This is a genomic window from Nocardia sp. NPDC004340, assembly GCF_053602575.1.
Genome location: NZ_JBSGDW010000005.1, coordinates 368,454 through 483,211 on the forward strand (window position 1 = coordinate 368,454; position 114,758 = coordinate 483,211).

Below are 114,758 nucleotides of genomic sequence, written 5' to 3' on the forward strand. Positions count from 1 at the left end.
GCCGACCAGGAGGACCCGCTTCGCCGCGGTGCCGGTGGCCCGGGTGCCGCCGTAATAGAAGGTGTTGGAGTAGAAATCGATGAGGGTCAGCGCGTAGTACCGGCTGCCGGTGTCGGGCGTGTCGAGGAAGACCGGTCCCGCGGCGAGATCGATCCACGCCGTCGAGTAGAGCGCGTCGACCAGCGGTGCGTTGGCCCACGTGTCGTTCGGGCCCGCCACCGACCGCGAGTGCGCGTAGTGGTTGAGCGTGGTGCTGGTGCGTCCGCCGGTGGTCTCGAGCGCGTTCCACCGCAGCTTCGACAGGAAGTAGAGGGGAAACGCGTAGTCGTAGGTCTCGCGGATGGTGGCTTCCCGATGCGGATCGGAACCCTTCGCGTCGGGTTCGTCAGCGCCGGCGGGCGCGGCGAGGGTCGCGAGCGTGGTGGCGGCGAGCGCGCCCGCCAAGCCGCGCGCGACCAGGGTGATGACGGCCCTGCGGCCTCGGATGATTCTCATGTGGATCACTCCTGAGAGATTAAGTCGAGCGCCTTAAGGCATATGACTTAACTCGGGTGGTCGTCAATGACGGAACTGCTGTACGGGCCGCGGTCTTGACAGCCCGGTCGAGCCGGGGGCGCGGTCATTCGCCGCTGGCGGCGCCGATCAGGAAGGGCCACGGCCAATCGGGCTCGGGTGTCGTGCCGGGCAGCTCGGCGAGCAGTGCGTCGGCGGCCTCGGAGACGGGTGCGGTGAGCATGCCGATGGTGGCGTCGACGATGTTCACGGTGAACAGGGCGCTGCGGGTGCCGTTCGTGGGCGGCGCGTGCTCGAACCCGGCGAGGGCCCGGACGGCGAGCATCATGCTCAGCGACAGGCGGGTGCGCAGGATGGGCAGCGGGAGGTGCGCGAGGCGATCCGCCAATGCCGCCAGCACGGCCCGCACGCTGCTGGTGACAGCGGGATCCGCACCGGCAAGGGTGTGGACCCACGGCGGAGTCGACACCTGGGCCAGGAATCGGAGGTAATAGCCCTCGGGTTGAGCGGCCTTCTCGGCCAGCGGCCGGATCAGGGCGTCGGTCAGTTCGCGGACATCGGCCCGTTCCCCGAGAGCGTCGAGCAGCTCCCAGCGCCGCCGATTCACCTCGCCGGTGTGCTGCTCGAACAACTCGCGAACCAGCTGTTCCCTACTGCCGAAATGGTATTGCGCGGCAGTCTTGTTGCGCTGACCCGCGGCGGCGGTCAGCTCCCGCAAGGAGACGGCGTCGATGCCGCGCTCGGCGAACATCCGCAATGCCGTATCGGCCAGGAGCTGCCGGGTGGAGGGGCCTTGGGACATTCAGCCATCGTAATGATCACCAGACCCGACCAGGCCGGACGGGATCGACGCTTCGCAATCATCGATGGCCATGGAGTTGTACAGGCGGCCGGTCTTGCTCGCTAGCTGGAGTAGGGCTCGGCGGGGGCGGGCCGGGAGGGCTGAGATCAGACGGGCGCCTTGGGTCAGGCCGGTGATGCCGAGGCGGGATGCGGGGATGAGGGTTTTCGCGGCACTGAGGGCGGCTGCTCGGCCGGCCTGGATGTGGGGTGTCATCACGCGTTCGTAAGCGGCGAAAGCGCGTTCGTGGTTGCCGCCGGCTCTGGCCAGTTCGCCCGCGAGGACATAGGCGCCGACGACTGCCAGGGTGGTGCTGCCGCCTACGGCCGGGCCGGGGCAGTAGCCCGCGTCGCCGACCAGCGTCACCCTTCCTCGGGACCAGGTGTTCAGGTGGAGTTGGGTGATCGAGTCGAAGTAGAAGGCCGGGGTGCTGTCGAGCTCGGACAGCCAGTGGTCCACGTCCGGATGTATGCCCTGAAAGGCGTTGCGCAGCAGTTCCTTCTGCCGTGGCACATCGCGGTAGTGGTAGTCGAGCTCCTGCTCGCTGTGGAACAGGAACAGCGCCCGTGCCTCGCCGGAATGTCGGGTGCCGTACATCCCCACGGTCCGGCCGACGCCGACGTGAATGAGCAGCTCACGCTCCAGCGCGGCGGCATCGCGCAGGGTCAGAACGCCGAGATAGGCCCCGATGAAGGTGCTGGAACCGGGTTGGTCGCCGAAGGCGAGCCGCCGGACCGTGGAATGCAGTCCGTCTGCGCCGATGATGAGGTCGAACCGGCGCGGTGCCGCATTCTCGAACCGAACCCCGCCGTCCGGCGAGAGCGCGGTGATCGAGTCCCCGAACAGGTACTCCGCATCGTCACACGTTGCGTCGTAATAGATCTCGCTCAGATCATCCCGCATGATCTCGACATGCCGATCGGAGGCAGCGCTGAAGATCTTGCCGAGATCCACCCGAACCGCCCGCGACGACCCCTCCGGCCGCAACGTCAACCGCGCAGTCCCGGTAGCGCACCCCTCGATCCGATCCAGCACCCCCATCCTCTCCGAGATCTCCACCGCAGGCCGGAACAAATCCACCGCATGCCCCCCGGTCTTGCGCACCGTCGCAGCCCGCTCCACCACGGTCACCGAAAAACCATGCCTGTTCAGCCAATACGCCAACACCGGCCCCGCGACGCCGGCCCCAGAAACAAGAATCCGCACGAAGCCCTCCTTGTGAACGAGCCCCCACTATCCACCGCCCACCCACCCCGGAGATAGGACAAATGTTCCCGCTCGGGAATCAACCCATCGCCTCTAACTGTTAAAACATTCATTAACAGTTAGAAGGGCGCATCTCGCATGGGCCGATCGAGAGGGAGGTTGGGGGATGACCGGGCATTATGCGCAGGTTGCGTTCACTGAGGGGGTTCGGGCTCATCAGGCGGTGCATGGGAGTTTGCGGGGGTATGAGCGGATGGCGGCGGTGCCGGAGGTGGCGGATCGGTTGGGGGAGAACGAGGCTTGGTTCATCGGCGAGCGGGACAGTTTCTATCTGTCGACGGTGAGTGAGACGGGGTGGCCTTACATTCAGCATCGGGGTGGGGGTCGGGGGTTCTTGAAGGTGGTTGATTCGCGGACGTTGGGGTTCGCGGATTTTCGGGGGAACAAGCAGTACATCAGTCGGGGGAATCTCGATCATGACGGTCGGGTGGCGTTGTTCCTGATGGATTACGCGGCCCGGACTCGGTTGAAGATTTTCGGGCGGGCGCGGGTGGTGGAGGCTGCCGAGCAGCCGGAACTCATTGCCTCGCTGGCTGTTCCGGGCTATCGGGCGCAGGCGGAGCGGGCGGTGTTGATCGAGGTCGAGGCGTTCGACTGGAACTGCAGTCAGCACATTCCGGAGTTGTATCCGCGGGAGGAAGTGCTGGAGGCGGTGGCCGACCTGCGGGAGCGGATCGCCGATCTGGAGCGGGAGAACGCGGCCCTGCGGGCGGCGGCGAGCTGAGGGACTCGGGATCGACCGGCGTTCGTCCTATTCGATGGGGAGACAACATCATGCGTTCTGCACGGATCGCTTGGGCGGGGCTCGCGGCCATGACCGTGTCCTTCGGCCTGAACTTCACCATGGGCGTGTTCTTCGCGCCGACCGCCGCCGACTACGGGATCAGCGCGGCCGCCATGGCCGTGGCCGCCGCGCTCGGCACCACCGTCACCGGGCTGGCCCAGTATCCGATCGGGTGGCTACTCGACCGGATCGGGGCCAAGGCGGTGCTGATCGGCGGGCTCACACTGATCTCCAGCAGCTACCTGGTGCTGTCGGTGGTCACCCGGACCTGGGAATTCGTCGCCGCGTACATGGTGCTCGGCGGGCTGGGGTTCGCGGCGTCGTCCACGCTGGCGGTCACCACGTTGATCGGGCGGGTGCACGGCGATCAGGCCGGACCGTCGCTCGCCCGGGCCGCGCTCGGGATCAATCTGGGGCAGTTGATCACGCCGTGGGCGGCGACCGCCTTGTTCGATCCGATCGGGGTGCGGGCCACCTACGCGCTGCTGGGCGCGGTCGGACTCGGGGTGACGGCCTACTTGGCGGCTCGACTGCCGGCGTCTCCGGGCGACCGCAGGCCCACGGGTGGCGCTGAATCCTTGCGCGGACGCGGAAAGCTATTGGTGGCCTTCGGATTGCATGCCGCGACGCTCTACGTGGTGATCCTCATGCTGCCCAAGCACGCGACCGAATTGGGCTGGAATATCACCGCCGCGGGTCGCCTGGTCGCCCTCGCCGCGCTGTCGGCCGGTCTGACCTCAGCGGCCCTGGTTCGGCTGCTTCGAACCTACAAGCCTGAAAACCTGTTGCGGGCACTGTATGTCGTGCGGATCGCAGCCCTGATCCTGGCCGTCTTCGTCCCCGGCCCCGGCGTGCTGATCGCGGTGGCGATCCTCTTCGGCGCCGCGTCGTTCCCCATCGTCCCGCTCACCATGGCCGTCATGTCGCGCGGCTTGGACCCCGCCCGCATGGGCCGCACCCTGGCTCCCGCCTGGGTCACCCATCAACTCGCGGCAGCTGCCGGTCTGGGCGTGGCCGGACTCATCCATGCCCAAACCGACAGCTACCGTGGCTATTTCGCCCTCGGCCTGGTCTTCAGCATCGCCTGCGTGGCGCTGCTGACCCCGACCCGGCGTCAACCCGCGACCGTGAGCGCTTCGGACGAAACCGAACCGGCCACCGCCGCCGGGCGACGCAATACGGTGACGGTCACGATCAACGCCGCCACCAGCAGGCCCGCCGCCACGGTGAAGGCGAACCGATACCCGGCGGTGAGCGCCGCGGCCTCGGAAACTCCCTCGGCGAGCTGACTTCCGGTGCGCGAGGCCGCGAGCGTGGTCAGCACCGCGACACCGATCGCCATCCCGATCTGCTGGGTCGTATTGAACAGTCCCGACGCCAGCCCGGCATCGCTGGGCTCGGCGTCGGACATCCCCAGTCCGGTCAGCGCGGGCAGCACCAGGCCGCCACCGGCGATCAACACCATCATGGGCAGCAGATCGACGGTGTAGTCGGCGTGCACGGGCAGGCGGGTCAGCCAGGCCATGCCGGTCAGCAGCAACGACAGTCCGGCGACGAGCACGGTGCGCGCACCGAGGCGCGTGATGAGCGGGGCGGACACGAACAACGACACCCCGCCGATGGCCACCGCGGCGGGCAGCATCGCCAACCCGGTCCGCAGCGCGTTGTAACCGAGCACCTGCTGCATGTAGAGCGCCACGAGGACCTGGAAGGCGAACATCGCCGCCAGGGTCAGCATCTGCACCGCGTTCGCGCCGGAGACATTGCGGGAACGGAAGATCCGCAGCGGCAGCAGCGGTGCGGGGGCCGTGGCCTGACGAACCAGGAAACCCGCCAGCAGCAGCGCCGACACCAGGGCGAGCGTGAGCGTCCGAGCCGCCAGCCAGCCGTGCTCGGCGATCCCGACCACGGTGTAGATCCCCAGCATCAGCCCCGACGTCACCAGCACCGCGCCGAGGACGTCCACGCCCGCACCGAATCCGATCCCGCGATCGGCGGGCACCACCCGTAGGGCCAGCACGACGGTCGCCAGCCCGATGGGCACGTTGATCAGGAAGATCCAATGCCAGTTCAGCGCATCGGTGAGCACCCCGCCGAGCACCTGCCCGACCGAGGCGCCGGCCGCGCCGGTGAAGCTGAAGACGCCGATGGCCTTGGCACGCTCGGCATTCCCGGTGAAATGGGTGATCAGGATGCCGAGCACCACCGACGCCGCGAGCGCGCTGCCGACGCCCTGAAGAAACCGCGCCGCTATCAGCACTTCCCGTCCGGTGGCCGCACCGGCGAGAACCGAGGCCGCGGTGAAGACGACGTTCCCGGCGATGAACATGGTCCGGCGCCCGATCAGATCCCCGAGCCGCCCGGCGAGCAGCAGGAGTCCGCCGAAGGCGATGAGATAGGCATTGACCGTCCAGCTCAGTTCGGACGGGCTGAAGCCGAGATCCCGTTGGATCGAGGGCATGGCGACGGTCACGATGCTGCCGTCGAGGATGGTCATGAGCATCGACGCCGACAGGGTGGCGAGGATGAGGCGCTGCGAAACCGACATGGTCTGTCCTGTGATCGAGAGTGGAGGGAGCTCTACTGAGCGGCGCGCACGTCGGCGGCGAATGCGTAGTCGCGCCGCCAATCCGGGCCGGTCGGAGCCAGCACGACCCGCTCGACACCGGCGGCTTCGTAGGCGACCAATTCGTCTGCGGCCCGACGGGGATCCGCCGAGAGCGCCGGCGCGACGACTGTCACCGCGGGGGTCTGCCGGCCATGCTGCTGAGCGAGGTCCTTCAACTCGGTCAGCAAGCCGGGAAGATTGTCGAGACCCGGATTGATCGGCATCCAGGCATCCCCATAGGTGGCGGCCCTGCGACGGGCCCGAGAGCTATTGCCCGCGACAAGAATCGGCGGCACCGACGCACCCGGCGACAGTGCGACGTCGAGGCCCTCGTCCAGCTCCGTCTTCTCTCCACTGATCAACCCCGGCAGCACCGCGAGCGCCCGATCGGTGCGAACCCCCCGCTCCGCGAACGGCACACCCGCCGCCCGCCACCCGACATCCCCGTGCGCCGGATTGCCGGTCCCGATTCCCAACAGCAGCCGCCCCTCCGACACCTGCTGCAACGTCCCGATCTCCTTGGCCGCCCACGCAACCGGCCGCATCGCCACCAACATGGCCCCGAACCCGACCCGGATCCGATCGGTCACCGCCGCCGCCGTGCTGAGCGCGACGGTACTGTCGAGCATCGGCTGACTGGCGACGAGGTGATCTGTCGCCCACAGCGATTCGAGCCCCGCGGCCTCCGCCACCCGCGCGCTCTCCCGAACCTCCCGCGGCCCCGACCCCGTGCTGTGCGGTCCCGACGTGGGGAGAAATACACCGATCCGAATAGCCACCGAAGGCCTCCACTTTCCCTGAGCGTTTGGTACCCGACCAACGCTATGGCACTCTCGCGAGCGTTCCAATGCGCGATTCGCTCAGATCTATATCCGAAGCGCGCACCTCCCGGCTTGCGGTCGAGAGTGGCTGAGAGGCGGGATGTCCTTGCCGGCGGGGTGTTTCGCGTGGGTTCCGAAGTTCGGGGTATTACCCGATCCGGGGGCGGTGATCAGGGCGCTGCGGTATACAGGCGGGGACGGGTTTTCGGATACGGGTCTAGGGGGACGTGGTGGCGGGTTCGCGTGAGCTACGTACTGATGTGCCGCATTCGGCTCGGATGTATGACTACTTCCTCGGGGGGAAGGACAATTACGAGGCGGATCGGGATGCGGGGGACAAGGCGCTGGCGGAGTTTCCGGCTGTTCGGGTGACCGCGCAGACCAATCGGGAGTTCATGCGGACCGCTACCCGGTATCTGGCCGGGGAGGGGGTTCGGCAGTTCCTGGATATCGGGACGGGGATTCCCACCGAGCCGAATTTGCATCAGGTGGCACAGGGGTTGGCGCCCGAGTCGAGGGTCGTTTACGTCGACAATGATCCGATGGTGTTCTCGCACGCGCGGGCATTGTTGGTGAGTGCGGAGGAAGGGCGGACGGCGTTCGTCCTGGCCGACGCGGGGAAGCCGGAGGAGATTCTCCAGGCTCCGGAACTGCTCGAGACGCTGGATCTTTCGCAGCCGGTCGCGGTGTCGCTGATGGCGGTGCTGCATTTCGTGCCGGGGGATGTGCACGAGATCGTGCGGGCCCTGATGGAGCCGCTCGCGAAGGGGTCGTATCTGGCGGTCTCGCATGTCACGACCGATTTCGACGCCGGGCCCGACGATCCCGAGGGGATGGCCCGGCTGCTGCAGGTCTATATCGATCGCGGGATACCGGTGCAGCCGCGCACCCGGGACGCGGTCGAGCGGCTGTTCGACGGGTTGGAACTGGTCGAGCCGGGGGTGGAGATGATCCACCGGTGGCGCAATCCCGACGAGGTATTCCCGCCGGGCCACGACAAGAACGTGTCGCTGTACGGGGCTGTCGGCAAGAAGGTCTGAGCCGCAGCGGGTTACGCGACGAAGGCCAGGCCGTAGAAGATCCAGCTGGTCACGGCGGTCAGCGTCATGCCGATTGCCGCGATCGGCGCCCAGCGGCGGTGCCAGGCGCTGTGCGCGCCGGGGTGCGGCGGCGAATCGAAGTTGCGGGCCGCGCGGATGATCACCACGGGCCACAGGACGACCGAGAAGACCGCGCAGGCCAGGTGGATGGCCAAGGCGGTCCACACCACGGTGGAGGCGGTCCCGCCGACGACGCCCGCGGCCCGCTCCTGCCAGCCGTTGAAGCGGACATCCATCTCGAAGAGCACCACGGCGGCGAGCAAGCCCACCGCCAGCAGGATCTGAACTCCCTTGTGCAGGCCGAACTTTCGATTGACCCTGGCCTGGTAGACGCTCCACGCCAGGACGGCGACGACGATCGCCATGACGAGCACCATGGTGTCCATCGCCCACGACGCTCTCGTGCCGAGGAAACCGTCGACTCCGGGGAAGTTGTTCATCGTCGGTGCCTTCACCTCTCTGCGGAGACAAACTTACCGACGGTGCGTCGGGAAGATCCGCGGACCGCGAGCGTAGCAGCGCGCCCGGCATGTCCGGTTATCCCCCCTTTCCAGCCGCATCACCCCTCGTCAGCAGGGGCCCGGCGGCTGTTGGATGCCGTTATCGTCACCGTCGAACGGAGGGTTCATGTCCGGAACACAAGCGGCCGAGGGGCCGGGTCGGGTTTGTATCATCGGCGCCGGGCCGGCGGGATTGTCCGCGGCTCGGGCGTTGAAACGCCTCGGGATTCCCTACGACCAGTTCGAGCGGCATTCCGATGTCGGCGGCATCTGGGATCTCGACAACCCGGGCACCCCGATGTACGAGTCCGCGCATTTCATCTCGTCGCGAAAGACGTCGGGGTTCTTCGACTTTCCGATGCCGGAGAACTACCCGGACTATCCGGGTAACCGGCAGATCCTGGCGTACACGCGCTCCTTCGCAGACGCATACGGCCTGCGCGAGGCGATCCGATTCGATTGCGCCGTAGTCGATGTGCTGAAGGACGGCCTCGACTGGCTGGTCACCCTGGACGACGGCGCCGAGCGCCGGTACGCCGCGGTCATCTGCGCCACCGGAGTGACCTGGCAGCCGCGTTCGCCCGAACACCAGGGCTCGTTCGACGGGGAGATCCGGCACTCCTCGACCTACCGCAGTCCCCTCGAATTCCGGGGGCGGCGGGTCATGATCGTCGGACTGGGCAACTCCGGCGCCGATATCGCCTGCGACGCTGCCGCGAATGCCGAGGCCGCCTTCGTCAGCATCCGGCGTGGCTATCACGTCATCCCGAAACACATCTTCGGTATCCCCAGCGACGAAATCGCCAATAGCGGACCGCAATTGCCGTTGTGGCTGGAGCGCCCGTTCTTCCAGGCGCTGCTGCGGCTGCTCCAGGGGAATCTGACGAAATACGGTCTGCCGAAACCGGATCACAAACTGTTCGAATCGCATCCGCTGCTCAACAGTCAGCTGATCCACTACCTCCAGCACGGTGATGTCGCGATCCGCCCCGATGTCGCGAAGCTGGAAGGCGCCCGGGTCCGGTTCGCCGACGGCAGCAGCGAGGAGGTGGACCTGATCCTCCACGCGACCGGCTACGACTGGTCGATTCCCTATGCGGAGAAGTACTTCGACTGGACCGAGGGCCGACCCGACCTGTACCTGTCGGTGTTCAATCGCGAGCACCGCAACCTGTTCGGCCTCGGCTATCTCGAGGTCAACTCCAGCGCGTATACGCTGTTCGACCACATCAGCAATGTCGTCGCCCAGTACCTGCACGACCAGCAGCGCAACCCCGCACGGGCGGCCGCGTTCGAGGGACTCATCGCCGGCGATCGGCCGAAACTCAACGGCGGCATCAAGTTCCTGGCCTCGGCCCGGCACCGCGCATATGTCGACGCCCACGCCTATCACAGCTATCTCGCGGTGCTGCGCAAGCGATTCGGCTGGAGCAACCTCACCGCGGGCCTGTTCGATCCGATCCGGGCCGGGCGGTCGGCGTCGGAGGCCCGGTCATGAGGTGCCTGGTCACCGGCGCGACCGGATTCGTGGGCGCGAACCTGGTCCGGGAACTCCTGAGCGCCGGTCATCAGGTGACCGCTTCCGGCATGCCGGGCTCGGAAACCCGCTGGCTCGCAGAGCTTCCCATCACCATTCGCCTCGCCGACCTGACCGCGCCCGGCGCGGCCCGCGGCCTGGTCGACGGCCACGACTGGGTCTTTCACGTCGCGGGCGACACCTCCACCTGGTCCGGCCTGGCGGAACGGCGGCGGCTGGTCAATGCCGTGGTCCCGGCGCTGCTCGCGGATGCCGCACTCGAGTCCGGCGTGAAACGGTTCCTGCACACCAGCACCACCGATGTGCTGGGGTATCACCGCGACGGCCGACCCGTCACCGAGGACGGCGGCGACCAGCTGTTCACCGGTATCGGCTATCACTACGCCGACACCAAACTCGCCGGTGAGATCGCGGTCCGGCACCGGATCGAGCGCGGACTGGACGCGGTGATCGTGTACCCGGGCTTCATGATCGGCCCCTACGACTACACCCTGCAGATCGGCCGGGTCATCCGGGCGCTGCAACAGGGCCACCGCTATCCGTGCCCGCCCGGTACCACGTCCTGGTGTGACGTGCGGGCGGTCGCCCGCGGCATGATCGCCGCGCTCGAACACGCCGGCACCCGCGGCAGCAGCTACATTCTCGCCGGGCCGAACCACAGCTACCACGAGGTGTTCAGCCGTATGGCGGAACTGGTCGGGGCGGCGAAAAAGCCACTGCCGCTGCCCGGTTCGATCGTGCGCGCGGCGGGACTGTTCGGGGAGCTGACCGCCATGGTGACCCGGACCGCTCCCGAACTCGATCCCGGTCTGGCCCGCTACCTGTCCCTGCCGCAGGCGACGAGCAGTGTCCGCGCCATCGCCGAACTCGGCTACTACCCGGGCGATATCGACAAAGCGATCCTCGATGCCGCCCGCTGGTACGAGGAACACCTGCCGCTGTGACCGCTCGGCCGGTCCGGATCCCTTGTCCGGGAGGCGGACCGGCTACGCGAGCGTGCGGCGGGCCACGCTGGGCGCGGACCCGGTCCAGCGGATGTAGGCGCGGCGGAACTCACGGATATCGCTGTATCCGATCTGGTGCGCGATCGCGGAGATCGGCAGCGCCGAATCCTGCAGCAGATAGGTGGCGCGCCGTTCCCGCACCCGATCCCGGACCGAGCTGAAACTCTCACCGGCGGTGGCGAGTTGGCGGCGCAGTGTGCGTTCGGTGACGTGCAGTCGCGCGGCGACCTCGGCCATCGTCAGGGGATGTCGCAGATTCTGCTCGAGCAGGGTTTCGACGATCAGCACCACATCCGGTTCCCGCCGCCCGATATCGAGCAGGCGGCGGCACGCGTCGACCGCGATCACCCGGGTCGGCTCACTGTGCGTGGCGAAGGGCAGGGCCAGGTCCGCGGCGGGGAAGACCGCCCGGTTGGCCTCGGCGGAGAACTCGACCGGGCAGCGGAAGAATCGCTCGTAGTGACCGGCGTACGGCGGCGGGGCATAGCTGAGTTCCACCCGGGTGGGCGACCAGTCCGAGCCGACCACGGACCGCACGAAGATCATGGTGCTGCACAGTATTTCCTCGCACAGGAAGCTGAGCAGCTGTGGTTCGGGCCAGCGTTCGTGCAGGCGCAGCGCCGCCTGGTGCTGGTCGCGCTCGAGTTCGATGTCCATGAGGCTGCCCGACGCCTGGTGCAGTTCCAGCCCGATCGACATGGCCTCGCCCACGGTGGCGGCCGAGCGCATGGCCACCCCGAGCATGCCCATCGACAGCAGGATGTCCCGCCCGCCCACCTGCATGCCGAGCGGCCGCCCGGGCATATCCGCGATGGCGCGCCGCAGGACGGTGACGGCCTGCCGGAAGGACACCTTGATCGAGTCCGCGGTCAGCACATCCGGCGCGGTCAGACCGGTCCCCGTGAACCACCGCCCGACGTCGCGGGCCTCCCGCGCGCCGATCTCGACCAGCCCGCTCAGGACCGACGGGGGGATCGTGGGCAGATCCAGCCTCGTGCTCACTTCGTCCGGACCTCGCACCGACGGACGCCAAACTTGGTCACACGTCCAATCTAAGTTCGCGAGATCGTTTACACCAGCGGACACCGGCGGCTACCCCTCGAACGCGGCGGGGCTCAACAGCCGCCGAGCCGAGCCAGCACCGCCCGGTACAGGGCGTGCCATTCGTCATTGCCCTGGCCCGCGAACTCCCCGTCCGTACTCAGCTGGAGAGTGTGCGCCAGCCGGACGCCGGTCACGCAGTCCGACGGGGCGACCGTGATGTACTGGCCCTGGAAGCCGTTGGCCTGGAAGCCATCCGGCGTCGCACCGCTCCACCACTGGAAGCCGTAGCCGCCGACGGTGGCGTCCCCGGCGTCGCTGGCCGGTTTCATGCCGGTGGTGGCGCCCGCGACCCACTGTGGGGACACCACCTGCCGGCCCTCGGGCGTGCGGCCGCCGGTACGCAGGAGCTCACCGAGCCGCACGAAGTCGCGAGGCCGGGCGAACAGGGCCTCGGAGGCGATGGCCGCGCCGGTCCGGTCGGTCATGATGTCGGCCGGCGCTTCCATGCCCGCGGGCTGCCACAACTGTTCGGAGAGAACCTGGTTGAACGGCTGGTGGTAGACGCTCTCCAGCATCCAGGCCAGCACCTGGGTATCGGCGCTGCTGTAGTTGAAGGCGACGCCGGGCGCCCGATCCGCCGGAAGCGACTTCAGGAACTCGTCCCGGGTCTTCCCCGACCCGCCCTCGGTGTAGTAGTCCAGGGACATCTCGATCCACTGCGTCACCTGGGTGTTCTGCGACAGCTCCTCGGTGTGCTCATCCCATCGGATGCCCGACCGCATCTCCAGCAGATTCCGGACGGTCGCGCCCTGCCAGGAGGTGCCGGTCAGCTCGGGGATGTAGCGCTCGATCGGATCGTCCAGCGAGGCGATCAGGTGCTGGTCGACGGCGATGCCGACCAGGGTCGAGACGAACGACTTGGTGGTCGACCACGCCTGATGCGCGGTGTCATTGGACCAGCCATTCGCGAAGTACTGCGCGACCAGGGACCCCCGGTGCGCGAATTCGATGACGTCGGTGCCGGAGTCATTGAGGAAATCGGCGACCGTCTTGGTGCCGCCCGCCCACTCGTAGGTCACGTCGAGCAGATCGACGGGTGCCGGCGGCAGCGCGGCGGTGGCCCCGGCCGCGATCGGCGCGTGCGGCAGGGCCACATCGGGTTTGACCACATCGATCGGGAGCGGCAGCAGCACCTTGTTGTGGACGAGGATCTCGCGCACGTAGTTCGACCAGAATTCGGGCGACGACAGGCTGGCGGCGCTGCCCGCGATCACATCCCGCAAGGGCGGCACCCCGAGCAACCGGCCACCCTGGATCGCCGCCAGCAGATCGGTCGCGTCGGTGATCGGCTGCGGCGCGGGATCGGCCGTCGCGGCCGGGAACGGCCCGCCCAGGGCGAGCACGGTGGTCGTGGCCGTGATCGCACCGAACCGCATCAAACGACCGCGATTGCCTTGGCTGCGAACTGATCTGCGCATGCGGGTGGGGAACTCCTCTGAGTCCCGCCGTCCCCCTGGGGGAACACTGAACGGCGGGTGTCCGGCTGGTTTCGCAAGAACATACCCAGAGGTAGAGGCGGTGGACTGGGGACTCACCGCCTTGACCGACCGGACACCCGTGGGTGACCGGTTTGCCCCCCCATCGGCCGGAGCGGCCGTTCTCAGGCGGCGCTGCGCATCAGGCCCTGGGTGTCCACCGAGGCCACCAGATCGCCTGTCCGCGTGAAGATCTGGATCCGGCCGTGCATCCGCCCACTGCCCGCGAAGTTGCTCTCGCACCGCATGAGCAGCCAGTCGTGCAGGCTGAACGGGCGGTGGAAGGTGACCGTCTGGGCGAGCATCGCGGCAGCTCCGCGACCGCCGAGGCGAGTGATCTCGGACTGCGGATAGGGCCGCATGGCGACCGGGCCCAGGAAGCCCTCGCTGCCGTGAGCCAGCAGCGCGCGGGCGAGAGCGGGCTCGTCCGGAGCCTTGTCGCAGCGCATCCACACGTCCAGGGTCGGCGGCCCGGCCAGTTCGAGCGCGAGCGCGTCGGCCCCGCCGAGCGTGCGAACCTCCCAGGGCAGCAGCGCGCAGGGCAGCTCGTCGCACTCGTCGGGACCGGGCACGCCCTCGGGCAGGCGGGCGCTGTGGGCGAGGAAGTCGGGCTCCTCGACGCTCAGCATGGCCAGCACGCGCGCGTGCTCGCGCCCTTCCTGCCGGAACGACACCTGGACGGTGGCCAGCGCCCGGCCGGACTGCACGGTCTCGACCTCCACCTCGACGTCGCGATCCGCGTACCCGCCGCGCGGAAACACCCCGTGCAGCGACTGGACGGCCATGTGCGGCACCGTGCGCTCGGCCGCGATGACGGCCTGGGCGAGCGTCTGGCTGCCCAGGGTCGTCGGCAGCGTCGAGGTGACATTGCGGGCCCGGAACCGCCCGGGCCCGGCCTCGGTCAGATCGAGAACATCGAGCAGGTCCGTCAGGTCGACGACCGGCCACATGTGGGTACCACCAGCCATGGCCGAATGTTAGCTGTCGCCTCCCGCCAGGGCCGGGGTCAGTCCCGCGTCGTGGGAACCGGTCGCCGGGCGGAACGAAACCGCTGCTACGGACAGGATCCCGACGGCGAAGCAGGCGAGGGTGTACCAGAGGTTGCCGATGGGGTCGCCGTTCTCGGTGATGCCGTTCTTCGCGTTGAAGAAGTCCGGGAGGGCAGTGGCCCACAGGACCGCGAAGACGACGAGGTAGACGGCGGCGTACACGCGGACGAAGGCGTTGTCGTAGCGCGGATCGGTGTTGCCGGGCTGCCGCAGCCGCGACCACTGGCGGTACATCAGCCAGACCGCCACCACCGAGAGCACGATCAGCTCGAGCGCGTAGATGACGCCGCGCACGGTGGTGCTGCCCGCGCCGAGGACCGTGGCCGGGAGCGGGAGGATGAAGGTGCCCGCAGAGGCCGCGAGGCCGATCACCAGTGTGCGCCACACCAATTGGAGACCGGTGAACCGCTCACCGGCATCCACGCGGCGGCCCACGAAACGGTAGACGCAGAAGGCCAGCGACATCGGCCACAGGGCGGCGAAGACCACGACGCTCGGCAGCGGCACCGAATCGAACATGGGCTGGTTGAGCGGGTTGTCGGTGGTCCACTCCCACCAGCGCAGCTGCGGGCCGATCTGGTCGAAGATCTCGTAGAACGCGTGGTGCACGAAGCCGACACAGGTCGCGCCCGCGAGCGCGCCGTAGCGGAAGACCCCCAGCATGCGCACGATCTCGTAGGCGACCGTGGCCATGAACGGGTAGATCGCCACGATGTAGAGCGGCAGGCGGCCCCACAGGAAGTCCACGGTGAACACGTTGTGCGCGAACATGGTGTCCACGTGTTCGGAGATGCCGAACGCGGCGGGGAAGTACAGCGGCGGTTCGATGACGAACAGGTACGCGGTCGCGCCGAACCACAGCACCAGGTTGGTCGGGTCGCCGTGGCGGCGCAGCCGGATGACGGCCCACACCAGCGCCAGGATCGAGCCCAGGATGATGGTGGTTTCCAGGACCGGCAGGGTCCAGTTCTCCAGTGCCAGCGGGCTTCTCAGCTCGAACAGTCCGCCGGCTTCCTCGCAGGAGAAGCCGAGCGACTTCGCGAGCCCCTCGAAGGTGGGTGCGCAATGCTCGGCCATCAGTTCGCCCCCGCTCCGGATGTCTCGGCGGTGTACCAGCGGGTCACGTCGTAGCCCTCCTGGTAGCGCTTGAACCACACGTCGGCCAGTGCGGGCGTGGCCTCGTGCGCCGGATCGTGTTTGGGCAGCTGGCTTCTGATGACGCCGCGCAGCGCCGCGAGCTGCTGGCTCATCGGCAGATCGTCGAAGGCGCGTGGGCCCGGACCCGCGTACGGCAGTGCGAGGCTGGGCACCACCTTGCCCAGCAGCTGCTGATAGCGGTAGGTCGCGAACATCGACATGGCGTCGATCTTCCGCTCCTCCAGTGGCACATGCTTGTTGAATCCGGCGCACGCGATCCGCACCATGCGCAGCACGTGCCGGAAGATCGACGGCGCCACCCGCATCCGGTACAGGTCACTGCCCACCAGCGATTCGAAGATGATGAGCGCGGAACTGCGGTGCTCGACCTCCTCGACGAAATGCCAGATGAACAGCGACGCGACGCGGTCGTCGCCGGGCCGGAACAGCGAGGCCTCGTTGTCGAGCATGAGCTTGAACACCGAGGTGAAGGTGGCCTCCAGGTCGGCGGTGTAGGCCAGGCGGTACTTCAGCGGCTTCTCGGCGGTGAGCTTGTCGAATTCCCCCACCACCTCGTCGAGGGTCTCCTGCAGGCCCGGGTAGGCGCGGATCAGGCCGCGCACGTGCTGGCGGTGGGCGGTGGAATGCTGCCCCTCCTGCCGCATGAAGGCGTCGGCTTCCTCGGCGACCTCCGGGTCGGTGAACTGCGACTTGGCCTGGGTGATCATCTGCACGATCATCTTCTCGAAACCGATGGCCAGGAACGAGACCGCGTTGGCCATGCTGGAGAAGGCCGGGTTCTCCGGATTCCAGAGGAACGGCACGTCGTGTTGCTCGAACGCGAAAGTCAGCTTCCGCACAATCAGATCAGTCATATCGGGCGATTCCTCGTCTTCCGGAGGGGGTGGGGTCCGGTGGCCCGGTCGCGCGCACCGCTGCCGCTGTGAACATACAAACATACACTCACGTGTACAAGTGTATGATACGAAATCCCTGCTCAGGGGCATGCCGCGGTGGGTTGTCGAGGTCCGCGTGTTACGGTCGGGCCGTGGCACGCAGGCGCGGATGGGGAGGTCGTCCCCCGGAGAACGACGCGGAGGCGTCGGATCGAATCGTCGCCGCCGCAGTCGAATTGATCGCGCGCACCGGCGCCGCGATCAGCATCGCCGACGTCGCGGAATCCCTGGGCGTGATCCGGCAGACCGTCTACCGCTACTTCCCCAGCGCCGACGCCCTCATGCGGGCCTCCGCCATCGCCTCCGTGGACGGCTTCCTGGACCGCCTCGAAGCCGAGGTCAGCGGCATGACCGATGCGGTCGAGGCGATGACCCACGGCATCGCGTACACCATCACCGAGGTCCGCCGGACCCCGCACCTGGGCCTGCTGCTGGCCGCCACCTCCTCCAGCGCCGACCCCGCGGGCATCACCTCCGACGAGGCGCAGGCCTTCGGCCTCACCATGATCAGACGCTTCGACGTCGACTGGCGGCACTACGGCTACGACGACGAATCCCTGCGCGAGCTGGTCGAATTCCTGCTGCGCACCATGCAGTCGTTCTTCATCTCCCCGGGCAACCCGCCGCGCAGCGACGCCGAACTGCGGCGCTACCTGCGCCGCTGGATGGGATCGGCCATCATCGCCCAGTCGACGGTCATGAACTAGAAGGGCACCATCGTGAAAAATCTTGTGGCACAGCTGATGAGTGGCGTCAACGCGGGCATCGCCGCGCTGACCGAACTACCCGTGATCGGGCCGTTCGTGGGACGCGGGCTGGTGGTCATCACCTACACCGGGCGGAAGTCGGGCAAGACCTTCTCGCTGCCGGTCGGGTACATGCGTTCCGGCAAGGACATCGTCATCGGTGTCGCCATGCCGGAGAAGAAGACGTGGTGGCGCAACTTCCTGGGCGCGGGCGGGCCGATCTCGCTGCGCCTCCAGGGCGTCGACCGCAGCGGCCACGCGGTGACCGAGCGCGACAACGGGCGGGTCAGCGTTCGCGTGACCCTCGACGACGCGGTCTAGCCTGGAGGGGTGCCGGTGCTGCGTGTGACCGTGGAATTCGCCGATGGGGCGCATCGGTCACTGCGCGTGTGCTGGTCCTCGGACGCGGACTCGCCGCGCTTCGAGTCCGCGCGGGTGTTCCTGGTCGCGGTCGAATCCCCCTCGCCCCGAACCTATCTGAGCCTGGTCGATCGGCTGGACCGCGCCTCGGTCCGGCTGCCCGATGACCTGCCCGCGGGGACGTATGCGATCGAGGTCGACGCTTACGGCAGCTCGAGCTGGGGTGACGGGCGGCTGGACGCCCGCGGGCGCAGCCCGGAATTCACCCTCGAACCGGTCTGATCCTCCACCGGCAGCCGGGATCAGCGGTCGGTCGGCGGCGCGAAGTCGGTGGGGCCGAGCAGGTCGGCTACCCGGAGCAACGGACTCGCGCAAGCGAGAATCTGGTTCGGGTCCTGCAACTTTCCCGCCGTCATGTAGGTCAGCAACTCGTTTCCCACGAGACTCCAGGACGGTAACCAGCCATGGATGTGGGCGTCGATCAAGGGCTGGCCGACCATGGCCTTCACCTGGGAGCGGTCCGAGGCGGTGATCGTGTAGCGGGAGTCGAACAGGACATTGCCGGTCGCGGTCGGCTTGTCACCGAATAGCGCCCGCCCGAACTGTGAGGCGAGTCCCCGCCGCTGCACGGCCACCGAAGGGTGGGGGCGATCCAGCATGATCCTGACGACGACATAGTGCTCGGTGGAATCGGTGGCGGTGAACGTGTACTCCGCGATCGTCACCCAATGTCCGCCGATCACCCCGGTCACCATGACGCCGAGGCCGCGACGGTTGCGGCCGGGCAGCCGGTCGGTCCACGGCGCGACGGCGTGCTCCTGGAACTGCCAGCCATTGGCCACCGCCCACCGCCACAGCCGTTCCTTCCGCGCCCGATCGGCGTTCGACTGCTTGATTCCGTAGATGAGCATCAACAGCAGCGGACCGCCGACGAAGAAAACCGAGCCCGTCATCCATGCGATGCCCGACAACATCACTGACCCCCTTCTTTCGTTGGAGGTTAGATTTCGCGAGTGATCTACTGGTTTGCTTAACAAGAACTTTGGGGCACGATCGGGTCATGAAGGTTCACCACCTGAACTGTGGAACCATGCGGTTGCCCTTCGCCACGTACGTCTGTCACGTGCTGCTGATCGAAACCGCGGCCGGTCTGGTGCTGGTGGACAGCGGCTTCGGCCTGGCGGATATCGCCGATCCCGCGGGGCGGCTGGGGCCCGCCCGGTTCATGAATCGGCCCATCCTCGATCCGGCGGAGACCGCGGTGCGTCAGCTCGCGGGTCTGGGCTATGCGCCCGAGGATGTCCGCCATATCGTCGCCACTCATCTCGACGGTGATCACATCGGGGGCATGGCCGACTTCCGGCACGCCACATTGCATATCACCGCCGCCGAGGCGCTGGGTGCGATGCATGAGCCGACCTGGCAGGAGCGCAACCGCTTCCGCCCGGGTTTCTGGGCGCACGGGCCGAAGATCGTCGAGTACGCGCCGGAGGGGGAGAGCTGGCGGGGGTTCACCGCGCGGGAACTGACCGAGATCAGTCCCGGAATCGTGTTGATACCCATGCCCGGTCACACCCGAGGGCACGCGGCGGTCGCGGTCGACGCCGGTCACCGCTGGGTGCTGCACTGCGGCGACGCCTTCCTGCACCCGGGTCGCCTGGACGGGTCGCCGGTGCCGCGCATGCACGCGCTCGCCGAGAACGTCCTCGCTCACGACCGCGCGGTGATGCACGCCAATCAGGCGCGTCTGGCCGAGCTGTTCCGGTCGAGCGGACCGGATCTGCTGATGGTGTGTGCGCACGATCCCGGCATGCTGGAGAACGCGATCGCCACCGCCTGAGCCGATCCCGGCTGGGCGGCAACGGTATTCGGGGCGACCCGCCCGGGCGCACCGGATATGCTGCCTGGCGGACCGCCGCGCCGGGAACAGGGCAGCGGGGGAGGATCGAGGGGAGACAACAGGATATGCGGGGTGGATGGGCCAAACGGGGCCTGGTGGGAGCCGCGCTGGCGACCGTGGTGCCGTGGGCGGCGGTGGTGACGGCCGGACCGGTTGCGGCGGAGCCGAATCCCAAGGCATTCGACTTCTTCGTCGACTCGGGCATGGGGTCGATCAAGACCCGGATCGTGCGGGCGGCGGACGGCAATACCGATCGGGTGGTGTACCTGCTCGACGGTGAACGCGCTCAGAACGACTACAACGGCTGGGAACTGCACACCGAGATCCCGGCCGCACTGGCCAAATTCAATATCAATGTGGTGCTGCCGGTCGGCGGCGAGTCCAGTTTCTACCAGGACTGGGACGCCCCGAGCAGCTTCGGCGGCGTGAATCCGGACGCCGGGTTGTTCCCGAGCCGCGACTCCGGGTCCGCGATCGCGGGCTGGGACGAGAGCTCCGGCAAGTCCTACACCTATCAGTGGGAGACCTTCCTCACCCACGATCTGCGGGACGCGCTGCGGGATCGCCTGGGGTTCAGTGACTCTCGCAACGGCATCTTCGGACTGTCCAGCGGCGGCAGCGCGGCGCTGCTGATGGCCGCCTACCATCCGGACCAGTTCGTCTACGCCGGTTCGATGTCGGGCTATCTGTCCCTGGCGGCGCCCGGCATGCGGGAGGCGCTGCGCCTGGCGCTGCTCGCCGCGGGCGGCTACAACATCGATTCCATGGCGGCCGCGGGCAGCGCCAAATGGCAGCGCATGGACCCGTACGGCTTCGCGCCCAAGCTGATCGAGAACAACACGCGGCTCTACATCGCCGCGGGCAGCGGGACCCCGGCGCAGCAGGACCTGTCCTCGCCGGACGCGATCATCCAGGGCATGCCCCTGGAGGGCATCGCCCTGGCGAACACCAAGGCGTTCCAGTCCCGTCTGCAGGCGCTCGGCTACGACAATGTCAGCTACGACTACCCGAGCATCGGCGTCCACAACTGGGGCAACTGGGAGCAGGTCGCCACGCGCATGCTGCCGGACCTGGCCCAGCACATCGGCAAGCCGCTGCCGCCGGGCGCGCAGCCGGGCCCGCCGCCCGGGGACGGTCCGGGCGGGGCGCAGCCGCCGAACGGTCCTGCCGGCCCGCCGCAGAACTAGCGGGTCGCGATACCGAAGATCCGCTGCCGACCGGGTTCCCGGCCGGCAGCGGATCTTTTTGGTTCACCAATAAGTTCAAGATTGTAGTAAAGCTCACTCTGCGAAACTTCAAATTTGAAGTTATCTGCCGCAACGCGTTTCGGGTCCATCGACGTGCTGGAGTTCTCGCCGCACGCCGGGCTCGTCATGGTCGATCCGGAGGCGGTGACCATGGAGACGCTGCGGCCCGAGGTCGACCGGTACCTCCACGGCGCGGTCACCGCCGTGCAGTCGGTGCTGCCCGCCATGCGGGCCGCGGGCGCGGGGACTCTGCTGTTCACCACCGGCGGCGGCGCCATCTCACCGTATCCGCAGCTGGCCACCCTGAACATCGCCCAGGCGGGACTGCGCAACTGGGCGCTGAACCTGCACAATGTGCTCGGCGGCACCGGACTGTACGCGGCCACGGTCGCCATCAATGTGTTCATCGGAGCTGTTGCGCCCGAGGGCATTCCGCACGCCGCGCCCGATGACATCGCCCGTGTCTACTGGGACCTGTACATCGAGCGCGACCGCGCCGAACACCTCGTCGCCGCCTGACCCCGGCGGGTCAGCGCGCGTTGTCGACGGCCAGCAGGTGGAAGGCCGTCTTGCCCGCCTGGCCGAAGTTGTTGTCCGAGATGAGGATCAGCGAGCGACCGCCGCCGGGCAGCTCCGGGCCCCAGGTCATGCCCTCCGCGCACTGCGGGTCGAGGCCGTTGGCGGTGAAATCGAACAGCAGCCGCTTGGACATCGGCTCGGCCGACGCCGGAGCCGAGGCCGCACCCGTCACCGGATCCGCACCGGCGACGGAGGTTTCGTAGATGCGGGCGGTGAAGCCCTGGTTCGGGACGAGGCTACGTTCCAGGGTCAGGTAGCGGTCGCCGTCGATCGAGAGGATCTCGGCGACACCGGTGGCGACCGGCAGCGCGCCGGGGGCGACCTTGTCCACCGGGTAGATGTACTCGCCCAGGTCCGCGCCGGTGGTGTGGTGGATCCGCACCAGCCGGGCGCGGCTCTCCACCTCCGGTCCGGCCGCGGGACCGTCCTGGGTCAGGGCGTTCTCGCTGAGCGCGACGATGGACGAACCGGCCGCGTCCATGGCCTCGAAGCCGAGGTTGTCGCGAATGCCAGACTGCGGGACGCCCTGGGTGTCGAGCACCGGCTTGAAGGCCTCGGGCACCGGAATATCGCGGACATACGAGCCGTCCAGGGTCGCCTCGCGGATGAAGCCGGGGCGGCCGACCTTCGCCTCGCCCTCGCTGGTGTAGTAGAAGCCCTTGTGATTCGGGGTCCAGCGAATGGATTCGGTGTCGGAGGTGCGGGGGCCGTACGGGTTGCCGTCGGCGTCGCGCAGCTGGATGAGGGTGTCGAACTGCGGGTCGCCCAGGCGGCCATCCGCGCCGATCGGCAGCCGCAGCGTGTAGGCCCGCACCGGTCCCTGTTCGCCGCGGTTGTCGCTGATGGCGAGGTAGTTCTTCTTCGCGTTGTCGTAGTCGATGCCCGACAGGCCGCCCACCTTGAAGCCGCCGAACTGGGTGTCGTCCGACAGCGTCACCGAGTTGACGTAGCGAATGCCGATCGCGGTGTCCGCCCGGCCCGCCGCCGTCGAATCCAGTGGTAGCAGCGGTGCGGTGAGGCCCACGGTCACGGCGCAGGCGACGGTGCTCAGGCGTGCGAACTTCATTGGTGTGAAGGCCCTTTCGTTACGGGGAAGCGCTGCTTCCCGGTAAGCGTCCGAACCCTCGAACCGGTCGGCCAGAGATCGTCCCGCTCAGCGGATTCCGGCCGGGAATTTCGTCTAAACGTCCAATCCGTAGGTGAGGACGTCCGGGTCGGGGCCGATCCGGATGCCCTGATCCAGGGCGGTGATGCGGTGCATCTGGTCGGCGGTCAGCTCGAAACCGAAGACGTCGAAGTTCTCCCGGATGCGCGACGGCGTCACCGACTTCGGGATCACCACATTGCCCAGCTGCAGATGCCAGCGGATGATCACCTGCGCCGGGGTGCGGCCGGTCTCCTCCGCGATCTCCACCACCACCGGATCCTTCAGATCCGCGCCCCGCCCGAGCGGACTCCACGCCTCGGTGGCGATGCCGTTCTCGGCGTGGAAGGCGCGCAGGTCCGCCTGGCCCAGGTGCGGGTGCAGTTCGATCTGATTCACCGCCGGGATCTCGCCGGTCTCGGCCATCACCCGGGACAGATGGTCGCGGGTGAAGTTCGAGACGCCGATCGAACCGACCCGGCCCTGCGACTTCAGCGTCTGGAAGGCCCGGAAGGTGTCGACGAACCGGTCCGCCTGCGCCACCGGCCAGTGAATGAGGTACAGGTCCAGGTAGTCCAGGCCGAGCCGGGTCATGCTCTCGTCGAAGGCGCGCAGGGTCGAGTCGTAGCCCTGCTCGGAGTTCCACAGCTTCGTGGTCAGGTAGACCTCGTCGCGCGGCACTCCGGACTCGCGGATCGCGCGGCCCACCTCGACCTCGTTGCCGTAGATCGCGGCTGTGTCGATGCTGCGGTACCCCGCGCCGAGCGCGGCGGTCACGACGTCGAACGCCTCCGCGTCGGCGACCTGGAACACCCCGAAACCGAGCGTCGGAATCACATGTCCGTCGTTCAGGACGACCGACGGCACCGTGCTGCTCTCGCTGCGAAAGGTCATATCGACCGACTATAGGCTCCCCGCGCCGTCCGGCTACGGGGTCCGAGCCGGGCCGGCGCGGATGGGGTCGTCATCGGCCCAGCCCCAGCGGTTCTCCACCCGCACGGTGACCGGGGCGGCGGGGGCGTCGACGTACGGGGTGAGGCGCTGGAGTTCGCCCCAGTCACGGGTCCAGTCGTGGTCCAGGTAGGCGGGGACGGGCTCGGAACGCACCAGCAGATCCGACCAGCCCAGCGGGCCGCCACCCGAATCGCCCTGCCAGGTGGTGGCGACCTGGGCATTGAGCTTGTCGGGCAGGATGCGCCAGGCCGGGAGCTGGGCGACGCCGTCGCGGTGATCGAACGGGTGCTGACATGGGAACGCCAGGCCGACATGGAAATCCGTCAGCACCGGGGCGTCGTGGCCGACCACCGCGTCCAAGGTGGCCAGGCGCGGGAGGCGGGGCGGCGTGACGGCCAGCCACTGCTTGCCGGTGGGATCGTCCGCGGTGGCGATCAGGCGAACAGCATTGGCGCCGGACGGGATTCGGTCCAGGGGGATAGGCAGGTTGCGCCATCCGGGTGCGCCGCCGACCGTGGGCGGGGTCAGCTCGCCGCGGGGCTGAAGGGTGCCGTCGTCGGCGCGGTGCGCGAACTCCACGCGGAGGGCGGCTCCGTCGACCCGGTGGCCCTGCTGCTCGCCCGCGATGTGACCGGCGACGGTCAGGATCAGGGCCTTGAACGCCGAGTCCTGCTGTGCCGCAACAAGATCCAGGCGATACCACTGGGTCGTCAGGTGACTCGGCCGGGGGGGATCGGCGGTGTAGTCACCCAGCACCGGTGTGCGTTTGGGATCCAGGCCGTAGGGCAGGGCGACGGAGCTGCCGTTGATGCCGGGATCGGACTTCGGTTTGTCGGTCGGGCCGCCGCCGGGCGGGGGAGCGGACGGCTTGCCGCCGCTGCCGGTACCGCCGCCCGGGCCGCCTTCAGGGGCAAGGTCTCCGACGCCATTGGCGGTGAATCCGGTGTTGTCGGCCGCGAGTCCATCCGCCGGCGCGCCCGTGTACGGCTGGAGGACCGAGTCCGCCGTCGCGGTCTCCACCAGGACGTCGTCGGCCATCGCGCACGGTTTGCCCTCCAGCGCGCGAATATTCGACAGCGCGACGGAGTACGCCGGGTATTGAGACCAGGCGGCGGAAGCCATGGTCGCCACTTCGAAGGCCACGAGCACGGCGGCGGCGATGGTCAGCGGCCGGATGACGATCCGGTCGAAAGGTGCGGCGGCCCTGATGTTTCCGCCCGATCGATAGGGTTCGCGATAGTACTGCCAGGCGGCCACGGCCAGGCACAGCGCACCCAGTCCGAAGATCAGCGAGGCGATTCCGACGCCGCCCGCCAGCGGTGCGCGATCGGGCCAGCGCACGCCGTAACCGGAGACGTACCACCAGCCGTTGGAGCCGGTGAAGCTGAACGCCACCAGGAACAGGACCGCCGCCGCGAACAGGGTGCGCAAGTACGGTAGCCGAATCCCGTTGCCGCCCACCGCGACCGCCGTCACCGCGGCCAGCGCCCCCGCCAGACCGGCGTAGACGCCGAAGTGGTGGGTCCATTTGGTCGGGGTGAAAGCCATGAGCAGCGGCGACATCACGGCGATGCCGAGCACCCGGGCCACCGGGCCGCGCGCGGTGTCCGGAATCCGGCCGCCCTTGCGGAGCGCCACCGCCAGGCAGACGGCCAGGCACAGCAGCATGGCGAGCACACCGAAGCGGCGGGACAGGGAACCGTCCGGGGTCAGCGAGAGCAGTGAGATCCAGCGGGTCGGCTCATCCGGCCAGGAGAAGTCGGGGCCCACCAGTTTTCGCACCCGGGTGGCCTCGGCGACCGACGCCAGCGTCTGATCGGCGAAGACGACCGTCAGAACCAGGGTGCCCGCGGTGAGCACCGGGGCGATGCGCGCGAGATAGCCGAGCAACCCGCCGGAGGTGGCCCGGACCTGGGCGGCCGGCACGAACAGCACCCGCCGGGAACCGGCGAACAGCGCTGCGAGGCAGATCAATCCGGACGGACCCGCAGCCAGGGAGAACGCCGCGATCAGGACCGCCACCGCGGCGGGCAGCAGGCGACGCGTCGCGATGGCCCGCTCGATGGAACACCAGGTCAACAGCGCGCCCAGGGCGATGAACGGTTCGGGACGCAGGCCGTTGTTGTACGGCAGCCACAGGGCCAGGAACACCAGTGCCGCCGTCCAGCGCGGTCCCGCCGACCGCACCCGGGAACCCAAGCGCGGCAGGACTTCCCGGCTGATTACCCACCAGCACAGCACCCCGGCCAGCAGGGCGGGCAATCGCAGCCAGACGCTCGCGTCACTGATCCGGGTCATCTGCGCCAGCAGTTCGTACGGCCACCCGAACGGCGCCTCGGCCACTCCGTACCAGCGGTAGTAGTTCGCGGTGTAGCCCGCGTGCTTCGACACCCGGGCCATGGTGAGGATGTAGCCGTCATCGGAGGTATTGGCCCCGATCACGTGCCAGACGCCCAGCGTCGCGAGCACCGAGGCGTCGGTGCCGGTGAACCGCCACCACCGCGCGGGCAGGAACCGCCGCCTGCGCCGACCGTCGGCGGCGTCGAGGAAGTACAGGCAGACCAGCGCCACCAGCGTGCACAATCCCGCGCCCGCCATGGCCGCCAGCTTCCACGCGCTCGGCCGTGACGAGAACCGCGCGTCCACCTCGGCGTGCAGCGTGGCATCACCCAGGCGAGCCTGATCCAGATCGGTGTACACGCCCACGATCTGCGGGCGAATGTCCTCGGTCACCGTGGACCGGAACGGTTTACCTTCCGGGGTCCCGAGTCCGGTCAGCTCGGCGGTCGTACCGCTCGCCGTCGAGTGCACGACCAGAGCATCGCAACCCTTGTGCGGCACGATATTCGGAGTCGAGCCGGCGCCGGAACCAGGTCCGGGCTCAGTGCCGCTTCCGGAACCGGCAGGCGGCAGCGGTGCGTCGGCGGCCGGTGCGGATCCTGCCGGGGGAGTGGTGCCCGCGGGCGGAGTCGGCCCGGTCGGCGGTGTGAGTCCGGCAGGCGGAGTCGGGCCTCCCGGTGGGGTCTGACCCGCCGGTGGTGTGGGGCCCGTCGGCGGCGATCCGGCAGGCGGTGTGGCGCCCGCGGGCGGAGTCGGACCGTCGGACGGAGCGGGGCCGGTGGGCGTCGTCCCGCCCTGGGGCAGCTTGGCACCGGCGGGCGGAACGCTCGCCGTGGTCGGCGGGACCGCCGCCGGGGTCGAACCCGGTGCGGGCGGGACGGCTTGCGGCGTGACGCCGGAGGGGGTGGTGACCGCGGTCTCGGAAGCTGTTCCGACGCCCGTCATTTGGAACACCGACGCCGTGATCAGCGGCTTGTCGCGCAGCGTCACGGACAACGTGCGCCCGCTGCCCGGCAGCTCCTCGATCCGCGCGATCAACCCCTTGGCGGCCCCGCCCGGGGCCTGGGTCGGCACCGTCGACAGCACCGTGCCGCCGGGCAGTTCCCGCAGCGCCGCGCACGGCACCCGGAGATCCAGCGTGAGCGGCACATAGTCCACCAACGGCGCGGTCAGCTGAATCGCCTGCGCCGGTCGCCAATCGATACTCGCCCGATCCTGCTGGACCGGCAGCAGCGGCACCAGCACCGCCAGCAGAACACCGAGCACCCCCGCCATGAGGGCGATCAGTCGAATGTGAAAACTTCCCCCGGAAACTGAACGCACGAACGCCGATGCTAGCCATCGCGTCCGCGAATCTCATCGCGGATTTCCGCGGCCCTCGTTCAGTGGCCGACGATCGACCGCATCCAGTCCAGGACCACGGCGTGGTAGCCGCCGGTATTCGGGGCCGGATTGACGGCGTGGCCGCTGTCGATTCCGGCCATCTTCTGGCGAATGACGAGACTCCACACCAAGATCCGCGACCTACCCATTCGGAACGTGACCGGAGATCTACGATGCACGGTATGGGCGCGCGAAATGTGCACTTCGTCGGGAGCTTTCCGGCCGAGAGCACCGGCGATGCGATGCGGGCGATGCTGGACGGTGCGGGCTCGCGGCTACGCGCCCTGCCCACCGGCGAGACCCGGCGCTACGAGTGGTACATCCAGCCCATCATCGACGACCTGGTCGCCCAGGGTGCGCTGGAGGTGAAGAAGAGCGGCACCTGGCTCTCCAGTCACGAACGCACCATCCACCGTGCGGCCCGGGGCGTCGAGCTGACCGGCGACATGATGGAACTGGGGTACCTGGCCGAGGCCGAGGAGGCGCTGCCGATCTTCCGGGCACTGCGCGCGGAACGGGATCTGCCCGAACTGTCGCTGCAGATCGGGATGCCCACCGCCTTCACCCTGGCGTTCATCGCCATGGGCCGGTGTGGGGTGCGCAGGCACCGGAAAGCGTTCCAGGACGCCAGTATTCGCGATGTCGAAGCTATTCGCGCACTGGCCGGTGAGGACGTGGTCGTGCAGTTCGAGGCGACCGCCGAGACGGTGTTGATGGCCACGACCCAACCCCTGCACCGGCAGGTGGACGCGGCGGTCGGCCTGGGCCGCGGCATCGCCGAGATGGCCGTGGCGACACCGCCGGGGACCCGCATCGGTGTCCACTTATGCCTGGGCAGCATGAACAACAAGGCGCGGACGACCCTGCGGGACACCAGACCGCTGGTGGCGCTGGCAAATTCGATTGCCCAGCAGTGGCCTTCGGGCAGAACCCTGGAGTTCATCCACGGCCCGCTGGCGGCCGGGGACATCGCGCCCTCCGCGGATCCAGCCTTCTACGCGCCTCTCGCGGCTCTGGACCTGCCTGCCGGCACCCGCTTCTACGCCGGGCTCGTCCACGAAAGCCCCACCGAGGCAGAGCAAATCGAGACGCTGCGCCTCGTCGAGAGCGCGCTGGGTCGTCCGGTCGGCGGGGTGGCCAGTGCGTGCGGCCTGGGTCGTCGACCGCGTCCGATCGCCGATACTCTGGTCACCCGCGCCGATTTCCTCGCCGCCGCAGGTTGATTCGATCTCAGCCGACGACCGACTTCATCCAATCGACCACGACCGCGTGATAGTCGCGGGTGTTCGGGGCCAGGTTGATGGCGTGGCCACTGTCGGGCAGCACGTAGGCGCGCAATTTCGCGGCCGGTGAGAAGTAGGGATTCTCGGCGGCCTGGAGGGTGGCGCTGTCGGCGCAGACACCGAAGCCCGGCCCGCAGACCATGCGGTCGCGGCTGCCGTCCACCAGCAGCACCGGTGCCGTCATCAGGCTGGACTCGCCGGGCAGGGTGGCGAGCAGGCCGTCGGGATACTCGGTGAGGGAGAAGGTCTCCTTGGTGGCCTCGTCCAGGGCGACCACGTTCGGATCCGGGTTCAGGCCGTAGAAATCGGCGGCGCGGGCTCCGGGGCGGGTGACCAGATACGTGGAATCGTAACCGCGCCCGGCGAATCCGGGATCCTCGACGGCCGGGTAGTAGCTGCTGATCACCCCCAGCACATCGGGGACGCTGAGCGTGTGCGAGTAGCCGGTGAGCACCACGCCGTCCACATCGTGATAGCCGATGGCCTCCATGATCGAGGTGCTGGAGGTGAGCGAGTGCCCGACCGTGACCACCTTGGCGAAGGGCGCATTGCCCGCGAGTCCGGCGCGCAGCGACCGCACCATGACGTGCAGGGCGTCGGCGGTGGCGGTGGCCGTCAGCGAGAGGCTGGGTGGCCGGCTGCTCGCGCCGTTCCCGAGCCGGTCGGCGACCAGCGTCGCGTATCCGGCCTTGTTCATGGCCTGCCGGAAGTTGTAGGTCTCCGGCTGATACGGGAAGTCCCAGTAGACGTGGTTGTAGTTGGAGCCCGACATCAGGACCATGACCGCGTCGGTGGGCCCGTCGGGCAGGCACAGCGTCCCCGACAGCGTGCCCTGCGGCACCGGGAAGCTGACGTCCTGGCACCGGCCGGGCGTCGAGTCGTCGGCCTGGGCGATGCCCGGGGTGAAGCACAACAGCGTCACGGCGGCGCTCACGGCCAGCGCCCGGAACTTGGAGTGCACGTGAGTGATTCCCTTCCGGCGATCGGAATGTGCTGCGGCTCAGTTCTTCCGGCCGATACCGCAGAGGACGACGAGACTGGTCGGGCCCGGGTCGACCGCCAGCCACTCATTGGCGGCGACCAGACCGGGGGACAGCATCTCCAGGCCCTCGAAGAACCCCGCCACGCGTTCCGGCGGGCGGAAATCGGGCTGGGCGGGGCTGTTCGCGGCATTGGTGGAGGCCGCGTTCTTGAAGAACGGATGGGTATTGGTGGAGGCGTGCTGGATGACGAGCAGGCTGCCCGGGGCCATGGCCTCGCGTAGACGGGCCACCGCCTCGAACGGCTTCTCGTCGTCCATGACGAAATGCAGCACGCCGACGATGAGGAAGGCGACCGGCTGCGAGAAGTCGATTCCGGCTTCGATACGCGCCAATTCGAGAATCTTGTCCGGCTCACGAATGTCGGCGAGGATCGGCGTCACCCCCGGCGCACCGGTCAGCAACGCATTGCTGTGGGCGTACACCACGGGATCGAAATCGATGGACGCCACGATCGAGCTCGGCTCGATCTCCTGCGCCACCTCGTGCACATTCGGCGAGATCGGAATGCCCGCGCCGATATCCACGAACTGGCGGATGCCCGCGTCGGCGGCCACCTCGACGCCATGCAGCAGGAAACGCCGACTGTGCCAGGCGGTCACCCGGGTATCGGGCGCCACTTCGAGCATCCGATCGCCGTATTCGCGATCGGCGTCGTAATTGTCCTTGCCGCCGAGCATGTAGTTGTACACCCGAGCAGGGTTGGGCCGGAACGGGTCCACGCCAACCGGTGCTCGATTGTTCTCGGACACCACACCTCCCTCGACATCCACGCCGATGGTAACAATCGGCGGCGCGCGCCAGAGGGAAACGCGCAGCTTACCCGCAAGCCGCCAGAATGGTGCCCATGACGCGAATCGGAACCGAGCGGGTACCGGTGGGAGCGGGGCCCCTGACGCGGGCGGCGGTGGTGGCGGTGGCCCGTCACCACGCGTGGGTGGACGTCGACGCGCGGGCACTGGCGGACCTGGAACGCAGGCGCCGCGACATCGACGAGCTGGCGCACAGCGACCGGCCCGTCTACGGGGTGTCCACCGGATTCGGGGCCCTGGCCCTGCGGCACATTCCGGCGGATCGGCGAACCGATCTGCAGCGCTCGCTGATTCGCTCACACGCCGCCGGGGCCGGAGCGCCCGTCGAACCCGAGGTGGTGCGCGCCATGATGCTGCTGCGGCTGCGCACCTTACTGTCCGGGCACACCGGCGTCCGGCCCGAGACCGCCCGCGCACTGGCCGCGCTACTGGACAGCGGACTGATTCCGGTGGTGCCGGAATACGGTTCGCTGGGCTGCTCGGGCGATCTCGCCCCGCTGGCCGCGGTCGCGCTGGCGCTCATGGGCGAGGGCTCGGTGCTCGGCCCCGACGGCGCGCGACCCATCGCGCCCGCGCTGGCCGAGCACGGGCTGACCCCGATCACCCTGGCGGAGAAGGAAGGTCTGGCTCTGACCAATGGCACCGACGGCATGCTCGGCATGCTGGTGCTGGCCATCGAGGACCTGCACCGGCTCTTCGACCTGGCCGACCTCACCGCGGCCATGAGCGTGGAGGCGCTGCTGGGCACCGACCGCGTCTTCGCCGCCGACCTCCAGGCCCTGCGCCCGCATCCCGGGCAGGCGGTGTCGGCCGCGCGCATGCGGACGGCGCTGGCCGGATCGGAGATCGTGGCCAGCCATCGCGGGGAGGACTGCCCGCGTGTGCAGGACGCCTATTCGCTGCGGTGCGCGCCGCAGGTGCACGGCGCGGCCCGCGACACCCTCACCCACGCCGAGACCGTCGCCGAACGCGAATTGGCCTCCGCCATCGACAATCCCGTGGTGCTGGCCGACGGCCGGGTGGAGTCCAACGGCAACTTCCACGGGGCGCCGGTGGGCTATGTGCTCGACTTCCTGGCCATCGCCGTCGCCGACGTGGCCGGGATCGCCGAACGGCGCACCGACCGGATGCTCGACGTGCACCGTTCGCACGGGCTGCCCGCGTTCCTGGCGGCCGATCCGGGGGTCGACTCCGGGTACATGATCGCGCAGTACACGCAGGCCGGGGCGGTGTCGGAGCTGAAGCGGTGCGCGGTCCCGGCGTCCGTGGACTCCATACCCTCGAGCGCCATGCAGGAGGACCACGTGTCCATGGGGTGGTCGGCGGCCCGCAAACTGCGCCGCGCGGTGGACGGGCTGACGACCGTGCTGACCATCGAACTGCTCACCGCCGCACGGGCCTTGGACTTCCGCGCACCACTGCGGCCCGCCCCGGTGACCGGCGCACTGCGGGACCTGGTCCGCACCCGGGTGCCCGGCCCCGGACCCGATCGCCATCTCGCACCCGATATCGCCGCCGTCACCGACCTCCTGCATTCAGGAGCGATGGATCACCTACTCGGGCAAGGGGTTTCGTCATGACCAGAACGGTTCGCGCCGCCCGCGGCAGCACCCTCACCGCCCGCACCTGGCAGACCGAGGCGGCCTGGCGGATGCTGCACAACAACCTGGACCCCGAGGTGGCCGAACGGCCCGGCGACCTGGTCGTCTACGGCGGCACCGGCAAAGCCGCCCGCGACTGGCGCTGCTTCGACGCCATCGCCCGCACCCTCGTCGACCTGCGCGCCGACGAGACGCTGCTGGTGCAGTCCGGCAAGCCGGTCGGTGTGCTGCGCACCCACGAATGGGCGCCCCGGGTCCTCATCGCCAACTCGAATCTGGTGCCGGACTGGGCGAACTGGCCGGAATTCCGGCGGCTCGAGGCGGCCGGGCTGACCATGTACGGGCAGATGACCGCCGGATCCTGGATCTACATCGGCACCCAGGGCATCCTGCAGGGCACCTACGAGACCTTCGCGGCGGTGGCGGCCAAACGCTTCGGCGGCACCCTCGCCGGAACCCTCACCCTGACCGCCGGTCTGGGCGGCATGGGCGGCGCGCAACCGCTGGCCGTCACCATGAACGGCGGGGTGGCGCTGTGCGTCGAATGCGATCCGCGCCATGCCCGGCGCCGGGTCGAGACCCGCTACCTCGACGAGATCGCCGACGACATCGACGACGCCCTGACCCGGGTGCTCGCCGCCAAGGCCGCCCGGCGGCCACTGTCGGTGGGGCTCATCGGCAATGCCGCCGAGGTACTGCCGGAACTACTGCGCCGGGAGGTCCCGGTGGACATCGTCACCGACCAGACCTCGGCCCACGATCCACTGACCTATCTGCCGATCGGCGTCACCGTCGAGGACTGGGACGATTACGCGGGCCGCAAACCCGACGAATTCACCCGCCGCGCACGGGAATCCATGGCCATCCACGTCGGCGCGATGGTCGGGTTCCTGGACCGGGGCGCGGAGGTCTTCGACTACGGCAACTCGATTCGCGGCGAGGCGAAACTGGCCGGGTACGAGCGGGCCTTCGACTTCCCCGGCTTCGTGCCCGCCTACATCCGGCCGCTGTTCTGCGAGGGCAAGGGGCCGTTCCGGTGGGTCGCGCTCTCCGGCGACCCGGCCGATATCGCCGCCACCGATCGGGCCGTCCTCGACCTGTTCCCGGAACAGGAATCCCTGGCCCGCTGGATCCGGCTGGCCCGCGACCGGGTCGCCTTCCAGGGCCTGCCCGCCCGCATCTGCTGGCTCGGCTACGGCGAACGACAGGCCGCCGGACTGCGCTTCAACGAACTGGTCGCGGACGGGACGGTCGGCGCGCCGCTGGTGATCGGCCGCGACCACCTCGACTGCGGGTCGGTCGCCTCGCCGTACCGCGAAACCGAGGGCATGGCCGACGGTTCCGACGCCATCGCCGACTGGCCGCTGCTCAACGCCCTCGTCAATACGGCCTCCGGGGCCAGCTGGGTGTCCATCCACCACGGCGGCGGAGTCGGCATGGGGCGCTCCATCCACGCCGGACAGGTGACCGTCGCGGACGGGACGCCGCTGTCCGCGCAGAAACTCGAGCGGGTGCTCACCAATGACCCGGCCATGGGGGTGTTCCGGCACGTCGACGCCGGATACCCGGAGGCCGACGCCGTCGCGCGGGCGAAGGGCGTCCGGATTCCGATGGGGGAGGAGTGAATTGACCAGCTACTGGTGCGAGCGCGCGTGGCTCCCGTCGGGGGTGGCGGCGGGGGTGCGCATCGATGTCGCGGAGGGCGTCATCGTGGCGGTGGCCAGTGGTGAGCGGGCCTGTGGGACCAGGCTGCCCGGCATGGTCGTGCCGGGGTTCGCCAATGCGCACTCGCACGCCTTCCACCGGGCCCTGCGCGGACGGGCGCAGTCCGCGCGGGGCACCTTCTGGACCTGGCGGGAGCGCATGTACGCGGTGGCCGGACGCCTGGAACCGGACTCCTATTACCGGCTGGCGCGCGCGGTGTACGCCGAGATGGTGCTCGCGGGCTACACCAGCGTCGCGGAGTTCCACTACCTGCATCACGCGGCGCACGGGCAGCGGTACGCCGACTCCAACGAGTTCTCGCACGCGCTGGTCGCGGCGGCCGCCGATGCCGGGATCCGGCTGACGCTGCTCGACACGTGTTATCTGGCAGGGGGTTTCGGTCAACCGACGACCGGCGTGCAGCAGCGGTTCGACGACGGTGATGCCGACGGGTGGGCGCAGCGGCTCGAGTCCTTCTCCCCGGCAGAGGGATTGGTTCAAGTCGGGGCGGCGATCCACTCGGTGCGGGCGGTCCCCGTGGATCAGCTGCCCACCGTGGTGCGCGGCGCGCGGGACCGGCCCCTGCAGGTCCACCTGTCCGAGCAGCCGCGGGAGAACGAGGAATGCCTCGCCGTCCACGGCTGCACGCCCACCGAACTGCTGGCGGCCGCCGGAGCGCTCGGCCCGCGCACGGTCGCCGTGCACGCCACCCACCTGACGCCCGGCGATATCACCGCGCTCGGGGAGTGCTGGACGTGCCTGTGCCCCAGTACGGAAGCCGATCTCGGCGACGGCATCGGGCCCGCCCGGGCGCTCGCCGATGCCGGGGTGCGGCTGGCGCTCGGCAGCGACGGGCAGTCGGTCATCGATCCCTGGTTCGAGGCGCGGGCCCTGGAAATGCGCGAACGGCTCGGCAGCCGCGAGCGGGGACGATTCGGGGCCGGAGAACTGCTGTCCGCCGCCACCGCGCACGCCGCCTCGGGATGGACCGGCCCGGGTGTGATCGCGCCCGGCCGGGACGCCGACCTGGTGTGCGTGGACACGGCGTCACCGCGCACCGCGGGCGTGGCCGGGGACGGAATCCTGTTCGCGGCCACGGCATCCGACGTCACCGACGTCATGGTCGCGGGCCGCTGGGTGGTCCGCGATCGCGTGCACGGCACCCTCGGCGATGTCGCCGCGGCCCTCGACACCGAGATCGGAGCACTATGGCGATGAACCCGGCGGCCACGGTCATCACCGGCATCGGCGAACTCACCACCAATACGGCGGAGTACGGCGTCGTGCGTGACGCGGCCCTGGTGATCGAGGACGACCTCGTGCGCTGGATCGGCCCCACCGCGTCGGCTCCGGCCGCCGATCACCACGTGGAGGCCGGCGGCCGGGCCGTACTGCCCGGGTGGGTGGACAGCCACACCCACCTGGTGTTCGCGGGGGATCGCACCGCCGAGTTCGGCGCCCGGATGAGCGGAATCCCCTACTCCGCGGGCGGTATTCGCACCACGGTCGATGCCACCCGCGCGGCGAGCGATGCCACCCTGGCCGCGAACCTGCGCCGCTTGCGGGCCGAAGCCCTGCGGCAGGGCACCACCTACCTGGAGACCAAGACCGGTTACGGCCTCACCGTCGCCGACGAACAGCGCTGTGCCATGGTGGCCGCCGACGTCGCCGACGAGGTCACCTTCCTGGGCGCGCACGTGGTCCCGCCCGAACTGTCCGCCGACGAGTACCTGGACCTGGTCTGCGGACCCATGCTCGACGCGGTCGCGCCCTACGTCCGCTGGACCGACGTCTTCTGTGAGACAGGCGCTTTCGACGCCGATCAGGCGGCCCGGGTGCTGACGGCGGGCCGCGCTCGCGGCCTCGGTCTTCGGGTCCACGGCAATCAACTGGGCCCGGGGCCGGGTGTCCGGCTGGCCGTCGAGCACGGCGCGGCCAGTGTCGACCACTGCACCCACCTGACCGACGCCGATGTCGACGCGTTGGCCGAATCCACCACCGTCGCCACCGTGCTGCCCGCGTGTGACCTCTCCACTCGCCAGCCGCTCGCACCGGCTCGCCGCCTGCTGGACGCCGGCGCCCGGATCGCGCTCGCCACGAACGCCAACCCCGGCAGCTCCTATACGACCTCCATGGCGTACTGCGTGGCCACCGCCGTTCTCCAGATGAATCTGACTATTGCCGAGGCGATCTGGGCAGCGACCGCTGGTGGCGCACTAGCGCTCGCCCACGATCTGTCGGCGCCCGGAGCGGTGGGAGTGCTGCGCCCGGACTCCGCGGCCGACCTCCACATTCTCGACGCCCCGTCGGCCATCCACCTCGCGTACCGCCCCGGCGTCCCGCTGACCTGGTCGGTCTGGCAGCGCGGCGAACAGGTGCTGCCCGGCTAGCCGCCGCTCAGGGCAGGTGGGTGCCGAGGAATGCCAGCGCGTCGGGCAGCGAGGCGAGGAAGGCGCCGCTGTGATCCTTGCCGGGGTAGGCGGTCACGGTGACCTTGACCCACGGGTTGTGGGCCTGCAACTTCGGGCCGTACGCGGGCGTGGCGGCCGGGGGCACGTCGATGTCGGCGGTGCCGTACCCGATCATCAGATCGGCGGGGACGATGTCCTCCTGGTAGGAGACCAGGGATCGAATGGCGGACTCGAAGGTCGGGGTGGGGTTGTCGGGGTCCTCGACCAGGGCCTCGGGTCGTCGGCCTTCGGCGGCGGCCACCAGGGTCGAAAGGCATTCGGTGGCGGCCTTTTCCACGTACCGCCTGCCGAAGTCCGACAGGTAGGGCGTGACGCTGCCCGGCTCGAGCTCCTCCAGCGCGGCCAGGTAGTAGCCCGCGTACCCGACCTGATTCGCCGAGCCGGTCGAGCCGCGGCGGAACATCTCCGGCAGGCTGTTCGGCGGATCGGTGCGCAGGCCGGTGGCGATGACGCCGGTGAGTCCCGGTGTGGCGGAGGCGTTCCGGGCGTAGAGCGCGGCGGCGCTCATGACCGCGTGCGCGCCCTCGGACTGGCCGACGAGGACATAGTGCCGGGCCAACGGCACCGGCAGCCCGCGCAGTGCGGTCACCGCGTCGAGCAGCGAACGGCCCTCGACCGTGGAATTGTAGTAGCTGAACCGTCCGCCGGTGCCCAACCCCTGATAGTCGGGAGCCAGCACCGCATAGCCGTGATCGAGAATCTCGTTGAAATAGGTGCGATTTCGCTCCGACTGCGGCCGGTGCGACGGCGCGCAATCATTCCCGATCCCCACCGTGCCGTGCGCCCACACCACCAGCGGCCAGCCGCCCTCGGGCGGCAGCCCGGCCGGGACGTACAGCGCGGCGCTCGCGTCGGCCCGATGGTCACGCTGGTCGACGGTCGAGTACGAGAAGCCCAGCGTCATCGCAGCCTTCTCGAAAGACCATGCGCTGTCCAGCAATTCGACTCCGGTGAGGTGACCGAGATCGACCGTGTCGGATACCGCGGGCGCCGCCGTCACGGCGAGGGCGGCGCAGACGCTCACCGTGCCCGCGGCCAGTGCCGCCCGCCGGACCGCGACCGTGAGCCCGCGACGAATCGGCATGGCCATCACTCCCTTTCGGCGGCGCAACGACCCGACCATACCGCCCGGGCGACCCAGCGACGGGGAGCTTGCTCACGAATCCTGTTCGTGCGCCTGCGCCACCAGATCGAAGAACACCCAGACGCCGCCCTTCTGATACGCGTCCGGCGTCTCGGAACCGCCGAGGAAGGGATACGGGGTGGCGATGTAGACCTCGCCGTCGTCGAGCGGGCCGAGGCGCCGGCGGATCTCGGCGACATGACCCGGCTGCAGCACGTAGGTGATGACGCTCGGATCGAACAGGACCTGGCTGACGAAATCGGTGACCTCGGTGAAGACGCCGTAATCCTTGACGCCGGGACTGTACGGATCGAAGATGCCGTACTCGCCGGTGCGGCTGCTCATCAGGAACGCGTGCCCCAGATCCGAGTAGCCGACCACCGTGTCGTACGGCGGATACTGCTCGGCCCATGCCGGCATCACCCGGTCCATACGCAGGTCGCCGATGAGGCGGAAGGGAACGCTGGTCACCGCGCCCATCCAACCAGACCGACCGGGACTCTCACTCGACAGGCTCCGCCACACCGGGTAGATATCGAGCGACCGATCGACATGGAGGTGCCCGGTGACCGAGGAATGGCGCAAAGCCGCTGAGCGCGTGCGCAACTGGGGCCGCTGGGGCGACGACGACCAGCTCGGGGCACTGAATCACCTCACCCCGGACCGCATCGCCTACGCCGCCACCCGGGCGCTGCGGGGCCGCACCATCCAGCTCGGCATCCCCATCGACGCCTACGGGCCGCAGGGTTCCAGCGGTTATCGGCGCAACCCCATCCACCTGATGTCCGTCGACGGCGGCGACGCCGAGCTCGCGGGCTACCTCGAAGGCTGGGGCGGACCCACCGAGGCCCAGGTCGCCGGACTGTACGGGCACGGCCCGATGCGCTTCAACGACGACTACCTGATGATGCCGCTGCAATCGTCCACGCAATGGGACGCCATCTCGCACGTGTACTACGACGGACTGCTCTACAACGGGTACCCGGCTGGTTCGGTCACCAGCTTCGGCGCGACCGAGCTGGGCATCGAGCGGATCGCCGAGGGCGGCGGCGTGGTCGGCCGCGGCGTCCTGCTGGACGTGGCCCGGCACCGGAATGTGGACCGGCTCGAAGCCGCGACCGTCATCAGCCCGCAGGAACTGGCCGCGGTGGCCGAGGCCCAGGATGTCGAGCTGCGGCCCGGCGACATCCTGGTGGTGCGCACTGGCTGGTGGACCCGCTTCCTCGAAACCCGCAGGCACGGTGAATGGTTCGCGGGCAGCCCCGGCCTGAGCTGGCGGTGCGCGGAATGGTTCCACGAACACGACATCGCCGCCGTCGCCGCCGACAACCCGGCCGTCGAGGTGATCCGGCCCGAGGACGGCGTCATGATGCCGCTGCACATGATCGCGCTGCGGGACATGGGCATGCCGCTCGGCGAGATCTGGGATCTCGAAGCGCTGTCCCGCGATTGCGCCGAGGACGGCGTCTACGATTTCCTGCTCTGCGCGCCCGCATTGCGAATTCCCGGCGCGGTGGGGACCCCGATCAGCCCGATCGCCATCAAATAGGACCGGCGGCCGGTAGATTCGGCAACGCTCATGGTCGAAAGCGGACAACCCAGCCGAACACCGCGGTACGCGCCGAGGGCCGGTTCCCCCACCGGCCTCGAACTGCTGGACTTCGACCGGCTCCGCGGCATGTCCGTGGCGCTGGGCCGGGAGACCATTCGCGGCGATTTTCACGTGCTGGCCCGGTGCACCGCGGGCAGCGGGCGGCTGACCGTCGACTTCGCGGCACACGAGATCACCGCCGACACCATCGCTTGGATCCATCCCGGCTGGACGCATCGCTGGGACGACATCGCCGACCTGAAGGGCGATCTCGTGCTGGTGCGCTCCGACCTGGTCCCGGCCGCGGTGCTCGGACGGCTGCCGTCCACGCCCCCGATCGTGGCCGCGAATGCCCTGACCGACAGCGCCTTCGACCACCTGGCCGGGGAATACTCCGCCGATCCGCCCGACACCGCCATCCTCGGGCACCTGCTCGGCGCGGTCACCCTGCGACTGTCCGCGGCCCTGCCGGCGCCGCCGGAACCGACCGACCTCTTCGGTCGGTTCGCGCGCCTGGTCGAACGCTGTCACGCCGACACCCGCGAAGTGTCCTGGTACGCGGCGCAACTCGGCTACTCGCCGCGCACCCTCTCACGCGCCGTGCAGGCCGCCACCGGGGTCACCGCCAAGCAGTACGTGAACGCGCGCGTCACCCTGGAGGCGAAACGCCTGCTCGCACAGGGGCCCGCGACCACCGCCGACTGCGCTCGTCACCTCGGCTTCGACGACCCGGCCAACTTCACCAAGTTCTTCCGCGCCCACACCGCGACCACCCCCACCGGGTTCCGGCTCGAACTCGGTGAGCAGGGCGCGACCCCGGCGTCCCCTGGGTGACGCCGGGGTGATCGCCGCGGCCGTCAGGGCTGAGGCGCGGGCTGCCAGCAGCCCAACGGCGGTCCGGGCGGGGTGATCAGCGTCCAGCCGATGAGGGCGCCGATGCCGGCGCCGATCAACGCGCCGGGCAGAGCACTGCCGCTGCCACCGATGGCGGCGCCGACGAGGGCGCCGAGGATGGCATTGCACTGACGCATCACGTCCAGATCGTCCACGGGCTGCGCGTTCGTGTCGGCGGCCGGGGGAGTGGGGGATACCTCGTCGACCTGGACCGTGATACCCGGTCCGGGATCCGACTGCGCGGGGTCGGCCACCGCGGTGCCGACCGTCAACACCGTTGCTCCGAGTGCGAGCAAGGCGGTTGCGGTAAATCGCCTGATTCTCATCGCTCCTTCTTCCGTGCTGGTAGAAGTGCATTTCGAATTCAATTAGGCAACCTGGTCGCTGACTCATAGGTATCAGAAAAAGCGACCATGCAGTTCGTTTCCGAATTATTGTGATCGCCGGGCAATGGGGTTGTGACAGTTGCCGGGCGAGGAGTACGAACGTCCCCGACACAGCACGAGAGCCGCGGGCGGCAAGGCCTGCGGCTCTGGGGGATTCGAGGTGGTCGTTCATCATCCGGCGGCGTTGACGGGCAGGGACAGCACCACCTCCTGTTCGTTCTCCGGCAGGTAGTGGACGCCCACGATGCGGCCGACCTGGACCAGCGAGACCGCCGTCGGGGGCAGGAACTTCTCGGTGCGGGTCTCGAAGGTGGTGCCGTCCGGGCGGGTGACCACCAGGACCAGGTCCAAACGGGTGTAGCCGTCGCGGATCTCGCCGGGCACCGACAGCGACCGGACCACCGCCTGCGCCGCGGTGCCGCGCCGGGCGATATCGAGCTTGGCGGGCGTGGTGAAACCCTTGCGGATCATGGCCGCGTTCATGGCGTCCTGCGCCGCCGAGGTGTCGCCGGACAGGTCCACCTCGACCTTGTCCAGGCTGTCGGGCAGGTAGCGGACCGGCAGCACCACGCCCGGCCGCAGCAGGGCCAGCTGGGTGAGCGGCACGATCAGCTTGGCGTGCGAGGCGAACACCTTGCCGTCGGCGCCCTCGACCCGGAAGTCGATGCGCACCTGCGGCTGCTCGTTGAGGTAGACGCCGGTCTGGCGAACACTCTCGACGGTGCCCAGACCCACCAGGCCATCGCGGAATTGGGAGCTGTTGGTGCCGGTGAAGGCCGACATGATGCCGTCACCGGTGAAGGCGAAGACGATCGGGATGATGGTCAGGGCGATGATCGGCAGGGCCATCTGCGGGCCCACCCAGCCGAAGACGTCATCGGCGGTGAGGCCGTGCCACAGGTAGTAGCCGATGGCCAGGACGCCGAGAGCGAGTACGCTGTAACGGATTTGGTTCTTCATGTGCTTCTCCTGATTCGAAGTCGTGGTGGTTGTCGGCCCCGCTCGTGCCTGGTGGCACGAGCGGGGAGAACAGCGGGGCCGGGTCAGCCGACGATGGTGGAGCAGGCGAAGACGATCTCGAACTTCTCGGTCTTCGGGCCCGCCATCGGGTTCGACAGATCCACGCCGCCGACGCCCTCACCGGACACCGTGTAGGTGTTGCCGCTCTTGGTGACCTTCGCCGAACCGCCCGGCATGCCATTGCCGAAGCCCACCGCGTACGGCTGGCCGTTGGCGCCGCCCTTGGTACCGGTGATGCCGACCGCCTGCACGGTGTTGTCGCCGGTGATGGTGGCGCTGGCGGCGAGGGTGCCGTAGGTGGCGTTGCTCTGGTCGGCCAGCGCCAGGGCCAGGGTGCCCGCCTGCTTCACGCAGGTGGTGTCGAACTTGCCGCTGATCGCCTTGCCGTCGACCGACGCGGACGACGCGCCGCCGGCGGGAGTCGCGGAACCCGGCGCGGCGGAGGTCGCGGCGGTGGTGGGCGAACCCGGCTTGGAATCGCCGGAGCTGCAACCGGTCACCAGCAGCGCGGCCGCGGCGGTGGCGGCGAGGACGGCGGTGGTGAGGCGGATCGGCTTGGTGTTCATGGTCATTCCTCGTTCTCGTGATGGTGGCTCCGGGGTGGAACCGATGCCAGAACAGTAGGAATCGGAACCCCGCCTACCGATCCCAACTTCCGAGGCGCGCGGGCCGGGGAAACTGCGATAACGTGGGCGAATGCGACGACCGCGGGCCATGGTGCTGGATGAGGTCTGGCACCGCCTCGCCGGTGTCGAACCCCTGAGCGGACCCCACGGCGGGCCCCTCCGGCGCACCGTCAAGCTGATCCTGGATCCCCTGGTGGTCCGGCCCGTCCAGCACCCGTCCTGCGCCGGGGCCATGCTGAGCGCAGACGGCGCGGTGCTGCTCGCCGCCCGCGTCCACGCCGCCGCCGACGTCCTCGCCGCCACCGCCGCCTGGTTCACGCTGCTCAAGCAGACCCGGCGCGCGCTGCGCATCACCGAGGGCAATGCGCAGGACCTGTACTTCCAGCGCTGCTTCGAACTGGCCACCGTCTCGGGTCGGCCGGATCCCGTGCGGGACCGGCCCGCCGCCGAAGCGGCGCTGCGCGAGATCCACGGGGTGACCGCGGGGCGCACCACACAGGCGCTGCGGGAGTACCTGTCCGAACCGGAGCGGTCCGAGGACGTGGCCGAGCTGATCGACACCGCGTGGCGGCGACGGCCGCTGACCGACGTGCCCGATCACGCGGATCTGCTCGACGAACTCGTCGACGCCTGCGCCGCAACCCGATTCGACGATGCGGATGATCCGCCGGACCTGGACGACGCCGTCGAAGCGTCCGTGGGTACGCATACCGGTATTCGGCTCTGGGACGGTGGGATCGGCAGTACCGCACAGGAACTCGGACTCACCCTGTACCCGCTGCCGCAGCCTCCCGGTGTCGGAGCGTCAGCCGCCACCGCCACTCTCGGACTACCGCTCGACCGCACCATTCACGAGCGGGTCTTCACCGTCCTCCAGGCCTCCAGCGAACGTGCCGACCTGCCGCCGATCCCGGAACTCGTCGACGCCGAGATCGCCCGCGCGTGCGCGCCCTGGGCGCTGCTGGACGAATCCCTCCGGGTGGCGGCCGCCGCGGGCGCGACCCTGGCGGTCACCTTGCGCCCCTTGGGTGTCCAGCCGCGCGGCATCGAGATCGGCGGGCCGGCAACACAATCCCGAGTTCTGGGCGGTGCCGGTTCGGACGACGACGGCGCGGCCGCACGATTGATCAACGGCCGCTGGCAGCGTGAGGCCTACGTCCTGCAAGCCCGGCGGATGGCGGTGCGCGCGGACGCGATCGACGGACCGCTCGGGGCCATCGCGGCCGACCTGCGCGTGCCGTGGCGGCCCTACCTGCGCAGGCTCTGGCCCCGGCTGCACGGCCGCGATGTGCGCGAGTTCGGGGTGTACGCGGCCGACGAGCTCTGGGACCTGCTCGACGGGGTGGCCCGATCCGTCATCCTCGACCACCGCATGCGCGTGAAGAAGGCCCTGGCCGCCACCGCGACCGCCGAGCCCGAGGAACTCGAATCGAGGGTGGGATGACGAACTCGACTGTCGCCATCCACCGCTACCCCGACGCGGTGCGCGTCCTCGTCCCCGACGGCGCGGCGGTCACTCCCGCCGGCCCGGAGGCCATGGTGCTGGAGGTGACGGGCGGTCTTCTCACCTGGAATGTCCTTGCCGCACAGGAACTCCCCGTCGCGATCATCGACGATGTCGACGCCGCCCAGGAGTGGGTGTGGGCCCTGTACGGCGAACCGGTCGCCGCGGCGCTCGACGCCGTGCGGCCGCGAGCCCGCGAACTCTCGGGGGATCTCCGGCCCGCCCCCGTGGACCCCCGCGGCCACCGCCTGACCGACGCGGCGGCGGCCCCCGGGCTCCCCGCGCTGGTGGCGAGTGCCCGCAGACTGGCCTACGCGCACTGGGCGTCCCGCTGGTGGCCCGCCTCGGTCCTCGACGGCATCGCCGCCCTCGATCCGGCGCTGCTCGACCGCGATATCGCGCTGCTCACCGAGGAGTGCGAGCCCCTGGTGGACGGGGCGGACGCGGTGGCGCCCAGTATCCGCGCGTCCGTGGAGAGCTCCTTGCGTGCCTCGGATTACGCGCTGGCGGCCGGTGACGCGGACCGGTCCGGAGGCGCTCTGGTGCTGGCGCGCGGCACCGGCGGCTGGGACTGGCGGCAGTGCCCGCCCGGGCTGGTCGACGCCTCCGAGTCCGCGGTGTCCTGGCAGGTCCTGCGGGAGGCCGGGGCCACCACCGTCGCCATTGCCGTAGCCGCTCACCCGGAGCTGCCCGCGGCGGTGCCCGAGCACCTGCGGCCGTGGGCCCGCGTCGACACCGGGCGTGGTGAGCTGCTGACCGAACTGCGTCCGGGCGGCGACAGCTGGATCGGCGAATCCGAGTTGCCCGCACCGGCTTCCACGGTGGACATCGCCATCGGAGTCCCGGGCTTCGGGCCCGACCTCGACGCTGACCCGGAGGCGGCGCAGGGCGCGGTGCGTCAGCGAATTCGCGACTTCGCGGCCGAACGGCTGCGGACGGCGTCGACCCAGGTCGGTGACGACGGCCCGTTCGCGCCATTGCTCGCCGAAATCGACGCCGCCGCAGGTGATTCGGACTTCTGAGCATGAGTGCGGGTATCGACGAGAACGCGGGTGAGAGTCCGCTGCTGCGCGCCGGGGCCGAGGCGGTCGCGCGCGGTGAATTGATCGAGGGGCTGCGGATATTCGAGCAGGCCGCCGAGGTCGAGCAAGGGGACCTGCGGTTGTGCGCGCTGGTGGACGTGGCGGTGGTGACCGATCGGCTGGGGGATCACGCCGGGGCCGCGGCGCGGTTCCGGGAAGCACTCGCGCAGATGCGGGAGGACGCGCCCAGGATGTATCCCGGCGCGCTGATCGGGCTGTCCCAGGCGTTGCAGAGCCTCGGGGATCTGGATGGGGCGCAGGCGGCCCTCGAACAGACTCGGGAGGCGCTCGGGTACGAGGGCGCGCCGGGCGATCTGCGGCTGGCGTGTCTGGTGTCCTCCACGGCGATTGCCCTGCATCGGCAGCAGTGGTGGCGCGCATTGGAGCTGGCCGGTGAATCACTGGACGCGGCACGGCGGTTCGGTCCGGAGCAGGCCGGACATCCGCTGATGAACCTGGCCGCCGCGCACTTCGAGACCGGGCGCTGGGAGCTGGCCCAGGATTTCGCGGGGCAGGCGCTGGCCGCCTTCGAAGCCGTCGCCGACCCCGGCGGGGTCGCCGAGACACAGCAGAACTTGGCTTTGATGCACACGCGCACAGGCGCTTTCGACGAGGCCGAACCACTGTTGGCCGCTTCCCAAGAGTATTTCGAGGCGGCCGGGATGGCGCATCGCGCGGGCATCGGTCTCAAGGTCATGGGGTTCATCGCCGAGCGGCGCGGCCGGACGGGGACGGCGGACGATCAGTACCGTGCGGCGCTGCACCGGTTCGAGGAGTCGCACGCCGTGGTCGAAGCCGCAGACGTTCGACTTCGACTGGCCACCAATGCCTTCGCGGCGGGACGATACGAGGACGGTGAGTCCGAGTTGGCGGCGGCGCGCGGAACCTACGCCGCTCGCGGCCTCGGGCTGCACTGCGCCCAGCTGGACTACTGGCACGCGGGACTCCTGGAGCCGCTCGTCGCGCACGTCCCGGGATTGCTGGCACGAGCAGTGGATCTGGCGGTCCCGGCAGCACTGGCCTTGGACGCCGTCCGCTACGAGCTGCCCGACGGCACCCAGCGCGACACCTGGAACCGCCGCATCGTGAATCCCGCTCTGCGGCTGGCCTTCCGGTACACGTACTTGGCCGGGGACGCCCGGCTGGTCGCCGATCTCATCGAAAATCAGTGCGCGGGAACAATCCTGGACATCGATCGGCTTGCCGCGGATCCGCCCGCACCGCTGGACCTGTTCGAATCCTTCGATCCGCCCTCCGACTCGGCGGCCGCCGTCCAGGACGCGCTGCAACTCGGCACCGCCCTCGCGGCCGTGGCGGCGGGGGCGGGACTGCCCGTCACGCCACCGCCTCGGATCGCGGTGCGACCGGACGGCCATATCGCCCTGTCCGCCTGGCTCGATGCCGCCGAACAACGTTACGGCCGCCGCGTCCGCACCGACCGCGTGATCCCCGCATGACGCCCACCGTGCTGGTCCGGATGGCGGACGCGGGCGACCTCTACCTGACCTGGCGCTGGATCGACGACAGCGCCCCCGCCGGGGTGGGAGTGGTACCGGAAGACCAGGTCGAGGCGGCCATGGGCCGGTTCACCGCCGCCCTCCCCGCGCCGGGAACGGCCGGTGGGCTCGAAAATGCGCTCACCACCGGCGCACTGGCGACCGCCGAGGCGGAAAGCGCACTGGCGCAGTACCTCTCGTCAGTATTCCTGCCCTACAACCTGGCGGTATCGCTCCACGAGCTCTACGTGCGAGGTATTCGCCCGCACGTCCGGATCCAGCCGTCACCGCGTACGGCCCAACTGCCCTGGGAGCTGATCGCCCCCGACTCGGATGTGCGCCTGCTGGATATCGCCGACGTGAGTGTCCTCGCCCCGCCCGGCATCGTGCACGCGCCCGCCCGCATCGCGCGATCATGGACGGAAACCCGCGATCTGCCCGTCGTCGCCGTACTCGACCCACGTGTGCCCGGCTTCCGCGCCGACTCCGCCCTCGGATCGGTCCTCGGCCGGATGGACTCCGCCGCAGCCCCGCTGGCTGCGCTGGTCGCCGACCACGCGGCCGCCGGCCGGCTCACCCCGCCCGTCGCCGCACCGGTGGAGGCGTTCCGCCGCACCGATCTCGACCGCGCCTGGCTGAGCCGCGCCTTGCACGCGGGGGCGGCCCGCCTGCTGTATGTCGGCCACGTCACCGCCGCTGCCCCCGAATCCGGCCGCAGCGAATCGGCCACCCTGCACCTGTCCTGCACCGCCGCCAGCCCGGGCTGCGCGCCCGCCTACCGCGACCATCGGCCGCTCTCGGCACGCGATCTGCTGCTGGGCACCCACGCGCTCACGGCGGGCTCGCGTGCGAACGACCTCGGCGCTGCGGGCGACGGCGTTGGCGGCGAAGCGGTTCCGCGAACCGGTCCCGAGATCTGGCCGATCCCGAGCCGGGTCGCCCTCATCGCCTGCGAGAGCGGCGGCGACCTCCGGTTCGCCGAACCACTGGGTCTGGTGGCGGCCATGCTCACCGGCGGCGCGGAACTGGTGACGGCGGGCCGCTGGCCGCTGCCCACCGATCTGGCGTTCCGCCGGTTCTCCGGCCTCCCCGACACCGTGCACCCGTTCCAGGAAGCCGTGTGCGCCATCGACGCCGCGCACGAGACCGCCGATCCGGTCGTCGCCCTCAATGCCTGGCAGCGCACCCATCTGGCCGCCTGGCGCGCGACCGGGGCGATCGAGCATTCCCCGCTGATCTGGGCCGCGTTCGCCACCGTCGACACCCGCTGATCGGCTGCCCCGAAAACCTGCGCCCCCGAAAGTCACGGGGCGGGAAAAGCTAATCGCGCCCGCCGATTCTCCGATGAGCCAATCGGATTCATCGGAGTACGGAGGATCGAGTGGCGCGCTTCCTGACAGGCATCCTGGCGGTGGTGATGGCGGCTGCCCTGACCTCGTTCGCGGCGCCCGTCGCCGGGGCGGAGCCGGATGGTCTGCGGCACTGTACGGTCAGCGACGGCAGGCAGCCCGAGACCGCGACCGCCGAAGAGGTGGGCCTGGATTCGGAGGCGCTGCGGCGCGCGGTGGACTTCGCCTCCGACCCGACCCGCTTCACCGTGCAGGTGTTCCGCAACAACTGTCTGATCGCGGCCGGACCCACCAATCAGCGGGCGGGCGGCGTCCCGTGGAACCTGTGGAGCGGCACCAAGAGCGTCGTGTCCATGGTCGCGGGGATCGCGGTCGGCGAAGGCCTGCTGCGCGTGGACGATCCGATCGGCGACTACCTGCCCGCCGGACTCGGCGACGCCGAGCATCGTGCGATCACCGTGCGCAGCCTGCTGACCGAGACCTCCGGCATGGAGATCGCCATCGCCTCCGAAGGCATCACCGGGGTGGCCCGGCTCGACCCGAACGTGGTCGCGCAGGCCCTGGCCATGCCCATCCTGCATCCGCAGGGGGAGACCTGGCAGTACAGCCAACGCGCCGTCGACCTGCTCGTCTACGTGATCCAGCGGGCTGTCGGCGAGGACTTCCAGGCCTACGCGCAACGAAACCTCTTCGATCCCTTGGGTATCCGGCACTCCGACTATCTGTGGGCGCGGGACCGCAGCGGCAACACCTACGGACACGCCCACCTGGTGCTCCCGCCCGACGACTACGCCAAACTCGGCCTGCTGCTGGTCAATCGCGGCGATTGGCACGGCCGCCAGGTGATCCCGACCGCCTACCTCACCGAGGCCACCACCTCCCAAGGCGTCAACCCCTGCTACGGCTTCCTGATCACCGTCAACGGCCCCGACTGCGAGGACCTGTTCCCCGGCCTCCCCAAGGACGCCCTCCAGATGGCCGGCATGATGCGCCAGGACAACTTCATCGTCCCCAGCCTCGGCCTGCTCGTCAGCTGGACCGGCGTCACGGTTCCCGGTGGCGCGGTGAGCTTTCCGCACGACGTCCTGCGCGGCCTCGCAACGGCCTTCCGCACCCCCGCCCTCCCCGACCCCGGCCCCTACGTCCAGCGCCCGGAGGCCAGCATCACCGACCCGATGTTCATGAACCCGGACGCCACCCTCGCTGCCCTGGGCCTCGGCCCGATGGCCTACCCGGGCTGCGGCCTGCTGGAATGCCTCGGCAAACCGCTGTACCCGCCCTTCGGTGACTGGCCGCCGGGCTGCTTCATCCTCGGCTGCACCGGGGCCGACCCCGCGACCCCGGGCATCCGCTGACCTGCCGGGGGCGGATCAGAAGCCGATCTCCACTTCGGTTCGATCCCGGCGGGAATACAGGTCCCAATAGTGGTCGCCCAGTTCGCTATTGGTCATGCGCGGGATGCTGACACCGGGCGGCACCACCTCGGGGTGCTCGTCGACCTTGCGCTCCGCCTCGCTGTCGCCGATCAGCACGCCGATGTTCATCAGCCCGACGTGCACACCCGTGCCGCGTACTTCCTCGGCCAGTTGCAGCACGTAGGCCCGCTGCGCGGCCAGGGCCACACCGAAATTGGCCAGATAGGGCAGCACGCCGTGCGCGGGCGAGCCCGAGGAGAACAGCAGGGTGCCGGTGCCCCGCTCGAGCATGGCGGGCAGCAGGGCGCGGGTCATCAGGATGGGGGAGTGCAGCTTCAGGGTCATGGGAACGCGCAGGGCCGCGAGGTCCACGGCGCGGGTGGAGGGTGAGCGGTCGGTCATGCCGGCGGCCGCGCCGTGCAGCGCGACATCGATGTCGCCGAAGGTCCGCCGAATGGTCGCGATGGCCTCGTCGAGCTGGTCCGCGGCGGTGACGTCGGCGGGGAAGGCCTGGGCCTCGACGCCGTCGGCTTTCAGGTCGGCCACATGCCGAGCGGCCTTGTCCGGGTTGCGGCCGATCACGGCCACACGGAATCCCTCTCGCCCGAAGCGCCGCGCGACGCCCATGCCGAGGCCGGGGCCGAAACCGAAGATCGCGATGGTCTTGCTCATGCTCGCTCCTAGCTAAGTTGAGCAATGGTTCAAGTTACAGCGACGACGCTAGCATTAAGTTGAACCTATGCTCAACATAAATCGTGACCCCGATTTGTAGGATCGGCGCATGCCCGCCCAGAAACCGCTCCGCCTCGATGCCCGCCGCAATCGCGACGCGCTGGTGACCGCGGCGCGTGAGGTTTTCGCCGAACGCGGGCTCGACGCGCCCCTCAAGGAGATCGCCGCCCGCGCGGGCGTGGCCATCGGCACCCTCTACAACCGCTTCCCGGCGCGCGACGACCTGATCGCGGCGGCGGTCGAGGACCGCATCGAGGCGGGCGGTCGCATCGCGGAAGCCGCTCTGGCCTTGGATGATCCGTGGGATTCGTTCGTGTACCTGGTCGAGAAGATCTGTGAGCTACAGGCTCACGACCGCTTGCTCAACGAACTCGCACTGCGCGCCGCGCCCAGTCCGGAGATCGCCGCCCAGCGCGATCGGGGCCACGCCGTCATGCGTGAAATCATCACGCGCGCACAGGATGCCGGGGTACTGCGGGCGGACTGGGTGCTCGAGGACATCGCGTTCATCACCTGGTCGCACACGCGGGTGGTCGAGCAGACCGCGGGCATCGCCCCCGAGGCGTGGCGGCGCAATCTGGCGCTGATCCTGGACGGACTGCGGGCGGAAGCCGCTCACCCGCTGCCGGTTCCGGCGATCAGTGAGGACCAGCTGAACCGCTCACTGCTCGCCGACCCGGACCGCGACTGAGGGGCGAACACCGCCCCGAAGAAACGGTGGAATCGGCTCCGGTTACCGTCGGAGGGGTAGTCGTTCGCTCGTATCTGTTGGAGGTAGTGAAAATGGCTGGGATTCCCGCGGTACCGACCTCGCTGCTCGCGGCCGGTGGACTCACCGGCGGCTTCGCGCTCGCCCAGGCCACCAAGAAGCGGCAGCTCGGCGGGGCGGTGTTCGCGGCGGGGACCGCGGCCGCGTTCCCGCGGTGGCGCAAGACCGTCGGCACCGGTGGCGCGGCCGCGCTGACCGGGCTCGCCATCGGCGCGATGGGCGCCTCGCACCCGCTGGCCAAGAAGATCGGCGCGTGGCCGTCGGTGGCCGTGGTGTCGAGTGTGGTCGCCGTGGCCGCGTGGGCCGCCGTGGATCGTCGCGCCTGAGTTCATCCGCCGGTCCTCCGGTGTGTTTCGGACCGTAAGGTTCGATCGCGTGCCGGGGGACCGCCCGCGCAATACCGTGGAGTATGCGCACTTTCGTTCACTTACTGCTGTTCGCCGCCGCCGTCGCGGTGGCGGTCGGGGTCTTCGGTCCGCTCATCGGCACGGTCGACGCACGGAATGTTCAGTTCACCGACCTGCGTAACGGCTTCGAGCAAGGTCGGACCATGGGTCAGATCGGGGCGCAGTCGGGGAGCTTCGTCACCTCGCTGGCCATCGGACTGCTGGGCGCGGCGGCGGTGGTGCTGGTGGCCGCGCTGACCGGGTCCCGCATCGTGGGCTGGATCGGCGTGCTGGCCGGACTGGCCGGGCTCGGCGTCCTGGGCTGGCGACTCGACCAGCGCTTCGACCATGAACTCCGCACCGACTACCGCCACCTGCTCTCCGGCACCTGGGGGCTGTACCTGGTCGCCGGGGGACTGCTGCTGTCCCTGCTGCTCCTGCTCGTCCCGCGCGAACGCCGCCTGCCCCCGCCGCCGGGATTCTGATCTCGAAACCCACCGTTGGCCCAATAGAGTCGATTCATGCCCGGTACACCCGCGGGGGTCGGTCCGCACACACTCGCCGACATCCTGCCCTCCGTCGCCGCCTCTTTCGGACTCGATCAGCCGAATCCGCTGGCCATCGCGCCCAATCGGGACGTCGTGGTGCTGCTCATCGACGGCCTCGGCGCGGAACTGCTGGCCCGCCACCGCGACCTCGCGCCCACCCTCGCCGCCCACGTCCGCACCACGCTCACCGCGGGCTTTCCGGCCACCACCTCGACCAGCCTGACCAGCCTCGCGCTCGGCGCGCCCTGCGCCACCCACGGCATCATCGGCTACAGCTTCGCGCTGCCCGAAGGCGACGGGGTGCGGCTGCTGAACTCGCTGCGCTGGACCCTCGACAGCGCCACCGGCGACACCGCCGTCGAGGCCTACCCGCCGGAATCGGTGCAGCCGCAGGCCAGCCGGCTCGAGGACCTGGCCGCCCACGGGATCGAACCGCACTACGTGATCCCCGGCTACCAGCGCGCGTCGGGGCTGACCCGCGCCGCCTTCCGCGCCCCGGGCACCCTGCACCCGGCCTCGAACCTCGACGATCTGCGCGCCGGAATCCTCGCTGTCGCACAGCATTCCGGGACGACGTCGCGGTTCGCGTACGCCTACTTCGCCGACCTCGACGCCAACGGGCATCTGTACGGCCCCGAATCGCCGCAGTGGCTGGCGGTGCTCGCCGAGATCGACGCCGCGGTGGCCGACCTGCTCGCGGACCTGCCGTCCAGCTGCACACTGCTGATCACCGGCGATCACGGAATGATCCACGTGGACAACGCGATCGACCTCGACGCGCTACCCGCCCTGCATCGGGGCGTCCGCCTGATCGGCGGTGAGGCGCGGGTGCGGCACGTCTATCTCGAACACCCCGACGCCCTGGCCGATGTCCGCGCGGCGTGGACCGCGGAACTGTCGCCGCACGCCACCGTTGTCTCCCGCGAACAAGCCCTCGACGAGAGCTGGTTCGGGCCGACCCCGCCGACACCCGTGATCGCCCACCGCATCGGCGATCTCATCGCCGTGGCCGAGAACCAGACCGCGCTGATCCGGCCCGCCCTCGAACCCCTGGAATCCGCGCTGCTGGGCCACCACGGGGCCCGCACCTCCGCCGAACAGCTCGTCCCGCTCATCGCGAACCTCTGAATCAGGTTCGCAGCAGCGCGTTCTGGACCTTGCGCAGGCGGTCCACGTCACCGCGGAAGCCGGCCACGGCATCGTTGTAGAGGAACGCCTCCCACAGCCGGACCAGGGCGTAGGCGAGGGTGTCCTGTTCGATCGGCGGCTGGTAGCCCTCCGATTGCGCGCGCTCGATGTGCCGCTCGACGATGCTCACCGCGGTCTGGTGCACGGTCCCGTCACCGCGCGTGATCAGGCGCAGGGCGGCGGTGGACTCGTTGTCGAAGTAGGCGCGCAGCGCGTCATTGGCGACCAGCAGGTCGATGGTCCGGTCCAGCACCGCGGCGAGCCGCTCCCCGCCGGTGCCGCGGGTGCGGCGGTCGGCCAGGGCCACCACCTTCTCCAGCTGCCGCGCGACGGCCGCGCCGAGCAGGCCGTCGCGGGAGCCGAACCAGCGGTAGATGCTCGCCCGCCCCACCCCGAGCTGCGCGGCAATGGCATTGACGTCCAGCCGTTTTCCCTCCAGGAACACGGCGATGGACGCCTCGAGCACATCGTCCCGACTCGCCGACGCCGGTCGGCCCGGCGCTCTCGTTCCCTCCGCTCGCGTCACGCGGACAGCTTAGGAGCCAGGAACTCCGACAGCGTGCGCGCGGTCGCCGCGCGTCCCAGGATGAGGGCCGTCCGCAGTACCTCGGGGTCACGATCGATGCGGCCGATATCGGGTGCGTCGCGCGGCGGGCGGATCTGCAGCACGGCCGGGTCGGAGGCGAAATCGCGCTCGTCGCTGTGATGTCGCTCGACCCGCGCGAGCCACGGCCCGACGGTCCCGGGCGCGTGGCGAGACAGGAAACGCGCCACCACCCGCGACTCCACCGTAGACGGGGGCCGCATGGCCTCGTCGTCCCGGCGGGTGCGCAGCACCAGCACCCGGGTCGCGCCCTGCGCCAACGCCGTTCGCACCGGCACGGATTCCGACAGCCCCGCGTCCACGAACCGACGCGCCCCGATCCGCACCGGCCGCCCCGCCAGGATCGGCAGGCAGGTCGAGGCCCGCAGCGCCGTCTGCACCGAGCGCACATCGCTGAGTTCCGGATGCAGGTCGACGGCCACGCCGGTGTCGGCGTCGGTGGCGATGGGGTGGAAGGTGATGGCATTGGCCAGGATCGCCGGGAAATCCATGGGCACGATCCGCTCGTACACGGTGTGCACCAGATAATCGGTGTCCACCACCTTGCCGCCGCGCAATGCCCGCGCCGGACTGATCACACGGTTGATCACCTCGGGATTCCAGGCCCGCCGCGAATCCACCGCTCGACCGCACAGCAGCCAGGCCGCGTTCAACGCGCCCGCCGAAGCCCCGTACACCGCGTCGAAGCAGGACAGCACGCCCAATTCCTCGATGGCCATGGCCATTCCGTGCGAGTACGCCCCACGCGAGGAGCCGCCCTCGATGACGAGTGCGAGGCGATGGCGATCGGTGCGGCGACCGGGGACGCTGTCCTCGCGGTGCCGGCGGGCGATGAGTTCGCCGACGCCGAGGTCGTGATCGGACAAGGGTGCTCCTTTCGAGGGGCCGGTCGACCGTCGAGTATACGACCCTATTTGAGACACGGCTATGTCTGTGTATCATTTCCGCCGATGGCGTGGGTAACCACGAAACTGGAGGTCAACGCATGCAACTAGCGCTCACCGACGACGAGCTCGCCTTCCGCGACGAGCTGCGCACGTTCTTTCGGAGCGAAATCCCGGCCGACATCCGCAACCGGCATCGGCACGGACAGGAACTGTCCAAGGACGACCTCGTCACCACCCAGCGCATCCTCAACGCGCACGGGCTCGCCACCCCGAACTGGCCGGTGGCCTGGGGCGGCAAGGACTGGACCCCGATCCAGCGGCACCTGTGGCACGAGGAGATGCAGCTCGCCTCGGTGCCGGAACCGCTCACCTTCAACACCAATATGATCGGGCCGGTCATCGCGCACTTCGGCTCCGAGGAACTCAAGGCGCGGTTCCTGCCCGCCACCGCCAACCTCGACATCTGGTGGTGCCAGGGCTTCTCCGAACCCGAAGCCGGCTCCGACCTCGCCTCCCTGCGCACCGTCGCCGTACGCGACGGCGACAGCTATGTGATCAACGGCCAGAAGACCTGGACCACCGGCGCGCAGTTCGCCGACTGGATCTTCTGCCTGGCCCGCACCGATCCCGACGCCCCCAAGAAGCAGGCGGGCATCTCCATGTTCCTGTTCCCGCTCGACACCCCGGGCGTGACCGTGCGGCCCATCAAGCTCATCGACGGCGGCCACGAGGTCAACGAGGTGTTCCTGGAGAACGTCCGGGTGCCCGCCGACCAGCTCGTCGGCGAGGAGAACCAGGGCTGGACCTACGCCAAATTCCTGCTCGGCAACGAACGCACCGGCATCGCCGCCGTCGGCCAGACCAAGGTGCGGTTGTGGCTCGCCAAGGAACACGCCAAGCAGACCCGCCTCGGCGAACGCACCCTGCTCGACGATCCACTGTTCGCCACCCGGCTCGCCGAACTCGAAAACGAGTTGCTGGCACTGGAACTCGTGCAACTACGGGTCGCCGCCGGATCCGCCGACGGCAAACCCAACCCGGTGTCGTCCATCCTCAAACTGCGCGGCACCGAGCTCCAGCAGGCCGTCACCGAACTCTTGGTCGACATCGCCGGACCGGATTCGATTGCCCGCGAGGACGAGTCGAACGCCGACTGGGCGCGCCGCAGCACCGCCACCTACCTGAACTATCGCAAGACATCGATCTACGGAGGATCCAACGAGGTGCAGCGCGGCATCATCGCCTCGACGATCCTCGGACTGTGAGGCAGCACCATGGATTTCGATCTCACCCCCGAACAGGAAATGCTGCGCGACACCGTGCGGGACCTGCTCGCCCGCGGACGCGACACCGAACGATGGGCCACCTTCGCCGACATCGGGCTGCTCGGCCTGACCTTCGATGAGGCAGACGGCGGCATGGGCGCCGGACCCATCGAAGCCATGCTGGTCATGACCGAGATCGGGCGCGCTCTGGCCACCGAACCGATCCTCGACTGCGCGCTGCTGCCCGGAGCGCTCATCTCGGCCGTCGGCAGCGATGTCCAGCGCAAGGGTCTGCTGCCTCGCGTTGCCGAAGGGCAGCTGAAACTTGCTTTCGCCCATGGTGAGCCGGGACTGCGCTGGCCTGCCGCCGATACCGACACTCGAGCGGTTCCCGAAGGCGACGGGTGGCGGATCACCGGACGCAAGCACCCGGTTTCCTACGGTGACCAGGCGGACGTTCTGATCGTCAGTGCTGCGCATGACGCCGGTGTCGGGCTGTTCCTGGTGACGCCCTCCGACCCGGGGGTGCGGCTGCGGTCGTACACCACCCACGACGGGCGGCATGGTGCGGACATCGAATTCGAGGGGGCTGCTGCGGAACTGCTCGGCGACGTGGCTGATGCCTCCGATGCCATTGGTGCCGCCATCGCCGCTGCTCAGGCTGCGTTGTGTGCCGAAGCGATCGGGGCGATGGAGGAGTCGCTGCGGTTGACGGCCGAGTACCTGAAGACTCGTAAGCAGTTCGGTGTGCCGTTGCGTACGTTCCAGACGCTGACTCAGCGTGCTGCTGATATGTATGTGTCGCTGGAGCTGGCGCGGGGGATGAGTATGTATGCGTCCATGTCGCTGGCCGATGGGGTTGTCGATCCGATGGTTGTTTCTCGGGCCAAGTTGCGGATCGGGCGGTCTGCCAGGCACATCGGGCAGGAGGCGATTCAGATGCATGGTGGGATCGGGATGACTGATGAGTATCCGGTTGGGCACTACACCGCGCGGTTGAACGCCATCGAGCACACGCTGGGGGACTCCACCGATCACTTGCGGTTCCTCGGTAGTCATGTGGCTGACTATCAGATGGTCGAGATCTGAAGATCTACACGACCAAAAGATAAGAGAGACACAAAGATAAAAGACGCCTGGAGAAGAGAAGAAAAGACAAAAGAACGAAGAGCCGAAGAGAACAAGACGCCGCAGCGGTTGGTCTCTGGTAGGTGATGCGTGCAGTCTGTGGGCTGGGGTCGGCGGGTAGCGGATCCCAGCCCGGCGTCAGCCCCGGTGCGGCAGGGCAGGTGAGGTGACCACACTCTGCGTTGCTTTGCGCACGCCGGCAGGACACGAGCAGCCGGGTGTCATGCTGCCCGTGAGCGCCACGTTGGGCAGCTGGAATCGATGGCGGCGGCGATCGCCTGCCCCACGTGATGGCGGTCGTTGACGCGTGGGGTGCCGGTGGGATTAACACTCTTCGGTGCAATCCACCCTGTCCGGCCGGGGTGGGGCGAGTCTTTACTCATCACAACGGTTTTCCAGCCATCGGGGCTGTCGTTGACCAGCGCGTGGCAGTGGTCGCACGCCAAGGTCAGGTTGTTGATGTCGGTCGGCCCGCCTGTGGCCCAGTCGGTGATGTGGTGGGCGGCGCACATGTTGGCGGGTTGTTCACAACCCGGTCGAGTGCATCCCTTGTCGCGGGCGAGGAGCGCGAGGCGTTGGGCGCGGTTGGCGGTGCGGCGGGAGCGGCGCAGGAACAGCGGCATTCCGTTGCCGTCGAGGACCGCGATCACCGGTCGGGTCCCTTCGGCCATCTTCAAGGCTTCGTTGATGGAGATCTGGGTCCCGGAGGCGGTGGTTGCGACGCCGGTGCCGTTTTCGAGGTCGGTGAGGCTCATGGTGAGCACGACCTCGACGGGCAGGCCACGGTGCATGCCCAGGGTCCGCATGTTCACACCCGGCTGCACCAACGCCAGCAAAGCGTCGTGGGTCCGCTGCCCGGCATCGCGACGATCACGACGCGCGGCAGCATCGAGCACACTGTCGGCGATGAACCCACCCATGGCGGAAGGGCTTTCAGGGTCTTCGACATTGCACATCCCGGGCCGCGCGAGCTTCGCGAACACCGCATCCAGGCAGGCACGCAGCTCAGGGGTGATCCACCCTTCGATCCGGCTCATCCCGTCCACACCCGGGCGACACAGCGTGATCGCGCGACGGCGGCGACGGTCAGCGTCGGAGACGACTTTCCCATCTGGATCCAAGCGGGCGAGGATGTCGCGCCCGATCTTCAACAAGTCATCGGGCCACCCGTTGCGCGAGTAGTCGACCAGGATCTGCTCGGCTTCGGCCCGCGCTTCAGCAGGCACGTCGACGGGCAGGTGGTTCATCACGTCCATGATGTGACGCACGTGATCACGCGAGATCTCGCCCGCAGCAAAGACTTCGGCAGTCACCGGCAATACCGGTGGTGCGACGTGCCCTGTCTGCTGCACGAATTCCCCGCAGTGGTGGGTGATCTTCACCCGCACCGACGCGTCGTAACGGGAGAGCCCGAGGGTGTGGCGCAGGAACGGCACCATCTTCCCGGCCCCGCTACGTGAATGCAGCGAACGCTCTCCCGCTTCGACAATCAGCGGAGTATCCAACGCGGCGAGCTGACGCTTGCAGGTTTCAATCCTCTGCATCAACGTCACAATATCCTCGTCGGAAAACTCCGACATCTTCCCACCCTGAATGGATTCCGACAGGGTCGAGACCGCGGCCGCCAGTTCAGCGATACCGCAGTCGTCGAGTGTCACCCCATTCGAATCCATGCCTCCATTTTACTCCCGCTTGATCGCCCATGGAACCCGAAATGTCCAGTGCGTCTGAGTATTTCAGATTGAATTGATTAAATAGTCTGCTTCACAATCGGATCGGAAACTTCATCCTCTTTCCGTGAACCGAATCGGGTGCGTCGAGGCCACCACATGCGCTCACCCAAATCGATCGCAAGCGCCGGCACCAACACGGTCCGCACCACGAAGGTATCCAGCAGTACGCCGAACGCGACCGCGAACCCGATCTCCGCCGCGAAAACCAAAGGCAGCGTGAGCAATGCCGCGAACGTCCCGGCCAGCACCACCCCCGCAGCGGTGATCGTTCCACTGGTGGTGCGCACCGCGATCACCGTTGCCGTAGCGGTGTCATGGTTCGCGGTCTCCTCTCGGATCCTGGCCATCAAGAAGATGCTGTAGTCGATTCCCAGGCTGATCAGAAACACGAAGGACCACAGCGGGAATGACGGGTCAGCCCCGGCGAAATCGAGCACCTTGTCGAACACCAGCGCGCTGACGCCGAGAGCAGCGGCCAACGACAGGACCACAGTGGCCAGAACCACCGCGGGGGCCACCAAGGCTCGAAGCAGCAGCGCCATGATCACGAAGACGACGGACAAGACCAGGGGCACAACCACATTGCGGTCGTGGCGCGCGGATTCGAGGGTGTCGAGTGCGACGGCGCTACTGCCGCCGACCATGGCATCAGGTACTGCGTGCACCGCGGAGCGGAGATGTTCGACGGTTGCGAACGCCGCATCGCTACCGGTGACATCGGCCGTCGTCGCCTCCAAGTAGGCGAGGCCATCCGCGCGAACGGGAGCCGACACCGACACCACACCGGGAACCCCCGAAGCCAGGTCCCGCAGGCGATCCGCATCCGTTGCCGGTCCGATGATCTGTACCGGGTCGCCGGACCCGCCCGGGAAATGCTCGAGCAGAACCTGTTCGCCGACCACGGCATCAGGGCGGTTTCGGAAGGTGTCCTGCGCCCGCAATCCGGACGCGTGCAATCCGAACAACCCCAGGGAGAGGAACGCCAGCACCGCCGCGGTGACCTGCCAGACCCTTCGCGGACGGGAGGTGATCAAGCGTTCGAGGCGGTTCCCTCGACGACTTCCGGCCGGTTCGGGATCGCCGAAACGCGCTGCGGCGGGCCAGAATATCCACCGTCCGCACAGCACGAGCAGGGCCGGGTACAGGGTGGTGAGCACTGCGAAGCTGACCAGTACTCCCGTCGCCATCACCGGGCCCAGGCTCTTCGTCGAGTTCAGATCGGCCACCACCAGGCACAAGAGGCTCAGGGCGACGGTGATCGCACTCGCGGCGATCGCGGGTCCGGCGCGGCGGATGGCCGTGGCCATGGCCGCGTGACGATTCTCCGTGCGCCGCAACTCCTCTCGATAGCGTGCCGTGAGCAGCAGTGCGTAATCCGTGCCCGCGCCGAAGACCAGGACGGTCAGCAGGAATTCCGTGTCACTGTTGACCGTCAGGCCCGCGTGCGCCGCCAGGACGTAGATCAGCCCCTGCGCGACCGTCAAGGCCACACCCACGCACACCAGCGGCAGCAGCCACAGCACCGGGCTGCGGTAGGTGACCAGCAAGATCGCTATGACGATCGCGATGGTCACGTACAACAGTGTCGAGTTCACCGCGGAGAACGCGTCCGCCGAATCGGCCCCGTAACCCGCAGGTCCGGTGACGTGCACGCTCATCCCCGCATCGGAGACGATGTCGCGGATCGATCGCACCGTCGGCAGGGCGTCCGTGACTCCCTTGACGCCCACCGAGATCGGGACCACGACTTGGATCGCCTTGCCGTCTTCCGACTCCACGGGCTCCGGGACCGGACCACGCACCTGTGGCAGCGTCGCGAACCGCTGAGCGTCCGACTCCGCTCGCGCCCGCGCGGTGGGGCTCGACACCGCGTCGCCCCGCTCGTAGACGACCACCGCCGGGTACACATCGGACCCGATGAACTTTCCGGTCAGCTCGGAGACCTTCGTCGACTCGGCACTCTTCGGCAGCCAGGTGGTGGCGTCGTTCTTCTCCGCCCCGCCGAGCTTGCCCGCCAGACCACCGGTGGCGACGAGCGCGGCCACCCAGAAGACGATGGCGGCCAAGGCGATTCGCCGCAGGATCGGCGCAGATAGGAGGGATCGCACGGTTACTCGCCCTCCACCGGCACGGAGCGGGTGAGCTGATCGATCCGCTCGATGCGTCCGTCGGGGGACAGGCGGCCGATCATGCACACTTCGGTGGCGGTCGGACCGGTCGTGCGGAGGGTCGCGAACATTGTGTAGTGGGCCGCGATGCTGTCACCGGACAGCAAGGCTCGATGGATGCGGACCCGCACGGATTCGGCGTTCTTGCGAGCCGGGCGGGCGTGGGCGATCAAGGACTGGCGGTTCAGGTGGAGGCCGTCGTTGCGGTAGTCGATGTCGGGGGTGAACCAGCGGTCGACCACGGTGGACGGGTCGTCGGGGCTGAACGCCATGTCGTGGGGATAGGCGGTGAGGAACTCGTGCAGATCGGAGTCGTTTCGCATGCGGCCCACACTGCGGGGCGGCGCTCACAGCGAGTTCACATCGCGCTCACACGCATTCACTCGGCACTCACATCAGCCGTGCTGCGTATGAACCTCAGGTGTTCGAGCTGATGTCGCTCGCCGTCCGAAGGCAGGTTTCGACCGTCACCAGCGCCTCGTCGCGGGTGAGGACCCGGGCCTGTTCGTAAGCGGCAGTCGCGTGAACATCGCCCAGGGCTGCTGCCAATTCCGTTCGGAGTGCCACGATGTCGGGATAGCTGGCATCCGGAGCGCCACGCAACGCATGAGCGGCGCCCAGCGCCTGGGCCGACGCTTCCGCCGCCCCGGCTGCCAGGCACAGCCGGGCTACGCCGACCGCAACTTCGGCGGCTAACGGCAGGTCGCGGATGGCCATGGCGTTCGCCCACGCGTCCGAACAGTGGGTGGCGGCTGCGGCGGTGCTGCCTTCGGCCGCACGCAGCAAGCCCATTCGCAGCCCGAACATCGCACGGTACGAGCGGTCCTCGCCCACGGCCCGGCCGAGATCGGACTCGACCCGCCGCAAACAGCGCGCAGACTCGGCCAGATCTCCATCGAACCGGGCGACATCCGCCGCGAGCAGCTGGGTCATGACGGTGTCCCCGGCGGACAGCGTCTCCTCGGCCAGCGCACTCAGATCGGTCCGCGCCGCCTCCACCTCGCCCGAATGCAAGCGGATCATCACCAGCCACACCCGCAGCGCCACCGGCCTGCCCAGCTCCTCCGCCGCGACCAACGCCGACGCCATCGCCTCCTCGGCCCCGCCGAAATCCCCGAGCGCGGCCCGCGTGAACGCCAGATACGTCAACGCGGTGGACCAACCCCACCGCTCCCCGGCCTCCTCGAAACACTCCGCCGCCATCCGCAGATCCGCGTCCAACCGCGCCACCCCGGACTCATTGGCGTGCAGGAACGACCGCACCAACCAGAACATCCCCCGAGTCCACGCATCGGAATGCCCCAGCCACGGCTCCACCACCCCGAGCCCCACATCGACTCGCTCGCCTGCCAACTCCACCAGCGCCAGAGCCAACTCCGCTGCCCCATCCGCGGTCACCGATCCGGCCGAACCCGAAGCTGATTCCGCTGTCCAGCGGCGGATGTGGTCGGTGGCCGTGGTCAGTTCGGTGGCTTGGGCGGCGAGCAGGGAATGCAGGGCGAAGGCTGCGGCCAGTGGGGGATGGGGGTGGGTGGTCGGGAGTTCGAGGATCGGGCGTAGGAGGCGGACGGCGTCGGTGTGATTGGCGTGCAGGGCCCAGTACATGCCGAGGGCCGAGCCCAGGCGGGACGCGGTGCCGGTGTCGGCGGACTCGTGGGCGAAGCGGAGGGCGGCGATCAGGTGATCGTGGTGGGCGTCGAGGAGCCGGAGCCAGGGGAGTTGGGTGCGGCCGCGCAGATGCGGGTGGGCGGCTTCGGCGAGGGCCAGGTGGTAGGCGGCGTGGGCGGATCTGGTCGAGTCCAGTTCGCCTCGGGCCGTGAGGTGCTCGCGACTGTAGGCGCGGACCGACTCGAGCATTCGGTAGCGCGGTCGCGGAGTGGGGAGGGCGGGGTCGGCGATCAGGACGTCGACGAGCTGCACCAGTGATTTGTCCAGCAGCGCTTCGATTTCGGACGTGGCCACACCGAGCCCCTCGGCGGCAGCGGGGGTGAAGGGCGCGGGAAAGACCGACAGGCGGGCGAGGGCGGTGCGCTCCTCCTCGAGGAGAAGCTCCCAATCCCAATCCAATACGGCCCGCAGCGTGCGGTGGCGGGGGAGCGCGGTGCGGCTTCCGCCCGCCAGCACGGTGAATCGATCATCGAGCCGGTCACGAAGCACCGGCAGCGGCATGACCCGCAGCTTCGCGGCCGCGAGCTCCAATGCCAGAGGCAACCCGTCCAGGTGACGGCAGATCTCGGCGACCGTCTCGAGCACACCCTCCGTCGGCGCGAGATCAGCACGGACCGCCCTCGCGCGATCCAGGAACAGCCGAACCGACGGAAAATCCGCGACCTCAACCGAATCAGTCGGCGGCACCGCTAACGGCGCGGTCTCCCACAGCGTTTCCCCGCTGATCCCCAGCGGCTGACGACTCGTCGCGAGGATCCGCAGCGCCGGCACCCGCCCGAGCAGGTCCTCCACGAAGCGGGCCACACCGTCGACGAGATGCTCGCAGTTGTCCAGTACCAGCAGCATCGGCGCAGTCGGCAATCCCTCCGCCAGCAGCCCCACCGGATCACCCCCGGACGGCTCCGCCGTCCGCGACAACGCCACCCCCAGCGACCCGGCCACAGCCTGCGGCAGATCCGAGGAATCACTCACCGCCGCCAATTCCACCAACCCAACGCCACCCGCGAACCGGCTGCCCGTCGCACGGTCAACCTGGCCCGCGACCTGCCCGCCCAGTTCTGCCGCCACGGCCACCGCCAGGCGCGTCTTCCCCGCACCGCCCGGCCCCACCAATGTGACCAGCCGCGAATCTCCGACCCGCTTCACCACCTCGGTCAGGTCGCGCTCACGCCCGATGAAGCTCGTCAGCGGAACCCGGAGCCGCACAGCCGGACTCGGGGCTGTGGTCCGGGTCGGCCGCTCACCTCGGAGGAGTTTCAGGTGCAGGTCCGCGAGCTCGGGGCTGGGGTCCGTGCCGAGTTCGGTGGCGAGCAGGGTCCGGTAGTGGTCGTACGAAGTCAGGGCTTCGGGTGTGCGGCCCGCGGCGTGGAGGGCCTGAATGTGGAGCAGGCGGGGGCGTTCTCGGAGCGGGTGGGCGGTCAGGAGGCCGGTCAGTTCGGTGATGAGGAGGGGATCGCCGGGGCGGATGGAGAGTTCGGCGGCCAGCGCTGATTCGGTGGCGGTCAGGCGGAGCTCGTCGAGGTGGGTGGCGGCCGCGGCGGCGAATGGCAGGGCCGATACGTCGGAGAGGGCCGGGCCGCGCCAGAGGGAGAGGGCTTCGCGCAGTTGGGGAATGGCGGCCCGGTCACCGCGGTCGAGGCGCAGGACGCCGCCGCGGACCAGGCGCTCGAAGCGGTGGGCGTCGACCGAGAGGGCGGCGATGTCGAGGAGGTAGCCGCCCGCGGCCGCGCGGAGCGGGACGTCGGCGGGCAGGGTGCGGCGGAGGCGGGAAACCAGCTCTTGCAGTGCGTGTTCGGGGCGCTTGGGCGCCGCTTCGGGCCACAGGTCGTCGATCAGGGTGGGGACGCTCACCGGGCGGCCTGGCTCCAGGGCGAGGCGAATCAACAGGGCGCGCAGACGGGTTCCCGGGATGGGGACGGGCCGGGCGTCGTCCGCTACTTCCAGCGGGCCCAGGATGGCGATGCGCACTCCGCGAGTGTGGCACGGCGGCACGTTCGGCTCGGATATTCGCTCGACCCCCCGAGCGGTCCGGTGCCGTGCGCCGGCAGCGGTGTGGTCAGCCGCAGTTGGCGCTGGACAGCACGCGGGTTCGCCGGCGGCCTTCCTCCTCGGCACAGGCGGTGGCGAGGGCGCGGCGGCGGTTGCTGCGGACCGCGGCGCTGAAGAGCTGGTATTCGGCCGAGGGGACGCACACCTCCCGGTACGGATGTCGCTGGCCGACGCGGCGCTGTGGGCCGGGGATCACCACGCCGCGGCGTGGGTCGGGCCCTGCCTCCTGATCTCGCACCCACGACTTCAGGACGTGCGAATCGATACTGGGCAGGAATTCCACCGCACGATCCCATTCCAGGCCCTCCACCTGCATCGGATCGGCGACCGCGGTGACGACGACAGCGTATGCCGCACCGACGGAGTTGTCCGCCATTGGATCTACCCCCTTGTTCATGCTCGAGATCTCCGGCGTTGCGCGGGGAATGTTCAGGATACTTCGAAAGATCTTGCACTACTGAGTGTTTCGCTGTACCCGCAAGTGGATTGCGGGTACTGGCCAGTCCTCGGCTCCGGAACGGAGCAGGTGCCGCCGGAATTCGGGACCCTCGGCGGGGGTGGCCGCGAGGCGCTCGCAGTGGCACGAATCACGCCTCCGTCGCGCCCAGGAATACCCCATCCACCCGCTATGTTCAAGTGGTTGCCATATCCACCAAATGTGGATGCGACCCGAGGAGGACCCGTGCAGTTCGGAATTTTCAGCGTCGGCGACGTGACGATGGACCCCACCACCGGCCGGACGCCCAGCGAGGCCGAGCGCATCCAGGCCATGGTCTCCATCGCCCTCAAGGCGGAGGAGGTCGGACTCGATGTGTTCGCCACCGGCGAGCACCACAACCCGCCCTTCGTGCCCTCCTCGCCGACCACCATGCTCGGCTATGTCGCCGCCAAGACCGACAAGCTGGTGCTGTCCACCGCGACGACCCTGATCACCACCAACGATCCGGTGAAGATCGCCGAGGACTTCGCCATGCTGCAGCACCTGGCCGGCGGCCGCGTCGACGTCATGATGGGCCGCGGCAACACCGGACCCGTCTACCCGTGGTTCGGCAAGGACATCCGCGACGGGCTGCCGCTCGCCATCGAGAACTACCACCTGCTGCGCCGCCTGTGGCGCGAACAGCGCGTGGACTGGGAAGGCAAGTTCCGCACCCCGCTGCAGGGCTACACCTCCACCCCCGCGCCGCTGGACGGCACCCCGCCGTTCGTGTGGCACGGCTCCATCCGCTCGCCCGAGATCGCCGAGCAGGCCGCCTATTACGGTGACGGCTTCTTCCACAACAACATCTTCTGGGACATGCAGCACACCAAGCAGATGGTGACCCTGTACCGCCGCCGCTTCGAGCACTACGGGCACGGCGCGGCTGAACAGGCCATCGTCGGACTCGGCGGCCAGGTGTTCATGGCCGAGACCGAGGCCGAGGCCAAGAAGATCTTCCGGCCCTACTTCGACAACGCGCCCGTCTATGGACACGGCCCGTCGCTGGAGGACTTCACCGAACTGACCCCGCTCACCGTCGGCACCCCCGAACAGGTCATCGAACGCACCCTGGGCTTCGCCGACAATGTCGGCGACTACCAGCGCCAGCTGTTCCTGATGGACCACGCCGGCCTGCCGCTGGACATGGTGCTGCAGCAGATCGAGATCCTCGGCAAGGAGGTGGTCCCGGTGCTGCGCAAGGAGTTCGAGGCCCGCCGCCCCGCCGGCGTGCCCAGCGATCCGCCCACCCACGCGTCGCTGGTCGCCGCCGGCCCCGACGCCCCGCACCACCTGGTCGAGCCCGCCCGCGAGCGCGTGCTCGCCGAAAAGAACTGAGGCCGAGCATGAGTCGCTCACTGGTAGTCCTGACCGCCGGGCTCTCGCAGCCCTCCTCCACCCGGCTGCTCGCCGACCAGCTCGCCGCCGCGGTCTCCGCGGCGGTGGGCGGGCGCGGGGAGAGCATCGACGTCGAGGTGATCGAACTGCGGGAACTGGCAGGCGATCTCGCCACCACCCTGACCACCGGCGGGCTGCCCACGCCCGCCGTGGCCGCGGCCCGGCAGAAAGTCTCCGACGCCGACGGGATCATCGCGGTCACCCCGGTGTTCACCGCCAGCTACAGCGGGCTGTTCAAGATGTTCATCGACGTCCTGGACACCGACTCGCTCAATGGCATGCCGGTGCTGATCGCCGCCACCGCGGGCACCGCCCGGCATTCGCTGGTGCTCGATCACGCGCTGCGCCCGCTGTTCACCTACCTGCGGGCCGTGGTCGTCCCCACCGGCGTCTTCGCCGCCACCGAGGACTTCGGCTCCACCGGACTCGCCGAGCGCGTGCACCGGGCGGCGTCCGAACTCGCCCAGCAGATCGTCGCCGCACCCACCGCGGTGCAGGGCTTCCTGCAGGACGAGCCGGTCCGGCACCGCAACTCCGGCAATGGCGTCGGCGCGGTCCGGCCGTTCGCCGAACTGCTCGCCGGGCACACCGGCGACGGGCGGTAACGCACTGATAGCTGAGTAGCATGAGCGGATGGCCCAGGACATACTTCCCGCCATCCCGCTCGACTCATGGCGGCCCACCAAGGAAACCCTGCACCGCTACGCCCAGATCGTCGGCAAGGTCGCCTTGGCCAAGGGCATCCGCCGCAACCACTGGTGGCACATGACCTACCGGCTCACCGCCCGCGGCTGGACCACCGTCCCCCTCGGCAGCGCCACCGACGGCCCGGTCTTCACCTGCTCCTTCGACTTCTTCGACCACGTGCTGCGGGTCTGCAACGACCGCGGCACGCAGGAGGAGGTGCCGCTCACGGGCCAGTCGGTGGCCAGCTTCTACGTCGAGACCATGAACGCGCTGCGCAACCTCGACATCGACGTGGTGATCGCCCACCCCACCCCCTTCGACCTGCCCGACCACGGCCGCCCCTTCGACCAGGACGACCAGCACCACACCTACAACGCCGCCGCCGCGCAACGCGCCTTCCACGTACAGAGCCAGGTCGGACGCATCCTGGAACAGTTCAGCGCCACCTACTCCGGCAAGATCAGCCCCGTCCAGATCTTCTGGCACACCTTCGATCTGGCCGTGCAGCGCTTCTCCGACCGCAAGATCGTCATGCCCGACACCGTCGACCTGGTCACGCGCGAGGCCTACTCCCGCGAGGTGATCAGCGCCGGATTCTGGTTCGGCGACGACAAGGTCCCGGCCCCCACCTTCTACTCCTACACCGCGCCCGAACCCGCCGGGCTCAGCGATAAACCACTGCGACCCGATCAAGCCCGCTGGGTGGCGTCCGGCTCCGGGCACAGCGCCTACCTGTCCTACGACGACGTCCGCGTCACCGCCGACCCCGTCGCCACCGCACTGGACTTCTTCCAATCCGCATATGAGTCCGGATCGAGTCTCGCGGGCTGGGACGCTGTCGGTCTGGCCTGCAACAATGGCATCACCGATCCGGTGCTCACCACGCCGCGGCTGGGTTGGCCGGAATAACCCGATGCCTCGAACCGTCTCTCACACATAGTGTCGAGTGGGAGACGCGGGAGAAAAGGGGTCCAGATGCGTGAGGAACGCGTACCGAATCCGACGCTGACCGCATACCGGGAAACCACCTTCGTCGCCGGGCCCAGCACCCGCGTCGGGCTGATGGGCGCCCTGGTCCTGGGCAGCGTGATCCTGGTCTGGGCCGCCGAACGAGCCTCCCGCGAAGGCGACGACCACGGCTGGTTCATCGCGGTCTCGGTCGCCGGGTTGTTCGTGGCGCGCGGGCTCTACCTGCGCCGGCCCATCACGCTGCCTCACCTCACCGGCGCGGCCACGACCCTGGTCGTCTCCAACTTCGCCTACCGCACCGACCACCCCGGGGCCGGATTCGTGTTCCTCGCGGTCAGCGGCGCGATCCTGGTGCTGCCGCAGAACAGCAAGCCGCAACCCGAACAGCTACCCCGGGTCGCGGAGCTGGTGCGGCGCAGCTCGCAGGACCCGCTCGCGCCGTTCGCGCTGCACTCGTCCAAGACCTACTTCTTCGACGACGCGGGCGCTGCGGCGGTGGCCTACCGGGCCCGGCTCGGCATCGCCGTCGTCTCCGGCGACCCGCTCGGCGACCCCGCGCGGTTCCCGGAACTGCTCACCGAGTTCTCGCTGTTCGCGGGCAGCCACGGCTGGCGCATCGCGGTGCTCGGGGCCAGTCCGGAGGTCAGTGAGCTGTGGCAGCGGCGGGCCGTCGACCACCGCGGGCTGCGCGCCATCTCGGTGGGCCGCGACGTGGTCATCGACGTCGACCACTTCGACCTGGTGGGCCGCAAGTTCCGCAATCTGCGCCAGGCCGTCAGCCGCACCAAGAACTACGGCGTCACCACCGAGATCCTGCCCGAGGTCGCGCTCACCGAACCGCAGCGCGAAACCCTGCTGTCCATCGTCGACGAGTGGGGGACCGGGCGGCAGACCCGGGGCTTCTCCATGATCCTCGACCACCTGCTCGACGGACGGCACCCGGGCATGCTGGTGGTGATGGCCCGCGGCGCCGACGGACAGGTGGTCGGGTTCCAGCGCTACGGGACCTCCGGCAACGGCCAGGAACTCAGCCTGGACGTGCCGTGGCGGCGGCGCGACGCACCCAACGGACTCGACGAACGCATGATCGTGGACCTGGTGGACTACGCGCGCGACCACGGGATCAAGCGAATCTCGCTGGCGTTCGCGGCGTTTCCGGAGATCTTCGCCGACAAGCACCGGTCGCGGACCATGCAGGCGGTGTATCTCGCGGTGCGCCTGGGGGATCCGCTGATCCGGCTGGAATCGCTGTACCGATTCCTGCGCAAGTTCAATTCTTTCGGCGATCAGCGGTACGTGCTGATCCGGTGGCGCGAGGTGCTGATCGCTGCGCTGGCACTGCTCTCCCTGGAGTTCGTGCCGCACCGCAAGCAGTACTGACCAAACCCCGAGGGCCGCGACCGTTCTCAGCTCAGGAAGTCGACCAGTGTCTTCGAGAACGCCGGGTCGGCGACGGCGGCGAGGTGGTCGCCCTTGACCACCACGCACTCCGCGTTGGGAAGGGCGGCCGCCAGGCGTTCGGGTTCGGCGGCCAGCGGGTCGGCATCGCCCGCCAGCACCAACGTCGGAACGGTGATGCCGGTGAGGGATTCGATCGGGGCCGCGTCGAGGGACGCGGCCAGGGCGGCGATGGCCTCGCGGTCCGCGCCCAGCGCGTCGGCCAGCAGGCGGAACATGCTCGGCAGCCCCTTGACCGCGGTGGCGTCGCCGGACATGGCGGACACGATGTCCTGTGCGGCGATCACCCGCCAGTCGATGCCGCCGTGATCCACCACGCCCGAGCCGATACCGCCGACCGCGAGCCGCTCCACCCGCTCGTCGGACCCGGCCACCAGCAGCGAGATGATCCCGCCCATCGAGTAGCCGACCACCTTGACCCGCTCCAGGCCCAGGTGATCGAACAGCGCGCGCATGTCGTCGGCCATGGCCTGCCACGAATAGCGGGCCGGGTCGTGCGGCTTGTCCGAACGCCCGTGACCGCGCGCGTCCAGCGAGATCACGTGGTGGCCCGCCCGTTCCAGCGCCGCGACCACGCCCAGGCTCATCCAGTTGGCATTGGTGTCGGCCACGATGCCGTGCTGCAACACCACCGGGACGCCCTCGCCCTCCCACACGCGGTAGTTGAGTTCGAGCCCGTCCCAGGTGGTGAATTTCGCCATGGCCGCGATGCTAGCGGCCGGATCACGGCCTTCGATCGGCATTCCCGGCCACTTACCCGGCATCAGCCCATCCGGGCCATGATCGCGCGCGGCAGCACCGGCATCACCAGACCCAGTACCCGCCACGGCCATTCGGGCACCGAGGCCCGTACGGTCTCCCGCTCGATGGCGGCGACCATCGAATGCACGCCCTTGTCCAGTGGCACAACCAGTTTCGCGTCCCCGGCCTTGGCGGACATGTCGGTGGCGATGAACCCCGGCTGCACGGTGGTGACCTTGATCGGGGTGCCGCGCAGCTCGATGGCCAGCCCCTCGCCCAGCGCGGTGACGCCCGCCTTGCTGGCCGCGTAGGCCGCCTTCTTGCCGGGCAGCCCGCGCACCGCGCTCATGGACGAGATGAGCACCAGGTGACCGGCGTTCTCGCGGCGGAAGATGCTCATGGCGGCCTCGGCCTGGGCCATGGCGCTCACGAAGTTAGTGGTGGCGGTGGCCAGATTGGCGTCGGCGCGGCCGGTGCCCAGGCGCGCGCCCTTGCCGATCCCGGCATTGACGATGATCCGGTCCAGCCCGCCGAGCTCCTCGCGCAGCTCCTCGAACACCTTCGGGACGGCCGCGTGGTCATCGACGTCCAGGCCGTGGACCGCGACCGTGATGCCGGGGTGCGCGGCAAGCAGCTCCGCGCGCAGCGCCTCCAGATTCGAGACCCGCCGGGCGCACAGCGCCAGATCGCGCCCGCGGCTCGCGAACTCGCGGGCCATGCCCGCGCCCAGCCCGGAGCTCGCGCCGGTGATGAGAATCCTCTGCCTGGTCATCCGCTCACCCTAGTGATCCGGCCGCGCCCGTGCGGGGTACCGGGACGAGCCGATACCCCGCACGAGCGCGCGCCGATTATCCGAACGATCCGGTGTTGGGCCGCGCGGGCGCCGGGTGCCAGGCCCCGCAGTTCTGCGTCGAGAAGGCCACGTCGGTCGCCTTGATCTCCACCGTGATCGACCGCAGCCGGGTGAAGTCGCTGGCGATGATGTAGTAGTTCGGGTCCGGGTAGTCCTCGGGGGTCTGGACCTTCCACAGACGCCGCCAGAAGCAGCCCGCGGGGGCCGGATCCATCGTCCCATCGCCGATATAGATGCCCGGCTTGATATCCACATTGACCAAATAGGTGCCGTCGACGGTGATATCGGTGGCCGGTTCGGCCGCCGCAATTCCCGACGCCGCCATTGTCAGCGCGGAAGCGAATGCTCCCGTCGCTACGAGCGCGCCTGCACGCACGATGTTCCTCCCTGAGCAGTTCACTGCACCGCACGGTTCCCGTCGTACGGTGTCGGGCGATCCCCGCATCTCCCGGGGAGGGGTTTATCAGAAATTTCGGTCTGTTTTCGGGAAATCGGGCGATTTCGGGTAATTCACAAACATGCGATGCTCTTTCGGCCTCCAGTGCGATATTCAGTCATGGGAAGACTTCGCCCGGTCATGACCGGATGCGCCGGACACTGCGCCCGGCTGTGTACCGACTCCGGACTGGCGGCGGTCCTCGCCGCCGATCGCGGCCTGCTGCACTGGCGGGCCATGAGTCGCCTCGGCGATCCGGGTCTGGCCGAACACGCCGTGCAGGAGACCCTGCTACGGGCGTGGCGGGCCTGCGCCAGCTATGACCCCGACCGGGGCAGCGTGCGCACCTGGCTACTGACCATCGAACGCAATGTGCTCATCGACATCGCCCGATTCCGGGCCGCGCGCCCCGGCGACACCTGCTGGGACGAGATCGGCGAACAGGCCGAGAATCGATGCGCCCGGCCCGACTTCAGTGAGGCCCTGACCGACGGCCTGCTGGTCGCCGACCTGCTCGCGCAGCTGCCGGCCCCGCAGCGCGACGCCGTCGTCCAGGTCATCCTGTGCGACCGCGCCTACCAGGATGTGGCCGCCGACCTGGGCATTCCGGTCGGCACCGTGAAAACCCGGGTGCACTACGCGCTGCGATCGCTGCGGCGCGTACCGCTCAGTGCGTGAAACGGGTGAACCAACCGCCCCTTCCCACACGTCGAACAAGCAGCGGCCGAATCGCATCGGTCCGGCCCCGAGCGAGGAGTTTCCGATGACCGACACCACCGCCGGCCCCGACGGGTTCCGCCTGGACCGTCGCACCGCGCTGGCCACCACCGCCGTCGCCGCCACCGCGCTCGCCGTGGTGGGCTGCGGCACCACATCCGACGGGCCCGCCTCCGCGGCGCCCAGAGCCGAGCCGGGCGGGCCGGATGCCCAGCCCGCGAAGAAACTGGACGTACTGGCCAATACCTCCGATGTGCCGGTCGGCGGGGGTCTGATCAGCGGCGGCACCGTCATCACCCAGCCGTCCGCGGGGTCGTTCCTGGGCTTCTCGTCGGTCTGCACGCACATGGGTTGCAACGTGAATTCGGTGTCCGGCGGCCTGATCCGATGCCCGTGCCACGGCAGCACCTTCAATCTGGACGGATCGGTCGCGAGCGGGCCCGCGCCGCGGGCGCTGGACGCCCGGGGCATTCGGGTCGACGGGGACCAGATCGTATCGGCCTGATCAGCCATTTTCGTCCATGCGGTTCGACGCCGAGGGGTTGCGTCGAACCGCTCAGGCGCGTCGTCCGGGCGGGACACGCGGGGTGGGGGATAGTTGGCGCTGTGGTCGCTTGCCATTGCGCCCGGTAGTGCTCCGGATCAGGGCATTTCGGTCGTTTGACCACTGGTAACGGTTCCGTCACGACGCTTGCCAGGTAGTAACTGGTGTTGCAAGAGTGAACTGCTGGGTCTGGTGTTACTAGTGGGAAGGGAGGGGCGCTCCGCCCGAGCGCCGCCGCTTATGAAACGAAGCATCACCAAGTCCGGAATTTGCACGGCCGTCACCGCGGCGGCCATCACCACCGCGGCCGGGATAGTTCCGGTGGCCGCGCTGGCCGCGCCGGCGCTGCCCGAACTACCGCAGAAATTGGCCGGGAAGACCATCTTCCTGGACCCGGGCCATCAGGGGCCCAATCACAGTCAGGACACCAACAAACAGGTCAGTGACGGTCGCGGCGGCACCAAGGCGTGCCAGACCACCGGCATGACCACCCTGCACGGCATAGCCGAGCACACCATCACCTGGAACGTCGCGCAGTTGGTGCGCACCTCGCTCGAGGGCCTGGGCGCGCACGTGGTCATGAGCCGTCCGGACGACACCGGCTGGGGCGGCTGCATCGACGAACGGGCCCAGGCCGCCAACGCCTCCGGCGCGGACGTCGCCGTCAGCATCCACGCCGACAGCGGGCCCGCCGACGGCAAGGGCTTCCACCTCATCGTGCCGCAGCTGCCGGTCCCCGACGCCAAGGTCAACGAGGTGCAGTCCGGTGCGGGCCTGGCCGCCAGCAAGGCCATGCGCGACACCTACCTGCAGAGCGGCTACCAGGCCGCCACCTACAACGGCGCGGCGGAGGGACTCCAAACCCGTTCCGACGTCGCGGGTCCCGCACTGACCCTGGTGCCGGACGTCTTCCTCGAAATGGGCAACGGCGCCAACGCCGAGGACGCCCAGCAGCTGGAATCCCCGGAGGGACAGCTCAAGCACGCGGTCACCATCACCACCGGGATCGCCTCCTACCTGCTCGGCGTGCCGGTGCCCGCAGCCACCGACAAGCCGGCGGAGAAGGCGGCCGAGCCGGGAATCCCATCGGCGCAGCAGCTTCCGGCACAGGCTCCGGCTCCCGAGGCCTTGCTGGCCCCGCAAGCCGCGGTCCCGGTTCCTGAAGCTAGTGCCCCGCAGGCTTCGGCCGTCGTGCCCGAGGCCGTGGCTCCGCAGGCCCCGGCAGCGGTTCCGGAACCGACTCCCGAAGCCGTTGCGCCGCAAGCGCCCGTGGCGGTGGCTCCGCAGGTTCCGGCGGTCATCGTTCCGGCGCACGCCCCGAAGTCCCCGGCGATCATCGTTCCGGCGAAGGCTCCGCAGTCGACGACTACTCCGGCGGCTCCGGCCCCGGCGCAGCCCGGAACGAGTCAAGCTCAGCCCGGAACGAGTCAGGCTCAGCCAGGGACGAGTCAGGCCCAGCCAGGGCAGACTCCGGCGCTCCCGGCCCAGAACCCCGGGACACCGGGTGTCGGTCCGGCGCAACAGAATCCGGCGCAGCAGCCGGGTGCGTCGGTGCTCGGGGACGGGCTCCAGGTCCTCCAGCAGCTCGCCGACCAGTTCCTGAACAACTGGCAGCACGCGCAGACTCCGCCGCAGCCGGGCATCCAGCGGACCGTGCCGCAGCAGGGAACCACCCAGCCGCAGAACGGAACTCAGCCGCCGGCCGCGCAGACCAAGCCCGCCACCCCGGCGGTACGGGCGATCGCGGATCTGCGCGCACCGGTGCGGCAATCGCCGAGCACCCCTGGCGGTCAGGGGAATTCGGCGGCGCCGGGCGGCCTCGGAACACAGTCGACCCCGGGCGCGCAGGCTCCCGGGACCGACAAGAACTCCAAGACCGACAGCCTGGGCGCGGGTGGCTTGAGCTCACTGGTGCCGATGGCCGTGAAGCTCTTCGGCCCGCTGGCCAAGATGCTCACCGGTGACTCGGGTCTGGGTGCGGACCTGATCAACCTGGCCTACAGCGTGGTCTCGGTGCTCAGCAACACGCTGCTCGGCTCGACCGCAAAGTAGTCGAACAGATCGACGCGGAATCGCCCTCGCTCCGGATTATCCGGTGCGGGGGCGATTCTCGTCGGTGCGGAGACCGGCCGTACCGGGTGGCCTCGGCTGTCGCTTTTCCGGCAAATGGGGGAGTTCAGGCAAACATCTCGCGATCGGACTGTGCGCGGCGGCTTTTCGCGGTCACCTGCCTGGACAACACGGTTGTCGCCGATCGGCGGCGCACGTGCGGACAATCGCGTGTCCGGTGGTTGGCAAGCATCCGGCGCGGGAGTTGCATGAATTCGGGTCGAGTTCGACGGCCGGTGCGAACGCTCGGCCCGATGGACTCGTCGATCGAGGTGGATGATGGCGTTCGGTGTGGGTTTGAGTATCGGCACGGTCAACACGGTCTGCTCCACGGCGGCCGATCGAACCGGAAAGCTGCCGCCCGGCCGTCGAGGCATTCCTCCGGCCACCTGGCGCACCACCCTCACCTTCGACAGTTCCGGGACCGCCCGCGTCGGGCGCATTCCCCGGCACGGGCGCGTCATCACCGATTTCGCCGATCTCGGCCAGCGCGGCGCGCCGATGGCGCGGGTCGGGCACCGGGCGCTCTCGGCCGCGGATCTGGTGGCCACCGTGGCCTACAGCGTGGTCGCGGAGGTGCTGGGCAAACCCCCGGCGGGGGCGCTGGACCACGGGGAGACCGGTATCGCGGTGACCCATCCGGCCGGTTACTCCGCCACTCTGATCGCCGATCTGCGCACCGCGCTGGACGGCGTGGGCCTGGACCGGGCCACCCTGGTGGCCGAGCCGATCGCGGCCGCGTCCTGGCTGGCCGCCGAACGCGGGCCGCTCACACCGGGATTGGCGCTGGTCTACGACCTCGGCGGGGCCAGGCTGGACGTCACGCTGCTGCGCGTCGGCTTGGGCGCGCCCAGCAATCCGGTCGTCGGCATGCCGCTGCACTCGGCCGACTACGGCGGCCGCGCCTTCGGCGACCTGGTGGCGCGCACGCTGCGCCGGACCGCGGGCTCGCCGGTGGTGCCGCGCGGGCTGTCGGACGCGGACTCCGGGGAACTGCGCGCCGACCACATTCGCCGTTCGCTCGCCCTGGTCTACCAGTGCCTGGGGATCGCGGACGTCACCATGGCCGATGTGGATCGGATCCTGGTGGTCGGCGGGGCCGCACGGCCGCCCGAGGTGGCGCAGGTGCTGGCCAAGGAGCTGGCGCGTCCCGTGGTGGTCTCCGCAGACCCGGAACGGACCATCGCCGACGGCGCGGCCATCGCGGCCCGGCAAGCACTCCTGGCCCGGGAGTCGGCGGGCCATAAGCATCATGCGCTGACCGGATTCTTCCGGCGTGTCACCCGGGTGGCTGCGCTCTGAGTTGATCTTTCGTCCCCCAGGTAAGCACTGATTTCGTGCCGTATGAGTAACTCGTCGGGTACGTCCAACATCGGTTCGCCACCTGACCGCAGGGCGGGTGCGTGCCGGTCGACGGCTCTCGGTCGCCCGCTGAAGTGCCGGGGAGGCGGGGGAGCGCTAACTCGTGCAAGCATCTTGCGAACTGTTGTTGACGCCCCTCCAGTTTGGTGTAACTATTGGGTACACATAACGCCACTGACTGGAGAGGTGACGACGATGTCTCCGACCACGACCCCCCTTGACGACCCCGTGGTTGCCGAAGCTCAGGAGTACGCCAACAAGCTGCTGCTGCTCTCGGAAGGGTCGGTGAACAAGCACTTCGACCCCTACGAGGACATCGACTGGGACAACCCGGACTTCGATTCCAACGCCCGCCCCGAGCGCTGGATCCTGCCGGAGTCCGCGGACCCGCTGGGCCGCCACGACTGGTACCAGTCGCTGACGGTGGAGCAGCAGATCGCGGTCGGCAAGTACCGCCAGGCCAATATCGCCAAGGTCGGCCTGCAGTTCGAGTCCATCCTGATCAGCGGCATGGTCAACCACACCTTCTCGCTGCCCAACGGTGACGCGGAATTCCGCTACTGCACCCACGAGATGGCCGAGGAACTCAACCACACCCTGATGTTCCAGGAGATGGTGAACCGCATCGGCGTGGACGTCCCGGGCATGGGCCCGCTCGTCCGCCAGCTGCGCCTGCTCGGCGTGCCCGTCGCGGTCGCCTTCCCGAACCTGTTCTTCATGGCCGTGCTCGCCGGCGAGGAGCCGATCGACCACATCCAGAAGCAGATCCTGCGCTCGGGCGAGGAAGTCCACCCGATCATGCGCGGCGTGATGAGCATCCACGTCGCCGAGGAAGCCCGCCACATCTCCTTCGCGCACGAGTTCCTCAAGCACCACGTGCCGGAGCGCAACGCGGCCGAGCGCTTCATCCTCTCGATCGCCATGCCCGTCATCATGTTCATCCTGGGCCGGTCCATCGCGACCCCGCCGAAGAAGTTCTTCCAGGAGTTCGACATCCCGGAGACGGTCCGCAAGGAGCTGTTCTACGGCTCCAAGGAGGCCAAGCAGGTCTTCGCCGACTACTTCATCGATGTGCGCGCCCTCGCCGACGAGATCGGTCTGATGAACCCGATCTCCAAGCGGGTCTGGAAGCTGCTCGGCATCTCCGGCCCGGCGTCGCGCTACCGCTCGGAGCCCATCCGCTCCGGCAAGGTCGCGTAGGAAGGGGACGTACAGTGCCGTACGTTGTCACTCAATCCTGTTGCAGCGACGCCTCGTGCGTCTACGCCTGCCCGGTCAACTGCATCCATCCGACTCCCGACGAGCCGGACTTCCTGACCGCGGAAATGCTCTACGTCGACCCGCAGGCCTGTGTGGACTGCGGGGCGTGCGCGACCGCCTGCCCGGTGGACGCCATCACCTCGTCGAAGAAGCTGACCGAAGCGCAGCTGCCGTTCATCGAGATCAACGCCGACTTCTACCGCCAGGAACGGCCGCGGCCGCTCCTGGCCCTGCCGATTCCCGCGGCCGAGGTCAAGCCCGGCCGGGAACCGTTGCGGGTGGCCGTGATCGGCTCGGGCCCGTCGGCAATGTACGCCGCCGACGAACTGCTCACCCAGCCCGGCGTGTCGGTGACCGTGTTCGACAAGGTGACCACGCCCTACGGTCTGGCCCGCTTCGGCGTCGCGCCCGACCACACCAAGACCCGCCAGGTCGGCGAGCTGTTCGACGTGATCTCCGCGCAGCCCGGCTTCGGCTCGTACCTGAACGTCAATGTGGGCGAGCACGTTTCGCACGAGGAACTGCTGGCGCACCACCACGCGGTGATCTACGCCGTCGGCGCGTCCTCGGACCGCAAGCTCGGGATCCCGGGTGAGGGGCTGCCCGGCAGCACCTCCGCCACCGACTTCGTGGCCTGGTACAACGGCCACCCCGACCAGGCGGGCCGGTTCTTCGACCTGTCGGCGCGGCGCGCGGTGATCGTGGGCAACGGCAATGTGGCGCTGGACGTGGCGCGCATCCTGACCACCGATCCGGAACTGCTGGCCGGCACCGACGTGTCCCAGCGGGCGCTGAACGCGTTGCGGCGCAGCAATATCGAAGAGGTCGTGATCCTCGGGCGGCGCGGTCCGGCCGAATCCGCCTTCACCGTGCCGGAATTCGTGGGCCTGCTGGGCGCCGATGTCGACATCGTGGTCGAGGGCGAGCTGCCGCCGATCGTCGAGGGCATGTCGCAGAAGGTCGAGCACAAGCTGAAGCTGCTGCACGGCTTGGCTGATCGGCCCGTGGGCGGACGCAAGCGGATCGTGTTCCGGTACCTGTCGGCGCCGGTGACCATCGCCGGCGTGGACCGGGTGACCGGGGTCGAGGTGGTGCGCAACGAGCTCGTCACCGGCGACAACGGCGCGGTGCACGCGGTTCCGACCGAGGACGTCGAGACCCTCGACGCCGGACTGGTGCTGACCTCGGTGGGCTACCGCGGTGTGGCGCTGCCGGGCGTGCCGTTCGACGAGCGGGCCGGGATCATCCCGAACCTGGACGGACGGGTGCTCGAGGAGTCCGGCGGCGCGGTGGTGTCCGGCGCGTACGTGACCGGCTGGATCAAGCGCGGCCCGACCGGGTTCATCGGGACCAACAAGTCCTGCGCGCAGCAGACGGTCCGCCAGCTGGTGGACGACTTCAACGCCGGGCGGCTGACCCGGCCCGCCCGCAGCGCGGGCGATTTCGACCGGCTCGTCGGTGAGCGGCAGCCGCACGCCATCCGTGGCGGCGCGGTCAACCGGCCCCGGCGCAAGCTGTCCCTGATGGTGCGTCGCTGACCCCACCCCTGTCGGCGTCGTCCCTCGGAAGGCCGCCGCGCGCAACCCCTGTGCGTGCGGCGGCCTTCGTCATGTCCGGTCCCGCCGGGCGGTCCGCCGCGACTTTTTGTGCCGGGCAACGTATCCGGCGTCGCCGCTGCTGCGAATCTCGGGGGTCTGTGCGAACGTCGGCCGACGCCGTCGAGTCCGCTGTACCGATGGTGTTGTGCGAGTTGTAATACCGTGTTTGCTCGCAGCGACATCTCCAGTAGTAGAGAAGATTTCGTCGCGAATCACGGACGGTACGGCGGCCCGCGTGGGGCATTCCGGGACAGCTACCGACCAGTGATCGGTAATCCGCCCGTCCGTACTGACGATGCGGTTTTGTTTTTCGGACACTACTCGCCTACCGGTCGGTATGAATTCAATATTCGCTGTGATGTAGCCATCGCTAAAGACTGTTCGGTTGCCTTTATGGGGGAGTCGGATTCGATCTTGCTACGGCGGTTGCCTGACCAGTAGATTCGCCAACTTCGCTACTGGACGCGAAATCTTTTCTCCCGATTCGATATTCAATGCCCGCAAACGCCAGCTAACCTGAACGCGCTGTTTGGAAAACGACCGCGACCACATGGTTGGTACGCCTGACGGGCCGTGGTCTCGGTGCGTTGACGGGATAGCAATGACAGTTGGCTTTGGCATGAGCATCGGCACAGTGAACTCTGTATGGGCCACCACGGCCGGTGAAAGGAACCGACCAGCCGTGCGGGTTCGTCGGACCGCTGTCACCTTCGACAGCGCCGGCGGCCCGCAGATCGGGGGGGTTCCCAGGTTCGCGCCGGTGGTCACCGACTTCGCGGACCTCACGGCCGATCCCGACCCGGTGGTCATCGGGGGCCGCATCTGGTCGCCCGCGGACCTCATCGCGGCGGTGGTGAACGGGCTGATCGAATCCCACGCGCCCGAAGCGCCCGCCGTAACCACGTATCCCGCTTGCTATTCGGACAAACTCGTCACCCGTATTCGGCGGGCACTGGACTGGTCCGGCGCGGCGGACGTCACCCTGATGCCCGAACCGGTCGCCGCAGTCGAATGGCTCGACGAGGAATACGGCCTCTCGGAGAACGGGATCACCCTGGTCTACGACCTCGGCGGCAACAGCCTCGACCTGGCCGTGGTGCGCACCGAAGCCGAGGTGGAGGAGCGCGGCATCCTCGGCCGCGCCGAACGCTCCTACGACTTCGGCGGTCGGCCGCTGGGCGCGCTGCTGGCCAAGTACGCACGCAGCATCGCGCCCGGCGCGACCGAGCCGGTCTCGGCCGTGGTGCCCGCCTCCGACACGAACCGGCTGCGCAGCTGGCATATTCGCAATTCGCTACGCCTGGTCCGGTCCGTCGTGCACCGGGCCGGGCTGCACATGGAGGAGATCGACCGGGTGCTGCTGATCGGCGGCGCGGCCCGGCCCCCCGAGGTGGCACGCGTGCTGGCCGATCTGGGCCGCCCGGTCGTCATGTCGCCCGATCCCGCGCACACCGCCGCCGTCGGCGCGGCCATCGCGGCCTTTCGCAGCGTCGATACCGGTTCCGCCATCGGGCGCTACGCCCCTCGTGCCGCCGTGATCTCCGGCGCGGCAGTCGCTTCCGCGCTCGCCATGTCCGCCGCCACCGTGCTCGGCGGGCCCGTCGCCGGGCCGCCCGGACTGCAGGCCGCCCCCGAACCCGCCGACCCGCCCGCCGGCACCTCGACCCTCGGCGGCGGGGACGTCATGGTCCTCGACGACGTCACCGCCCCCGCGGGTACCCGCTCCCACGCCGTCACCACCGTGGCCGCCGTGCGCAGCTACGCGCCGCAGGCCCCGACGGTCACCTCCACCTGGTACAACGGCCGTCCCGTCGACACCACGGGCGGCGGCAGCCACTGCGAGACCCGCGCCCTGACGCTGGCCAATCCGGCTGTCACCTACGCGAACCCGGCCCAGTTCACCAACCCGCTCCCGTTCCAGAACCCCGTCCTCGCGGGCTGGACCATCGGCGGCTACGTCGGCAAGACCCCCAAGGTCAGCATCCCCGGCGTCCCCTCCGCCACCCAGCCCGGCGGAACCACCCCTGGCGCAACCCAACCGGGCACCGGTCAGCCCGGGACGACGCAGCCGGGCACGACACAACCCGGCGGAACCCAGCCCGGCGCAGGTCAACCGGGCAGTGGCCAGCCCGGTGCGGGTCAACCGGGCAGCGGTCAGCCCGGTGCGGGTCAACCGGGCAGCGGTCAGCCCGGTGCGGGTCAACCCGGCAGCGGTCAGCCCGGCGCGAGCGATCCCGGTGCGGGCCAGCCGGGTGCGGGCCAGCCCGGCGGCACGACTCCCGGCGGCGCGACGGGCGGAACCGGTGCCGGCACCGGAACCCCCGGCACCTCGACCCCCGGCGGCACCGGCGGAACCACCACGGGTGGCACGACTTCCGGCGGCGGTGCCTCGAACCCGGGCGGCGGCACCTCGGCAGGCGGCGGTGCGACCGGCGACCCCGCTGGTGCCAACACCGGCGGTGCGTCACCCGGTTCCAACGGCGGAGGCTCCAATCCCGGTGGCGCGAATCCGGGTGGTTCCAACCCTGGTGGGTCAAACCCCGGTGGTTCCAACCCGGGTGGTTCCAACCCTGGTGGCTCGAACCCGGGTGGTTCCAACCCTGGTGGGTCGAATCCGGGTGGTTCCAACCCTGGTGGCTCGAACCCGGGCGGTTCCAACCAGGGCGGTTCGAAGCCCGGCGGGGCCACTGGCGGCGCTGGAACCGGCGGCGGCGCAGCATCTCCCGGCGGCTCGAAGCTCGGCGGCTCCCAAGGCGGCGCGACCGGTGGCGGTTCTCAGGGCGGCGCGACCGGTGGCGGTTCCCAGGGCGGCGCGTCCAAGGGCGGCGCGGGCGGTTCTTCCACCGGCGGCAGCCACGGCGGCGGCATGGGCGGTGGAGCCGGTGGCGGGATGGGCGGCGGCGGCAAGGGTGGTGGTGGCGGTGGCAAACACTGACCCCTTGCGGCAGTGCGCTTCCCGCCCGCTCAGGCAGGGCTCGGCGCGGGCCTCGGATCGGTCGCGGGCCTCGGGCCCGGGAGGTCCGGCGCGGCCCGCGGGATCGCAGTCGTTGGCGGCGTTGGCTTTCGGTCTGGCTCTCACCAGGCGCGTTGTCCCGCGCGCCGGTGAGGGTGGCGGGGGAGATCGGGCGGTGGCGTCCCACCATCCGCCGGCTTCCCACGGTGACGCAGGCGGTGGCGGGACCGACCAGCCCGCCCCGCCTCGTCCCGTCGAGTGAGGGGGAATCCCTCTCGTGGACCGGTGTCAGGGGTGCGGGGCGCTGCGGGCTCCGCGGCCCTGACGCCAGAGTGACCGGCCCACCCCGCATTCCAGTGCCCGGAGCGCGGTGGTGGGCCTGTCGCGTGTGCGACGGGTCAGCGGGCGGTGAAGCCGCCGTCGACGGCCAGCGCCGCGCCGGTGATGAACGACGCCTCGTCGCTGAGGAGATAGGCGCAGAAGGCGGCGATCTCGTCGGGGCGGGCGATGCGGCCCAGCGGGTGCAGGGCGGCGATGGCGGCCTCGCCTTCGGGGGTGGCGCCCATGGAGTTCCGGAAGGCGGGGGTGTCGACCGCACCCGAGACCAGGGCATTCACCCGGATGGACTGCTCCGCCCCTTCCAGGGCGACGGCGCGGGTCAGGCCCACCACACCGTGTTTGGCGGCCACGTACGGCGCGACCTGTGCCATGCCGACCACACCCAGGTTGGAGGCGTTGTTGAGGATCGCGCCCCCGCCGGTGGCCGCGAGCGCCGGAACCTGGTGGCGCAGGCCGTAATAAACGGCGGTCAGGTTCAGTTCGAGGTCGGCGCGCCAGCCCGCCTCGTCGATGTCCTGGACCGGGCCGAAGGCGTTGACCGCGCCCGCGTTGTTGAAAGCCCCGTCCAGGCGGCCGAATTCGGTGATCGCCGCGGCGGTGAGCCGTTCCACGTCGGCTTCGACGGTGACGTCGGTGGGGACGAACAGCGCCCGTCCGCCCGCGGCACGGATCTCCCCGGCCATGCGGTCACCGGCTTCCTTGCCGCGCGCGCCGAGCACGACGGCCCCGCCCTCGGCGGCGATCCGCCGGGCCACGGCCGCACCGACTCCCGAGGTGGCACCGGTGATCAGGACGACCTTGGATTCGAACCGGGTCATGACTGCGTCTCCTTGCGGTAGAGCGGATTTCGTTGACATGTCATAGTCAACGCCGCGCGGAGACCGGCCGCTGGCGGAAAACGGCCGTCACACTTGATGTGTCATGTATTGGGAGATCAGGCGGGGGCGAGTAGATCGGGCAGTTCGTCGAGGCTGTCGATGACCGTCGCCAGGGCCGCATCCGGCAGCTCGGCGGTCAGATACCCCCACGGCCCGCGGCGGATCAGCACCGGCCGCATGCCCGCCGCCAGCACCGGCAGCACATCGTTGTCGACGCGGTCGCCGACGTAGCAGATCTCGTCGGGCTCGACGCCCGCCACCTCCGCGACCTTGGTGAAGAACTTGGGATCCGGCTTCTCCAGCTCCCATTCGGCCGAGGTGTAGACCGCGTCCACCGGCAGGTCCATGCGCTCGAGCGCCGACTTCGCCTGCGGCGGCTGGTTTCCCGCGATGATCACGGTGATCCCGCGCCGCTGCAGTTCGCGCAGCGCGCGGACCACATCCGGGTAGAGGTCGTCGGCGTCGAAGTTGTTGCGCAGGCTCGCGGGTTCCGCGGCGGCCCAGGCCACTTGCTCGGCCTCTAGGTCGAGGTCGGGCCGGAACAGGGCGAAGGCGTCGGTGAGGGGACGTCCGGTGGCCGCCATCCCGCCGATGACGCCGAGGAACGCGAAGCGGGGCACGCCGAGCCGGTCGGCCCAGCGGCACCAGATGCGTGTCTCGTCGATCAGCGTCTCGCCCACATCGAATACCGCAGCCTTGATCATTCGCCCAGCGTATCGGGCGGGCGTTCAGCGCTGGGCGTTGAGGAAGCCGATGGCGGTCGCGCCCCACCAGCAGACCTGCGACGCCATCCCGGTGGCCGCGCCCCACGCCAGCAACCGCGGGGTCAGGGGAGCGTCGCCGCGCGCGGCGAGTCGGCGATTGAGCGAGTAGGCCTGAATTCCATTGAGTGTCAGCACCAGGACCAGCGCCAGCTTGGTGCGGGTCATGGTGGAGGAGAGGTCGGGCTCCAGCACGCAGCCGCTGGCCACCAGTCCGGCCAGGCCCAGCCAGATGGGGACGTGCAGACGGCTCACCGCGCGCAGCGCCGACGCGAGGTCGAGACGGCCTGCGGCCCAACGCAGTACGAACGAGTCGGCGGTGAGGACGCCGCCGAATCCGACCACCAGCGAGGCGAGGTGGACGAACACGCCGCCGTGGTGGACGGTGGGGCTCGCGGTGACATGGGCGGCGATCCAGAGGGCGGCGGTCAGCGCGCCGGTGGCCAGCAGCGCGTACGCGGCCGTGATGCCCCAGGAATCCTGCGGGATGCCCGCTGTCCCGGTGTGCTGCCGGGCGCTGCTGATCTGGAGCATGTCGAGCCTTCTATTAGGTAAGGAAAGCCTAATTTACTGACCCCGTCGGCGTGATGGCAAGTCGACAACGATCACGCCACGATCGGCGTCGGGCACACTGGGGTGAGTTGTACACGCGGGAGGGGAAGCCTGATGGACGCCAGAATCCGGGGGACGGTCATGCCGGTGCTCGAGGTCGCCCTCGACCCCGGGGACAGCCTCGTCGCCGAAGCGGGCCAGCTGTCGTGGATGACCGAGAGCATCCGCCTCAACACCTCCACCCGGGCCGCGGCAGGCGGCGTCTTCGGCGCGGTCCGCCGGGCCATGGCCGGGGCGGGCCTGTTCATGACCGAATACACCGCCCACCGCCAGTCCGGCAGCGTGTCCTTCGCGGCGAAACTCCCCGGCCAGATCCTGCCCGTCCAGATCGCCAAGGACCGCGAATACCTGGTCCACCGGCACGGATTCCTCTGCGCCGCGGGCGATGTCCGGGTGGCCCTGAGCTTCCAGCGCCGACTGGGCGCGGGCATCTTCGGCGGCAGCGGCTTCACCCTGCAGCGGCTCAGCGGCGAGGGCTACGCCTGGGTGGAACTCTCCGGCGAGGTCATCACCTACGACCTGGCCCCCGGCGAGACCCTGCGCGTCCACCCCGGCCACGTCGGATTGTTCGACGCCTCGGTCGATTTCGACATCACCATGATGAAGGGTGTCCGCAACGTACTCTTCGGCGGCGACGGGCTGTTCCTCGCCGCACTCACCGGGCCCGGACGGGTCTGGCTGCAATCACTGACCATCACCAACCTCGCCCACTCCCTCATCCCGTACCTGCCGCTCCCCGAACCCGGAAACCAGTCCCGTTGAGCGAGTTCTTCACGCCCACCACCGGTTACGCCCGACTGAGTTATGTCGGAGAAGCCCCGGATGGCGAGGGCATCCTGTACCTGACCTTCGACGGTGGAGACACGTGGGAACGAGTCACCGTCGACTGAGGGGCCACGGCGCCGAATCCGGTCAGGCGGTGAGTTCGAGCGGCAGCGCGGCGGTGGCGTAGCGGTCCAGCGCTACTTCGGCCAGCAGCGGGTGTGCGCCGATCGTCTCGGCGTGCCGGACCAGCGGCAGCGCGTCGCGCAGGCGGTCGGTCAGCAGGCCCGGGGCCAGGAACCAGGGCGCGACCAGGATGCGTTCGGCCCCGCGCGACCGGAGCCGGGCGAAAGCCTTGTCGACTGTGGGTTGCGTGGTGGCGAAACAGATTTCGGTGTCCCAGCCGGTCATGGCGGTGAGCAGCCGCGCCACGTCGCCGGTGCGGGTGTTGGCGACCGCGGACGTCGAGCCCACGGCGGCGACGGCGATGCCCCAGCGCGGACCGGCGGTCCGGCGCAGCCGTCCGGTCGAGGCCTCGCTGACGGCGGCGGGCCGGAAGTCGGTGCCCGCGGCCATGGCCGCCGCGATGCGATCGCGCAGCGCGATGATCAGATGCGGATCGGGACCGAGCACCTCGGCCTGGGTCAGCCGCAGCTGCGGATGCCGGTCGCGTGCGGCGTCCAGCATCCCGGGCAGATCCACTCGCGCGTGGAACGCGTTGCCCAGCAGCAACGGCACCACCACGGCGTGCGAATGCCCGTCCGCGGCAACGGCATCGATGACCTGATCCACCGACGGCGTGCTCAGGTCCAGGAACGCCAGCCGCACATCGAGATCCGGCCGCTGCTCCGCGATCCGCGCGACCACCTCGCGCATGGTCGCCGCCGACCGTGGGTCGCGGCTACCGTGCGCGACGGCGATGAGCGCGGGCGCGTGCTCGATGCGGAACGGGGAGGCCGCCCCGCCCCGCACGGTCGCCACACTGCCGAGCGTCGCGGGGAAGGCCGAACCGCCCGGCCAGACGGCCGGAACTGCGCCGTTGCCGGGCGGATTCATCTCAGGCTCCGACTTCGACCGCGGTCAGCGCGTCGCCGACCAGGCCCGCGGCCAGGGTGTTGCCGCCCGCGGGGTCGATCAGCAGGAACGAGCCGGTGTGGCGGTTGACGCTGTAGTCGTCGGCCACGATCGGGTCGGCCACGCGCACCGAGATGCGGCCGATGTCGTTGAGCGACAGCGACTCCGGGTTCGGGTCGGCGGCCAGGTGCTGCTCGTCGAACCGCTCGATCAGCGCGCCGACGATGGCCTGCGTGGTGCGGGTGCCGTGCTTGAGCAGCAGGCGCGCGCCCGGGCGCAGCGGCTTGTCGCCGAGCCAGCAGACGGTGGCGTCGAAGGCGTCGATCGGCTCGGGAGCGCCCTCGGCGGCGGCGATCACGTCACCGCGCGAGACGTCCACGTCGTCGGCCAGCACCAGGGTGACGCTGCGGCCCGGCTGCGCCGAGGCGAGTTCACCGTTGGGGGTGTCGATGCGCTCGACCGTGGTGCGGGTGCCGGAGGGGAGCACCACGACCTCGTCGCCCTTGGACACCAGGCCCGCCGCGACCTGACCCGCGTAGCCGCGGTAGTCGGGGTATTCGGCGGTGCGGGGCCGGATCACGTACTGCACCGGGAAGCGCAGCCCGATCTCGTGGCGGCCGTGCACGTCCGCGTCCACCGGCACCGACTCCAGGTGCTCGATTAGCGAGGGCCCGTCGTAGTAGGGGGTGTTCTCCGAGCGCGAGGCGACATTGTCGCCGTGCAGAGCGGAGACCGGGATCTCCTGCACGTCCTCGGCGGCCCAGCCGAGTTTGGCGGCCAGCTCGTTGAATTCGGTCTTGATCTTGTCGAAGACGCCCGCCGGATCATCGACCAGGTCGATCTTGTTCACGGCCAGCACCAGCTTCGGCACGCCCAGCAGCGCCATGACGGCGGCGTGGCGGCGGGTCTGCTCGATGACGCCCTTGCGGGCGTCGACCAGCAGGATCACCAGCTGCGCCGTCGACGCGCCCGACACCGTGTTGCGGGTGTACTGGACGTGGCCCGGGGTGTCGGCGAGCACGAAAGACCGCTCGGGCGTGGCGAAGTAGCGGTACGCCACGTCGATGGTGATGCCCTGCTCGCGCTCGGCGCGCAGGCCGTCCACCAGCAGCGACAGGTCCGGAGTCGACAGACCCTTGTCGACCGACGCGCGGGTGACGGCGTCGATCTGGTCCGCGAGCACGGACTTCGTGTCGTACAGCAGCCGTCCGACCAGGGTGGACTTGCCGTCGTCGACCGATCCGGCGGTGGCCAGTCTCAACAGGTCGGACATCAGAAGTAACCCTCTCGCTTGCGGTCTTCCATGGCGGCCTCGGAGACACGGTCGTCGCCGCGGGTAGCGCCACGTTCGGTGAGCCGGGACGCGGCGACCTCGGCGAGGATCGCGTCATTGTCGGCGGCGTCGGAAATGATGGCGCCGGTGGTGGATCCGTCGCCGACGGTGCGGTAGCGCACCGACTTGACCAGCAGCTCCTCACCCTCGGCCGGACCGCCCCACACGCCGGGTGTCATCCACATGCCGTCGCGCTGGTACACCGGGCGCTCGTGGGCGTAGTAGATGCTGGCCAGCTCCACGTCCTCGCGGGCGATGTAGCGCCAGATGTCGAGCTCGGTCCAGTTGGAGATGGGGAACACGCGCACGTGCTCGCCCGGAGCGTGGCGGCCGTTGTACAGGTTCCACAGCTCGGGACGCTGACGCTTGGGGTCCCAGCGGCCGAAGGCGTCGCGCAGCGAGAAGATGCGCTCCTTGGCGCGCGAACGCTCCTCGTCGCGGCGGCCGCCACCGAAGACCGCGTCGAAGCGGTTCTCGTTGATGGCGTCCAGCAGCGGCACCGTCTGCAACGGGTTGCGGATGCCGTCGGGGCGCTCGGTCAGGCGGCCGTCGGCGAGGTAGTCCTCGACCGAGGCGACATGCAGTCGCAGGCCGTACTTCTCGACCACCTTGTCGCGGAACGCGAGGACCTCGGGCAGGTTGTGCCCGGTGTCCACGTGCAGCAGCGCGAACGGCAGCGGCGCCGGCCAGAAGGCCTTGATCGCCAGGTGCAGCAGGACGGTGGAGTCCTTGCCGCCGGAGAAGAGGATCACCGGCCGCTCGAATTCGCCTGCCACCTCACGGAAGATGTGGATGGACTCGGATTCGAGCGCGGCCAGGGTGTCGAATTCAGTCTCGAGTGAGGTCATGAGGCGTGCAACCCGCATTCGGTCTTGGCGAGCCCGGCCCAGCGGCCGGATCGCGCGTCGGATCCCGGTTCCGGCTTCCGCGTGCACGGAGCGCAACCGATGGAGGGATAGCCCTCTTCCACAAGGGGATTGACGAGAATGCCGTTGGCCTCGATGTAGGCCGCCATCTCGTCATCGGACCAGGCGGCGATCGGATTGATCTTCACCAGGCCGAAGCCCTCGTCGTAGGAGATGAGGGGTGCGTTGGCGCGAGTCGGCGCCTCCACTCGACGGATGCCGGTCACCCAGGCGTTGTATCCGACGAGGGACTTCTTCAGGGGGACCACCTTGCGCAGGCGGCAGCATTCGGCGGCGTCACGTGCGAACAGATCCTTGCCCAGCAGCTGATCCTGTTCGGCCACACTGTTTTCCGGCTGCACGTTCACGATGTTCACGCCGTACACCAGCTCGACCGCGTCACGGGTGCCGATGGTCTCGGCGAAGTGGTAGCCGGTGTCGAGGAACAGCACGTCCACGCCGGAGCGGACCTGCGAGGCCAGCTGCACCAGGACCGCGTCCTGCATGTTCGAGGCCACGATGTAGTTGGTGCCGAAGGTGTCCTCGGTCCACTGCAGCAGTTCCTGCGCGGTCGCGTTCGGGCCCAGCTCGGCATTGCCCTTGTCGACCAGGGCGCGCAGCTCGGACTCGGCGAGTTTCGTTGTGGTCATGGATGTTTCTCCCAACTACCGCAGGTCTGCTTCATCGGCACGGACAGCCCAGACGGCGAAACGCTCACCCTCGTCACGGTTCTTGACGAAGTTGCGCACCACGCGCTCGATGTAGTCGCCCAGTTCTTCGCTGGTGACCTTGTGCTGGCGCAACTTCCGGCCGAAGCCGGAGTCGAGTCCCAGGCTGCCTCCGAGGTGAACCTGGAAGCCCTCGATCTGATTCCCGTCACCGTCGTCGACGAGCTGGCCCTTGAAGCCGATGTCGGCGATCTGGGACCGGCCGCACGAGTTGGGGCAGCCGTTGATGTTGATCGTGATCGGGACGTCGAGCTGCGCGTTGATGTCCGCGAGCCGCTGCTCCAGCTCCGGCGCCAGCACCTGCGAGCGCTTGCGGGTCTCGGTGAACGACAGCTTGCAGAACTCGATGCCGCTGCACGCCAGCAGGTTCCGCCGCCAGATGGACGGACGGCCGTGCAGGCCCAGCGGTTCCAGCGCGTCGATCAGCTGCTCGACCTTGTCGTCGGGGACGTCGAGGACGATGAGCTTCTGGTAGGGGGTGAAACGCACCCGGTCCGAACCGACCGCCTCGACGGCGTCGGCGACCTGGGTCAGGATGGTGCCCGACACGCGACCGGCGATAGGGGAGAAGCCGATGGCGTTGAGGCCGTTGCGCAGCTTCTGCACACCGATGTGGTCGATCGGGCGCTCCGGCTGCACCGGCGCGGGGCCGTCGATCAGCTTGCGCTTGAGGTACTCGTCCTCGAGCACCTGACGGAACTTCTCCACACCCCAGTCCTTGACCAGGAACTTGAGGCGGGCCTTGGTGCGCAGGCGGCGGTAGCCGTAGTCGCGGAACAGCGAGACGACCGCTTCCCACACGTCCGGAACCTCGTCGAGCGGCACCCACGCGCCGAGGCGCTGGGCCAGCATCGGGTTGGTGGACAGGCCGCCGCCGACCCACAGGTCCAGGCCGGGCCCGTGCTCCGGATGCTCGACGCCCACGAAGGCGACGTCGTTGATCTCGTGGACCACGTCCTGCTGGCCGGAGATGGCGGTCTTGAACTTGCGCGGCAGGTTGGAGTATTCCTTCTTGCCGATGTAGCGCTTGACGATCTCGTCGATGGCCGGGGTCGGGTCGAGGATCTCGGTGAGCGACTCACCGGCCAGCGGCGAACCCAGCACGACACGCGGGCAGTCACCGCACGCCTCGGTGGTCTGCAGGCCGACCGCTTCGAGGCGACGCCAGATCTCCGGCACGTTCTCGATCTCGATCCAGTGGTACTGGACGTTCTCACGGTCCGACAGGTCGGCGGTGTCGCGGCCGAACTCGGTGGAGATGCCCGCGAGGGTGCGCAACTGGGCGAGGTTGAGCGCGCCCGCGTCGCACCGCACCCGCATCATGAAGTAGCGGGCCTCGAGCAGGTCGATGTTCTCGTCGCCGGTGTAGGTGCCGTCGTAGCCCTGCTCACGCTGGGTGTAGAGACCCCACCAGCGCATGCGGCCGCGCAGGTCGCTCTTGTCGATCGAGTCGAAACCCTGCTTCGAGTAGATGTTCTCGATGCGGGCGCGCACATTGAGCGGGTTGTCGTCCTTCTTGGACTGCTCGTTGGCGTTTAGCGGCTCGCGGTAGCCGAGCGCCCACTGGCCCTCCGACTTGCGCTTCACCGGACGGGCCGTGCGCTCACGCCGGACGGGCTGCGCCGAATCGGGCACAGTCTGCGGCGTATCGGAACTGGTGGCGTCGGTGCTCGACGTCATGGGGGTCGCTCCTGAAGGTCTTGCGGGCAGGCGGGAGGGGCTGGCTCACGCCTCCGATATCAGAGAACCGGCTCTATACGGCGTCAGGGAGACGCCGGATTCCGGGAGAATGGGAGCCGATCTACCGGAGGCTTCCGGACAGACAGCTCGCGCTGCAGACACGCTTGAAGTCGACATGGCGACGCGCCACGAGTCGTACTCCGAGTCCAGTCATGTGGCTTATTGTGCCACGTCAGAAGGGTCGTTCCGACTGCCGGATCGAATTTTCCGCAGTTTTCCGGGAAATCCCCTGGATACATTGTCCGATTTGTGACGGGCATCATAGATCAACACCGGGCAAACCACTTGGACGGTTGACCTGAACGATTCGGTGTGAATGCCTCGGTAATTCGGGACGAGTCTAGGACGCGCGATCGGCGTCGGCTTCGGTCAGGCGGGCCTTCGCGGCGGCGAGGCGGGCCAGCTCGTCACCCAGTTCCGGCGAGAACATCCAATCCGGCCGATCGATGAATCCGGCCGGTAGGTACTCCGAGCGGACGGCCGTCCGATAGCCCAGGTCCCGGGCCCAGCAGGCCAGGCCCAGCAGCGGCAGCGAGAACACGCCCTCGGGATCGTTGCGCCACACGTCGTTGTCGAAGAACGCCCGATGCCGCCGCAGCGCGTGGGTCAGCTCGCGGTCGAAGCCCTCCGAATCGCCGTCGGCCAGCCGGATGAACACCTCCACGGCCGGGCGGAACAGCAGGTCGGTGACGCCCTGCGCGCCCACGCGGCTGGTGGTGTCCAGCGCCCAGGCCGCCTCGTAGACGCTCTTCGGCCCGTACCGCCACGCGGTCTGCAGCAGACGCACCCACTCGTACTGGAAGTCGTCGAAGGCGTCGTCGCCGAACTCGCGCAGCCGGTCGATCGGATAGTCGACCAGCTCGGCCATGGCCTCGGCGTCGCGGGCGATGAGCGTCCACCAGAACGCCGCCCGCCAGCCCGCCACCTTGTCGTGCCGGTCGAAGCCGGATTCGATGCCGTCCGCGCGGAACCGGCGGGTCACCGTCTGCTCGGTCGAATGGGCGAAATACCAGGTCCGCGACCGCAGCGCCGCCGGATCCGGCAGCAGCATGGTGGCCAGCAGCACGCCGTCCATGGACCGCGAGAAGTTCGGCCCGTCCGGCCGCACCGGCCGCCGCGCCCGGTAGACCACCGGGGCCACCGACCCCTCGTCCACTTCCCTGATCGACTTGGCGTCGATCTCGTGCCGCGGCACCTCGATCATCGGCTCGTTCCCGTCCGCACCCGGACCAGCTCGCACCCGGCCCGCCGAAATCCCTTGGAATGTACCCGGATTCACCCGGTGCCGCCCGGCGGGAACGCGGCCGCCCCGCCCGGACCCGGGAGCGCCGCCGGACCGGCCGCCACCGGGTGCGCTGTGATGCGGGCAACCGGTCACACTGAACGGGTGACCTCGACTGCTCCCGAACAGACCACCGGCCCGGCCGCCGCGGACGATTCCGCCGCGCCCGTGCTGCGCGACTTCGGGGGCGGGCCGTTCGGGATCTACATCCACGTGCCGTTCTGCGCCACCCGCTGCGGATACTGCGACTTCAACACCTACACGGCGGGGGAGCTGGGCTCCTCGTCCTCGCCGCAGTCCTGGTTCGAGGCGCTGCGCGGCGAGCTGGCCACGGCGGCACGGGAATTCGACGCGCTGCCCTCCGCGACGCCGGCGGTCGAGACGGTGTTCGTGGGCGGCGGCACGCCGTCGCTGCTCGGCGGTGACGGCCTGGCCGGGGTGCTCGACGCGATCCGCGACAACTTCACCCTCGCGCCCGGCGCGGAGGTGACCACCGAGTCCAATCCGGAATCCACCTCGCCGGAGTTCTTCGAGCGGCTACGCGCGGCCGGGTACACCCGGATCTCGCTGGGCATGCAGTCGGCCGCCCAGCACGTGCTGAAGATCCTGGACCGCACCCACACGCCGGGCCGGGCGGTGGCGGCCGCGCGGGAGGCCCGCGCGGCGGGCTTCGACCACGTCAATCTGGACCTCATCTACGGCACCCCCGGCGAATCCGACGCCGATCTGGACGCCAGCCTCGACGCCGTGCTGTCCGCGGGCGTGGACCACGTCTCGGCCTACTCGCTGATCGTGGAGGACGGCACCGCGCTGGCCCGCCGCGTCCGCCGCGGCGAACTGCCCGCCCCCGACGACGACGTGCTGGCCGCCCGCTACGAACGCATCGACACCCGCCTGGCCGCGGCGGGCCTGCACTGGTACGAGGTCTCCAACTGGGCCGCCTCCGACGCGGGCCGCTGCCGCCACAACCTCGGCTACTGGGACGGCGGCGACTGGCTCGGCGCGGGCCCGGGCGCGCACAGCCACGTCGGCGGCACCCGCTGGTGGAACGTGAAACACCCTGCGCGCTACGCGGATCGGGTCACCACGGGTGCGCTGCCCGCGGCGGGCTGGGAGTCCCTCACCGACGAGGAGCGCTACACCGAGCGCGTCATGCTGACCGTGCGGCTGCGCACCGGTCTGCCGCTGGCCGATCTCGACGCGGACGGCCGGGCCGCCGCCGAGCGCGTGATCGCCGACGGTCTGGCCGAGCGGGCCGGCGACCATCTGATCCTCACCGACCGCGGCCGCCTGCTCGCCGACGGCGTCGTCCGCGCCCTGCTGACCTGAGCCGGACGGATTCGGCCAACCGCGAGTGAAACCGCCTGGTCGGGACTAAATTGTTCACCGGAGATTGCGCAGCACCGGTCAGGATCGACACCTTCGGCCCGAGGACATCTCATGGTGAAGCCACTGATGCGACCCGTCGAGCTCCCGAACAGCGCCCGTCCCCGACGCGTCGCGCGCGCGGCCTTCGGCGCGGCCGCGGCCCTGGCGCTCGCCGCCAGCCCGCTCACCGCCGGATCGGCCACCGCCGCTGACCTGCCCACCGTGGTGCTGGTGCACGGCGCCTTCGCCGACTCCTCCAGCTGGGACGGTGTCGCCGCGCGGCTGCGCGCGGACGGCTACCCCGTCGTGACGCCGGACAACCCGCTGCGTGGTCCCGCGTACGACGCGGCCGCGATCCAGCGCACCCTCGACGGCATCGCCGGTCCGATCGTGCTGGTCGGGCACTCCTACGGCGGCACCGTGATCAGCAATGTGCACGACCCCGACGTCGAATCCCTGGTCTACATCTCCGCTTTCGCGCCCGTGCAGGGCGAAGCCGCACTGCTGGAACTGAATCCGATCCAGTACCCGGGCTCGCAGCTCACCCTCGCGCTGCGGCTGAAGGCCGTCGACGACGCGCAGGGCATCGCGGGCAGGAACCTGGACGCCTACATCGACCCGGCCCGCTTCCCCGAGGTCTTCGCCCAGGACGTCGACCCGGCGATCGCCGCCGACATGGCCGCCCGCCAGCATTCGCTCGCCCTGTCCGCCAACCTCGAGGCCTCGGGCGCACCGTCGTGGGCCTCGACGCCGAGCTGGTACCTGGTGTCCACCGCCGACCGGGTGATTCCGCCCGCCTCCCAATGGGATATGGCCAAGCGCATGAACGCCCGCGTCTCCTCGATCGACGCCTCGCACGCCGGGCTGGTCTCGCACCCGGCCGACGTGGCGGCCATGGTGGAGGCCGCCGCCGGGCGGTGAGCGTGCGGGCGGTCATACGGCGAGCTGCGCGGCGCCCACTATCCTGGAGTGGATAATCCGGGAATTCCGTATGGCCGGCGCCGAGTGTCCCGCCGCGGAAGGCTCGGGGACGCGCCAGGCGTGCCCGAGGCGAGCGAGGAGGTGGGGCCATCATGTCGAGCACTGAACAGCGACGGCTCGAGGTCCTGCGGGCCATCGTCGCGGACTACATCGCGACCAAGGAGCCGATCGGGTCCAAGACCCTGGTGGAGCGCCACAATCTCGGCGTGTCCAGCGCGACGGTCCGCAACGACATGGCGGTGCTCGAGGCCGAGGGCTACATCGCCCAGCCGCACACCTCGTCCGGCCGCATCCCGACCGACAAGGGCTACCGGCAGTTCGTCGATCACATCTCCGAGGTGAAGCCGCTGTCCGGCCCGGAACGCCGGGCCATCATGGAATTCCTGGAGAGCGGCGTCGACCTCGACGACGTGCTGCGCCGCGGGGTCCGGCTGCTCGCGCAGCTGACCCGGCAGGTCGCCATGGTCCAGTACCCGACGGTGTCGGCGTCGACCGTGCGGCACATCGAGGTGGTCGCGCTCAATCCGGCGCGACTGCTGCTCGTGGTGATCACCGACACCGGCCGGGTCGATCAGCGCCTGGTCGATCTGGGCAACCTGATCAGCGACGAGGATCTGGCCGCGCTGCGCGGCATGCTCGGCATGGCGATGGAGGGCAAGCGCCTGGCCGCGGCCTCCGCGGCGGTGGCCGAACTGCCCGAGCACTCCCCGGGCAAGCTGCGCGACGTGCTGGTCCGGGTGTCCACCGTGCTGGTCGAGACCCTCGTCGAGCACGCGGAGGAACGCCTCGTGCTGGGCGGCACCGCCAACCTCACCCGCAATGCCTCCGACTTCCCCGGCAACGGTTTCCCCGGTTCCCTGCGCACCGTGCTGGAGGCGCTCGAGGAGCAGGTGATCGTGTTGAAGCTGCTGGCCGCGGCGCAGCAGCCGGGTACCGTGACGGTGCAGATCGGTGAGGAGACCAAGGTCGAGCAGATGCGCGGGACGGCCGTGGTGTCCACCGGTTACGGGCTGACCGGTACGGTGCTCGGAGGTATGGGGGTGCTGGGGCCGACCCGCATGGACTATCCGGGGACCATTGCCTCGGTGGCGGCCGTCGCCCGGTACATCGGTGAGGTGCTCGCCGAACGGTGAGCAAGCACGAGACGAAACAGGACTAGAGACGCACGTGGCACGGGACTATTACGCACTGCTCGGAGTCGCACGGGGTGCGACCGACCAGGAGATCAAGCGCGCCTACCGGAAGCTGGCCCGCGAACTGCATCCCGACGTGAATCCGGAGCCGGAGGCCCAGGAGAAGTTCCGCGAGGTCTCCACGGCCTACGAGGTGCTGTCGGACCCGGAGAAGCGGCGCATCGTCGACCTCGGCGGCGACCCGATGGAATCCGGCGGCGGCATGGGCGGCGGCTTCTCGGGCGCGGGCTTCGGCGGCCTCGGCGACGTCTTCGAGGCGTTCTTCGGCGGCATGAACGCCTCCGGCGGCACCCGCAAGCCGCGCGGCCGCGTGCAGCCGGGCGCGGATTCGCTGCTGCGGACCCGGCTTTCGCTGCAGGAGTGCGCGGTCGGCGTCACCAAGCACCTGACCGTCGACACCGCCATCCTCTGCGACCTGTGCCAGGGTTCGGGCACCAACGGCAACTCCAAGCCGGTGCGCTGTGAGACCTGTGGCGGCGCGGGCGAGGTGCAGACCGTGCAGCGGTCCTTCCTCGGCCAGGTCATGACCTCGCGTCCCTGCCCCACCTGCCGGGGCGCGGGCGAGACGATTCCGGACCCCTGCCGCAAGTGTGGTGGCGACGGCCGCGTGCGTTCGCGCCGCGAGATCGCCGCGCCGATCCCGGCCGGTGTGGCCAACGGCATGCGGGTGCGTCTCGCGGCCCAGGGCGAGGTCGGCCCGGGCGGCGGTCCCGCCGGCGATCTGTACGTGGAGATCGTGGAGCAGCCGCACGACACCTTCGTGCGCGACGGCGACGACCTGCACTGCACCATCCGGGTTCCCATGGTGGACGCGGCGCTGGGCACCACGGTCGTCATCGACACCATCCTCGACGGCCCGGTCGAGCTGACCATCCCGGCGGGCACCCAGCCCGGCGAGGCGTCGGTGCTGCGCGGCCACGGAATGCCCAAGCTGCGCGCCAACTCTCGCGGCGACCTGATCGCGCATCTCGACATCGTGGTGCCGACCAAGCTCGACGCCAAGCAGTCGGACCTGCTGCGCAAGTACAAGGGCATGCGGGCCAACGAGCACACCGAGGTGCTGTCGGCGCAGTCCGAGCACAACTCGGGCCTGTTCGCCCGGCTGCGCGCCTCCTTCAGCGGACGCTGATCCCTTGGCCGCCACCGTCTTCTACCTCGACGAGATCCCCGAACCGGGTGCGACCGCGGTGCTGGACGGCCCCGAGGGCCGCCACGCCGCGACGGTGCGCCGCATCCGGGTGGGGGAGCCGATCACGCTGTCCGACGGGCACGGGGTCCTCGCCGATTCGGAAGTGGTTGCGGCCCAGAAGGACCGCCTCGAGCTGAAGGTCCTGTCCAAGCGCGCGGCCGCGCCCTGGACCCCGCAGGTGACGGTGGTCCAGGCGCTGCCCAAGTCCGACCGTTCGGAACTGGCGGTCGAGCTGATGACCGAGGCGGGCGCCGACGCCATCGTCCCGTGGCAGGCGTTGCGCTGCGTCTCCAACTGGGAGTCCAAGGCCCGCAAGGGCGTCGAGAAGTGGCGCGCCGCCGCCAAGCAGGCCGCCCGCCAGTCGCGGCGCGCCTACATCCCGGATGTGGCGGAGCTGCACGGCACCAAGGATCTGCTCGAACTGGTGCGTTCGGCCAAGGCGCGGGGCGCGCTGGTGGCCGCCCTGCACGAGTCCGGTGAATCCCGTTTGACCGAAATGCCTTTCGACGGGGTGCCCGAGATCATCCTCATCGTCGGCCCCGAGGGCGGCCTGGACGACTCCGAGCTGAAGGCCCTCGCCGAGGCCGGAGCCGACATCGTGCTCCTCGGCCCCACGGTGCTGCGCACCTCCACCGCCGCGGCCGTCGCCCTGGGCGCGCTGGGCGCTCTCACCCCGCGCTGGTAGCGCTCGCCCCGCGTGCCGGCGCATCGATCCCGGCGGGTTCGCCACGGAATGGATTCGGCGCAGCGGCAGTTGCGTGTCAGCGGTGCGTTATGCCTGCTGGTAGCCGCTTATTCACTGGGCGGTGTCGGTGGGCGGCGGTAAACTTCTGTCAACGACGACGGCTTCGAGACCGGAAAGCAGGCCATAGCCACTTTTGAGAACACCAGGCGAAATCGGCGATCAGAGCACTTCCACTGCCCGCATCGGCGGTGTCGACGGTTCCGGACCGGCGGGGCGGACCGTTCGTTCGAGCATCGAATTGGCACCGGAATCGGTGTTCGGATTCCTGGGTTCGGCTGATGAGAACCTGCGTGAACTCGAGCGCCTCCTCGATGCCGACATCCACGTCCGCGGCAACTCCGTCACCCTGACCGGCAAACCGGCCGATGTGGCGCTGGCCGAGCGCGTGGTGGCCCAGCTGGTCGCGTTGACCGCACGCAACCGGGTGGTCACGCCCGAAGCGGTGCGGCACACCTACTCCATGCTCACCGAGGGTTCCTCGGACTCCCCGGCCGAGGTGCTCAGCCTGGACATCCTGTCCCGGCGCGGCAGGACCATCCGGCCCAAGACGCTGAACCAGAAGCGCTACGTCGACGCCATCGACGCGCACACCATCGTCTTCGGCGTCGGCCCGGCCGGTACCGGCAAGACCTACCTCGCCATGGCCAAGGCCGTGCAGGCGTTGCAGACCAAGCAGGTCAACCGCATCATCCTGACCCGGCCCGCGGTCGAGGCGGGCGAGCGGCTGGGCTTCCTGCCGGGCACGCTCAACGAGAAGATCGACCCGTATCTACGGCCGCTCTACGACGCCCTGCACGACATGATGGATCCCGAGGCGATCCCGAAGCTCATGCAGGCCGGGGTCATCGAGGTCGCGCCGCTGGCCTACATGCGCGGTCGCACGCTCAACGACTCGTTCATCATTCTGGACGAGGCGCAGAACACGACGGCCGAGCAGATGAAGATGTTCCTCACCCGACTGGGCTTCGGTTCCAAGATCGTGGTGACCGGTGACATCACCCAGGTCGACCTGCCGAACAACGCGCGGTCGGGTCTGCGCGCGGCCACGGAGATCCTGCACGGCATCGACGACATCCACATCGCCGAGCTCACCAGCGCCGATGTGGTCCGGCACCGCCTGGTCGGAGCGATCGTGGACGCCTACGACCGCTACGAGTCGGACACGCGACCGCCGGCGGCGGTGCACTATCCGGGCAATCGGGCGCAGCGACGTGCCGCGAGCCGGGGAGACCGGCACTGAACTCGACCACTACGCTGATCGGGTGAGTATCGAGATCGCCAACGAATCGGGTATCGAGGTATCCGAAGAAGAACTGGTCAGCGTCGCGCGGTTCGTCATCGCTCAGATGGACGTCCATCCGGCGGCCGAGCTGTCGATGGTGCTGGTCGATCTCGACACCATGGCGGATCTGCACATGCGCTGGATGGACCTACCGGGTCCGACCGACGTCATGTCGTTCCCCATGGACGAGCTGGAGCCGGGCGGGCGGCCCGATGCCGCCGAGCCCGGCCCCTCCATGCTCGGTGACATCGTGCTCTGCCCGGAGTTCGCGGCCCAGCAGGCCGAGAAGGCCGGGCACTCCATGGATCACGAGCTGGCGCTGCTGACCGTGCACGGCGTCCTGCACCTCCTCGGCTACGACCACGCCGAGCCGGAGGAGGAGAAGGAGATGTTCGCGTTGCAGGCCTCCCTGCTGGAGGGCTGGTACGAGAACGTGCGCCAGGAGATGCGCCGCGCCGAGCTGGCCGAGCGTGACCAGCGGCTGCTGGGCAAGACCGGATTCACCGACACCACCGGTGATCCGCTGGGCCCGGCGTGAATTCATTCGTTCTGCTGTTGCTGGCGATCGTCCTGGTCCCGGCCGGCGGGGTGTTCGCGGCGCTGGATTCGGCGCTGAACACCATTTCGCCCGCGCGCGTCGAGGATCTGGTGCGCGCGGAGCGGACCGGGGCGGCGCGGCTGGCGCGCATCATCGCGGATCGGCCGCGGTATGTGAATCTCATGGTGCTGCTGCGCCTTACGTGCGAGATCACGGCAACGGTGTTGCTGGCGGCCGTGCTGCTGGACTGGCTGGGCGAGGCGCCCGCGCTGCTGATCACCGCGGCGGTCATGGTGCTCGTCGACTATGTGGTGATCGGTGTCGGCCCGCGCACGCTGGGCCGTCAGCACGCCTATTCGCTGGCACTGGGCGCGTCGCTGCCGTTGCAGGCCATCGGCTCCCTGCTGGGCCCGGTCAGCCGCCTGCTCATCCTGATCGGTAACGCGATCACCCCCGGTAAGGGATTCCGCAACGGCCCCTTCGCCTCCGAGATCGAACTGCGCGAAGTGGTGGATCTGGCGGGCGAGCGCGGCGTCGTGGACGCCGACGAGGCGCGCATGATCCAGTCGGTGTTCGAACTCGACTCCACCCCGGCGCGCGAGGTCATGGTGCCGCGCACCGAGATGGTGTGGATCGAGGCGGACAAGACCGCGGCGCAGGCCATGTCGCTGGCGGTGCGGTCGGGCCATTCGCGGATTCCGGTGATCGGGGAGAACGTCGACGATGTTCTCGGCGTCGTCTACCTGAAAGATCTTGTCCCGTACGCGGATCGGAGCCGGAAGGTGAAGGTGCGCCAGGTCATGCGGCACGCCGTCTTCATCCCCGACTCCAAGCCCCTCGACGCGCTGCTCGACGAGATGCAGCGCCACCGCAACCATATGGCGGTGCTGGTCGACGAGTACGGCGGCATCGCGGGCCTGGTCACCATCGAGGACATTCTCGAGGAGATCGTGGGCGAGATCGCCGACGAGTACGACAAGGACGAGATCGCGCCGATCGAGCAGATCGGCGCCGGCAAGTTCCGGGTCTCGGCCCGGCTGCCCGTCGACGACCTGGGCGAACTGTTCGACATCGAGCTCGAGGAGGAGGACGTCGACACCGTCGGCGGCCTGCTCGCGCACGCCCTGGGCCGCGTCCCGCTGCCCGGCTCCAAGGCCGTCGTCCAGGGCCTGCAATTGAAGGGGGAGGGCGGGGCCGACGCGCGCGGCCGCATGCGGATCCACACGGTGGTGGTGCGCAGGGCACAGGAGAAGACGAGAACCGAACCGGCGGAACAGGAACCGGGCGGCGCACACGACGATGGAGAGGCCGATGACCGAGATGAACGCCGATGATTGAGCTCGACGCAGAGGACGGCAAGCTGCGGGTGCTCGCCCGCGGCGCGATGGGCCGCACCGGCGGCCGCGGCGGCGCGGCCGTGCGCGACACCGACGGCCGGACCTACGCGGCCGGGACGGTGGAGCTGACCGCGCTCCCGTTGACCGCGTTGCAGGCGGCCGTCGCGGCCGCGATCTCCAGTGGCGCGACCGGTTTCGAGGCGGCCGTGGTGGTGGCGGGCAAGCTGTCCGATCCCGGTGTCGCGGCGGTGCGCGAGGTATCGCCCACGGCGCGAATCATTTTCAGCGACGTCAAGGGCGCGGTGTTCGACGTGCTGGACGCCGACGACCACTACGGGGTGGAGAACCCCATCGCGGCGCAACGCCCCGAGGACAATGTCGCGGGCGCGCGCCAGGTCCCGGCGGGTTTCGACCTGGACACCGAATCGGAGGTCTTCGAATGAGCGGCAAGGGCGACGGCAAGGGCGAATTCCGTTCCGGCTTCGTGTGTTTCGTGGGACGGCCGAACACCGGCAAGTCCACGCTGACCAATGCCATGGTGGGGCAGAAGATCGCCATCACCTCCTCGCGGCCGCAGACCACCCGGCACACCATCCGCGGCATCGTGCACCGCGACCACGCGCAGCTGATCCTGGTCGACACTCCCGGTCTGCACCGGCCGCGCACCCTGCTCGGGCAGCGGCTCAACGACCTGGTGCGCGATACGTATTCGGAAGTCGACGTGATCGCGGTCTGCATTCCGGCCGACGAGAAGATCGGTCCCGGTGACCGCTGGATCGTCGAGCAGATCAAGACCATGGCGCCCAAGACCACCCTGCTGGGCGTGGTCACCAAGATCGACAAGGTGAGTCGCGACCAGGTCGCGCACCAGTTGATGGCGGTCTCCCAGCTGCTGGGCCCCGAGGCCGAGGTGGTTCCGGTGTCCGCGGTCAAGGGCGAGCAGGTCGAGGTGCTCATCGACGTCATCGCCTCGCAGATGCCCGAGGGCCCGGCCTTCTACCCGGACGGCGAGCTCACCGACGAGCCCGAGGAAGTCCTGATGGCCGAGCTCATTCGCGAGGCCGCCCTGGAGGGCGTGCGCGACGAGCTCCCGCACTCGCTCGCGGTGGTCATCGAGGAGGTCCTCGAACGCGAGGAGAACGACGACACCGAGACCGACGGCCGCCGCTCCGCCGAGGGCATGCTCGACGTGCACGCCCTGCTGTACGTGGAGCGCCCGAGCCAGAAGGCCATCATCATCGGCAAGGGCGGCGCCCGCCTCAAGGAGGTCGGCACCAACGCCCGCAAGCAGATCGAGCACATCCTCGGCACCCGCATCTACCTGCACCTGCACGTGAAGGTGGCCAAGGACTGGCAGCGCGACCCGAAGCAGCTGGGCAAGCTCGGCTTCTGACCCGCGTCCTGCGAATGGCACACCGATGAGGGAATCTTCCCTGCCCGGTGTGCCATTCGGCGTTTCTAGGACTGCGGCCACCACGGCGTCGGGCGGGTCTTGTACCACTGGAGTTCCGATTCCAGCTGGGCCGCAACCGAAACCAGCAGCTCCTCGGAGTTGGCGGGACCCATCAGCTGGGAGCCGACCGGGAGCCCGTCGGCGGTGAAACCGGAGGGGATGTTCACCGCCGGCCAGCCCAGCACGTTCCACGGCCAGGTGTAGGGGCAGGCGGCGGTGATGAGTTCGTCGGTGGCCCAGGAGCCGATGCCGTCGATCTCGCGGACGCCCGGGGGCGGGGTGGCGGTGGTGGGGGCCAGCACCAGGTCGAAGTCGTCGAAGATGCGGCCGGTCTGCTTGCGCAGCAACGGTTCCGCCGCGCGGGCGGCGAACAGCAGCGGGGACAGCAGGCGGCCGACGGTGGCGTTGTGGTGGGTGCGCGGGTCGACCTGGGCGCCGGGCAGCCGGTCGAGGGCCTCGCGGATACCGACCATGGAGCGCGGCAGGAAGGTCGCGCCCATCAGTACGCCGTAGTGCACGTCGGCGACGGTGACCTGGTGGCCGAGGCGGCGCAGGGTCGCGGCGGTGGCGTGCACCCGCGCCTCGACCTCGCGATCGAGCGCGGTCTTGGTGGCGGTGAACGGGATGCGCAGCGACAGCGCGATGCGCAGGCGGCCCGGATCCCGGCCGACCGCGTCGGAGACGCGCAGCGCGGGCGGGGTGTGCAGGTCGCCGGCATGCGGTCCGGCGGCGGCGTCGAGCAGTAGCGCGGCGTCGGCGACGGTGCGGGCGAGCGGGCCGTTCACGGTGAGCCCGTAGAAGGCTTCGGGCAGCGGCCAGGTCGAGATGCGGCCGCGCTGGGGCTTGATGCCGACCAGGTTGTTCCAGGCGGCGGGAATGCGGACCGAGCCCGCGCCGTCGGAACCCAGTGCGGCGGGCACCAATCCGGCCGCGACGGCCGCCGCGGAACCGCCCGACGAACCGCCGGGGGTGTGGCCCGCGCTCCACGGATTCGTGGTGTGCCCGAAGGCGTCTCCGCTGGTGAACGGCAGCTGGCCGAGCTCACAGGTATTGGTCTTGCCGACGATCACCGCGCCCGCCGCCCGCAATCGGCGCACCGCTTCGGCGTCCTCGGTCGCGGCCGGGAAGTCGCCGCCGCAGCCGAAAGCCGTTGGCGTGCCGGTCAGGTCGGTGTCGTCCTTGATGGCGAGCGGCACCCCGAGCAGCGGTTCCCGTTGTCCGGCGGCGAGTTTGCGGTCCGCCTCGGCGGCTTCGGCGAGGGCCTCGGCCCGGCGCACGATCCGGAAGGCGTTCAATGCCCCTTGGCTCGCCTCGATGCGATCCAGGACGGCCGTGGTCGCCTCGACCGATGTGATCGTGCCCGCCGCCAGAGCCGCCGCGAGTTCCGCCAGCCCGAATTCGCCGACCGCCGCCAATGTCATGTGAATCCCGTCTCGTTGTACCGGGGAGTAACATAGCGCGACTTTGGTCACACGTCCAACAGGTGGCGTTGTGAAAGACCGTCCCCGGCCTTACCGATCTCCACGCTGCTCGTCCGAGGGGGTACCGCTGTCCGGCCCACCCCTCCGGGGCCGGACAGCGGTACAGATGCGGGTCGCCCGCCCGGGGATGCGCAGCGATCGGGGCGCGGACGGCACGGCCGCCCAGCGGGATCCGGCGGCGGGAGTCTGGCGCGTCATGGAGTCCTCCGATGGGTGCGTCCGAATGCTCTGCCTTGCGGGTTTCAGCCTGGTTTCAGTCGCCAATCGCGGGCCAACGAACTTCTAACCGCGCCCGCCGCGGATACACGCCGCGACTCGTCACCGCCCGGTCGGTCCCGCGTGCGAGACTGTTGCGGTGCGGTTGTATCGGGATCATGCGGTGGTGTTGCGCCAGCACAAGCTGGGCGAGGCGGACCGTATCGTCACGCTCCTGACCCGCCAGCACGGTCTGGTGCGCGCGGTAGCCCGGGGTGTGCGGCGCACGCGCTCCAAGTTCGGCGCCCGCCTGGAACCGTTCGCCTACGTCGACATCCAGCTCCATCCCGGCCGCAATCTCGACACCGTCACCCAGGTGCACACGGTCGAGACCTTCGCCGCCGACATCGTCGCCGACTACGGCCGCTACACCACCGCCTGCGCGGTCCTCGAAACCGCCGAACGCCTCGCGGGCGAGGAGGGCGCGCCCGCCGCCCGTCTGCACACCCTCACCGCGGGCGCCCTGCGCGCCATCGCCCTGGGCCACCGCCCGCACGAACTGATCCTCGACGCGTTCCTGTTGCGCGCCATGGGTTTCGCAGGATGGGCCCCCGCCCTCGACGACTGTGCCCGATGCGCCACCCCCGGCCCGCACCGCGCCTTCCACGTGGCGGCCGGCGGCGCGGTCTGCGTGCACTGCCGCCCGCCCGGCGCGGCCACCCCGATGCTCGGCGTCCTCGACCACATGAGCGCTCTCAATCGCGGCGACTGGTCCGGCGTCGACGCCGTCTCCGACGCCATGCGCCGCCAGGCCAGCGGCCTCATCGCCGCCCACCTGCAATGGCATCTGGAACGCCAGCTCCGCACCCTCCCGCTCATCGAGCGCACCCGCCCCCACGAGGCCGCCGACCGCACCGAAGCCGCCATCGGCTGACCGGTCGGACACCCGCTGGTCCGGCGCCGGAATTCGGAGAACGAGTGTCGGCGGTGTGGAGGTCCGGTGTGAATCCAGTGGGCGGCGTCCGGCGCTGTGGCGCGTCGGGCAGGATGGGGGCGTGATCGGGAACCGGAAGTCATCGACTGAGCAGCGTGTTGTGCGGCCGCCGTCGCCGCATCCGTCGGGGGCGAAGCCGCCGGCGATTCCCGCGGAGTTCGTGCCCAGGCATGTGGCGCTGGTGATGGACGGGAACGGGCGGTGGGCGCAGGAGCGCGGGCTGCCGCGCACCGCGGGACACGAGCGCGGCGAGGCGGTGCTCATGGACACCGTCGAGGGCTGCATCGAGATGGGCGTGAAGTGGCTGTCGGCGTACGCGTTCTCCACCGAGAACTGGCGGCGCAGCCCGGACGAGGTCCGCTTCCTGATGGGCTTCAACCGCGATGTGATCCGCCGCCGCCGCGACGAGATGCACGAGATGGGTGTGCGGGTGCGGTGGGCCGGGCGGCGACCGCGCCTGTGGCGCAGCGTGATCAAGGAATTGGAAGTCGCGCAGGAGCTCACCAAGGACAATACGGTGATGACCCTGACCATGTGCGTCAACTACGGCGGCCGCGCCGAGATAGCCGACGCCGCACGGGAAATCGCGCGCCGGGTGGCCGCGGGGGAGCTGGATCCGGAGAAGGTCACCGAGGCCACCGTCGCCCAATACCTGGACGAGCCCGATATGCCGGACGTGGACCTGTTCCTGCGCCCGTCGGGTGAGCTGCGCAGCTCCAACTTCCTGATCTGGCAGGCTGCGTACGCCGAATTCGTGTTCCAGGAAACGCTTTTCCCCGATTTCGATCGCCGCAATCTCTGGGAGGCCTGCCTGGAGTACGCCAAGCGTGACCGCCGTTTCGGAGGTGTGAAGTGACCGATCAGCTCACTCCCTCGGAGGTATTGCAGGACCGCGCCCGTGCGCTGCTGCTGCGCTACGGCGTGGAGGTGCGCGAGGAGGAGGGCGCCCTCGGTTTCGAATACGAGGGCGCGCTGTGCTCGCTGCGCGGGGTGAACCTGTCGCCGGGCCTGGATGTGCTGGCGCTCATGTGCATTCTGGCCTGGGACCGTCCGGTGAAGCCGCAGCTGCACAAGCGGGTCGCCGAGCGCAATGCCGCGCTCCAGTTCGGCACGCTGACCGTGGTGTCGCGCGACAAGCTGGCGGATGTGATCCTGCGCTACACCTTCCCGGCCGCCGGGCTGGAGGACGAGCCGCTGGCCACCCTGCTGCTGTTGACGCTCTCCGGTGCGGGTCGCGCCCGCCAGGGTCTGCTGCCCTGACGGGGGTCGCCGCCCGGGATCGGTTCAGGCCCGGGCGGTTTCGGGTTCCCCGGCGGCGTCGCGATAGCCGGGCAGGATCTCGGTGATGCCGCGTGCGAAGGTGTCGGGATCGGCGTCGCCGAGAATGAGATGCTGCAGGATGATCCCGGGCAGCAGCCCCAGGAAGATCTTGGCGATGGCGTCGGTGTCGGCGTCCGGCGGGAACCAGCCCGCGTCGCGCATGCGATTGGCGTAGTCGAACCACAGGCGGCGGAAGCCGAGGATGTTGGTGCGCACGTAATCGGCGATATTGGCGTCGGTGAGCGCCAGCGCCCAGGCCTGGGGGATGACGCGCACGGGCCCGCCGGGGGCGCTGAGCCTGACGATGTCCTCGCTCATCAGCCGGACCAGGGCGGGCGGCGTGGGTAGCGGGTCGCTGTAGACGGCTTCGGAGAGAGCGGCGCGCAGGTCGACGGTGGCTTCGGTGGCGAGGGCCTCGATGATGTCGTTCTTGGATTTGAAGTAGCGGTAGACCGCTCCGGCGGAGAGCCCGGATTCGGCGAAGACGTCCTGCATGGTGGTGGCGTGCAGGCCTTTGCGGGCGAAGCAGGTCTGTGCGGCGTCGAGAATCTGTTGTCTGCGGCGTTCCAGGTGTGCATCGCTGACTCTGGGCATGCGCCCAAATTAAAACGAATATTCGTTCTCAACAAGCTGACAATGCCATGTCAGCCCTGTCCCATCCGTTGCGAATTTGTGTGGGCCAGGCGGGATTCCGGCTGGTCAGCCCTTCGCGGCGCAGCATTCGCGGCAGGTGCCGAAGATTTCCATGGTGTGGCTGATATCGGTGAATCCGTGCTCGGCGGCGATCGAGTCGGCCCACGCTTCCACGGTGGGGCCCTCCACCTCGACGGTGCTGCCGCAGCGGCGGCAGACCAGGTGATGGTGGTGTCCGCTTGAGCACTGCCGGTACACCGATTCGCCGGTGTCGGTGCGCAGCACGTCGACCATTCCGGCGTCGGCCAGCGATTGCAGGGTCCGGTAGACCGTGGTCAGGCCGATGCCCTCACCGCGTTTGCGGAGTTCGTCGTGCAGTTCCTGCGCGGAACGGAATTCGTCGATGTCGGCCAGCAGAGCGGCGATGGCGCTGCGCTGGCGGGTGCTGCGAACCCCGACCGTCTTCTCGGTTGTTCCCACGGGTCACCCTTCCTCTGCGTGCGCGACCGCGTCGATGACGATGTGCGCGAGATGCTCGTCGACCAGTTCGTAGATGACCTCGCGCCCGGTGCGCTCACCGCGCACCACCCCCGCGGATTTCAGGATCCGCAGGTGCTGACTGATCAGCGGCTGGGTCACTCCGAGGGTATCGACGAGCTCGTGCACACAGCGCGGCGACTCCCGCAGCTGCAGCACGATGGCGATGCGCACCGGCGCCGCGAGGGCGCGCAACAGTTCCCCGGCGGAGTCGAGAATGGTGCGCGACGGCACCACCGGCGGCTGCGGTGACCGGTACGGATACTCGTCGTGGGGGATCGCGGCCGGAGCCTCGGTCGCGACGTGCGAGCGCCGCAGAGGCGCACCGCTGTCCGTGGTCATCGAACCAACTCCTTATTGGAAACCGATGCCATTCTTATATGCACGGGTACGCATGTCAAACATGAAGTCGGCGCGTCGCCTCAGCAGTTGCCATCTTGTGGCATCGGCGTGGACCGATCGAAGTAGTACTCGGGCCGATGCTTGTCGGGTGCGCCGCCGAACGACGGCGGATTGCCGTAGTTGGGGGCCAGATACCCCTTCTTTCCCAGGAAGCAGTTGACCGGATACGCGAAGCCCTGGACGTCGCCGATCCACATGCCCTGCGATCCGCCGTCGTAGGTCGGGTCCTCGACCCAGTCGTACTCGACCACCCGCCGCACCATCGCGACGATGTCGTATGCCCCGTACCCGGTGCGGTCCGGCGGCGTGAACGCGTACGCCACCGAGTAATCGGTGCGAATCGCCAACTCGCCCTTGCCGTTCAGCCCCACCGTCATGGACCCTTCGACCCGCGGCGAGACCGGCAGCAGTCGATACCCGGGCGCCAGCTTCTCGGTCAGCCACCAGGTGTCCGCCGCGTTCCCGGACTTCAGCTTCGGCCGGATGTCCTCGACCTGGTGGGTGGCCAGCAGGGCCAGCACCGGTTCGGCGTCCTGGGTTTCGAGCACGTGCTGATCCAGCCGGGCGGTGACGATCAGCTGTTTGACGCGATCGGTGGCCGCGGTCACGGTCGCGGCCGAGTAGCGACCGACCGGCGCGGCGGCGGGCGGCTGGATTCCGGCCGCGCCTTCGGACCAGGCGGCGGTCGGGGTGTTGGCGAACGGGTGGCCCAGGTCCACGGGCGCGGTCGTGGCGATCGTCGAACTCGCATCGTCCGCCGGGCGGGCCTGGAGACGATTGAGCAGAACGGCGCCGCCGAGCAGTGTCACCGCCACGATCGCGAGCGCCACCGTGTACTTGCTCCCGTACGTTCGCATGGCCCCACCCCTGTGCTGTTGTGGATCGCGCACGCCCGCGTGCCGACCGGTGTCCTCGTTCCAATATGGCCGGTTGTGATCAGGGCTGCATCCCCTGCTTGTGGGGGCAGTGGGTGCAAAGTCGGTTGCTCGCGGCAGATAGTCTGGACCTAATCCTTTGCAATCTTCCGGACACGGATGGAGAACTGTTCAGTGGCACCCAAGTCGAAGGTGGACACCGTCGCCAATCTCGCCAAGCGTCGGGGTCTCGTGTACCCGAGCGGTGAGATCTACGGCGGAACGAGGTCGGCCTGGGATTACGGTCCGCTGGGCGTGGAGCTCAAGGAGAACATCAAGCGGCAGTGGTGGCGGTCCATGGTGACCAGCCGCGACGATGTGGTCGGTCTGGACTCCTCGATCATCCTGCCGCGTCAGGTGTGGGTGGCCTCGGGTCACGTCGCGGTGTTCAACGACCCGCTGGTGGAATGCCTCAACTGCCACAAGCGGCACCGGCAGGACCACCTGCAGGAGGCGTACGCCGAGAAGAACAAGCTCGACGATCCGGACGCGGTCCCGATGGACAAGATCGTGTGCCCGGACTGCGGCACGGTCGGCCAGTGGACCGAGCCCAAGGACTTCAACATGATGCTGAAGACCTACCTGGGCCCGGTCGAGTCCGAAGAGGGCATGCACTACCTGCGCCCGGAGACCGCGCAGGGCATCTTCGTCAACTACGACAATGTCGCCACCACCGCGCGCAAGAAGCCGCCGTTCGGCATCGCGCAGATCGGCAAGTCGTTCCGCAACGAGATCACCCCGGGCAACTTCATCTTCCGCACCCGCGAGTTCGAGCAGATGGAGATGGAGTTCTTCGTCAAGCCGGGCGAGGACGAGCAGTGGCACCAGTACTGGATCGACACCCGCATGGCCTGGTACACGGACCTCGGTATCGACCCGGAGAACCTGCGGCTGTTCGAGCACCCGAAGGAGAAGCTGTCCCACTACTCCACCCGCACGGTGGACATCGAGTACCGCTTCCGCTTCGCGGGCAGCGAGTGGGGCGAGCTCGAGGGTGTCGCCAACCGCACCGACTTCGACCTGAAGACGCACTCGGAGCACTCGGGCAAGGAGCTGGTCTACTTCGACCAGCAGACCGGTGAGCGCTACACCCCGTTCGTCATCGAGCCCGCGGCCGGTCTGACCCGTTCGCTGATGGCGTTCCTGGTCGACGCGTACCACGTGGAGCAGGTGCCGACCGCCAAGGGCGGCGTGGAGGATCGCACCACGCTGCGCCTGGATCCGCGGCTCGCTCCTGTCAAGGCGGCCGTACTGCCGTTGTCGCGCAACGCGGATCTGTCGCCGAAGGCCAAGGACCTGGCCGCGCAGCTGCGCCGGAACTGGAACGTGGACTTCGACGACGCCGGCGCCATCGGCCGCCGCTACCGTCGTCAGGACGAGATCGGCACCCCGTTCTGCATCACTGTCGACTTCGACACGCTCGAGGATCACGCCGTCACCGTGCGTGAACGCGACTCGATGGCCCAGGAGCGGGTGGCCCTGGATCAGGTGGAGGGCTACCTGGCCGCGCGCCTCATCGGCGCCTGATCCCAGTTCCCTGAAAAGACCGGTCAATACCTGACCGGTCTTTTCTTTATTTCCCCACGGTTGAAATTCGGAGTGTCATAGATAAATTGGGTAACCCACTACTCGTGTTAACGGTCCATGACCGGGCCACTATTTGAGTATGTGGGCAACGGCGCCTTCTCCTGCCGAAGCTCGATCAGCCGAGGTGAGTCATGAGCGAGCGTGTTATAGGCCCCCGCTCGGGGCTGCAGTGGGTCCCTTTGGGGGACATCGGATCAACCTGCCCGGCCGCGCGGCCGACGGTGGCGGCGTTCCGGTCCTGGGCGGATTCCATTCTGACCCAACCCAGTGACGAACTGGGCCGTGACGGGCCGGTTTGCCCGTACGTCCGGCCGTCGATGCGGCGGGATCTGCTGTGGCTGGCGCAGGTGCCGGCGGCGGAACCGCGGCCGATGTGGTTGCGTGCGATCGTCCGCGACGCGCTGGAGCTGTATCCGGAACTGCCCACGGGGAACGGTAGTTCAGCGTCGGTGCTGCGCGGATTGATCACGGTATTCCCGAATTTGACCGACTATTCCTTGATCGACGAGATCCACGAGGAATTCAAGACCAAATTCGTGGAGTGCGGATCGATGCTCGGGCAATTCTATCCGGGCTGTGATCAACCGGGCCTGTGGAACAAGGAGTATCGGCCGCTGGACGCGCCGATGCCGATGCTGGTGGTGCGCACCATGATGACCACCGACTTCCCGTTCCTGCTCGACGACCCCGAATGGGCGGACGCCTACGTGCGCAAGTTCGCGCCGACCCTGCCCGCGCACGTGCGCTCGGTCATGGTGCGGCGCTTGACCTCCCGGCCCGCGGCCCGCGTGCCCGCCTACCAGGTGGCGCCGGCCGACGAATCCTGCTCCACCAGCAGTTAGGTACTAATCGATGACGCGCGTTTCCGGCCATACCTTCCCGCTGTCCCCCCCACAGCTGGGGATGTTCTACGCCCAGCAGCTGGATCCGGCCGTGCCGTTGTCGGAGGCCCAGTACATCGAGATGCGCGGGCCGCTGGAGATCGAGACGCTGCGGCGGGTGGGAGTGCGGGCGGGGCGTGAGTTCGGTTCGGGCGTCCTGCGGTTCGTCGAGGCCGGGGATCAGCCGGGGCAGGTGGTCGACGCCGGGATGGAGCGCGAGATCGGGTTCCTGGATCTCACCGATCGCACCGATCCGGTCGCCGAGGCGCTGGAGTGGATGCGCGCCGACGTGGCGCGGCCGATCGACCTGTTCGGCGTGAACGCCGGGGTATCAATGGTGATCCGGGTCGGGGAGTCCCATCACCTGTGGTACACCAGAGCTCACCACCTTCTCATCGATGGATTCGGTTCGGTGACCATGCTGTATCGGGTCGCCGAGCTGTACAACGCCGCGGTGCGCGGGCAATCGGCGCCTCCCGGCACCGCGGCCTCGCTGTTGGAAGTGCACGAGGCGGAGATGGCGTACCGGGAGTCCTCCCGGTACGTCACCGACGAGCACTACTGGCGCGAGGCCACCGCGGGCATGCCCGGCCGTTGCAGCCTGGTCGCGGCCACCGCCCCGGCGTGCGCGCTGGGGCGCGAGGCCCGCGCCCAGCTGGGTGACGGCACCGCCGCCCGGCTGGAAGCCGCCGCCCGCCGTTTCGACACCAGTTCGGCGACCGTGGTCATGGCGGCGGTCGCGCTCTATTACGCCCGCCTGACCGCGACGGAGGACGTGGTCCTGAGCCTGCCGGTCTCCGGCCGCACCACCGCGGTGCTGCGGCGTTCGGGCGGCATGATCGCCAATGTGGTGCCGCTGCGCGTGCCGGTGCCGCGCACCGGGCGGGTCGGCGAGGTCCTGGACGCGGTCCGGGTCGCGGCGTCGGGAGCCCTACGCCACCAACGCTTCCGCCACGAGGACATGCGCCCGGACGACTCGCGAGGCGATGACGTCGGCCGGGCCGCGGATGACGGGGGCCGGCGGGCCGAGTTCGGGCGGGGGATGACCGGGCCGGTCATCAACATCATGCTGTTCCCGGCCGGGATCGATTTCGAGGGCGTCGAATCGAGCCTGCACGTGGTGACGTCGGGGCCGATCGAGGACCTGTTCGTCAACTTCTATCAGCACGGGGCGGGCGCGCCGATCCATGTCGACTTCGCGGCGAATCCGCGGTTGTACGACGAGGATTCGCTGGCCCGGCATCATCGCCGGTTCCTCGCGCTGCTGGATTCGCTGCTGTCGGCGGAGGCCGGGACTCCCGTGGCCGAGCTGGATTACACGGTGCCGGACGAGAAGTCGCTGCTGGCGGGCGCGCACGGGATGACCGCGCCCGAACCGCGGCTGCTGCCGGAGATCCTGGCCGCCGGTCTGCACCGGGCGGGTCCCGACGCGATCGCGGTCATGGCCGCCGACCGGCGACTGACCTACGGCGAGTTGGACGCGCTGTCGAATCGGCTGGCGCGCCGGATATTGCGCGCCGCGGAGTCCGGCCCGGATGTGCCCGTCCTGGGCCCGGAGTCGACGGTCCTGCTGGCCCTGCCGCGCTCGATCGAGGCGGTGGTGGCATTGTGGGCGGTGGCCAAGACCGGCGCCGCGTTCGTGCCCGTGGGCACGGCTCTGCCCGCGGCCCGGCTGGCCGGCATCGCCGCGGAAGCGGGTGCGACGGTCGGTCTCGCCTTCTCGGAATCGTCTGCGAAACTACCGGATTCGATGCCCTGGATCATCCTGGACGATCTCCTGCGAGGCGGCGGCGCGGCGTCCGACGACGCCGTGGTGTCGGATCTGCCGTTGACCGCCGATGAGCTCCGAGGCCGCCCCCGGGTCGAGAATCCGGCCTACGTGGTCTTCACCTCCGGGTCGACGGGCGTGCCGAAGGGCGTGGTGGTGACCCACTCCGGTCTGGCCGGTCTGGCCGCGGCCATCGTGTCCGCGTACCGGGTGGATCCGGGTTCCCGTGTCCTGCAATGCCTCAACCCGAGTTTCGACGCGGCGGTGCTGGAGTGGCTGATGGCGTTCGCGGCGGGCGCAACGCTGGTGGTGGCCGAACCGGATCCGGTGCTCGGCGCCGAATTGGCCGGGCTGGTCCGCGATTACGGCATCACGCAGGTGTGTTCCACCCCGGCGGTGCTGTCCACGCTGGAGTCGCACGCGCTCGACGGCGTGCGCGCGGTGTCCTCGGGTGGTGAGCCGACACCGCCGGATATCGTGGCGCGCTTCGGGACCGGGCGGGACCTGCTGAATTCGTACGGACCCAGCGAGACCACGGTGGCCGTCACCTACACGGGCGGTCTGGTCGCGGGCGTCGAGTCCGGTCTCGGCGATCCGATTCCGGGCGCGGGGATGCTGGTGCTGGACCGCTGGCTGCGTCCGGTGCCGATCGGTGTGGCGGGGGAGCTGTACGTGAGCGGGCCGGGGGTGGCGCGCGGGTACGCGGGCCGTCCCGGTCTGACCGCCGAACGGTTCCTGCCCGCGCCGGACGGTGCGGCCGGGGCGCGCATGTACCGCACCGGGGATCTGGTGCGCTGGACCGAGCGCGGCGTGCTCGAGTATGTGGGGCGCGGTGATTTCCAGGTCAAGTTGCGCGGTATGCGGGTGGAGCTGGGCGAGATCGACGCCGCGCTGAACGCGCACGCCGGGGTGGAGATCGCGGTGACCGTGGCGCGTCCGGGCCCCGGCGGCGGCACCGTGCTGGCCGCGTACGTGGTGCCGCACTCCGGGCACGCGATCACCGAGGCCGAGCTGCTGGATCACGCCACGCACCGGCTGCCGCCGTACATGGTGCCCGCGACCGTCACCGTGCTGGGCGCGCTGCCGCTCACCGCGAACGGCAAGGTGGATCGGCGCGCGCTGCCGGAACCCGTTGTGGCGCAACCGGTCGACGCCGCAGCGGCGGCCACCGAGACCGAACGGGCGCTGTGCACGCTGTTCGCCGAGGTCCTCGGCATCCCCGAGGTCGGCCCGGGCACCTCGTTCTTCGCGCTGGGCGGCGACTCGATCATGGCCATCACGCTGGTCTCGCGCGCCCGCGCGGCGGGCCTGGTCTTCTCCGCCCGCGAGGTGTTCGAGCATCGCACCCCGGCGGGTCTGGCGGCCGTGGTCACGCATCTGGAGGATCGCCACGAGCGGCTTGCCGAACTCCCCGGCGGTGGCGTCGGCCGGCTGCCACTGACGCCGGTCGCGTCCTGGCTGCTGAGCCGTCCCGGCTGGCGGCACTTCGCCCAGTCGATGGTGGTCCAGGTCCCGGTCGGGGCCCAACCCGCGATGGTGCTCGCCGCCGTGCAAGCGGTGCTCGACCGCCATGACATGCTGCGGGCCCGCGTCGTCCACACCGATGACGGGCCGCGATTGGACGTCACCCCACCGGAGACCGTCGACGCGGCGACCCTGCTGACCCGAATCGACTGTGCCGCGGTGCAACGCATCGCCAGCGACGGGCACGGCGAGCCGGAGGCCGAGGTCGTGATCACCGCCGCCGCGATCGACCGCGCCTTGGCGGCGGCCGTCAACCGGCTGGATCCGCGCTCGGGGTCGATGCTCGCCCTGACCTGGCTGGACGCGGGCGCGGGCCGCTCGGGACGGTTGGCGATCGCCGTCCACCACCTGGCCTGCGACGCGGTGTCGTGGCGAATCCTGCTGCCCGACTTGATGTCCGCCTGGGCGCAGGCCGTCTCCGGTACCCGGCCGGAATTGCGCGAGACGGGGACGTCGATGCGCACATGGTCGTACGCGCTGGCGTCCGTGGCGAACGCCGGTGCTCACGGCACGGACCACCCGGACGACGCGGTGGTGGACCTGCCGTGGCCGAGGCGAGAACTCGGATACTGGCGCGACGTACTGGCCG

104 protein-coding genes and 2 pseudogenes (2 of these 106 cut by a window edge) are annotated in these 114,758 nt (G+C 69.3%); 58 read left to right on the top strand and 48 right to left on the bottom strand.

From position 1 onward, the window contains the following. The 3 genes from ACWEOI_RS22760 to ACWEOI_RS22770 all read right to left on the bottom strand — a co-directional run. A protein-coding gene (locus tag ACWEOI_RS22760) for a DUF1254 domain-containing protein (RefSeq protein ID WP_452360912.1) crosses the window boundary here: on the bottom strand, positions 1-495 show its start. It extends 930 nt beyond the left edge of the window; 495 of the gene's 1,425 nt are visible here — the first part of the coding sequence; its start codon is at positions 493-495; its stop codon lies off the left edge, out of view. 124 nt (positions 496-619) lie between these two features. Further along, a complete protein-coding gene (locus ACWEOI_RS22765) occupies positions 620-1,315 on the bottom strand; it encodes a TetR/AcrR family transcriptional regulator (protein WP_452360913.1) in 696 nt (231 codons plus the stop codon). Beyond that, a complete protein-coding gene (locus tag ACWEOI_RS22770; protein ID WP_452360914.1) occupies positions 1,316-2,560 on the bottom strand; it encodes an FAD-dependent monooxygenase in 1,245 nt (414 codons plus the stop codon). It abuts the gene before it with no gap. A gap of 166 nt (positions 2,561-2,726) precedes the next feature. Between ACWEOI_RS22770 and ACWEOI_RS22775 the strand changes: the two genes are divergently transcribed. After that, complete coding sequence (locus ACWEOI_RS22775) at positions 2,727-3,344, top strand: pyridoxamine 5'-phosphate oxidase family protein (RefSeq protein ID WP_452360915.1); 618 nt, start codon at positions 2,727-2,729, stop codon at positions 3,342-3,344. A gap of 119 nt (positions 3,345-3,463) precedes the next feature. Continuing rightward, positions 3,464-4,501 (top strand): annotated as a pseudogene (locus ACWEOI_RS22780) (MFS transporter); the annotation flags it as partial. 17 nt (positions 4,502-4,518) lie between these two features. Here the strand turns inward: ACWEOI_RS22780 and ACWEOI_RS22785 are convergent. Both ACWEOI_RS22785 and ACWEOI_RS22790 read right to left on the bottom strand, forming a co-directional pair. Continuing rightward, positions 4,519-5,952: a DHA2 family efflux MFS transporter permease subunit gene (locus ACWEOI_RS22785; RefSeq protein WP_452360916.1), complete on the bottom strand. Its 1,434-nt coding sequence runs from the start codon at positions 5,950-5,952 to the stop codon at positions 4,519-4,521. Between the two features lie 32 nt (positions 5,953-5,984). After that, positions 5,985-6,791 (bottom strand): LLM class flavin-dependent oxidoreductase, encoded by an 807-nt coding sequence (locus ACWEOI_RS22790; protein WP_452360917.1) that lies wholly within the window; start codon positions 6,789-6,791, stop codon positions 5,985-5,987. A 272-nt stretch (positions 6,792-7,063) separates the two neighbouring features. Between ACWEOI_RS22790 and ACWEOI_RS22795 the strand changes: the two genes are divergently transcribed. After that, a complete protein-coding gene (locus tag ACWEOI_RS22795) occupies positions 7,064-7,873 on the top strand; it encodes an SAM-dependent methyltransferase (protein ID WP_452360918.1) in 810 nt (269 codons plus the stop codon). 11 nt (positions 7,874-7,884) lie between these two features. Here ACWEOI_RS22795 and ACWEOI_RS22800 read toward each other — a convergent pair whose 3' ends face one another. Then, positions 7,885-8,373 carry a DUF420 domain-containing protein gene (locus tag ACWEOI_RS22800; protein WP_452360919.1) on the bottom strand — a complete coding sequence of 163 codons (489 nt, stop codon included), beginning with the start codon at positions 8,371-8,373 and terminating at the stop codon, positions 7,885-7,887. Between the two features lie 187 nt (positions 8,374-8,560). Here ACWEOI_RS22800 and ACWEOI_RS22805 point away from each other — a divergent pair, with 187 nt between their 5' ends. Both ACWEOI_RS22805 and ACWEOI_RS22810 read left to right on the top strand, forming a co-directional pair. Then, entirely contained in the window at positions 8,561-9,931 is a 1,371-nt protein-coding gene (locus ACWEOI_RS22805) for a flavin-containing monooxygenase (RefSeq protein ID WP_452360920.1), read from the top strand. Continuing rightward, positions 9,928-10,914, top strand: a complete 987-nt coding sequence (locus tag ACWEOI_RS22810; RefSeq protein WP_452360921.1) for an NAD-dependent epimerase/dehydratase family protein — start codon at positions 9,928-9,930, stop codon at positions 10,912-10,914. Before ACWEOI_RS22805 ends, ACWEOI_RS22810 begins: the two co-directional genes overlap by 4 nt. Before the next feature lie 42 nt (positions 10,915-10,956). Here ACWEOI_RS22810 and ACWEOI_RS22815 read toward each other — a convergent pair whose 3' ends face one another. The 5 genes from ACWEOI_RS22815 to ACWEOI_RS22835 form a co-directional block, all read right to left on the bottom strand. Next, positions 10,957-11,976: an AraC family transcriptional regulator gene (locus ACWEOI_RS22815; protein WP_452360922.1), complete on the bottom strand. Its 1,020-nt coding sequence runs from the start codon at positions 11,974-11,976 to the stop codon at positions 10,957-10,959. 113 nt (positions 11,977-12,089) lie between these two features. Further along, on the bottom strand, positions 12,090-13,496 hold the full coding sequence (locus ACWEOI_RS22820) for a serine hydrolase domain-containing protein (protein WP_452360923.1): 1,407 nt from the start codon (positions 13,494-13,496) through the stop codon (positions 12,090-12,092). A 182-nt stretch (positions 13,497-13,678) separates the two neighbouring features. Further along, positions 13,679-14,521: an acyl-CoA thioesterase gene (locus ACWEOI_RS22825; RefSeq protein ID WP_452360924.1), complete on the bottom strand. Its 843-nt coding sequence runs from the start codon at positions 14,519-14,521 to the stop codon at positions 13,679-13,681. A 9-nt stretch (positions 14,522-14,530) separates the two neighbouring features. Next, positions 14,531-15,679, bottom strand: coding sequence for a DUF7802 domain-containing protein (locus ACWEOI_RS22830; protein WP_452360925.1), 1,149 nt, complete (start codon positions 15,677-15,679; stop codon positions 14,531-14,533). After that, a complete protein-coding gene (locus ACWEOI_RS22835; RefSeq protein WP_433667195.1) occupies positions 15,679-16,614 on the bottom strand; it encodes a metal-dependent hydrolase in 936 nt (311 codons plus the stop codon). The genes ACWEOI_RS22830 and ACWEOI_RS22835 overlap by 1 nt, the downstream gene beginning before the upstream one ends. 173 nt (positions 16,615-16,787) lie before the next feature. Here ACWEOI_RS22835 and ACWEOI_RS22840 point away from each other — a divergent pair, with 173 nt between their 5' ends. Genes ACWEOI_RS22840 through ACWEOI_RS22850 form a run of 3 tightly spaced genes read left to right on the top strand, consistent with a single transcriptional unit; the run spans position 16,788 to position 18,083 of the window. Then, the gene (locus ACWEOI_RS22840; protein WP_433667194.1) at positions 16,788-17,402 is read left to right on the top strand and encodes a TetR family transcriptional regulator; all 615 of its coding nucleotides are present in this window, start codon (positions 16,788-16,790) and stop codon (positions 17,400-17,402) included. A gap of 12 nt (positions 17,403-17,414) precedes the next feature. Next, the gene (locus ACWEOI_RS22845; RefSeq protein ID WP_452360926.1) at positions 17,415-17,762 is read left to right on the top strand and encodes a nitroreductase/quinone reductase family protein; all 348 of its coding nucleotides are present in this window, start codon (positions 17,415-17,417) and stop codon (positions 17,760-17,762) included. A 9-nt stretch (positions 17,763-17,771) separates the two neighbouring features. Then, on the top strand, positions 17,772-18,083 hold the full coding sequence (locus ACWEOI_RS22850; RefSeq protein WP_433667192.1) for a hypothetical protein: 312 nt from the start codon (positions 17,772-17,774) through the stop codon (positions 18,081-18,083). Between the two features lie 20 nt (positions 18,084-18,103). Here the strand turns inward: ACWEOI_RS22850 and ACWEOI_RS22855 are convergent, their stop codons facing one another. Then, on the bottom strand, positions 18,104-18,754 hold the full coding sequence (locus tag ACWEOI_RS22855) for a hypothetical protein (RefSeq protein WP_452360927.1): 651 nt from the start codon (positions 18,752-18,754) through the stop codon (positions 18,104-18,106). Positions 18,755-18,861: 107 nt separating this feature from the next. On the opposite strand from ACWEOI_RS22855, the gene ACWEOI_RS22860 reads away from it, so the two are divergent. From ACWEOI_RS22860 to ACWEOI_RS22870, 3 genes are all read left to right on the top strand, one after another. Next, positions 18,862-19,641: an MBL fold metallo-hydrolase gene (locus ACWEOI_RS22860; RefSeq protein ID WP_452360928.1), complete on the top strand. Its 780-nt coding sequence runs from the start codon at positions 18,862-18,864 to the stop codon at positions 19,639-19,641. Between the two features lie 125 nt (positions 19,642-19,766). Beyond that, positions 19,767-20,888 (top strand): alpha/beta hydrolase-fold protein, encoded by a 1,122-nt coding sequence (locus ACWEOI_RS22865; RefSeq protein ID WP_433667189.1) that lies wholly within the window; start codon positions 19,767-19,769, stop codon positions 20,886-20,888. 114 nt (positions 20,889-21,002) lie between these two features. Next, complete coding sequence (locus ACWEOI_RS22870; protein WP_452360929.1) at positions 21,003-21,467, top strand: SDR family NAD(P)-dependent oxidoreductase; 465 nt, start codon at positions 21,003-21,005, stop codon at positions 21,465-21,467. A 10-nt stretch (positions 21,468-21,477) separates the two neighbouring features. On the opposite strand, the gene ACWEOI_RS22875 is transcribed toward ACWEOI_RS22870, so the two are convergent. The 4 genes from ACWEOI_RS22875 to ACWEOI_RS22890 form a co-directional block, all read right to left on the bottom strand. Continuing rightward, complete coding sequence (locus tag ACWEOI_RS22875; RefSeq protein ID WP_452360930.1) at positions 21,478-22,593, bottom strand: esterase-like activity of phytase family protein; 1,116 nt, start codon at positions 22,591-22,593, stop codon at positions 21,478-21,480. A 114-nt stretch (positions 22,594-22,707) separates the two neighbouring features. Further along, positions 22,708-23,565, bottom strand: coding sequence for an aldo/keto reductase (locus ACWEOI_RS22880; protein ID WP_452360931.1), 858 nt, complete (start codon positions 23,563-23,565; stop codon positions 22,708-22,710). A 33-nt stretch (positions 23,566-23,598) separates the two neighbouring features. Beyond that, a complete protein-coding gene (locus ACWEOI_RS22885) occupies positions 23,599-27,288 on the bottom strand; it encodes an arabinosyltransferase domain-containing protein (RefSeq protein WP_452360932.1) in 3,690 nt (1,229 codons plus the stop codon). A 59-nt stretch (positions 27,289-27,347) separates the two neighbouring features. Then, positions 27,348-27,479, bottom strand: a complete 132-nt coding sequence (locus ACWEOI_RS22890) for a hypothetical protein (protein ID WP_433667184.1) — start codon at positions 27,477-27,479, stop codon at positions 27,348-27,350. A 51-nt stretch (positions 27,480-27,530) separates the two neighbouring features. On the opposite strand from ACWEOI_RS22890, the gene ACWEOI_RS22895 reads away from it, so the two are divergent. Then, the gene (locus tag ACWEOI_RS22895; RefSeq protein ID WP_452360933.1) at positions 27,531-28,571 is read left to right on the top strand and encodes a hypothetical protein; all 1,041 of its coding nucleotides are present in this window, start codon (positions 27,531-27,533) and stop codon (positions 28,569-28,571) included. Positions 28,572-28,578: 7 nt separating this feature from the next. Here ACWEOI_RS22895 and ACWEOI_RS22900 read toward each other — a convergent pair whose 3' ends face one another. Continuing rightward, positions 28,579-29,592 (bottom strand): alpha/beta fold hydrolase, encoded by a 1,014-nt coding sequence (locus tag ACWEOI_RS22900; protein ID WP_433667182.1) that lies wholly within the window; start codon positions 29,590-29,592, stop codon positions 28,579-28,581. A gap of 39 nt (positions 29,593-29,631) precedes the next feature. Next, complete coding sequence (locus tag ACWEOI_RS22905) at positions 29,632-30,423, bottom strand: SAM-dependent methyltransferase (protein ID WP_452360934.1); 792 nt, start codon at positions 30,421-30,423, stop codon at positions 29,632-29,634. A 95-nt stretch (positions 30,424-30,518) separates the two neighbouring features. On the opposite strand from ACWEOI_RS22905, the gene hutH reads away from it, so the two are divergent. From hutH to hutI, 4 genes are read left to right on the top strand one after another with little or no spacing between them, the layout of a single operon-like run. After that, positions 30,519-32,063 (top strand): histidine ammonia-lyase, encoded by a 1,545-nt coding sequence (gene hutH, locus ACWEOI_RS22910; RefSeq protein WP_452360935.1) that lies wholly within the window; start codon positions 30,519-30,521, stop codon positions 32,061-32,063. Then, positions 32,060-33,709 carry a urocanate hydratase gene (gene hutU / locus ACWEOI_RS22915; protein ID WP_452360936.1) on the top strand — a complete coding sequence of 550 codons (1,650 nt, stop codon included), beginning with the start codon at positions 32,060-32,062 and terminating at the stop codon, positions 33,707-33,709. The genes hutH and hutU overlap by 4 nt, the downstream gene beginning before the upstream one ends. Before the next feature lies 1 nt (position 33,710). Continuing rightward, positions 33,711-35,006, top strand: a complete 1,296-nt coding sequence (locus ACWEOI_RS22920; RefSeq protein ID WP_452360937.1) for a formimidoylglutamate deiminase — start codon at positions 33,711-33,713, stop codon at positions 35,004-35,006. Then, the gene (gene hutI / locus ACWEOI_RS22925) at positions 35,003-36,178 is read left to right on the top strand and encodes an imidazolonepropionase (RefSeq protein WP_452361065.1); all 1,176 of its coding nucleotides are present in this window, start codon (positions 35,003-35,005) and stop codon (positions 36,176-36,178) included. Before ACWEOI_RS22920 ends, hutI begins: the two co-directional genes overlap by 4 nt. A 7-nt stretch (positions 36,179-36,185) precedes the next feature. Here hutI and ACWEOI_RS22930 read toward each other — a convergent pair whose 3' ends face one another. Next, positions 36,186-37,343, bottom strand: a complete 1,158-nt coding sequence (locus ACWEOI_RS22930; protein WP_452360938.1) for a lipase family protein — start codon at positions 37,341-37,343, stop codon at positions 36,186-36,188. Between the two features lie 72 nt (positions 37,344-37,415). Beyond that, complete coding sequence (locus tag ACWEOI_RS22935; protein ID WP_433667176.1) at positions 37,416-37,853, bottom strand: T6SS immunity protein Tdi1 domain-containing protein; 438 nt, start codon at positions 37,851-37,853, stop codon at positions 37,416-37,418. Between the two features lie 94 nt (positions 37,854-37,947). On the opposite strand from ACWEOI_RS22935, the gene ACWEOI_RS22940 reads away from it, so the two are divergent. Continuing rightward, positions 37,948-38,931, top strand: a complete 984-nt coding sequence (locus ACWEOI_RS22940; protein WP_433667175.1) for a cyclase family protein — start codon at positions 37,948-37,950, stop codon at positions 38,929-38,931. A gap of 30 nt (positions 38,932-38,961) precedes the next feature. Further along, positions 38,962-39,807: a helix-turn-helix domain-containing protein gene (locus tag ACWEOI_RS22945; RefSeq protein ID WP_433667174.1), complete on the top strand. Its 846-nt coding sequence runs from the start codon at positions 38,962-38,964 to the stop codon at positions 39,805-39,807. A gap of 23 nt (positions 39,808-39,830) precedes the next feature. Here the strand turns inward: ACWEOI_RS22945 and ACWEOI_RS22950 are convergent, their stop codons facing one another. From ACWEOI_RS22950 to ACWEOI_RS22960, 3 genes are all read right to left on the bottom strand, one after another. Further along, positions 39,831-40,193 (bottom strand): hypothetical protein, encoded by a 363-nt coding sequence (locus ACWEOI_RS22950; protein WP_433667173.1) that lies wholly within the window; start codon positions 40,191-40,193, stop codon positions 39,831-39,833. A gap of 231 nt (positions 40,194-40,424) precedes the next feature. Further along, positions 40,425-41,213, bottom strand: coding sequence for a hypothetical protein (locus ACWEOI_RS22955; protein ID WP_357086327.1), 789 nt, complete (start codon positions 41,211-41,213; stop codon positions 40,425-40,427). An 83-nt stretch (positions 41,214-41,296) separates the two neighbouring features. Continuing rightward, positions 41,297-41,839, bottom strand: coding sequence for a lipoprotein LpqH (locus ACWEOI_RS22960; protein ID WP_433667172.1), 543 nt, complete (start codon positions 41,837-41,839; stop codon positions 41,297-41,299). Between the two features lie 148 nt (positions 41,840-41,987). On the opposite strand from ACWEOI_RS22960, the gene ACWEOI_RS22965 reads away from it, so the two are divergent. The 5 genes from ACWEOI_RS22965 (at position 41,988) to ACWEOI_RS22985 (ending at position 48,685) form a co-directional block, all read left to right on the top strand. Next, positions 41,988-43,343, top strand: coding sequence for a hypothetical protein (locus tag ACWEOI_RS22965; protein WP_452361066.1), 1,356 nt, complete (start codon positions 41,988-41,990; stop codon positions 43,341-43,343). Continuing rightward, complete coding sequence (locus ACWEOI_RS22970) at positions 43,340-44,425, top strand: hypothetical protein (protein WP_452360939.1); 1,086 nt, start codon at positions 43,340-43,342, stop codon at positions 44,423-44,425. Before ACWEOI_RS22965 ends, ACWEOI_RS22970 begins: the two co-directional genes overlap by 4 nt. A gap of 2 nt (positions 44,426-44,427) precedes the next feature. Beyond that, entirely contained in the window at positions 44,428-45,942 is a 1,515-nt protein-coding gene (locus tag ACWEOI_RS22975) for a tetratricopeptide repeat protein (protein WP_452360940.1), read from the top strand. Beyond that, positions 45,939-47,252 carry a CHAT domain-containing protein gene (locus ACWEOI_RS22980; protein WP_452360941.1) on the top strand — a complete coding sequence of 438 codons (1,314 nt, stop codon included), beginning with the start codon at positions 45,939-45,941 and terminating at the stop codon, positions 47,250-47,252. Before ACWEOI_RS22975 ends, ACWEOI_RS22980 begins: the two co-directional genes overlap by 4 nt. 110 nt (positions 47,253-47,362) lie before the next feature. Beyond that, on the top strand, positions 47,363-48,685 hold the full coding sequence (locus tag ACWEOI_RS22985) for a serine hydrolase domain-containing protein (RefSeq protein WP_452360942.1): 1,323 nt from the start codon (positions 47,363-47,365) through the stop codon (positions 48,683-48,685). A gap of 15 nt (positions 48,686-48,700) precedes the next feature. On the opposite strand, the gene ACWEOI_RS22990 is transcribed toward ACWEOI_RS22985, so the two are convergent. Further along, positions 48,701-49,417 carry an SDR family NAD(P)-dependent oxidoreductase gene (locus ACWEOI_RS22990; RefSeq protein WP_452360943.1) on the bottom strand — a complete coding sequence of 239 codons (717 nt, stop codon included), beginning with the start codon at positions 49,415-49,417 and terminating at the stop codon, positions 48,701-48,703. Positions 49,418-49,526: 109 nt separating this feature from the next. On the opposite strand from ACWEOI_RS22990, the gene ACWEOI_RS22995 reads away from it, so the two are divergent. From ACWEOI_RS22995 to ACWEOI_RS23010, 4 genes are all read left to right on the top strand, one after another. After that, entirely contained in the window at positions 49,527-50,168 is a 642-nt protein-coding gene (locus tag ACWEOI_RS22995) for a TetR family transcriptional regulator (protein ID WP_433667166.1), read from the top strand. Positions 50,169-50,260: 92 nt separating this feature from the next. Further along, a complete protein-coding gene (locus tag ACWEOI_RS23000; RefSeq protein ID WP_357086311.1) occupies positions 50,261-50,572 on the top strand; it encodes a hypothetical protein in 312 nt (103 codons plus the stop codon). An 83-nt stretch (positions 50,573-50,655) separates the two neighbouring features. Further along, entirely contained in the window at positions 50,656-51,117 is a 462-nt protein-coding gene (locus tag ACWEOI_RS23005; protein ID WP_452360944.1) for a hypothetical protein, read from the top strand. A 36-nt stretch (positions 51,118-51,153) separates the two neighbouring features. Continuing rightward, the gene (locus tag ACWEOI_RS23010) at positions 51,154-52,308 is read left to right on the top strand and encodes an alkaline phosphatase family protein (protein WP_452360945.1); all 1,155 of its coding nucleotides are present in this window, start codon (positions 51,154-51,156) and stop codon (positions 52,306-52,308) included. A gap of 1 nt (position 52,309) precedes the next feature. Here ACWEOI_RS23010 and ACWEOI_RS23015 read toward each other — a convergent pair whose 3' ends face one another. Beyond that, positions 52,310-52,894 (bottom strand): QsdR family transcriptional regulator, encoded by a 585-nt coding sequence (locus ACWEOI_RS23015; RefSeq protein ID WP_452360946.1) that lies wholly within the window; start codon positions 52,892-52,894, stop codon positions 52,310-52,312. Then, the gene (locus ACWEOI_RS23020) at positions 52,891-53,838 is read right to left on the bottom strand and encodes a patatin-like phospholipase family protein (RefSeq protein WP_452360947.1); all 948 of its coding nucleotides are present in this window, start codon (positions 53,836-53,838) and stop codon (positions 52,891-52,893) included. Before ACWEOI_RS23020 ends, ACWEOI_RS23015 begins: the two co-directional genes overlap by 4 nt. A 119-nt stretch (positions 53,839-53,957) precedes the next feature. Between ACWEOI_RS23020 and ACWEOI_RS23025 the strand changes: the two genes are divergently transcribed. Continuing rightward, positions 53,958-55,124, top strand: coding sequence for an acyl-CoA dehydrogenase family protein (locus ACWEOI_RS23025; RefSeq protein WP_452360948.1), 1,167 nt, complete (start codon positions 53,958-53,960; stop codon positions 55,122-55,124). A gap of 9 nt (positions 55,125-55,133) precedes the next feature. Further along, positions 55,134-56,213, top strand: coding sequence for an acyl-CoA dehydrogenase family protein (locus ACWEOI_RS23030; RefSeq protein ID WP_452360949.1), 1,080 nt, complete (start codon positions 55,134-55,136; stop codon positions 56,211-56,213). A 260-nt stretch (positions 56,214-56,473) separates the two neighbouring features. Here the strand turns inward: ACWEOI_RS23030 and ACWEOI_RS23035 are convergent, their stop codons facing one another. The 5 genes from ACWEOI_RS23035 to ACWEOI_RS23055 all read right to left on the bottom strand — a co-directional run bounded on the left by ACWEOI_RS23035 (position 56,474) and on the right by ACWEOI_RS23055 (position 64,246). Continuing rightward, complete coding sequence (locus tag ACWEOI_RS23035) at positions 56,474-57,925, bottom strand: DUF222 domain-containing protein (protein ID WP_452360950.1); 1,452 nt, start codon at positions 57,923-57,925, stop codon at positions 56,474-56,476. Positions 57,926-58,002: 77 nt separating this feature from the next. Beyond that, on the bottom strand, positions 58,003-60,093 hold the full coding sequence (locus tag ACWEOI_RS23040) for an MMPL family transporter (RefSeq protein ID WP_452360951.1): 2,091 nt from the start codon (positions 60,091-60,093) through the stop codon (positions 58,003-58,005). Between the two features lie 2 nt (positions 60,094-60,095). After that, positions 60,096-60,476, bottom strand: a complete 381-nt coding sequence (locus ACWEOI_RS23045) for a nuclear transport factor 2 family protein (RefSeq protein WP_452360952.1) — start codon at positions 60,474-60,476, stop codon at positions 60,096-60,098. Between the two features lie 94 nt (positions 60,477-60,570). Continuing rightward, positions 60,571-63,789, bottom strand: coding sequence for an ATP-binding protein (locus ACWEOI_RS23050; protein ID WP_452360953.1), 3,219 nt, complete (start codon positions 63,787-63,789; stop codon positions 60,571-60,573). A gap of 88 nt (positions 63,790-63,877) precedes the next feature. Next, complete coding sequence (locus tag ACWEOI_RS23055) at positions 63,878-64,246, bottom strand: hypothetical protein (RefSeq protein WP_433667156.1); 369 nt, start codon at positions 64,244-64,246, stop codon at positions 63,878-63,880. Between the two features lie 306 nt (positions 64,247-64,552). Here ACWEOI_RS23055 and ACWEOI_RS23060 point away from each other — a divergent pair, with 306 nt between their 5' ends. The 4 genes from ACWEOI_RS23060 to ACWEOI_RS23075 all read left to right on the top strand — a co-directional run bounded on the left by ACWEOI_RS23060 (position 64,553) and on the right by ACWEOI_RS23075 (position 68,782). Further along, on the top strand, positions 64,553-65,686 hold the full coding sequence (locus tag ACWEOI_RS23060; RefSeq protein ID WP_433667155.1) for a CE1758 family FMN-dependent luciferase-like monooxygenase: 1,134 nt from the start codon (positions 64,553-64,555) through the stop codon (positions 65,684-65,686). 8 nt (positions 65,687-65,694) lie between these two features. Continuing rightward, positions 65,695-66,351, top strand: coding sequence for a CE1759 family FMN reductase (locus tag ACWEOI_RS23065; RefSeq protein ID WP_452360954.1), 657 nt, complete (start codon positions 65,695-65,697; stop codon positions 66,349-66,351). Positions 66,352-66,379: 28 nt separating this feature from the next. Next, positions 66,380-67,342: a DUF5996 family protein gene (locus ACWEOI_RS23070; RefSeq protein ID WP_433667153.1), complete on the top strand. Its 963-nt coding sequence runs from the start codon at positions 66,380-66,382 to the stop codon at positions 67,340-67,342. A 66-nt stretch (positions 67,343-67,408) separates the two neighbouring features. Then, positions 67,409-68,782, top strand: a complete 1,374-nt coding sequence (locus tag ACWEOI_RS23075) for a bifunctional lysylphosphatidylglycerol flippase/synthetase MprF (protein ID WP_433667152.1) — start codon at positions 67,409-67,411, stop codon at positions 68,780-68,782. A 26-nt stretch (positions 68,783-68,808) separates the two neighbouring features. Here the strand turns inward: ACWEOI_RS23075 and ACWEOI_RS23080 are convergent, their stop codons facing one another. The 3 genes from ACWEOI_RS23080 to ACWEOI_RS23090 all read right to left on the bottom strand — a co-directional run bounded on the left by ACWEOI_RS23080 (position 68,809) and on the right by ACWEOI_RS23090 (position 70,830). Next, a complete protein-coding gene (locus ACWEOI_RS23080; RefSeq protein WP_433667151.1) occupies positions 68,809-69,561 on the bottom strand; it encodes an alpha/beta fold hydrolase in 753 nt (250 codons plus the stop codon). 62 nt (positions 69,562-69,623) lie between these two features. Further along, complete coding sequence (locus ACWEOI_RS23085) at positions 69,624-70,373, bottom strand: SDR family oxidoreductase (RefSeq protein WP_452360955.1); 750 nt, start codon at positions 70,371-70,373, stop codon at positions 69,624-69,626. A gap of 76 nt (positions 70,374-70,449) precedes the next feature. Next, positions 70,450-70,830, bottom strand: coding sequence for a hypothetical protein (locus ACWEOI_RS23090; protein WP_433667149.1), 381 nt, complete (start codon positions 70,828-70,830; stop codon positions 70,450-70,452). A gap of 180 nt (positions 70,831-71,010) precedes the next feature. Here ACWEOI_RS23090 and ACWEOI_RS23095 point away from each other — a divergent pair, with 180 nt between their 5' ends. The 7 genes from ACWEOI_RS23095 to ACWEOI_RS23125 all read left to right on the top strand — a co-directional run bounded on the left by ACWEOI_RS23095 (position 71,011) and on the right by ACWEOI_RS23125 (position 81,415). After that, positions 71,011-71,568 (top strand): sigma-70 family RNA polymerase sigma factor, encoded by a 558-nt coding sequence (locus ACWEOI_RS23095; RefSeq protein WP_433667148.1) that lies wholly within the window; start codon positions 71,011-71,013, stop codon positions 71,566-71,568. 85 nt (positions 71,569-71,653) lie between these two features. Next, a complete protein-coding gene (locus ACWEOI_RS23100) occupies positions 71,654-72,112 on the top strand; it encodes a Rieske 2Fe-2S domain-containing protein (protein WP_433667147.1) in 459 nt (152 codons plus the stop codon). A 279-nt stretch (positions 72,113-72,391) separates the two neighbouring features. Continuing rightward, positions 72,392-74,203 (top strand): N-acetylmuramoyl-L-alanine amidase, encoded by a 1,812-nt coding sequence (locus ACWEOI_RS23105; protein ID WP_452360956.1) that lies wholly within the window; start codon positions 72,392-72,394, stop codon positions 74,201-74,203. A 336-nt stretch (positions 74,204-74,539) separates the two neighbouring features. Then, entirely contained in the window at positions 74,540-75,562 is a 1,023-nt protein-coding gene (locus ACWEOI_RS23110) for an Hsp70 family protein (RefSeq protein ID WP_452360957.1), read from the top strand. A 255-nt stretch (positions 75,563-75,817) separates the two neighbouring features. After that, positions 75,818-76,822: an AurF N-oxygenase family protein gene (locus ACWEOI_RS23115; RefSeq protein ID WP_452360958.1), complete on the top strand. Its 1,005-nt coding sequence runs from the start codon at positions 75,818-75,820 to the stop codon at positions 76,820-76,822. 14 nt (positions 76,823-76,836) lie between these two features. Continuing rightward, positions 76,837-78,420 (top strand): FAD-dependent oxidoreductase, encoded by a 1,584-nt coding sequence (locus ACWEOI_RS23120; RefSeq protein ID WP_433667143.1) that lies wholly within the window; start codon positions 76,837-76,839, stop codon positions 78,418-78,420. 742 nt (positions 78,421-79,162) lie between these two features. Further along, positions 79,163-81,415 carry an Hsp70 family protein gene (locus tag ACWEOI_RS23125; protein WP_452360959.1) on the top strand — a complete coding sequence of 751 codons (2,253 nt, stop codon included), beginning with the start codon at positions 79,163-79,165 and terminating at the stop codon, positions 81,413-81,415. A gap of 416 nt (positions 81,416-81,831) precedes the next feature. Here ACWEOI_RS23125 and ACWEOI_RS23130 read toward each other — a convergent pair whose 3' ends face one another. The 3 genes from ACWEOI_RS23130 to ACWEOI_RS23140 form a co-directional block, all read right to left on the bottom strand. Further along, positions 81,832-82,590 (bottom strand): glucose 1-dehydrogenase, encoded by a 759-nt coding sequence (locus ACWEOI_RS23130; protein WP_433667141.1) that lies wholly within the window; start codon positions 82,588-82,590, stop codon positions 81,832-81,834. A gap of 116 nt (positions 82,591-82,706) precedes the next feature. Continuing rightward, entirely contained in the window at positions 82,707-83,354 is a 648-nt protein-coding gene (locus ACWEOI_RS23135; protein WP_452360960.1) for an HAD family hydrolase, read from the bottom strand. 24 nt (positions 83,355-83,378) lie between these two features. Beyond that, a complete protein-coding gene (locus tag ACWEOI_RS23140; RefSeq protein ID WP_433667139.1) occupies positions 83,379-83,945 on the bottom strand; it encodes a hypothetical protein in 567 nt (188 codons plus the stop codon). 132 nt (positions 83,946-84,077) lie between these two features. Between ACWEOI_RS23140 and ACWEOI_RS23145 the strand changes: the two genes are divergently transcribed. Both ACWEOI_RS23145 and ACWEOI_RS23150 read left to right on the top strand, forming a co-directional pair. Then, positions 84,078-84,785, top strand: a complete 708-nt coding sequence (locus ACWEOI_RS23145; RefSeq protein ID WP_452360961.1) for a TIGR00266 family protein — start codon at positions 84,078-84,080, stop codon at positions 84,783-84,785. Next, positions 84,782-84,913 carry a hypothetical protein gene (locus ACWEOI_RS23150; RefSeq protein ID WP_452360962.1) on the top strand — a complete coding sequence of 44 codons (132 nt, stop codon included), beginning with the start codon at positions 84,782-84,784 and terminating at the stop codon, positions 84,911-84,913. The genes ACWEOI_RS23145 and ACWEOI_RS23150 overlap by 4 nt, the downstream gene beginning before the upstream one ends. Before the next feature lie 22 nt (positions 84,914-84,935). Here the strand turns inward: ACWEOI_RS23150 and ACWEOI_RS23155 are convergent, their stop codons facing one another. From ACWEOI_RS23155 to ACWEOI_RS23180, 6 genes are all read right to left on the bottom strand, one after another. Beyond that, positions 84,936-85,841, bottom strand: coding sequence for a sirohydrochlorin chelatase (locus tag ACWEOI_RS23155; protein WP_452360963.1), 906 nt, complete (start codon positions 85,839-85,841; stop codon positions 84,936-84,938). A 1-nt stretch (position 85,842) separates the two neighbouring features. After that, entirely contained in the window at positions 85,843-87,132 is a 1,290-nt protein-coding gene (locus ACWEOI_RS23160; RefSeq protein WP_433667135.1) for a GTP-binding protein, read from the bottom strand. Beyond that, positions 87,132-88,058: a sulfate adenylyltransferase subunit CysD gene (gene cysD, locus ACWEOI_RS23165; RefSeq protein WP_357086249.1), complete on the bottom strand. Its 927-nt coding sequence runs from the start codon at positions 88,056-88,058 to the stop codon at positions 87,132-87,134. The genes ACWEOI_RS23160 and cysD overlap by 1 nt, the downstream gene beginning before the upstream one ends. Then, on the bottom strand, positions 88,037-88,747 hold the full coding sequence (locus tag ACWEOI_RS23170) for a phosphoadenylyl-sulfate reductase (protein WP_452360964.1): 711 nt from the start codon (positions 88,745-88,747) through the stop codon (positions 88,037-88,039). Before ACWEOI_RS23170 ends, cysD begins: the two co-directional genes overlap by 22 nt. A 15-nt stretch (positions 88,748-88,762) precedes the next feature. Next, positions 88,763-90,505 carry a nitrite/sulfite reductase gene (locus tag ACWEOI_RS23175; protein ID WP_433667133.1) on the bottom strand — a complete coding sequence of 581 codons (1,743 nt, stop codon included), beginning with the start codon at positions 90,503-90,505 and terminating at the stop codon, positions 88,763-88,765. 400 nt (positions 90,506-90,905) lie between these two features. Then, positions 90,906-91,769 carry an immunity 49 family protein gene (locus ACWEOI_RS23180; RefSeq protein WP_387306821.1) on the bottom strand — a complete coding sequence of 288 codons (864 nt, stop codon included), beginning with the start codon at positions 91,767-91,769 and terminating at the stop codon, positions 90,906-90,908. A gap of 156 nt (positions 91,770-91,925) precedes the next feature. Between ACWEOI_RS23180 and hemW the strand changes: the two genes are divergently transcribed. From hemW to era, 10 genes and pseudogenes are all read left to right on the top strand, one after another. Further along, positions 91,926-93,176, top strand: a complete 1,251-nt coding sequence (gene hemW, locus ACWEOI_RS23185; RefSeq protein WP_433667132.1) for a radical SAM family heme chaperone HemW — start codon at positions 91,926-91,928, stop codon at positions 93,174-93,176. A gap of 126 nt (positions 93,177-93,302) precedes the next feature. After that, positions 93,303-94,136 (top strand): alpha/beta fold hydrolase, encoded by an 834-nt coding sequence (locus ACWEOI_RS23190; protein ID WP_452361067.1) that lies wholly within the window; start codon positions 93,303-93,305, stop codon positions 94,134-94,136. Between the two features lie 152 nt (positions 94,137-94,288). Continuing rightward, on the top strand, positions 94,289-95,329 hold the full coding sequence (hrcA, locus tag ACWEOI_RS23195) for a heat-inducible transcriptional repressor HrcA (RefSeq protein ID WP_433667130.1): 1,041 nt from the start codon (positions 94,289-94,291) through the stop codon (positions 95,327-95,329). 34 nt (positions 95,330-95,363) lie between these two features. Continuing rightward, entirely contained in the window at positions 95,364-96,518 is a 1,155-nt protein-coding gene (gene dnaJ, locus ACWEOI_RS23200) for a molecular chaperone DnaJ (protein WP_357086237.1), read from the top strand. A gap of 4 nt (positions 96,519-96,522) precedes the next feature. After that, positions 96,523-97,263, top strand: a complete 741-nt coding sequence (locus tag ACWEOI_RS23205) for a 16S rRNA (uracil(1498)-N(3))-methyltransferase (protein ID WP_452360965.1) — start codon at positions 96,523-96,525, stop codon at positions 97,261-97,263. A 241-nt stretch (positions 97,264-97,504) separates the two neighbouring features. Next, complete coding sequence (locus ACWEOI_RS23210) at positions 97,505-98,563, top strand: PhoH family protein (RefSeq protein ID WP_357087308.1); 1,059 nt, start codon at positions 97,505-97,507, stop codon at positions 98,561-98,563. Positions 98,564-98,585: 22 nt separating this feature from the next. Then, a complete protein-coding gene (ybeY, locus tag ACWEOI_RS23215; RefSeq protein ID WP_354835462.1) occupies positions 98,586-99,143 on the top strand; it encodes an rRNA maturation RNase YbeY in 558 nt (185 codons plus the stop codon). Then, positions 99,140-100,477 (top strand): hemolysin family protein, encoded by a 1,338-nt coding sequence (locus ACWEOI_RS23220; protein ID WP_452360966.1) that lies wholly within the window; start codon positions 99,140-99,142, stop codon positions 100,475-100,477. The genes ybeY and ACWEOI_RS23220 overlap by 4 nt, the downstream gene beginning before the upstream one ends. After that, positions 100,474-100,791 (top strand): annotated as a pseudogene (locus ACWEOI_RS23225) (cytidine deaminase); the annotation flags it as partial. The gene ACWEOI_RS23220 and the pseudogene ACWEOI_RS23225, both read left to right, overlap by 4 nt. Positions 100,792-100,919: 128 nt before the next feature. Beyond that, on the top strand, positions 100,920-101,873 hold the full coding sequence (gene era, locus ACWEOI_RS23230) for a GTPase Era (protein WP_357086231.1): 954 nt from the start codon (positions 100,920-100,922) through the stop codon (positions 101,871-101,873). Between the two features lie 65 nt (positions 101,874-101,938). On the opposite strand, the gene ACWEOI_RS23235 is transcribed toward era, so the two are convergent. Beyond that, entirely contained in the window at positions 101,939-103,354 is a 1,416-nt protein-coding gene (locus ACWEOI_RS23235; protein ID WP_452360967.1) for an amidase, read from the bottom strand. Between the two features lie 415 nt (positions 103,355-103,769). On the opposite strand from ACWEOI_RS23235, the gene recO reads away from it, so the two are divergent. From recO to ACWEOI_RS23250, 3 genes are all read left to right on the top strand, one after another. Beyond that, a complete protein-coding gene (gene recO, locus ACWEOI_RS23240; protein ID WP_452360968.1) occupies positions 103,770-104,543 on the top strand; it encodes a DNA repair protein RecO in 774 nt (257 codons plus the stop codon). Between the two features lie 121 nt (positions 104,544-104,664). Then, a complete protein-coding gene (locus ACWEOI_RS23245; protein ID WP_357278592.1) occupies positions 104,665-105,459 on the top strand; it encodes an isoprenyl transferase in 795 nt (264 codons plus the stop codon). Beyond that, entirely contained in the window at positions 105,456-105,863 is a 408-nt protein-coding gene (locus ACWEOI_RS23250) for a hypothetical protein (protein WP_433667125.1), read from the top strand. Before ACWEOI_RS23245 ends, ACWEOI_RS23250 begins: the two co-directional genes overlap by 4 nt. A gap of 24 nt (positions 105,864-105,887) precedes the next feature. On the opposite strand, the gene ACWEOI_RS23255 is transcribed toward ACWEOI_RS23250, so the two are convergent. The 4 genes from ACWEOI_RS23255 to ACWEOI_RS23270 form a co-directional block, all read right to left on the bottom strand. Beyond that, positions 105,888-106,517 (bottom strand): TetR/AcrR family transcriptional regulator, encoded by a 630-nt coding sequence (locus ACWEOI_RS23255; RefSeq protein WP_452360969.1) that lies wholly within the window; start codon positions 106,515-106,517, stop codon positions 105,888-105,890. A gap of 105 nt (positions 106,518-106,622) precedes the next feature. Beyond that, positions 106,623-107,036 carry a Fur family transcriptional regulator gene (locus tag ACWEOI_RS23260; protein WP_379094962.1) on the bottom strand — a complete coding sequence of 138 codons (414 nt, stop codon included), beginning with the start codon at positions 107,034-107,036 and terminating at the stop codon, positions 106,623-106,625. A gap of 3 nt (positions 107,037-107,039) precedes the next feature. Continuing rightward, positions 107,040-107,435: an ArsR/SmtB family transcription factor gene (locus ACWEOI_RS23265; RefSeq protein ID WP_213560109.1), complete on the bottom strand. Its 396-nt coding sequence runs from the start codon at positions 107,433-107,435 to the stop codon at positions 107,040-107,042. An 80-nt stretch (positions 107,436-107,515) separates the two neighbouring features. Then, the gene (locus ACWEOI_RS23270; protein WP_452360970.1) at positions 107,516-108,352 is read right to left on the bottom strand and encodes a hypothetical protein; all 837 of its coding nucleotides are present in this window, start codon (positions 108,350-108,352) and stop codon (positions 107,516-107,518) included. Positions 108,353-108,544: 192 nt separating this feature from the next. Between ACWEOI_RS23270 and ACWEOI_RS23275 the strand changes: the two genes are divergently transcribed. The 3 genes from ACWEOI_RS23275 to ACWEOI_RS23285 form a co-directional block, all read left to right on the top strand. Continuing rightward, entirely contained in the window at positions 108,545-109,936 is a 1,392-nt protein-coding gene (locus ACWEOI_RS23275) for a glycine--tRNA ligase (RefSeq protein ID WP_452360971.1), read from the top strand. Positions 109,937-110,127: 191 nt separating this feature from the next. Further along, on the top strand, positions 110,128-110,838 hold the full coding sequence (locus tag ACWEOI_RS23280) for a DUF6875 domain-containing protein (RefSeq protein WP_452360972.1): 711 nt from the start codon (positions 110,128-110,130) through the stop codon (positions 110,836-110,838). A 10-nt stretch (positions 110,839-110,848) separates the two neighbouring features. Next, on the top strand, positions 110,849-114,758 hold the 5' end (the start) of the coding sequence (locus ACWEOI_RS23285) for an amino acid adenylation domain-containing protein (RefSeq protein WP_452360973.1). Its footprint extends 9,623 nt past the window's final position; the window shows 3,910 of its 13,533 coding nt (coding positions 1-3,910); the start codon lies at positions 110,849-110,851; its stop codon lies off the right edge, out of view.

What these genes read in the sequence shown, in the direction of transcription:
- ACWEOI_RS23100 (WP_433667147.1), top strand. Translation starts at nt 71,654, where the DNA reads ATGACCGACACCACCGCCGGCCCCGACGGGTTCCGCCTGGACCGTCGC.
- ACWEOI_RS22995 (WP_433667166.1), top strand. Translation starts at nt 49,527, where the DNA reads ATGCCCGCCCAGAAACCGCTCCGCCTCGATGCCCGCCGCAATCGCGAC.
- cysD (WP_357086249.1), bottom strand. Translation starts at nt 88,058, where the DNA reads ATGCGGGTTGCACGCCTCATGACCTCACTCGAGACTGAATTCGACACC.
- hrcA (WP_433667130.1), top strand. Translation starts at nt 94,289, where the DNA reads ATGTCGAGCACTGAACAGCGACGGCTCGAGGTCCTGCGGGCCATCGTC.
- ACWEOI_RS22875 (WP_452360930.1), bottom strand. Translation starts at nt 22,593, where the DNA reads ATGAAGTTCGCACGCCTGAGCACCGTCGCCTGCGCCGTGACCGTGGGC.
- ACWEOI_RS23115 (WP_452360958.1), top strand. Translation starts at nt 75,818, where the DNA reads ATGTCTCCGACCACGACCCCCCTTGACGACCCCGTGGTTGCCGAAGCT.
- ACWEOI_RS22930 (WP_452360938.1), bottom strand. Translation starts at nt 37,343, where the DNA reads ATGCCGATTCGTCGCGGGCTCACGGTCGCGGTCCGGCGGGCGGCACTG.
- ACWEOI_RS22945 (WP_433667174.1), top strand. Translation starts at nt 38,962, where the DNA reads ATGGTCGAAAGCGGACAACCCAGCCGAACACCGCGGTACGCGCCGAGG.
- ACWEOI_RS23130 (WP_433667141.1), bottom strand. Translation starts at nt 82,590, where the DNA reads ATGACCCGGTTCGAATCCAAGGTCGTCCTGATCACCGGTGCCACCTCG.
- ACWEOI_RS22980 (WP_452360941.1), top strand. Translation starts at nt 45,939, where the DNA reads ATGACGCCCACCGTGCTGGTCCGGATGGCGGACGCGGGCGACCTCTAC.
- ACWEOI_RS23085 (WP_452360955.1), bottom strand. Translation starts at nt 70,373, where the DNA reads ATGACCAGGCAGAGGATTCTCATCACCGGCGCGAGCTCCGGGCTGGGC.
- ACWEOI_RS22990 (WP_452360943.1), bottom strand. Translation starts at nt 49,417, where the DNA reads ATGAGCAAGACCATCGCGATCTTCGGTTTCGGCCCCGGCCTCGGCATG.
- ACWEOI_RS22975 (WP_452360940.1), top strand. Translation starts at nt 44,428, where the DNA reads ATGAGTGCGGGTATCGACGAGAACGCGGGTGAGAGTCCGCTGCTGCGC.
- ACWEOI_RS23190 (WP_452361067.1), top strand. Translation starts at nt 93,303, where the DNA reads ATGCGACCCGTCGAGCTCCCGAACAGCGCCCGTCCCCGACGCGTCGCG.
- ACWEOI_RS23080 (WP_433667151.1), bottom strand. Translation starts at nt 69,561, where the DNA reads ATGGCGAAATTCACCACCTGGGACGGGCTCGAACTCAACTACCGCGTG.
- ACWEOI_RS22765 (WP_452360913.1), bottom strand. Translation starts at nt 1,315, where the DNA reads ATGTCCCAAGGCCCCTCCACCCGGCAGCTCCTGGCCGATACGGCATTG.
- ACWEOI_RS23035 (WP_452360950.1), bottom strand. Translation starts at nt 57,925, where the DNA reads ATGGATTCGAATGGGGTGACACTCGACGACTGCGGTATCGCTGAACTG.
- ACWEOI_RS22810 (WP_452360921.1), top strand. Translation starts at nt 9,928, where the DNA reads ATGAGGTGCCTGGTCACCGGCGCGACCGGATTCGTGGGCGCGAACCTG.
- ACWEOI_RS22855 (WP_452360927.1), bottom strand. Translation starts at nt 18,754, where the DNA reads ATGACGGGCTCGGTTTTCTTCGTCGGCGGTCCGCTGCTGTTGATGCTC.
- ACWEOI_RS23070 (WP_433667153.1), top strand. Translation starts at nt 66,380, where the DNA reads ATGGCCCAGGACATACTTCCCGCCATCCCGCTCGACTCATGGCGGCCC.
- ACWEOI_RS22820 (WP_452360923.1), bottom strand. Translation starts at nt 13,496, where the DNA reads ATGCGCAGATCAGTTCGCAGCCAAGGCAATCGCGGTCGTTTGATGCGG.
- ACWEOI_RS22955 (WP_357086327.1), bottom strand. Translation starts at nt 41,213, where the DNA reads ATGAAGAACCAAATCCGTTACAGCGTACTCGCTCTCGGCGTCCTGGCC.
- hutH (WP_452360935.1), top strand. Translation starts at nt 30,519, where the DNA reads ATGACGCGAATCGGAACCGAGCGGGTACCGGTGGGAGCGGGGCCCCTG.
- ACWEOI_RS23005 (WP_452360944.1), top strand. Translation starts at nt 50,656, where the DNA reads ATGCGCACTTTCGTTCACTTACTGCTGTTCGCCGCCGCCGTCGCGGTG.
- ACWEOI_RS23140 (WP_433667139.1), bottom strand. Translation starts at nt 83,945, where the DNA reads ATGCTCCAGATCAGCAGCGCCCGGCAGCACACCGGGACAGCGGGCATC.
- ACWEOI_RS22895 (WP_452360933.1), top strand. Translation starts at nt 27,531, where the DNA reads ATGGGCGCGCGAAATGTGCACTTCGTCGGGAGCTTTCCGGCCGAGAGC.
- hemW (WP_433667132.1), top strand. Translation starts at nt 91,926, where the DNA reads ATGCGGGCAACCGGTCACACTGAACGGGTGACCTCGACTGCTCCCGAA.
- ACWEOI_RS23180 (WP_387306821.1), bottom strand. Translation starts at nt 91,769, where the DNA reads ATGATCGAGGTGCCGCGGCACGAGATCGACGCCAAGTCGATCAGGGAA.
- ACWEOI_RS23055 (WP_433667156.1), bottom strand. Translation starts at nt 64,246, where the DNA reads ATGGCGGACAACTCCGTCGGTGCGGCATACGCTGTCGTCGTCACCGCG.
- ACWEOI_RS23135 (WP_452360960.1), bottom strand. Translation starts at nt 83,354, where the DNA reads ATGATCAAGGCTGCGGTATTCGATGTGGGCGAGACGCTGATCGACGAG.
- ACWEOI_RS23075 (WP_433667152.1), top strand. Translation starts at nt 67,409, where the DNA reads ATGCGTGAGGAACGCGTACCGAATCCGACGCTGACCGCATACCGGGAA.
- ACWEOI_RS23155 (WP_452360963.1), bottom strand. Translation starts at nt 85,841, where the DNA reads ATGAATCCGCCCGGCAACGGCGCAGTTCCGGCCGTCTGGCCGGGCGGT.
- ACWEOI_RS22800 (WP_452360919.1), bottom strand. Translation starts at nt 8,373, where the DNA reads ATGAACAACTTCCCCGGAGTCGACGGTTTCCTCGGCACGAGAGCGTCG.
- ACWEOI_RS23235 (WP_452360967.1), bottom strand. Translation starts at nt 103,354, where the DNA reads ATGACATTGGCGGCGGTCGGCGAATTCGGGCTGGCGGAACTCGCGGCG.
- ACWEOI_RS23030 (WP_452360949.1), top strand. Translation starts at nt 55,134, where the DNA reads ATGGATTTCGATCTCACCCCCGAACAGGAAATGCTGCGCGACACCGTG.
- ACWEOI_RS22785 (WP_452360916.1), bottom strand. Translation starts at nt 5,952, where the DNA reads ATGTCGGTTTCGCAGCGCCTCATCCTCGCCACCCTGTCGGCGTCGATG.
- ACWEOI_RS23065 (WP_452360954.1), top strand. Translation starts at nt 65,695, where the DNA reads ATGAGTCGCTCACTGGTAGTCCTGACCGCCGGGCTCTCGCAGCCCTCC.
- hutU (WP_452360936.1), top strand. Translation starts at nt 32,060, where the DNA reads ATGACCAGAACGGTTCGCGCCGCCCGCGGCAGCACCCTCACCGCCCGC.
- ACWEOI_RS23160 (WP_433667135.1), bottom strand. Translation starts at nt 87,132, where the DNA reads ATGTCCGACCTGTTGAGACTGGCCACCGCCGGATCGGTCGACGACGGC.
- ACWEOI_RS23010 (WP_452360945.1), top strand. Translation starts at nt 51,154, where the DNA reads ATGCCCGGTACACCCGCGGGGGTCGGTCCGCACACACTCGCCGACATC.
- ACWEOI_RS23170 (WP_452360964.1), bottom strand. Translation starts at nt 88,747, where the DNA reads ATGACCACAACGAAACTCGCCGAGTCCGAGCTGCGCGCCCTGGTCGAC.
- era (WP_357086231.1), top strand. Translation starts at nt 100,920, where the DNA reads ATGAGCGGCAAGGGCGACGGCAAGGGCGAATTCCGTTCCGGCTTCGTG.
- ACWEOI_RS22860 (WP_452360928.1), top strand. Translation starts at nt 18,862, where the DNA reads ATGAAGGTTCACCACCTGAACTGTGGAACCATGCGGTTGCCCTTCGCC.
- ACWEOI_RS22880 (WP_452360931.1), bottom strand. Translation starts at nt 23,565, where the DNA reads ATGACCTTTCGCAGCGAGAGCAGCACGGTGCCGTCGGTCGTCCTGAAC.
- ACWEOI_RS22970 (WP_452360939.1), top strand. Translation starts at nt 43,340, where the DNA reads ATGACGAACTCGACTGTCGCCATCCACCGCTACCCCGACGCGGTGCGC.
- ACWEOI_RS22825 (WP_452360924.1), bottom strand. Translation starts at nt 14,521, where the DNA reads ATGGCTGGTGGTACCCACATGTGGCCGGTCGTCGACCTGACGGACCTG.
- ACWEOI_RS23270 (WP_452360970.1), bottom strand. Translation starts at nt 108,352, where the DNA reads ATGCGAACGTACGGGAGCAAGTACACGGTGGCGCTCGCGATCGTGGCG.
- ACWEOI_RS23110 (WP_452360957.1), top strand. Translation starts at nt 74,540, where the DNA reads ATGGCGTTCGGTGTGGGTTTGAGTATCGGCACGGTCAACACGGTCTGC.
- ACWEOI_RS23000 (WP_357086311.1), top strand. Translation starts at nt 50,261, where the DNA reads ATGGCTGGGATTCCCGCGGTACCGACCTCGCTGCTCGCGGCCGGTGGA.
- ACWEOI_RS22965 (WP_452361066.1), top strand. Translation starts at nt 41,988, where the DNA reads ATGGTGCTGGATGAGGTCTGGCACCGCCTCGCCGGTGTCGAACCCCTG.
- ACWEOI_RS23280 (WP_452360972.1), top strand. Translation starts at nt 110,128, where the DNA reads ATGAGCGAGCGTGTTATAGGCCCCCGCTCGGGGCTGCAGTGGGTCCCT.
- ACWEOI_RS22775 (WP_452360915.1), top strand. Translation starts at nt 2,727, where the DNA reads ATGACCGGGCATTATGCGCAGGTTGCGTTCACTGAGGGGGTTCGGGCT.
- hutI (WP_452361065.1), top strand. Translation starts at nt 35,003, where the DNA reads ATGAACCCGGCGGCCACGGTCATCACCGGCATCGGCGAACTCACCACC.
- ACWEOI_RS22950 (WP_433667173.1), bottom strand. Translation starts at nt 40,193, where the DNA reads ATGAGAATCAGGCGATTTACCGCAACCGCCTTGCTCGCACTCGGAGCA.
- ACWEOI_RS22865 (WP_433667189.1), top strand. Translation starts at nt 19,767, where the DNA reads ATGCGGGGTGGATGGGCCAAACGGGGCCTGGTGGGAGCCGCGCTGGCG.
- ACWEOI_RS23265 (WP_213560109.1), bottom strand. Translation starts at nt 107,435, where the DNA reads ATGACCACGGACAGCGGTGCGCCTCTGCGGCGCTCGCACGTCGCGACC.
- ACWEOI_RS22830 (WP_452360925.1), bottom strand. Translation starts at nt 15,679, where the DNA reads ATGGCCGAGCATTGCGCACCCACCTTCGAGGGGCTCGCGAAGTCGCTC.
- ACWEOI_RS23025 (WP_452360948.1), top strand. Translation starts at nt 53,958, where the DNA reads ATGCAACTAGCGCTCACCGACGACGAGCTCGCCTTCCGCGACGAGCTG.
- ACWEOI_RS22835 (WP_433667195.1), bottom strand. Translation starts at nt 16,614, where the DNA reads ATGACTGATCTGATTGTGCGGAAGCTGACTTTCGCGTTCGAGCAACAC.
- ACWEOI_RS22805 (WP_452360920.1), top strand. Translation starts at nt 8,561, where the DNA reads ATGTCCGGAACACAAGCGGCCGAGGGGCCGGGTCGGGTTTGTATCATC.
- ACWEOI_RS23105 (WP_452360956.1), top strand. Translation starts at nt 72,392, where the DNA reads ATGAAACGAAGCATCACCAAGTCCGGAATTTGCACGGCCGTCACCGCG.
- ACWEOI_RS23255 (WP_452360969.1), bottom strand. Translation starts at nt 106,517, where the DNA reads ATGCCCAGAGTCAGCGATGCACACCTGGAACGCCGCAGACAACAGATT.
- ACWEOI_RS23095 (WP_433667148.1), top strand. Translation starts at nt 71,011, where the DNA reads ATGGGAAGACTTCGCCCGGTCATGACCGGATGCGCCGGACACTGCGCC.
- ACWEOI_RS22960 (WP_433667172.1), bottom strand. Translation starts at nt 41,839, where the DNA reads ATGAACACCAAGCCGATCCGCCTCACCACCGCCGTCCTCGCCGCCACC.
- ACWEOI_RS23175 (WP_433667133.1), bottom strand. Translation starts at nt 90,505, where the DNA reads ATGACGTCGAGCACCGACGCCACCAGTTCCGATACGCCGCAGACTGTG.
- ACWEOI_RS23145 (WP_452360961.1), top strand. Translation starts at nt 84,078, where the DNA reads ATGGACGCCAGAATCCGGGGGACGGTCATGCCGGTGCTCGAGGTCGCC.
- ACWEOI_RS23045 (WP_452360952.1), bottom strand. Translation starts at nt 60,476, where the DNA reads ATGCGAAACGACTCCGATCTGCACGAGTTCCTCACCGCCTATCCCCAC.